Genomic DNA, 110,670 nt, shown 5'->3' with positions numbered 1-110,670 from the left:
CGCCGCGGCTGGCGGCATCAGTGAACTGAGACCGGGTCTGGCTGGCCAGCGCCGGAGAGCCGTCGACATTGTAGCGCGTCGCCGAGATGCGGGCCGACAACATGTGGCGCAGCGCCATGCCCGCCAGATAGGCGGCGTCGGTGTCACCCGCCGCACCGGCGCTGTCCATGATGCCATTCAGCGCGCTTTCCAGCCGCGGCCCGATCTCGTCCAGATCCGCAATGGCCTTGCTGCGCTGGTCCTGGAAATCCATGGTGGCGGAGAAGGCCTCCCTATACTGGGCGATCTCCTGCGCCATATGGTCGGCGGTCTGCAGCAGGGCGGGGTCGGTGAACAGGGTACGGGCCTTGTCGATGGTCTGTGCCGCGTCCTCCGCGGTGCGGCGGACGGTGGCGCCGACCTCCGCATCGCCGGTCAGCAGGAAACGGGTGGCCTGCTGGCGCATCTCCAGCATCAGGGCCTGGATGCGCCCCAGCTCGTTGGTTTGCTGGCCGAGCCGCCGGTAGGTGTCCACGGCGCCGCCGGCCTCCGACAGTGCTGCAATGCCGATACAGCCGATCAGCACCAGGAACACCAGGATGCCGGCGCTGGCCGCCGTGATCTTCGTTCCTACGGAAAAGCGATTGAAAAGGCTCATGGTCGAGGCCTCCGTCGGCACAGGGACGTTGCCCAACGCTTGTTCGGGGGCGATCCGAAAAGGTCAGGCATCACGACCTGTTTTCAGAAAGCGTGCCACAGACCCCGGTATGGTGCGGTTGTGTGAGGCGGCAACCGGAGAGACCCATGGATGACGTAGGGGAAAGCGGTCGTTCCGCTGCAATGGAATAAACGGCAACGGCGGATGTTTGCCTGTTTCGTCGGACCGCGGCTGGCCGGCGCCCGGACGCTTTCACGGGCGGACAGGCCATTTTTTGTGCCGTGGCGGTCACAGGAGAGGCATTTTGAACATCTCCCCGTATCGTGATATATGCCGAAGGGCGCAGCGGCCGACCGGGGTCGTCGCCGATCCCTTCATCTCCCGGTCCCTGACGCTTTGACCCGACGGCTGGCCATGTCCATTCCCGACGCGCCCCTTTCCGCGGCCTCCCCGGAGGTCCGCACCGCTCCCGTCCGCCCTGAGGGCGAGGTCGTTCCATCGGCGAACCGGCCTCCCGCGAACAGGTCGGGTCGCCCGCGACGCGGCTGCCTGTCGGTCGTCATCCCCTTCTACAACGAGGGGCCGAACATCGAGGCCCTGTTCGCCCGGCTGGTCCCGGTGCTGGACGGGCTGGACATGGATTGGGAGGTGGTCTGCGTCAACGACGGCAGCCGCGACGACACCATCGACCGGCTGCTGGACGTCCATGACCGCGAAGCGCGGGTGAAGGTGGTCGATCTGTCGCGCAATTTCGGCAAGGAACTGGCGCTGTCCGCCGGCCTGAGCCACACCACCGGCGACGCCGTGGTGCCGATGGACGCCGACCTGCAGCATCCACCGGAACTGCTGCCATCCTTCATCGCCAAATGGCGCGAGGGGTTCGACGTGGTGGTGGCGGTGCGCCATGCCCGCGTTGGCCAGAGCCTGAAACACCGCCTGTTCGCCCGCCTGTTCTACTGGGTCTTCGACCATCTGTCGGAGATCAAGCTGCCGCGCGAGGTCGGCGATTTCCGCCTGATGGACCGCCGCGTCGTCGAGGTCATCAACCGGATGCCGGAGCGCACGCGCTTCATGAAGGGCATCTTCGCCTGGGTCGGCTTCCGTCAGGCCGCGATCCCCTATGAACAGGGGGAGCGCGCCGGCGGCGACACCAAATGGGGCTTCGTCAAGCTGCTGCGCCTGTCCTTCGACGGGCTGACCGCCTTCTCCACCTTCCCCCTGCGGGTGTGGAGCCTGGTCGGGATGGCGGTGTCGGGCGTCGCCTTCGTCTATATCCTGATCCGCCTGATCCGCACGCTGGTCCACGGCATCGACGTGCCGGGCTATGAATCGCTGCTGGTCGCGGTGCTGTTTTTGGGCGGCATCCAGCTGATCACGTTGGGCATCATCGGCGACTATCTCGGCCGCGTCTTCGCCGAGGTGAAGGGGCGACCGCTGTTCATCGTGCGATCGGCCCACGGCTTCGGCCCGGCGGATGGCCGGGATGAGCATGAGTTCGATCCCGTCGGCGGAACGGTGGGACGGGAGCCGCGCCGATGAGCGTCGAAACCGGCCTGCACGGCGACGGGGATGCCGTTGGCGGCACCGCCTCCTCCACCCGCCGCCCCGGCGTGGCGACGGCCGCCCCGTCCACCGCCGGCGCCGCCGGCGTCGTGCTGCCGCGCGGCGAGGCGGCCCTGTGGGACGGGCTGTCGCGTGCGCTTCTGCTCGGCCTGCTGATCCTCGCGGCGCTGACCTTCCTCAGCTACGGCATCAGCACGGACGAGGAGGTGCAGCACATCTACGGCAAGAAGCTGCTGTCCTACTATCTCAGCGGCTTCCAGGACCGGTCGGCCTTCCATTTCAAGGATCTGGCCTATTACGGCGGGCTGTTCGACCTCGTCACCGCCGTGATCGTGCCCTTCTCTCCCTTCGAGGAGTATGAGACGCGGCACCTGCTCTGCGCGCTGGTCGGCGTGCTGGGCATCGCCGGGACCTGGCGCTACACCCGGCTGCTGGCCGGTCCGCGCGCCGGCTTCATCGCGGCGGCGCTGCTGTCGCTGAGCGGTGTCTATTACGGCGCCATGTTCAACAACACCAAGGACGTGCCCTTCGCGGCCGGCATGGTGTGGACGCTCTATTTCGCCACCCGCATCCTGAAGCAGATGCCGCGGCCGAGCCGCAGCGCCGTGCTGAAGTTCGGGCTGGTGCTGGGCCTGACGCTGGCGATCCGTGTCGGCGCGGTGCTGGCCGGCTTCTATCTGGCGGTCGCCATGGCTTTGCATTTCGCGCTGGTGACGCAGCAGGAGGGCCGGCGCTGGGCGCTGGTCGATGCGCGGCGCGCCTTCCTGTCGCTGTGGCCGGCAATTCCCGTCGCCTATGTCATCATGGCGGTGTTCTGGCCTTGGGTGGTGCAGCGGCCGTTCCGCAACCCGCTGGAGGCCCTGCGCGTCGTCTCCCATTTCCCCATCGACATCCAGACGCTGTTCATGGGCGAGCTGGTCCATTCCAACGCGCCGCCCGCGCTGTACCTGCCGGTCTATCTGGCGGTGAAGCTGCCGGAGGCGGTGGTGATCGGCGTCGGGGTGGCGGTGGTGATGGCGGCGGTCTGGCTTGCGCGCGGCGGCTGGCGACGGACCGGCGCCTTCACGGTCGTCCGCTACACGCCGCTGGTTCTGGCGGGCTTCCTGCCGATCCTGCTGTTCGTGCTGATGCGGCCGTCGGTCTACAACGGCATCCGCCATTTCCTGTTCCTGGCCCCGCCCATGGTGGTGATGGCCGCCATCGCCGCTGACCGGCTGTGGAGCCTGTGCCAGCGTGGCGGCCGGGCGCTGGGGCAGACCTTCGCCGCGGCGATGACCGTGGTCGGCGTGGTGTACGCGTGGCAGCTGGGCGCCATGCACCCGAACCAGTACGTGTACTACAATCAGTTCGTCGGAGGCGTACGGGGCGCCGACGGCAAGTTCGAACTGGATTACTGGGGCAACTCGCTGCACGAGGCGTTGCAGGAACTGATCGAGTATGTCGAGCGCGAGAATGACGGCCACGCGCCGCCGCGCCAATACACGCTGACCGTCTGCGGCAACACGCTGGCGGTGCGGTTCGAACTGCCGCCCTGGCTGCGTCTGGTGAACGGGATCGAGCCGGACTGGCGCAAGGCCGACTTCTTCCTGGCCTTCACCCAGGTGAAGCGCTGTCCGTCGCTGCTGGACGGCCATCCGATCCTGGAGATCGCGGCCGACGACGTTCCGCTGTCCATCGTCAAGGACCGCCGCCCGCCCAGGGCCGACATTCCCACCGAATAACCATCCCCGCTCTGCCAAGCCCGACCGGTTGGGCGGTGGCGGGGCGGTTGGGGAGTACCCCGGCGGCTCCCGCCCCGTCTTTCGCCGCATCGCCCTTCGCGGACCTGTCCGCCTGCCGTACGTCCGCCCACTCTCTCCGTACTCTCGATTGAGGCCGGGCGGAGGCGGGGATGCGGCGCAGGCTGCTCTGGGGCGTTTTGTGTCTGCTGCTGTGGAGCGTTCCGCTCGGCCCGACCGGGGCCATCGGTCTGGACCGGATTTCCGACCGGTTGGTGGATGACCTGACCCGCGCGGTGGAGGACCGCCGGCCGCCGGCCGGTGACGGCAGTCTGGTTGTCGGCGTGATCCGCGACGGCCGGACGCTGGTGATCGGGCGCGGCGATGCCGGCCGCCCGGACGGTGGGCCGCCCGATGGGCGCACCCTGTTCCAGATCGCCTCGCTGACCAAGCCCTTCACCGGCACCATCATGGCGGAGCTGATGCGGGAGGGCCGGGTCGATCCCGCCGACCCGCTGCAGCGCCATCTGCGCCGCGTCGGCCCGGTGCCGGTCGCCCATGTGCCGGAGTATGAGGGCCGGCCGATCCGGCTGCGCGACCTCGCCACCCACACGGCCGGTCTGCCCAACGTGCCGGAAACCCCGCGATTCTCGTGGAGCCGGCTGGAGGACCCCCGCAACCCCTACAAGCCGCTGTCGCGCGGCGAACTGGCGCTTTGGCTGTCCGGCTATCACCTGCCGGTGCCGCCGGGTGTGCGCTTCAGCTATTCCAATGCCGGCATGTCGGTTCTGGGGGAAGCGCTGTCGGCGGCGGCCGGCCAGCCTTACGAGACTTTGCTGAAGCGGGTGGTGACCGACCGTTTCGGGATGCGCGACACCACCCTGCATCCGACCGCCGAGCAGCGGGCGCGCAAGGCGGCCGGCCATGCCCGCGGCCGGGTCGTTCCGGATTGGGAGGCGCCGGCGATGCTGCCCGCCTTCGGCCTCTACTCCTCGGCCGACGATCTGCTGCGCTGGCTGTCCGCCAATCTCGGTGACTGCCCGGCGGGTGCGGCTGCCGGGCCGGACGGCCATGGCTGTGCCCCGCCGGTGGCGGCCACCCTGGCGCTGGCGCAGTCGGTGCAGGTGGACGGCCGGTCGCTGGCCGAGCCCGGAAGCCTGGGAAGCGGGGCGATGGCGCTCGGCTGGTTCGTCGCCTGGGCCACGGACGGCACGCCGATCCATTGGCATTCCGGCTCCACCGGCGGCTTCAACGCCTATATCGCCTTCTCGAAGGCGCACCGCTGGGGCGTCGTGGCGTTGACCAACAGCGACCCCGATCAGGTCACCGCCGACCATGTGGTCATCGACCTCGTCCGCCGCCTGGAAGCGCGGCCGGAGGTGGCGAGCCTGCCCTGAGGGCCGAAATCGATCAGTGCAGGCGGCGCGGCGGCTTGGCCGGAATCTCGACGTCGGCGCGGGCCTGGGCAATGGGGCCGGCCTGATGATGGGCAAGGCGCCAGCTGCCCTTTTCGCGGGCGAACAGGTTGGTGGCGGCCAGCACGGCGTCGCCCAGCGTTTCCTCGCAGACCACCAGGGCGGTGTCGCCATGCAGGGTCACGCGCTCGTTCCGCGCCTCGACGACGATGCCGCCGGGCGCGCGCAGCACGTCCCGCCAGCTGGTCAGCACGGCGTCGCGCCCGAACAGGGCAGTCCAGCCGGGGTGGATGCAGGAGACGGGCAGCGTTTCCGCCCACAGGGCTTCCATCGCGGCGGAGTCGCGATTGGTGAAGGCCCGGTAGAAGGCTTGGTTCAGGGCCAGCAGTGTGTCGCGGTCGGTCATGGCGTTCATCCGGGCGATGGTTCCGGGAGGACGGACAGTGCACGGCCCTGGGGCCGCCACCGCGACCGCTTGTAAAGAAGCCATCCCGCATGGGCAAGCACCGGTCCGGACGGATCCGGGCCGGTGCTGTGACAATAAACGCTGGAAACCGTATCAGGCGGTCAGGTTGACGCCCTGCGGCTTCGCGGACGTGCCGGCCGTTGCAGCGGTCGCCGCACCGTCCGCCGAGCCGCCCTTCCCGGTCGACAGCCCTGCAATCGGCGAGGACAGGTCGAGGGTCAGGTGGGTGACGCCGTCCTTCGACGTGGTCGGTTTCAGCACCGCCAGACCCTTCATCCCATCGCCGCCGCCGCTCTTGGCGGCCATGTCGTTCAGCTTGCCGAGGATGTCCTTGATCTCATCCTCGCTGAAACCTTCGGAGCGGACGATCATGCCGGTGGATTTGCCGGTGGCGGTGGTGGTCATGCCGGTGGCGCTCAGCGCCATGTCGCCGCCCTTGCCCAGCGATGCCTGCAGACGTTGGTCGTCGCGGCGGAAGTCCAGGGTCGATTTCGCGAAGGAAATCTTGACGCTGCGGTCGCCGTCCTGGATTTCCAGGTCGATCCCGTGCGACTCGATCGACCATTGCGACTGGGTGGCCTGCATGTCCACCGACACATCGCTGAGGTTCATGCCGTCGAGCTTGGACTTCAGGCCGTCGCCGAACCCCTTCACGGCATCGTCGATGCGGTTCTGCGGAACGCCCAGTGCGCTCAGCGTATCGCCCAGCCCCTGCTTCAGCGCGTCGATGCCCTTGCCGAACATGCCGGCCAGACCCTTGCCGTGGTCCAGCGCCGACTGCATCAGCGATTGCGCCTGCTTGGCGCGATCCACGCCGCTGTTGGCCGAGGCCAGCCCGCCGCCGCCGCCCGCCGCCTGGGCGCCGCCCTTGCCGGTCATGCTGTCCAGCAGCGATTCCATCGACTGGCTGATGGTGTAGGCCGGCGACTGTGTCTTCTTGTCGCCGTCCACCGGTTTCGCGTCCGATTTGGCCAGCCCGTCCTTCGCCGTGCCGGCCGTCTTTGACGAACCGTTCTGCACAGCCGTGGACAGCACCGACGGTTTGCCGTTCGGGCCGCTGAGCTCCGCGTAGTACATGGATGCCCCCGCATCGCGTTGTTTGTGCGCAAGAGGAAGCATGGCGCCGGCAACCTTTACCATTTCTTAATTTCGCGATTTTCTTTCAATAATTGAAATAAATTCGTTACCTTACTAATTGATCGCGACTGTGGAACTTCATCCCATGTCTTACCGCCACTTGTTCCGCCTGCGTGATGATCTGCGACGAGCGGCGGCTTTCGCCGCAGGTGAGGCGCTGCTACCCTTGCCGGAAAAGGACCCGCCAGAAGGAAGCCGACCATCATGACCGATCGCCTGTCCATCGCTCTCGCCCAGATCAACCCGACCGCGGGCGACCTCACTGCGAATGCCGGCCTGATCCGTGCCGCGCGGGCGCAGGCCGCGGCCCGCGGCGCCGACCTCGTCATCTGTCCCGCCGGCGCGTTGTCCGGCGCCCCGCTTCTCGACTTGGCGGCGCTTCCCGCCTTCCTTGATGCTGTGGAGGAGACGGTGCGGGTGCTGGCGGACGTCACCGCCGACGGCGGCCCCGCCCTGCTGGTCGGCACCCCCTGGCGGGAGGGCAAGGGGCGTCACAATGCAGCTTTGCTGCTGGACGGTGGCAAGATCGCCGCCGTTCGTTTCCAGGCCGTAACGGATGCCGGCGAGATCGGTGCGCCGGAGGAGGACCGTTTCGATAGCGGTCCGATGCCCGGCCCGATCAATATCCGCGGGGTGCGGATCGGCCTGCTGATCGGCGGCGATCTGACGACCGGCGACGTGGCGGAGACTCTGGCGGAGAGCGGGGCCGAACTTCTGGTCGCGATGCTGGCCGGCCCCTTCGCCCCTGGCCGCGCCGATGAACGGGTGCAGGCCGCCGTCGCGCGGGTGGTGGAAGGCGGATTGCCTCTCGTTGCGGTGAATCTCGTCGGCGGGCAGGAGGAGCGGGTGTTCGATGGCGGCAGCTTCGCGCTCGCCCCAGGTGGCCGGCTGGTCGCCCAGGCTCCGCTGTTCGCCGAACATCTGCTGCTGACCCGGTGGGAACGCGGAGCCGACGACGGCTGGGACAGTTCCGAGGCCGAAACGATTGCTCCGGCCGAGGGGACGGAGGCACTTTACACGGCGCTGATGCTGGGCCTGCACGATGCCGTAACGAAAAGCGGCGCGCCGGGCGTTGTGGTCGGGCTGACCGGCGGGCTGGACTCGGCGCTGGTCGCGGCGCTGGCGGTCGATGCGCTGGGGCCCGAGCGGGTGCTGGCCGTGCGGGCTCCGCTGCCGGCCGGCGAGGCAGGAGCGTCGGCCGATGGCCTGGCCGATAGCTTGGCCGATACGGCGGAGATCGTCGAGTTGCTGGGCTGCCGCCTGGACAATGTCGCACTGGCGCCGGTGCTCAAAGCCGCCGACTCGCTGCTGGCCCCGGCCTTTGCCGGGCGCGAGTCGGCCGCGGCGGCCGACTGGCTGCATGCCCGCCTGCGGGGCGCGACCCTGGCGGTGTTGGCGGAGCGGATGGGCGCCCTGCTGCTGTCGACCGCGGACCGGACCGACCGGCTTCTCGGCCTTGCGATGGATGAGGCGGGTTGCGGCTATGCAGTGCTGTCCGACATGCCGAAGACCGCGGTTCTGGAACTGGCGCGCTGGCGCAATGCCAACCAGCCGGCGGGATCGCGCGGCCCGGCGGGGCGGGTGGTGCCGGAACGGGTGCTGGCGCGCCGGCTGAAGGCCGAGACTCCGGCCGGACTGCCGCCGGTGGAGGCGCTGGACGATCTGCTGGCCGGCCTGCTCGACGGCGGGCTGTCGCCGGCCGACCTTGCCGGGCGTGGCCATGCGGCCGAGACGGTGGAGACGGTCTGGCGGCTGGTGGTGCAGGCGGAAGCGGGCCGCCGCAGGGCTCCGCCGGGGCCGCGGATTTCCCGCCGGTCGGTCGCGCGGCTGCGTCGCTTTCCGATTGCCGGCGGCTTCATCGACTTGTTGTAGTGCGGGCGGGGAGGGGGAGCGGTCCCCCTTCCCCCCTTCGCGTCCGCGCCGGCTTCAGCCGCGCGTCAGCTTGATGATCGTGGCGATCATGCCGAAGGTCCACAGCACGGCCGGCAGCACCACCCAGGTCGGGTGGAAGACGATCGCCAGCGGCATGATGAAAATCAGCAGCATGGCCGGAAAGACGAAAAGGGGCGAATTTCCCCAGTTGCTCAGCAACCCAGCCGGGTTCTCGTCTTCACCGAGATAAGCATCGGCGGTAACCGCTTGGTCCGTCATCTCTATCACCCAAGTTTTTTGTGGTTATTCCCTGTCCCGCACTGCAGCAGGACACGGGTTCATACGCCACGATGCTTTGGATGACCAGAGCCCAGCCTTGGCCGCTGCTTTCGACTTTGGTCGAAGGTTTGGGGGCGAAGGCCAGGGGCGTTCACGCCGCTTCGGTCAGCGCCAATTGCGGACGGCGCAGGCTGGACTGAATGGTGAAGGGGGCGCGGACGCCGCCGTTGAACAGTTCGGCGCATTCCAGGGCCTTCAGCACGCGCTCTTCCGGCGGCTGGCCGATGGTGGACGCCAGCGAGCCCAGCGCATAATCGGACCCGCAGCCGATGGCGTGGTAGCCGCGCACCGCCTCGCCGACCTGATAGTCGGACTGCACGGTGAACAGCCGGCCTTCCAGCCCGACCATGAAGGTGCCGCCGGTCTCCACATCGTTGGAGCGGTGGGCGTAACCGCCATCCTTCAGGCAGTTGCGCACGGCATCGACAAAGTCCACGACCATATAGCGGAACAGGTCGGCCTCGTGCTCACGCGGCGGAACCTCCAGCCGGTAATGAAGCAACTGGCCCATACGGAAGGAACTGGTGAAGCCGATCAGGCTGTCGCCATTGCGGAACACCTTGGTGTCGGCGCGCACCGTGATGTCCAGGCCGTTCACTCCGGCGCTGTCGCCGCCCATCCACACCCGGTCGCCGTCCACCAATCCCACAATGCAGGTCATCGCCAGCCCTCGCCTGATAGAAAAGAAGCTGAGGCAAAGGGTGTGGGAAGGCGGTTAATGAATTATTGCTCAGCTTTGTGACATTGCTGGTGACAAAGGAGGTATCGCTACCCCCTTCGTCCACCATTTTCACTTGGTCACTTCACCAGATCGACCAGGGCCTTGACAGTATTCTCGGCGCCCTCGGCGATCTGGGCAAGATTGGCGTCCAGCATGTAGCAGGGCGAGGTGACGACCTTCAGGCCGCGGTCGACCACGACCTCGCCATGGCTGGTGGTGCGGTGGACGGCGCCCATCGACTCCAGCGCGGCGGCGGTGCCGGGATCGCTGCCGATGGTCAGTTCGACGCTCTGCTGGCCCAGGATCTTGGCGAGGATGGCCGGCGCGATGCACAGCGCGCCGATCGGCTTGCCGGCCGCGCGCATGGCGGCGACCGCGGCCACCACCTGCGGATTGACCGAGCAGTCGGCGCCCTTGAAGGCGAAATCGCTGAGATTCTTGGCTGCGCCGAAACCGCCGGGGAAGATCAGCGCATCGACGTCGCCGGCCGAGAACTCGCTGAGCGCGGTGATCTTGCCGCGGGCGATACGGGCCGATTCGACCAGCACATTGCGGCTCTCTCCGGTCTCCTGGCCGGTCAGGTGGTTGACGACATGGGCCTGCGGAATGTCGGGGGCGTAGCACACCGCAACCGCGCCCATTTTGGCGATGGCCAGCAGGGTGCAGACCGCCTCGTGGATTTCCGCACCGTCATACACGCCGCAGCCCGACAGCACGACGCCGATGCGCAAGCTTTTCTCTGCCATGGAAACTCTCCAGGGGTTGGCTTTGCCGCCACGCTACCCCAGGAGTCTTGCCTTCGCCTAACGCTCCCTTCGGGCAGCCGGGGCCAGGAGCCGGAGCCGGGAGCCCGCGAAAGCTCCGAACGCTGTCCGGAACTTTCGCGGGACGGCATCAGCCCTTGATGAACGCCAGCAGATCCCGGTTGATGATGTCGGCGTGGGTGGAGGCCATGCCGTGCGGGAGGCCCGGATAGACCTTCAATGTCCCTTTCCGCAGCAGCTTGACCGCCAGCAGAGCGGAATCGGCGACGGGCACGATCTGGTCATCGTCGCCGTGCATCACCAGGACCGGAATGTCGATCTTCTTCAGATCCTCGGTGAAGTCGGTTTCGGAGAATGCCTTGATGCAATCATAGTGAGCCTTGGCTCCGCCCATCATGCCCTGCCGCCACCAATTGTCGATCAAACCCTGCGAAACCTTCGCGCCGTCACGGTTGAAGCCATAGAAGGGGCCGGAGGGGATGTCGCGGAAGAACTGCGCGCGGTTGGCGGCCAGTGCGGCACGGAAGCCGTCGAACACCTCCAGCGGCAGGCCGCCGGGATTGGCCGCGGTCTTCAGCATGATCGGCGTCACCGCTCCGATCAGCACGGCTTTCGCCACCCGCCCATTGCCGCCATGCCGTGCGACATAGCGGGCCACTTCGCCGCCGCCGGTCGAATGACCGATGTGGATGGCGTTCTTCAGGCCGAGATGGGCGGCCAGGGTGGCGACATCGTCGGCGTAGGTGTCCATGTCGTTGCCGGTGGCGGTCTGCGTCGACCGGCCATGACCACGCCGGTCATGGGCGATGACCCGGAAGCCCTGCGACAGGAAATACAGCATCTGGGCATCCCAGTCGTCCGACGACAGCGGCCAGCCATGATGGAAGACGATCGGCTGACCCGATCCCCAGTCCTTGTAGAAAATCTGCGTGCCGTCCTTTGCCGTGACCGTGCCGCTGCCCATCCTCTTCGCGTCCGATGCGGACGTCGTGGTTGATTGGGCCGCCTGGGCGGTCTGGACGAAGGGCAGGGCGGCGGCGGTGGCGGAAAGGCCCAGGCCAGCAGTCAGCATGCCGCGCCGCGAGGCGCCGGTCTTCAACGAGGTCATGTCGATCTCCCGAGAAAAGATTTTGCGATATCATTTATCGCGATAAACAAACCCGTACACCTCAGGCTGGGGCTTGTCCAGACAAATCGTTATCGCGATATCTATCCTGGTGATAAGAATGCCGGACCCGATCAGTCAGGAGGACGCCCCATGTCCGCACCGTCCGAAAATTCCCCCCCGGTCCCGCACCGCGTTCCGTTGGACGACCAGCTCTGCTTCGCCCTCTATATGACCAGCATGGCCATCACCCGCACCTACAAGCCGATGCTGGACGCCATGGGAATCACATATCCGCAGTACCTCATCCTGAGTGTGCTGCGGGAGGCGGATGGCGCGACCGTCGGCGCGATCGCCGAAAGGCTGGCGCTGGAATCCAGCACTGTCACGCCGCCGGTGAAGCGGCTGGAGCAGGCGGGGCTGGTCGAACGGCGGCGCAGCCGGATGGATGAACGGCAGGTTCAGGTCTGGCTGACCGATGCCGGCCGTGCGATGGTGGATGAAAGCACCTGCCTGAGCAGGACGCTGGTCGAGCGGTCGGGGATGGATCTGGCGCAGATCGGTTCGCTGAACCGGCAGGTGCGGTCGCTGCTCCGGGCGCTGGGCGATTGGGACGAGGCGGCGCCGGCCGACCCTGCCGCGCTGGACGCTGGGGAACGCCCCTGAGGCTGCATCCGGGAGTGCGGACCGCTTTCGGAAGGCGCGCCGGCCGTGCTAGGACTGCCCGCCTGTCCCGTCCGCAACCCGAGTCCAGCCATGTCCACCGCCGTCCGTTTCGCCCCCAGCCCGACCGGCCGCATCCATGTCGGCAATGTGCGCCTCGCGCTCGTCAACTGGCTGTTCGCGCGCAAGACCGGCGGCAGCTTCATGTTCCGGCTGGACGACACCGACGAGGAACGCTCCACCCAGGAGTTCGCCGACGCCATCGCCGCCGATCTGACGTGGCTGGGCCTCACCTGGGATCGTTTCGCCCGCGAAAGCGACCGCTATCCGCGCTATGACGAGGCGGCTGCGGCGCTGAAGGCCGCCGGCCGGCTCTATCCCTGCTACGAGACGCCGGAGGAGCTGAACCTCAAGCGCGCCAGTCTGGTGTCGCAGGGCCGCCCCCCGATCTACGACCGTGCGGCGCTGCGCCTGACCGACGAGGACCGCGCGCGGCTGGAAGGGGAGGGGCGCAAGCCCCATTGGCGCTTCAAGCTGAACCCGACTCCGGTGGAATGGACCGATCTGGTCCGCGGGCCGGTGCGGTTCGAGGGCACGGCGCTGAGCGACCCTGTGCTGATCCGCGAGGATGGCCGGCCGCTTTACACCCTGACCAGCGTGGTCGACGACGCCGATTTCGCCATCACCCACATCATCCGCGGCGAGGACCATGTCGCCAACACCGCGGTGCAGATCCAGATTTTCGAGGCGCTGGGCGAGGCGCTGGGTGCCGCGGTGCCGTCCTTTGCCCATCTGCCGTTGCTGACCGATGCCGGCGGACAGGGGCTGTCGAAGCGGCTGGGCAGCCTGTCGGTCGGCAGCCTGCGCGACGAGGACGGTATCGAGCCGATGGCGGTCAACAGCCTGTTGGCGAAGCTCGGCACCTCCGACCCGATCGAGGCGCGGCTGACGCTCGACGAGCTGGTGTCGGAATTCGACCTGTCAAAGATCGCGCGCGGCACGCCGAAGTTCGATCCGGACGAACTGGGCCGGCTGAACGCCCGCATCCTGCACCTGACGCCGTTTGAGGCGGTGGCCTCCAGGCTGGAAGGTCTCGGCCTGACCGGCGCCGACTCCGCCTTCTGGGAGGCGGTGCGGCCCAATCTGGCGCGGCTGAGCGACGCACGCGACTGGTGGGCGGTGACCCATGCCCCGGTGACGCCGGTGGTGGAGGATGCCGGTTTCCTGGCTCAGGCGGCGGCGCTGCTGCCCGACGAGCCGTGGGACCTCGGCACCTGGGGCGCCTGGACCGCTGCGGTGAAGGGGGCGACGGGGCGCAAGGGCAAGGAGCTGTTCCTTCCTCTGCGCCGGGCGCTGACCGGGCGCGACCATGGACCGGAATTGAAGAACCTGCTACCCCTGATCGGACGGGCGCGCAGCCTCCGGCGACTTGCCGGCGAAACCGCCTGAAACCTCTCTTCATTCAGGAGTTCGGACCGTGCCGTTGGACCTCTACAACACGCTGACCCGCCGTAAGGAGCGCTTCGAGCCGCTTCGCCCGGACCATGTCGGCATGTATGTCTGTGGTCCGACCGTCTACGACACCGCCCACATCGGCAACGCCCGGCCGGTTGTGGTGTTCGACCTGCTGTTCCGGCTGCTGTCGCGGCTCTATCCGGCGGTGACCTATGTCCGCAACATCACCGATGTGGACGACAAGATCATCGACCGCGCGCGGGATAGCGGCGAGCCGATCGACGCGCTGACCGCGCGCACCACCGACCTGTTCCATGCCGACATGGACGCGCTGAACGCGCTGCGCCCGACCATCGAGCCGCGGGCGACCCAGCATATCGGCCAGATGATCGCGCTGATCGCCACGCTGATCGAACGCGGCAACGCCTATGCCGCGGAAGGGCATGTGCTGTTCTCGGTGCCGTCGATGCCCAGCTATGGCCAGCTGTCGCGCCGCTCGCTGGATGACATGATCGCCGGCGCGCGGGTGGAGGTGGCTCCCTACAAGCGCGATGCCTCCGACTTCGTGCTGTGGAAGCCCAGCAGCCCCGACCAGCCCGGCTGGGACAGCCCGTGGGGCCGCGGCCGTCCGGGCTGGCATATCGAATGCTCCGCCATGGCGAAGGAGCATCTGGGCGTGACCTTCGACATCCATGGCGGCGGGCTGGACCTGATCTTCCCGCACCATGAGAACGAGATCGCGCAGAGCTGCTGCGCCAACGGCACCGACCGGCTGGCCCGCACCTGGGTCCACAACGGCTTCGTGACCGTCGAAGGCGAGAAGATGTCGAAGTCGCTCGGCAACTTCTTCACCGTTCACGACCTGCTGGACGAGTTCCCCGGCGAGGCGATCCGCCTGACCCTGCTGAGCGCGCACTACCGCCAGCCGCTGGACTTCACCCGCGAGGGCATCCGGCAGGCCAAGGGCGCGCTCGACCGCTGGTATCAGGCCTTGCGCGGCGAACCGGTGCCGGCGGCGGGCGAACTGCCCTTCGACGTGCTGGCGGCGTTGGAGGACGACCTGAACAGCCCGCTCGCCATCGCGCATCTGCACGAGTTGGCAACGGCGGTGAACAAGGCGAAGAGCGATGCCGAGAAGGCTGCGGCCAAGGGCGCGCTGCTGGCGGCCGGGCAGCAGCTTGGCCTGCTGCAGCAGGACCCGGAGGCATGGTTCCGCTGGGCGCCGGCCGGCGGCGGTGCCGAGGGGCTGAGCGACGCCGACGTCGAGCAACTGATCGCCGACCGCAAGGCCGCACGCGCGGGCAAGAACTTCGCCGAGGCCGACCGCATCCGCAAGGAACTGGCAGACAAGGGCATCATCCTGGAGGACGGTCCGCAGGGCACGACCTGGAAGCGGGGGTGAGATCGTATGGATCCCCTCTCCCCCCTGGGGAGAGGGTTAGGGTGAGGGGGATGCACCGCGTGCCTTCCCAAGACTCCTCGCCGCGCCTCCCCCTCACCCAGCCCTCTCCCCGGGGGGAGAGGGTTACAGAGTCGGGAGAGTGTGCTTCCTCTATATTGTCCCTCCTTCCGCAACAAACCTTCATCAACTCTGCTGATTATCGCGCAGTCCGATCCGGCTAATCTCCTCTTCAGACGAAACGCGGCCCACCCAGGGATTTTTGGGGCGGCCACCCTGATCGAGGAGACCCTGACCATGATCGACAATCGCACCGCCCCCTATGCCGCCTTCCTGCTGCGCGTCGGCCTCGGCCTGCTGTTCCTGGCCCATGGCCTTGTGCTGAAGGTGCTGACCTTCACCATTCCCGGCACCGTCGGTTATTTCGAGAGCATCGGCTATCCCGGCTTCTTCGCCTATCTGGTGATGCTGGGCGAGATCGGTGGCGGGCTGCTGCTGATCGCTGGTGTCTACACCCGCTGGATCGCGCTGGCCCTGCTGCCGATCATGATCGGCGCCACGTTGCAGCATGTCGGCAATGGCTGGGTGTTCAATTCGCAGGGCGGCGGTTGGGAGTTCCCGGCCTTCTGGACGGTCCTGCTGGTGGTGCAGTCGCTGCTGGGTGAGGGCGCTTTCGCCCTGAAGGTTCCGGCGCTGAACGCCCAGGCGGCCCGTCGCGAACTGGCCTGATCCGCGACAGGAAACCGCATTCCATGGCGATGCGGAGCGGGGAGGGGGCAATTTGCCTCTTCCCCGTTCCGCGTCGCCGTCCCATTTGGTAGACAGGACGGAGACCAACCGGAGAGCCTGATGACCGTTTCGCCGAACGACCAGCACAAGACGGATTCGTCCGGGGTCCTGAATCTGCTGGACGACCTGATCGCCAAGGCGCGCGCCGCCGGTGCGGATGCCGCCGATGCCGTGCTGTTCGACAGCGCGTCCGTGTCCCTTTCCCACCGGCTGGGCAAGACCGAGAAGCTGGAGCGCTCCGAATCCGGCGATCTCGGCCTGCGGGTGTTCGTCGGCAAGCGGCAGGCCATCGTCTCCTCGACCGACCGCAGCGGCAAGGCGCTGGACGAGCTGGTCGAACGCGCCATCGCCATGGCCCGCGTGGTGCCGGAGGACGGCTTCGCCGGCATCGCCGATCCGGAGCAGCTGGCCCGCAGTTGGCCCGACCTCGACATCTGCGACAGCGAAGAGCCTTCGGCGGAAACGCTGATCGAGCGCGCCCGCATCGCCGAAGAGGCGGCGCTGGCGGTTCAGGGCGTCACCAACTCCGAAGGGGGCGATGCCGGCTGGAGCCGCTCGACCATCGCGATCGCCGCCTCCAACGGTTTCGCCGGTACTTATGGCGTGTCGCGCCAGTCGCTGTCCGCCTCCGTCCTGGCCGGGACCGGCACGGGGATGGAGCGCGACTATGATTATGACAGCAAGGTCTATGGCGCCGACCTGCGCGATCCCGCCGAGATCGGCCGCGAAGCCGGCGAGCGCGCCGTCCGCCGCCTGAACCCGCGTCGGGTCAAGAGCTGCAAGGTGCCGGTGTTCTTCGACCCACGGGTGTCGCGCGGCCTGCTCGGCCACCTCACCGGCGCCATCAGCGGCCCCAGCATCGCCCGCGGCACCAGCTTCCTGAAGGACAAGATGGGGCAGCGGATCTTCGCCCCCTCCATCACCATCGTGGATGACCCGCATGTGAAGCGCGGCCTGCGCTCCCGCCCCTTCGATGCGGAGGGCGTCGAAGTGTCGCGCCGCACGATCATCGAGGACGGCGTGCTGACGACGTGGCTGCTCGACCTGCGCTCCGCCCGTCAACTCGGACTGCAGACCACCGGCCATGCCGCCCGCGGCACCTCCGGCCCTCCCGGCCCGGCCCCGGCCAACGTCTATATGGCCGCCGGCAAGCGCAGCCGCGCCGACATGCTGGCGGAGATCAAGGATGGCTTCTACGTCACCGACCTGATGGGCATGGGCGTCAACGGCGTGACCGGCGATTACAGCCGCGGCGCCGGCGGTTTCTGGATCGAAAATGGCCAGATCACCTATCCGGTCAACGAGATCACCATCGCCGGCAACCTCAAGGACATGTTCCTGAACATGGAGGCCGCCGACGACCTGGAACTGCGCTTCGGCATGGATGCGCCGACCGTGCGCATCGACGGCATGACCATCGCGGGCATGTAAGTCGGCGGCATAAGGCCGCACGTGGCGGAGGCATCTCCGCCCGTCTCTTCATCACTTGGCATCGTTCTTGCGCAGACAGCGGGCAACCTAAAGCGGGTTCGCCCGCTTTTTGTGCTGCATTTCCGTCACTCCGCCTTTCCAAACGTCAGCTAGGCCCTTGCGCATATCTGCCTGATCTGTTAGCAATCTGCCGCTTTTTTAGGCGAAATGCTGAAGGTTTGTGCAAATGGATGCGGCAAAGACGGGTGGGGACGTCCTTTTCGTGCTGATGGGCGCGGTGATGGTGCTGGCGATGCATTGCGGCTTCGCCCTGCTGGAGGTCGGGACGGTCCGGCGCAAAAATCAGGTCAACGCGCTGGTGAAGATCCTGTCGGACTTCGCCATGTCGACCATCGCCTATTTCTTCGTCGGCTATGCGGTGGCCTATGGAGTCGATTTCTTCGCCGACGCTCACACCCTGGTCGGCAAGGGCGCCGGCGGCTTCGCGGCTTACGGCTACGACCTCGTGAAGTTCTTCTTCCTGGCGACCTTCGCCGCCGCAGTGCCGGCCATCGTGTCGGGCGGCATCGCCGAGCGCGCCAAGTTCTGGCCGCAGGCCGGCGCCACGCTGGCGCTGATCGCGCTGTTCTATCCGCTGCTGGAAGGCACGGTGTGGGGCACCCGCTTCGGCCTGCAAAGCTGGATGGCGGCGACCTTCGGCCAACCCTTCCATGATTTCGCCGGGTCGGTGGTGGTGCATGCCTTCGGCGGCTGGGTGGCGCTGGGCGCCGTGCTGAACCTGGGCAACCGCCGCGGCCGCTACCGCCCCAACGGCTCGCTGATCGCCATTCCGCCATCGAACATCCCGTTCCTGGCGCTGGGCGCCTGGGTGCTGTGCGTGGGCTGGTTCGGCTTCAACGTGATGAGCGCCCAGGTTCTGGATGGCGTGACCGGTCTGGTCGCGCTGAACTCGCTGATGGCGATGGTCGGCGGCATCGTCACCTCGCTGGTCATCAGCCGCACCGACCCCGGCTTCGTCCACAACGGCGCGTTGGCCGGTCTGGTGGCGGTCTGCGCCGGCTCCGACGTCATGCACCCGCTGGGCGCGCTGCTCACCGGCGGCATCGCCGGCCTGCTGTTCGTCTGGGCCTTCAACAAGTGCCAGATCAACTGGAAGATCGACGACGTGCTGGGCGTGTGGCCGCTGCACGGGCTGTGCGGCCTGACCGGCGGCCTGCTGGCCGGCGTCTTCGGGCAGGAGGCGCTGGGCGGCCTGGGCGGTGTGTCGATCCTCAGCCAGATCGTCGGCACCCTGGGCGGCGCCGGCTTCGGATTCGCCTCAGGTTTGGCGGTCTACGGCCTGCTGCGCGTCACCGTCGGCATCCGCCTGGATCCTGAACAGGAGTACAAAGGCGCCGACCTGTCGTTGCACCACATCACCGCGTACCCGGAAGAGGACGCGCCGGGCATGTAATGCGCCGCACACAACTCCGCCGCCCCTTGGCCAACTCTTGCTTTGCCGGGGCGGCGGCTTTAGTGTCCGGCGCGAACTCCTCCCCCTCACGACGCCGGATTTTGACCGCCCCATGAAGGCCGCCATCGTCGTTTTCCCCGGCTCCAACCGCGAACGCGACGCCGTCGCCGCGCTGGAGGCCGCCAGCGGAACCAAGCCGTATCTGGTCTGGCACCGCGACACCGAACTGCCCAAGGTCGACCTGATCGTCGTGCCCGGCGGCTTCTCCTATGGCGATTACCTGCGCTCCGGCGCCATGGCGGCGCATTCGCCGATCATGCGCGAGGTGAAGGCGCGGGCCGATCAGGGCGTGCGGGTGCTCGGCATCTGCAACGGCTTTCAGATCATCACCGAGGCCGGTCTGCTGCCCGGCGCGCTGATGCGCAACGGCGGGCTGAAGTTCATTTGCCGCGTCCAGCATCTGCGGGTGGAGAACACCGACAGCCCCTTCACGGCGAAATACGCCAAGGGTCAGGTCGTCCGTTACCCGATCGCCCATGGTGACGGCAACTATTGGACCGACGCCGAAACGGTGAAGCGTTTGGACGGCGAGGGTCAGGTGGCCTTCCGCTACATCGCCGACGAGACCCGCGCCGATCCGCGTGGCAACCCGAACGGCTCGGTGTCCGACATTGCCGGCATCTTCAACGCCAAGCGCACCGTGCTGGGCCTGATGCCGCACCCCGAGGACGCGGTGGAGGCCCTGCACGGCAACACCGACGGCAAGCCCATGTTCGAAGGTCTGGTGGAGGCCCTGTCGTGAGCGCTGAAGCTACCAAGGCGCAGGAGCGTCCGGTCACCGTCGAACTCGCCAAGGAGTTCGGCCTGTCCGCCGAGGAATACCAGAACGCCCTGGACATCCTGGGCCGCACCCCGACCTTCACCGAGTTGGGCATCATCTCGGTCATGTGGTCGGAGCATTGCTCCTACAAATCGTCCAAGGTGTGGCTGAAGACGCTGCCGACCACCGGCCCGCAGGTGATCTGCGGCCCCGGCGAGAATGCCGGCGTGGTCGACATCGGCGACGGCGACGCCGTCATCTTCAAGATGGAGAGCCACAACCACCCGTCCTACATCGAGCCCTTCCAGGGCGCGGCGACGGGCGTCGGCGGCATCCTGCGCGACGTGTTCACCATGGGCGCCCGACCCATCGCCAACATGAACGCGCTGCGCTTCGGCTCGCCCGACCATTCCAAGACCCGCCATCTGGTGTCGGGCGTTGTCGCCGGCATCGCCCATTACGGCAACTGCGTCGGCGTGCCGACCGTGGGCGGCGAGACCAACTTCCACCCGGCCTTCAACGGCAACATCCTGGTCAACGCGATGACCGTGGGTGTGGCCAAGACCGACAGGATCTTCTATTCGGCCGCCGCCGGCATCGGCAACCCGGTCGTCTATGTCGGCTCCAAGACCGGCCGCGACGGCATCCACGGCGCCACCATGGCGTCCGCCGAATTCACCGAGGATTCGGAGGAGAAGCGCCCGACCGTGCAGGTCGGCGACCCCTTCACCGAAAAGCTGCTGATCGAAGCCTGCCTGGAACTGATGGAGACGGACGCCATCGTCGCCATCCAGGACATGGGCGCGGCCGGCCTGACCTCGTCGTCCGTTGAGATGGCCGGCAAGGGCGGTCTGGGCATCGAGTTGACGCTCGACACCCTGCCGATGCGCGAACAGGCGATGACGCCCTATGAGATCATGCTCTCCGAAAGCCAGGAGCGCATGCTGATCATCCTGAAGCCCGGCCGCGAGGAGGTGGCGAAGGCCATCTTCGACAAGTGGGAACTGGACTTCGCCGTCATCGGCCATCTGACCGACACCGGCAACCTCGTCATCAAGATGTATGGCGAGACCTGGTGCGACATGCCGATCGCTCCGGTGTCCAACGCCGCCCCGGAATACAATCGTCCGTGGGAGCCGACGCCGAAGGCGTCCGACCTCGACGACAGCGCGCTGGCCGGCTATTCCGGCGACCTGGGCGACACCCTGACCAAGCTGTTCGGCTGCCCCGATCTGGCCTCCAAGCGCTGGATCTGGGAGCAGTATGACAGCCTCGTCGGCGGTGACACCCGCTTCATGTCGGGTCAGGCCGACGCCGCGGTCGTCCGCGTGCCGGGCCAGACCAAGGCGGTCGCCATCACCACCGACTGCACCCCGCGCTACTGCCTCGCCGACCCGGTCGAGGGCGGCAAGCAGGCCGTTGCCGAGGCGTGGCGCAACCTGTCGGCGGTGGGCGCCCTGCCGCTCGCCATCACCGACAACATGAACTTCGGCAACCCCGAGAAGCCGCGGATCATGGGCCAGTTCGTCGGCGCCGTTCAGGGCATTGGCGAGGCCTGCAAGGCGCTGGACTTCCCGGTCGTGTCGGGCAACGTCTCGCTCTACAACGAGACGAACGGCGAGGCGATCTTGCCGACTCCAGCCATCGGCGGCGTCGGCATCATGCCGGATGCGATGATCGCCGTCGGCATCGCCTTCAAAAACGAGGGCGATGTCATCCTCGCCATCGGTGAGACGAAGGGCCACATCGGCCAGTCGATCTTCCTGCGCGAGATCCTCGGCCGCGAGGAGGGGGCTCCCCCGCCGGTCGATCTGGCGGTGGAGCGCCGCAACGGCGACTTCGTCCGCGGCCTGATCCGCGACGGTCTGGTGGTGTCGAGCCACGACGTGGCCGACGGCGGCCTGATCGTCACCATCGCCGAGATGGCGCTGGCCGGCGGCATCGGCGCCTACCTGACCGGCTTCGACGGCGCCAGCCCGCGCGTGCTGTTCGGCGAGGATCAGGGCCGCTACGTCCTGGCCGTCCGTCCGGACGTTGCCGCGACGGTGCAGGAGAAGGCCAAGGCGGCCGGCGTTCCGGTCAGCGTGCTGGGTGAGACCCGCGGCACGTCGCTGTCGGGCCGTGGCGGCGACATCGTCTCGCTGAAGCGCCTGCGCGAGGCCAACGAAGGCTGGCTGCCGACCTACATGGCGGCCGAGCTGTAAGACGGCCGAGCTGTAGAATGATTGGCGGGGTCGCTTCCTGTGAAGCGGCCCCGTCCGTTTTTCGGCGATCATTCCTTGCCGAACGTCCGCCATCGTGTACATACCGAAGGATCGCGCTAAACTCGCCATCCAAAAGGTGTTGGATCGGCGTATCAACGCGCCTGGAGGCGGGGGAATGGGGTTTTCAGTCACCTTCTGGGGCGTGCGCGGCACGATTCCCTGCCCGATGGCCTCGCATTTGGGATTCGGCGGCAACACGTCCTGTGTCGAAGTGCAGGCGGGAAAGCAGCGGATCATCATCGACGCCGGCACCGGACTGCGGATGCTGGGCCGCAAGCTGCTGGCCGAGGGGGTGACCAGCGCGACACTGCTGCTGAGCCATACCCATCTCGACCATATCAGCGGCTTTCCCTTCTTCGCGCCGGCCTACACCAAGGGGTTCGACCTGCGGGTGGTCTCGGGCCATCTGGCCGGCAGTCCCGACATCGAATCGGTGATGGCGCGCCAGATGGAACGGCCGCTGTTTCCGGTGCCGCTGCGCACCATGGGCGGCAACCTGAGCTTCCTTGAGGTGCCGCCCGGCCACAGCTTCAAGCTGGAGGGCGGGGTGCGAATCCACACCGCGGCGCTGAACCATCCCGACGGCGCCACCGGTTACCGGATCGAGTATCTGGGCCGGTCGGTGGCCTATGTCACCGACACCGAACATGTGCCGGACCAGCCCGACCGCAACATTCTGAACCTTGTCGATGGCGTCGATCTGCTGCTCTACGACTCGACCTACACGGACGAGGAATGGGCGCAGCGCGTCGGTTGGGGCCATTCCACCTGGATGGAGGCGGTGCGGATCGCCCGCGCGGCCCATGTGAAGACGCTGGGCCTGTTCCATCACGATCCCGACCACGACGACGCCACCATGGAGCGGATCGAGGCGGCGGCGAAGGCGGAGTTCCCGAACTGCTTCGCCGCGCGCGAGGGAACCACCATCTCCCTCGACTGACTTTCCCTGCGCATCGGGCATTATGACCGCCACCATCCTGATTCTGTTCACCGCCACCTATCTGGGCATGGCTCTGGGGCGCTTTCCCGGTCTCAGCATCGACCGCACCGGCATCGCGCTGGTCGCGGCGATCCTGCTTCTGGCTGCCGGCGCGCTTGACACCACGCAGCTGGTCGCGGCGGTCGATTTCCCGACGATCTTCATCCTGCTGGGGCTGATGATCCTGTCGGCGCAATATGCCGGCAGCGGTTTCTACGACTGGTGCGCGCTGAAGGTGGCGCAGGCGGCGCGCTCGCCGGCCCGGCTGCTGGCGGTGATCGTGCTGGTCGCCGGCGGCTTGTCGGCGGTGCTGGCGAACGACGTGGTCGTCTTCGCGATGACGCCGATGCTGTGCCTGGGCTTGCAGGCCCGCAAGCTGGACCCGCGACCCTACCTGATCGCGCTGGCCGGGGCGGCCAATGCCGGATCGGCGGCCACGCTGATCGGCAACCCGCAGAACATCCTGATCGGCCAAGTCGGGCATCTCGATTTCTGGCGTTTCCTGGCGGTCTGCGGCGGGCCGGCATTGGCGGCCATGGCCATCGTCTACGGCACCGTCTGGCTTGTCTGGCGCGGGCGCTTCGGCATGCCGCAGGAGGGCGGGGCGCCGGTGGCGCCGGTGGCGCTCGACCGCTGGCAGCTGGGCAAGGCGGTGGCGGCGACGCTGGTGCTGCTGGTGCTGTTCACCCGCGACATCCCGCAGGAGCATGCGGTGCTGCTGGTCGCCGGCGTGATGATGATCAGCCGGCGCATGGCCAGCCGCGACATGCTGGGGATGGTCGACTGGCATCTGCTGGTGCTGTTCGCGGCGCTCTTCGCCATCAACCACGCGCTGGGGCTGACCGGCATCCCGGCGGCCCTGGTCGGCGACCTGCAGGCGGCGGGATGGCTTCCCGACCGGCTGGCGGTGATGCTGCCGCTGGCGCTGGCGGGCAGCAACAGCATCGGCAATGTGCCGGCGGTGATCTTGCTGCTGGCCGCTTGGCCGTCGCCGCCGGAGGGGGCGCTCTATGGTCTGGCGCTGCTGTCGACCCTGGCCGGCAACCTGCTGCTGCCGGGCAGCCTCGCCAACATCATCGTGGCGGAGCGGGCGGCGGCGGCCGGTGTCCGGCTGGGCTTCGTGGAGCACGCCCGCTGCGGTGTGCCGATGGCGCTGCTGTCGATGGCGCTGGCGGCGGTCTGGCTGTGGGCCGGCGGCTGGATGGGGCTGTGACGCCGGATCCGCGGCGTTGGCCGTGACCATGCTGTGATCGTCCGCCCCGCAAGCCCCTTCTTCCGGGTGCGACAAATGGGGTACTCTGTTCGTGCACCGATGTATGTGTGCCGGGGTGGGGGAGCGCTGTGGGTCTGGTCGGCCAATTCCTTGAATTTATCGAAAGCGCGCCGAACCAGTCGCTGCGATCGCTCAGCGATCGGGTGCTGCGCAAATGCCGCGACCTGACGGGAGCGGAGGCCGGCACGATCTTCATGCTGCGCGGGCAGGGGCGGCACCGGCATCTGGAGGCGGTCAGCGCCCAGAATGACGTGATCCGCGCGAAACCGACGCTGTTCTCGGTGCCGGTGAGCCAAGCCTCCATCGTCGGCTATGTCGCTGCGACCGGCGAGACTCTGCTGCTGGAGGATGCCTACGCCATCGCGGAGGATCGCCCTTACAGCTTCAACCCCGCCTTCGACCAGCGCACCGGTTTCCGTACCCGCTCGATCATGGCCTTCGCGCTGAAAGGCTTCCGCGACCGGCCGATCGGGGTGGTGCAGCTGATCAACCGCCGCCCGGAGGAAGGGCCGCCCGCCTTCCTGCCCGAACATGAGCAGATGATCGCCCCGGTCAACCACATCGTCGGCCGGGCACTGGAGCGGGCGGCGACGCTGGAGCGCCTGACCGAGCGCAACCGCGCCCTGACCCAGGAGCGCCGCCGCGTCGCCGAACTGCAGGCGGAGACGGAGCGCGCCTTCATGGTGTCGGTCAATTTGCTGGCCCGCGCCGCCGAGGTGCATGACGAGGACACCGGCAACCACATCCTGCGCGTCAACGAATACTCCCACGTGCTGGCGACCTGGGCCGGCTGCAGCCGCGCCTTCTGCAACGAGATCCGCTTTTCCGCCGCCCTGCACGATGTCGGCAAGATGAGCGTCGATCAGGCGGTGCTGCACAAGAAGGGGCGGCTCGACGACCGCGAACTGGCGGAGATGCGGCGCCATCCGGTCTACGGTCACGACATTCTGGTCGCGTCGGATCGGCTGAAGATGGCCGCCGAGATCGCGCTGTACCACCATGAGCAGTGGGCAGGCACCGGCTATCCGCGTGGCTTGAAGGGGGAGGAAATCCCGCTGGCCGCCCGCATCGTCGCCATCGCCGACTGCTACGACGCCCTGCGCAGCGCCCGTCCCTACAAGCCGTCATTCAGCCACGAGAAGGCGGTCGACATTCTGCTGAACGGTGACGACCGCCTGGATCCGAGGGTGCATTTCGATCCGCGTCTGCTCTCGCTGTTCGCCGGCCGCCATGCGGAATTCGATGCGATCTGGGAGCGGCTGAAGGATCAGGAGAGTGTTGCAGTCTGAGAAGCCGGCGGATCACTCCGCCGGGTTGGTCGCGGCAAGCGCACGGCGGCGGACCCAGCGGAAGCTCTTGACCCCGATCCACAGGCCGCCGATGGCAAGGCCGCTCAGCAGCAGGATCTTCGGGCCGTCCTCGCCGATCGCGGCGGCGGCTTCACCGAACAGGTAACCGGCACCGGCGAAGGTCCAGGCCCAGATGCCGGCGGCGATGAAGTTCCAGAACAGGAAGCGGGACCAGCGCATGCCGGAGGTGCCGATGGCGACCGACGCGATGTTGCGCACGCCATAGAGGAAGCGGAAGACCAGGATGAAGGCGACGCCGTACCTCTCCAGCCAGCTCAGGACCCGGCAGGCATGGGCATCGGCGGACGGAAAGCGGGCCAGGGCCTTTTTGCCCCAACGGCGCCCCAGCCAGAACCAGACCTGATCGCCCAGGAAACTGCCGATCCACACCGAACCGACCAGCCAATACAGATTGACGATGCCAAGTTTGGCGCCCATCCCGCCGAAGATTACAAATGTTTCACCTTCAAAAAAGGCCCAGAGAAAGGCCATCGGGTAAAAGGCGTTCCCCCATTCCTGCAACCAAGTGATCCAGTCCAAAGACCCCTCCGGGAGACGTCGCTTGTAGGTTCGGCGGGCCCGGTGGCGCTTTGTAACCGCTATATTGTGCGATGCGGCATGTAGAGCGTGGGCTGGGACAGATCATGACATAAAGCCGCGCGGTTTGTCTCGGAAACTTTATTGACTAAGGGGCCGCCCCAACGGTGAGACGTGGCTCAGAAGTCATCCCCGGACAATTCGCCGACAGCCTGTCGGGCGGCGCGCAAAAGGGCTGGGTTGGGCTCCGTCGGGACATCGCCATCCTCACAGTCCGTATCGCTGCGGTCGGGGGCGGCGCGGCGCTTCAGTTCGCGCGCCGCCTCGATCAGCAGATGGGCCAGCCGCTGATCGGGCAGCGCCTGCACCAGTGCCCGAAGTTCGGAGTTGGACAGGGCGGCCGGATCGAAGGCCGGAGGCGGCGGTGGCGGAGCCGGCGGAGCGAGCGGCAGGGTCGCGACAGTCGCCGCCATCACCGCCGCCCTGGGCAGAGGGGCGGCCTCCCGCACCACATCGACCGCGACCTGGGCGGCCATCGTCGAAGCTGTGGCGCCCGCGGCAGCCCGCGCCCGGCGCGGCTTGCGCGCCGGTTCGGTCTCCGGCAGATCGTCGAACAGAAGCCGTTGGACGCTCATCGCTGCGGTTGCCCCCTGCGCTCCGCCAATATCGCCGGCGCTTCCCGCTCCGGCCATTCCGTGTTCACCCGCGGTTTGCGGTGTGTTCTCTTTTCATTCTAGAAAGAGCGCCGGGTTTGTCGAGCGGATTCTGACGGCTATGTCCACGGGCTATTTTTGGCGGCTATTCCTGGGGACCATGTTGAAGAGCCATCGCTTCGAGGAAGCGTTCCGGTCGCAGCACCCGCGTTTCGCCGGCCCGGCGCACCGACAGAAGCTGGCGGTCGACCGTCACCAGCCAGGGCACCGATCCGCCGACGGCGGCGGCGAGGAACATGTCGTCTTCCGGATCGCGGCACAGGCGCCCGACTGCGGCGGGGGCGACCAGTGCCGTCTCGTCCCTGATGCGATCCAGGAAGGTGCGGCGATCTGCCGCGGCGGCGTAGCGGTCGAAGGTCGGCCGCATCAGCACCTCGTCCAGCTCCGCCAGCGTTTCGGCGCTGCCGACGAGGCCATGGTCGGCGCGCACCCGTTCGACGCAGCGGCGGATCGCGTCGTGCCGGCTTGCCGCGGCATCGCCCAGCAGCGCATAGGCAACCAGGATGTTGGTGTCGAGCACGGCCCGGACCGGCATGGGAGCCGAAGGGCGAACCGCGTCGGGGGCGGCGGAGTCACGGCTGAGCATTGATATATTGCAGGACCATCGCGGTTGAAGTTGTCGGGGCCGATGCGAAGCGTCTGTTGTGGGCAGGGGCGCTTTGCGGTAAGAACCCCGCAAGGTGTGAACGGAACCTTTAGGACGGAAGTATCGGCATGACCAGCATCCTCGTCGTCGACGACAGCCGACTGGCGCGCAACATGGTCTCCAGCGTCATCGCCTCTCTGCGGCCTGACTGGACCATCGTCACCGCGGCCAGCGGCGAAGAGGGGCTGGAGATCGTCGGCGACGTGCCGCCGGTCGCCGCCATCGTCGATTACAACATGCCGGGCATGGATGGGCTGCAGCTTGCCGAGCGGCTGAAGGAGCGCTTCGTCGGCCTGCCCATCGGCCTGCTGACCGCCAACGTGCAGGACACGCTGAAGCGCAAGGCGGAGGCGTTGGGCGTCCGTTTCATCGCCAAGCCGATCACCTCGGACAAGATCCGCGACTTCCTCGCTGCGGCCGGGCAGTGACGCCGATGGCCGACTCCACATCCGCCGGCCCGGCATCGGAAGACCCGCTCCGCCTCGACGCCGACGAGGCCGACGCCATCGCCGAGCTGTTCAACATCGGCATGGGCGAACCGGCCGCCGCGCTCAGCTCCATGCTGGGGGAGGAGGTGCATCTGTCGGTGCCGTCCTTCGCGGTATCGACCCGTGCCCGCATCACCAGCGAGGTGGGCGGCGAGTTGGAGGGCGACCAGCCGGTCTGCGCCGTGCGCGGCGCCTTCACCGGCCCCTTCACCGGCGAAGCGATGCTGATCTTCCCGGAACGCGGCACGCTGGCCCTGGTCGGCCGCCTCGTCCCCGTCGACCCCGCCGCCGAGGCGCCGGGCGAGATGGAGCAGGATGCGCTGACCGAGATCGGCAACATCATCCTGAACGGCTGCCTCGCCAGCCTGTCCAACCTGATCGGCGGCGAATTGTTGGGCGCGGTTCCGGGCTATGGCACCGGCGCGCCGGCGGCGGTCATCGGGTCCGCCACCGACCCGGTGCTGTTCGTGCGCATCGACATGGCGCTGGCTGCCGGCGATGCCAGCGGTCACGCGCTGTTCCTGCTGGACATCGCCTCGCTCGATGCCTTCCGCGAGGCGATCCGGCGGGCTTTGGCGGGGTTGTGATAGGGAGATTGAAGGGAGGGTGAGGCTTTTGCCCCCTCCCTAACCCTCCCCCACCTTTGGTGGGAGAGGGGACTGCCGCTGCTTCGGCATTGAAGTACCGCTGCCAAGCCTCCTACCCCCTCCACCGCCGAAGGCGGGGGAGGGATGGGGAGGGGGCAGAGAACGGAAGGGAGGCGCGAACGCCCCCCAGCCTCATCCCTCGATCTTCGAGAAGTCAGCCACCGCGTTCAGCGTCGTGCGGATCTGCGTCAGCAGGCGCAGGCGGTTGGCGCGCAGATCCTTGTCCTCCGCGTTCACCGTGACCTTGTCGAAGAAGGCGTCCACCGGGCCGCGCAGCTTCGCCAGCGCCGCCATGGTGCCGGTGAAGTCCTCCGCGTCCAGAAGCGGCTTGGCGGTGGCCGAGGCCTCGTTCAGCGCGGCGAACAGCGCCTTTTCCTCGTCCTGGGCCAGACGGTCGGCATCGACCGGCTGGTCGAAGCTCGCGCCGTCCTTCTTCTCCTCGATGCGGACGATGTTGGAGGCGCGCTTGTAGGCCGCTGCCAAGTTGGCACCCTCGTCGGAGCCGACGAAGGTCTGCAACGCCTTCACCCGCGCCAGCAGCCGCACCAGATCGTCCTCGCCGCCGAGGGCGAACACGGCATCGACCAGATCGTGACGGACGCCCTGCTCACGCAGCACCACCTTCAGGCGGTCGGCGAAGAAGGACATCAGGTCGCCGCCGACACTGCCGGCCGGGGCGAAGCCGCTGACCGTGTAGGCGCCATGCGCCGCAGCGAACACCTCCGACAGCTTCACCCGCAGGCCGTTCTCCAGCACCAGCCGGATCACGCCCAGCGCGGCGCGGCGCAGCGCATAGGGGTCCTTCGAACCCGTCGGCTTTTCGTCGATGGCGAAGAAGCCGACCAGCGTGTCGATCTTGTCGGCCAACGCCACCGAAACCGAAACCGGGGCGGTCGGGCAGCTGTCCGACGGACCCAGCGGCTTGTAATGATCGGCGATCGCGTTGGCGACGTCGGCGCTCTCGCCTTGGCCCAGCGCGTAGTAGCGGCCCATGATCCCCTGAACCTCGGGGAACTCGCCGACCACCTCGGTCACCAGATCGGCCTTGCAGAGCAGGGCGGCGCGGCTGGCGGCGTCGCTGTCGGCACCGATGGCGCGGGCGATCTCGGCGGCCAGCAACTGCACGCGGGTGACCTTCTCGGCCACCGTGCCCAGCTTGGCGTGGAAGGTGATCTTTTCCAGCGCCGGGACGCGGGCTTCCAGCTTGGTCTTGCGGTCCTGGTCCCAGAAGAACTTGGCGTCGGACAGGCGGGCGCGCAGCACGCGCTCGTTGCCGGCGACCACGGCCTTGCCGCCGTCCAGCGTCTCGGTGTTCGCCACGACGATGAAGCGCGGGGCCATCCGGCCCTCGGCGTCCAGCACGGCGAAATACTTCTGATGGGTGCGCATGGAGGTGATGAGCACCTCCGACGGCACGTCCATGAAGCTCTCGTCGATGCCGCCCATCAGCACGACCGGCCACTCGACGAGGCCGGCGACCTCCTCCAGCAGCGCGTCGTCGGGCGACAGGGTCAGGCCCTGGGCCTTGGCCAGCGCCTCGGCGTCGGCCTTGATCTTGGCCTTGCGTTCCTCACGGTCGAGCACGACCTTGGCGGCGCGCAGCTTCTCCTTGTAGTCGGCGAAGCTCTCCACCGTGAAGGCGTCGGGCGCCAGGAAGCGGTGGCCGCGGGTGCCGTTGCCGAAGGCGATGCGGCCCTGGGTGCCGCCGATATCATAGCCGCCGTCGAGCACGCGCCCGCCAAAGATGGCGATGATCGAGTGCAGCGGACGGACCCAGCGCACGGTGCCGGTGCCCCAGCGCATCGACTTCGGCCAGGGCAGCTCGGCCATGGCGGCGGGGATGATCTCCGCCAGCACTTCGGCGGTCTCGCGGCCCTTCTTCTCGGTCACCGCGAAATAGAAGACGCCCTTGCCGGTGTCGCGCTGCTCGCACTGGTCGAGGCTTTCGAGTCCGGCCGACTTCAGGAAGCCGGCGACCGCCTGCTCCGGCGAGCCGACGCGCGGACCCTTCTTTTCCTCGCGCACGTCGGCGGTGCGCTCCGGCAGCCCGTCGACCACCAGGGCCAGACGGCGCGGGGTGGAGTGCGCTTCGGCCTTGGCGAAGGTCAGGCCGTTCGCCGCCAGCTTGTCGGTGACGAGGCGCTTCAGGTCGTCGGCGGCCCGCGCCTGCATGCGGGCGGGGATTTCTTCGGAGAAGAATTCGATCAGGAGTTCGGTCATGGGATTACTTCGCCCCCGTCCAGGCTTCACAGCAGGCCTTGGCCAGCGTGCGCACGCGGCCGATATAGGCGGCGCGCTCGACAACGCTGATCACGCCGCGGGCGTCCAGCAGGTTGAACAGATGCGACGCCTTGATGCACTGGTCATAAGCGGGCAGCGCAAGGTTTTGCGCCACCAGCGCCTGACACTCGGCCTCGGCATCCTTGAAATGCTGGAGCAGCATGTCGGTATTGGCGAACTCGAAATTGTGCTTCGAGTATTCGATCTCGGCGCGCTTGAACACGTCGCCGTACTTCACGCCCTGGCCGTTGAAGTCCAGGTCATAGACATTCTCCACGCCCTGCACATACATGGCGAGGCGCTCCAGCCCATAGGTCAGCTCGACCGCGACGGGGTCGCATTCGATGCCGCCGACCTGCTGGAAATAGGTGTACTGCGTCACTTCCATGCCGTCGCACCACACCTCCCAGCCCAGGCCCCAGGCGCCCAGGGTCGGGCTTTCCCAGTCGTCCTCGACGAAGCGGATGTCGTGCAGCGCCGGGTCGATGCCAATGGCGCGCAGGCTGTCCAGGTAAAGCTCCTGCGCGTTGGCCGGCGAGGGCTTCATGATGACCTGGTACTGGTAATAGTGCTGCAGGCGGTTCGGGTTCTCGCCATAGCGGCCATCCTTCGGCCGGCGCGACGGCTGGACATAGGCCGCCTTCCAGGCATCGGGACCCAGCGCGCGCAGCGTGGTCGCCGGGTGGAAGGTGCCGGCGCCGACCTCCATGTCGTAGGGCTGCAGGATGACGCAACCCTGCTCCGACCAGAACTGGTGGAGCTTGAGGATCAGGGCCTGGAACGACAGGCCGCGGCGGTCGGCGGAGTTTCCGCCGTCGGAAGTCCCGATCTGGGAGGCCATGGACGGTCCACAATAGAAATGTTGAAAACGCGCCGCACGATAGGCGGGTGCCATCGTCAAATCAAGCCGCAGCGCGGAGCGCGATCAGGCCGCAGCGCGGCGGCTGTCGTTGCGGTCAGCGGCCGTAGGGGCAGGCGGGGCGGCCGCAGGACACGGCGGAGCGGGGGGCGACATAGGCGCCGCATTCCGGACATTTCTCCATGTCCTCCGCCTCCACGGCGTAGGTGCCGGCGTCGCGCGTCGAAGCACCGGATGCGGCATCGCGCCGTCCGGACTGGTTGGGGCCGGACTGGTTGGAGCCGTCCTGGCGGCGGGCGGCGGTGCGGGCGCGGCCGATTTCCTGCACGCGGTTGACCCAGCGCCAGCCGAACCACACCGCGCCGATCACCAGCGCAAGGAGAATAATCTTGGACAAGGACATCATCGCCGGCAACCCGTCTGATCTCCCGGGCATTCAGCCCGCAGGCGACGGGAAGTCAAGAGAATAGGTTGGGGACGGAAAGGGCGGGACCGCCGCACGGGTGGCGGCGGCCCCGTCTGGCCGCTTTACTTGGCGGCGACCGCCGGGCGCCAGCTGTAGACCGGGACGACACCGTAGGTGCGGGTCATGTCGGCCTGCCGCACGCTGCGCACCAGCACTTCCGCACCGGTCGCGACGCGGATGTCGGTGCCGAGCAGGCCGCAATCCTCCGGCACGATGTTGACGCACTGGGTGGCGTCGACCCGGCTCAGCACGATGTCGAAGGGCAGGCCGTTGCGGGCGTAGACGCCGAGCAGGCCGGGGGCGGAGGTCGCCGTGCGCAGAGTCACCACCCCCGCCGGCAGCGCGCGGTCGCTGGGCGCGGTCGGACGCTGGTTGTGGCTTTCGTCCCACACGGGCTGGCCCGAGGAATCCAGCTTGGACTGGGCTGCGGCGGCGCCGCTGAAGCCGGTGAGGGCCAGGGTTGCGCCGCTCATTGCCGTCAGGGCCAGAACCGCCATCCGAAACCGCGACATCATCGTACTCCGTTCTTGTGTCCGTTCTTCTTGTCCCCCCACGGTCGCGGGACCGGGAGGCGCGCTACTATATGGGATGCCGGACGCTCCGCCACCCTAGCCCAGAACGCCTAGGGTGTTCCGCTTAGATGAAGGGGTAGTACCGACAGTTCGCTCTGGACGGACGACTGATGCCTGTGAATGATGATTCGTCCATGCGTTGTTTGACACGGTGCCGTCATGTGTTTTCAGTTGTCGATTGTCCTCGGTCTGCGCGCGGAGCCAAGGGCCCTCGCAAAGGATATTCCCGGCTTGGCATCGCCGTTATCGCGGTGCTTTTTGATTGGCGATGGTGGCATCCATGGGTGAACCGGTTCTGGAAACCGCGCGTCTGATCCTTCGGCCCACGCAAGCGGAGGACTTCGACGCCTGGGCTGCGATGATGACCGATCCCCAGGCGACCGTCTTCATCGGCGGCCTGCAATCGCGATCCGTGGCATGGCGGGGGTTCGTCGGCATGGCCGGTGCCTGGGCGATCCAGGGCTTCGGCATGTTTTCGGTGATCGAGAAGGACAGCGGCCGGTGGGTGGGACGGGTCGGCCCATGGGTGCCGGAAGGCTGGCCGGTGACGGAGGTCGGCTGGGTTCTTCCACGCGAGTGCTGGGGGCGCGGCTATGCGATGGAGAGTGCCATCGCGGCCATCGACTGGGTGTTCGACCGTCTCGGCTGGACCGAGGTCGTCCATTCGATCCACCCGGACAATGCGGCCTCGCAGGCCGTGGCGCGCCGGCTTGGTTCCCGGATCCGCGGTTCGGGTCTTCTGCCCGAACCGATGGTCCCCGCCGAGGCCGATTTCTGGCGCCAGACGCGGGAGGAGTGGTTCGGCGGTGGTCGCGCCCAAGCAGTCCGATCGTTGCAGAGTCGGGCCTGCTGATTCGATGGTTTGTCGGTAGCAATATTCCATCAATATGCAACTTTTTTGGCTTGTTCGAGGCTGAGCCTTCACAGTACCGTCGTCATGTCCGCTGGAACTGGCCGGCATGAATGATGGAGGCGATGAACATGGCCGACTCGACGGCTCTCGATCTCTTGAAGTCCCTCGCTACCGACCAAGGCTTTCGCAGCCAGTTGCAATCCCTCGACGCACGGGGGAAGCGCGATCTTCTCCAGCGTTGCGGCTTCGGAACGCTGACGGCGTCCGACATGCGCACGGCCGCGTCAAACGTCTTCGGCACGCAAGCCGAGGCTGCGCCGGCCGTTGCTTCCAACCTCGCTCCTAGCGCAGGCATGGTGACCGATGTTGCCGCCAGCGCGTCCGCGATCGAGACGGCTGATGGTCGTGCGCTGGCTCCGCGGCACGTTGCGATGAGCGCATCGGCGATCGAGACAGCCGACGGTCGTGCATTGGCTCCGCGGCATGTCGCTGCCAGCGCGTCGGCGATTGAAACGGTCGATGTCCATATGATGGCGTCGTTCACCGCGAATTTCAGCGGTGCCTCCGCCTCTGCTTATCAGAAGGCCGCCTGAATTCAGGAACGGTAATGGGCGGGCTGACTGGAGCAATGCCGAGTCGCTCCAGGCAGCCCGCCGATTTTTCGACGGTATTTACCAAGACGCCGGTTTGTCTTTGCATATCGCTCTTAGTATTTGGCGGGATGGATCAATGCGCGGTGTCTTCTTTGCGAATCGGTGCCGTTTCCATCGCCTGACAGGTCAGCGCCCCAATATTAAATTTATGCGCAATTCACCGGAAGCTGCCGGATTTTGGTAGAAACTGACTCGATTGCCTATGCTATTGGTTTAGGTGTTGCTCAACGATAGTAACAATCGAATTGGCAGTCCCGTTGCAGGAGGGGCCAAATGGCCAGCGAACAGGCTCTTGACCTTATAAAGCGTCTCGCCACCGATGGCGGATTTAGAGATCAGTTGAACACGTCGGATATTGCCGGCAAGCAAGCGCTTCTCGCGCAGAGCGGTTTCGCCGGTATAACGGCCGAGGATGTGCGCTCTGCCGCGGCCGAGGCATTTGGCCGCCTGTCAGACGAGACCGGTGTCGCAACGGTCGCTGAATCGATTGCCAATGCGGCGTCGGCTGTTTCGCTGGCCGGCGTGGCACTTCCGTCCTTTGCCGGCGCGGGCATGGCCGGGCATGCCGCGGCGGGTGCTGCCGGCACGGCTGGGTTCGCGGCGGCTGGCGCTCCGTCTCCTGCGGCCAGTGCTGCCGGCATGGCTGGCTTTGCCGCGGCTGGCGCTGCTGGCACCGCCGGGTTTGCTGCTGCCGGCGCTCCGTCTCCGGCGGCTAGCGCTGCCGGCATGGCCGGGCACGCGGCGGCGGGTGCTGCCGGCACCGCCGGGTTTGCTGCTGCGGGTGCTCCGTCTCCTGCTGCCAGTGCTGCCGGCACGGCCGGCTTCGCGGCGGCTGGCGCACCGTCTCCTGCTGCCAGTGCTGCCGGCACGGCTGGGTTCGCTGCGGCCGGTGCTCCGTCTCCTGCGGCCAGTGCCGCCGGTATGGCCGGGTTCGCCGCGGCGGGTGCTGCTGGCACGGCTGGGTTCGCGGCGGCTGGCGCTCCGTCTCCCGCGGCCAGTGCTGCCGGCATGGCTGGCTTTGCCGCGGCTGGCGCTGCTGGCACCGCCGGGTTTGCTGCTGCCGGCGCTCCGTCTCCGGCGGCTAGCGCTGCCGGCATGGCCGGGCACGCCGCGGCGGGTGCTGCCGGCACCGCCGGGTTTGCTGCTGCGGGTGCTCCGTCTCCTGCTGCCAGTGCTGCCGGCACGGCCGGGTTCGCTGCTGCGGGCGCACCGTCGCCTGCGGCCAGCGCTGCTGGTACGGCCGGCTTTGCGGCGGCTGGCGCTCCGTTTCCCGCGGCCAGTGCCGCCGGTATGGCTGGGTTCGCCGCAGCGGGTGCCGCCGGCACGGCCGGATTCGCCGCAGCGGGCGCTCCGTCTCCTGCGGCCAGCGCTGCCGGTATGGCCGGGTTTGCTGCTGCCGGCGCACCGTCGCCCGCATTCAGCGGTGCGGGCATGGCTGGGTTCGCAGCGGCGGGCGCTCCGTCTCCGGCGGCCGGCGCTGCGGGCACGGCCAATCCGCCGGCGACCGACGACGACACGCCGATCAAGTCGTGATGTCGAGGGGGCCGGCGTCCTCGCGACTCCGGCCCCCCGTGTCACGCTGGTTCCGCCGAGTTGGCTCTTGCCGATGGCGGCGGGACGATGAATGCTGACGTCCCTATCAGAACCGGCCGCAGCCGAGGGCCCAGACCGCACCCATGCCAGTCAACGCTCCGTTCGATCAAAGCCGTCCGGCATCGCCGGCTCCGGCCGCGCCGCAGTTCGGTGTCTCGCCCGTTCCGAACGGGGCGGCGCCCTTCGGCATCCGGCTGGGCGATACCGTCCATAATGCGGCCAAGCGCTTCTTCCTGGGCACCCATCGCACGGCGACGCCTGAAGAGACGCTGGTGCGCATCTCCCCCCATTTCGCGCGCTGCGGGATCACCCGGCTGGCCGACGTCACCGGGCTCGACCGGCTGGGCATCCACACGGTGCTGGGTCACCGGCCCAACAGCCCCACCTTGTCGGGCAGTGCCGGCAAGGGCTTCAGCCTTGCTGCCGCCACCGTGTCGGCCGCGATGGAAGCGATCGAGTTCTACCACGCCGAGACGTTGCAGCTTCCTTATCTGGAGGTCAGCTGGAACCAGTTGCCCGCCGACGGGCGCATTCCGCTCGACCGGATCCCCGGCACCAAGGGTGGAGCTTTCCGTCCCGACAATCCGGAATTCTGGACCTGGGGCTGGGATCTGATGAACGGACGCCCGGTCGCCGCGCCGTGGACCTCCGTCGGCCTCTACAGCAATCCGGTCGCCCGGCCGGGCCTCCGCAGCTTCTATGCGATGGGGACCAACGGACTGGCCAGCGGCAACCACATCCTCGAGGCGATCGCCGCCGGCCTCTACGAGGTGATCGAGCGCGACTCGGTGGCGTGCTGGCGCTATGTCAGCGACGCGCTGCGCATTCCGATGCCGCGGGTGAATCTGTCGACCATCGACGCGCCCTCCGTTCTCGATCTGCTGCGCCGTTTCGACGAAGCCGGGATCTGCCCGTTGCTGTACGACGTCACCACCGACATGGGCGTGCCGAGCTATATGGCGATGGTATATGACCGGGACGCTCGAAAGACCGGCATGCATCGCGGCTACGGCAGCCATCTGGAGCCGGCGGTCGCCATGTGCCGTGCCCTGACCGAAGCGGTGCAGTCGCGCCTGGTGCTGATCGCGGGATCGCGGGACGACTTCTTCCGCCGCGACCTGATCCGCAACCAGAATGCCGACGGCACGGCGGAAATCGCGGCGCTGGAAGGCACGCCGTGCAACGTCGACGGCCGGCGCCATGCCAATCTCTCGACACCGACTTTCGAGGGCGATATCGCGATTCTGCTGGAGGTTCTGCGCCGATCCGGCATCGAACAGGCCCTGGTCTTCGACCTGACCCGGCCAGAGATTGGCATTCCGGTCGTGCGGGTGGTGGTGCCCGGTCTGGAAGGGTATCTCTTCGACTTCTACACGCCGGGCCCACGCCCCCTGGCCTTCGCCAAGGCCCTGCAGGCGCAGGCCGGTCTGGTGGGAGCGGTCGCATGAACAGGACAGGGCGCATGAAGATCTGCGTGTTCCTCGGCCCGACGATGCCGTTGGACGACGCCCGGGCGCTGCTGCCCGACGCGATCTATCTGCCGCCGGCGGCACAGGCGGATGTCCTCAGCGCGATGACCATTCATCGCCCGGACGTGATCGCTTTGATCGACGGCGTGTTCGGCCAATCCCTGTCGGTCTGGCACAAGGAGATCCTGTTCGCCCTGCACAGCGGGATCGCCGTCTATGGCGCCTCCAGCATGGGCGCCCTGCGGGCGGCGGAATGCCATCCCTTCGGCATGGTGCCTGTGGGCGAGGTGGCGCGGCAGTTCATCGACGGCCGACTGACCGGCGACGACGAGGTCGCGCTCGCCCACGCCGGACCGGAGGACGGCTATTTCCCGTTGTCGGAGCCACTGGTGAATCTGCGCGCCAGCATGGTGGCCGCGCGGACGGCGGGGGTGGTCGACGCCGGGTTGCACGACCGGGTGATCGCTGCTGCGAAGCGGCTCTATTTCACCGACCGCAAGCGCGACCGCATCTGGGCGGATGCCGGGCTGACCGACGCGGAGGCGGAGCGGATCGAAGCCTTCCTGGCGGTCGGTGCGGTCGACCAGAAGCGCCGCGACGCCGAGGCGCTGCTGAGCCATCTCGCCAGCCTGATCATGCCGCCGCGTCCGGCCCCCTTCACCTTCAACGCCTCGCATGCGTTCAACGTTCTGTATGAGCGTGACCGGCGCGTCGCCCACGGCGGCTACAGCGTGCCGCTGTCGGAAATTGCCAGCCATGCGGCTCTGCACCGTCCGGACTTCGCCCAGATCAACAAGGCGGCGCTCGGCCGGCTGTTGATCATTCAACTGGCGGAGGTGGTCGGCGTGACCGTCGATCAGGCGGCGGTCGATGCCGAGGTCTGGCGTTTTTGCAGCGCAAGGCAGCTCGGCAGCCCGGAGGCGCTGGCCGATTGGTGCCGCCGCAACGACCTGACCGAGGCCGAATTCGCCGAACTGATGCATGAACTGGCGGTCGAGCGGGCGATGATCCGCTGGCTGATTCCCCGCCGCATGCTGGCGCGCACGACCAAGCCGGTGCTGAACGAACTGCGCCTGCGCGGGCTGTACGAGGCGACGGCGGAGGAGGCGGCGCTGATCGAACAGGTGATGGCGCTGCATTTCGGCGACAACAGCCAGCAGCCGACCGACTCGATCGATGAGCTGATCGCCGACCATCTCGCCCATACCAACTGCCGCATGGATGCGCCGGCCGACGTCTGGGCGAACGAGAACGGCTTCAAGGACGTGCTCGACCTGCGCATCGACCTGATGCGGGCCAAGCAGGTGCGCGATCTGTTCCGCCGGTTGGCCGCCGAGGCGGAAGCGGCGCTTGGCAAGGCTGCGGAGGCCCTTTCCGAAGAGGAGATGCAGGCGTGACCGAGGTGACGATTCGGATACCGACCCCGCTGCGTGGCTTCGTCGGCGGGAGGGATCAGGTGGCGGTTCCGGGTGCCACCGTGCGCGAGGCGCTGGCGGCGCTGACCGCCGGGCAGGAGGCGTTCCGCGACCGGCTGTTCACCGCGGAGGGCGAATTGCGCCGCTTCGTGAACGTCTATCTCGGTCGCGACGACGTGCGGCGTCTGGGTGGCTTGGAGGCCGCGGTGCCGGCCGGCGCCACCCTGACGCTGATGGTCGCCCTGGCGGGTGGTTGAGGAGCAGTCATGAGCTTGAAGGACCGGCGCCTGTCCGACCTGCGCGCCCGTATTCCGGAGGTCGCCGCCGCCGAGGCGCAGTCCCTCCAGGCCGAAGGTGCCCTGGTCGTCGATGTCCGCGAGGACGAGGAGACGGCGACCGGCACGCCGGCCGGGGCGCTGCGCCTGCCGCGCGGTTTCCTGGAATTGCGCATCGAAGACGCGGCGCCCGATCCGGCGCGCCCAATCCTGCTGATGTGCGCCGGCGGCACCCGGTCGCTGTTCGCGGCCGAGGATCTGCTGCGGCTGGGCTATGGGGATGTGCGGTCGGTCGCCGGCGGCTTCTCCGCCTGGAAGGCCGCGGGCCTGCCGGTCGAGGTGCCGCCGCGGCTCGATGCCGCCCAGCGCGAGCGCTACCGCCGTCACCTGACCATGCCCGAGGTTGGCGAGGCCGGACAGCACAAGCTGCTGCGCAGCCGCGTCGCCCTGATCGGCGCCGGCGGCCTGGGGTCGCCGATCGCGCTGTATCTGGCGGCTGCCGGCGTCGGCCGGCTGACCTTGATCGACGACGACCGGGTGGAGCGCAGCAATCTGCAACGCCAGATTCTGCATGCCGAAAGCCGGCTGGGGCAGCGCAAGGTGGAGAGCGGACGCACCGCACTGCTCGACCTGAACCCGACCATCGAGGTGGTGGCCCACGAAGCCCGGCTGGAAGCCGCCAACGTGCTGGATTTGCTCGCCGGCCACGACGTGGTGGTCGACGGGTCCGACAATCTGCCGACGCGCTATCTCGTCAACGACGCCTGCCTGCGGCTGGGCGTGCCGAACGTCTACGGCGCCATCTTCCGGTTCGAAGGCCAAGTCTCGGTATTCGGCGGCGCCACGCCGGGCGTTCGTCCCTGCTACCGGTGCCTGTTCCCCGAACCGCCGCCGGCCGAATACGCCCCCTCCTGCGCCGAGGCCGGGGTGCTGGGCGTGCTGCCCGGCGTGATCGGCACCATCATGGCGGCCGAGACGATCAAGCTTCTGCTGGGGCTTGGAGAACCGATGGCCGGCCGCCTGCTGCTCTATGACGGCCTGCGCGGCGAGTTCAGCGAGATCGAGGTTCCGGTCGACCCGCACTGCCCATCCTGTGCGGCCGGCGCATCATCCGACCTGACCGACATCGCCGCGGTGTGCGGGGCATGAACGGAATGGACCGGGATGCCTCGTCAGGCGGCGTTTTTCTGCTCGATTACGCTGTGGACCAGCTTTTTCAGCGCGACGAAATCGACGGGCTTGGTCACCAGATCCGCGGCACCGATGTCGAGCGCCCGGCGGCGGTTCTCGTTGTCGCCATAGGCGGTGACCATGATGACCGGCACGTCCGGCGAGTCGACCCGCAGGCGCTCCAGCAGGTCCAGCCCGCTCATGCCCGGCATGTTGATGTCGCTGAGAACGAGCACCGCCTCCGGTTGCAGCCCAGAGTTCAGACTTTGCAGCGCTTCCTCGGCCGAAGCGGCGAAGTGAAAGACCAATTCACCCCGGCGGAGTTCGGCACGAAAGCGCTGGCGGAACAGATCCTCGATGTCGGGTTCGTCGTCGACGACAAGAATTCCCAGGGTCATGTCTTTCGGCGCTCCCCTAACGACACCGCGGTCGCTGCACGTGGCAGCGTGATTGTGAATTCGGCGTGGTCGTTCTCGACGCTGGACACGTCGAATCGCCCCCTGTGCTGATGTACCACGATGTCATAGCTCAGCGAAAGGCCTAACCCGGTCCCCTCCCCGGTCGGCTTGGTGGTGAAGAAGGGCGTGAACAGCTTGTCGAGGACGGCCGGCGACATGCCGATGCCATTGTCCCGGATCCGGATCGACACGTCGGCGGCGCTTGCAGAGGTTGTAACGTCGACCTTTGGCGCGAAATTCGGGTCGCCGCAGATCAGTTGGCGTTTCCGGATGGCGTAGAAGCTGTTGGTGAACAGGTTGACCAGGACACGCGACACGTCCTGCGGCACCAGCTTCACCTCGCCGACCACAAGGTCGAAGTGCTTTTCCAATATGGCGTTGAAGGCACGGTCCTGGGCACGGAAGGCATGGTAGGACAGGGTCAGTGCCTCTTCGACCAGCGCATTCAGGTCCGTCGCCTGCCACTCGCCACCGCCGCCACGCGAATGGGCCAGCATGCTTTTGACGATGCCGTCGGCGCGCCGGCCATGGTCGGCAATCTTGCGCAAATTGCCTTGCAGGCTGCCGGCCAGGTCGTTGACATCGATACGTGTGGCATCATCCAGATGGCCGTTCAGCGGCTCCAATAACTCCAGCAGCTCGTCCAGCAATTCTCCCGAAAGCTCGGCGAAATTGTTGACGAAGTTCAGCGGATTCTTCAATTCGTGGGCAATTCCGGCGGTCAGTTGGCCCAGTGCGGCCATCTTTTCCTGCACGATCAACTGCCGCTGGGTTTCGCGCAGTTCCTTCAGGATCGCTTCGGCACGCTCCTTGGCCTGCCGAAGCTCATCCTCGATGCGTTTGCGGTCGGTAATGTCATGGTGGGTGATGACATAGCCGCCATCGGCACGTGGCGCGGTGCGAATATCGAGGGTGCGGCCGTTCGGGACGCGGCGCTCGGAGTTGAAGACCCCCTTGACCAGATAACGGGAGCACAATTCCGCGACCGTCTCTTCACAGGGAACGTTGCCGAAATCGCCGCGTGCGTGGTTGTAGGTCAAAATCAAGGCAACGGCCGTTCCCGGGGGAAACATGCCGATGGGATAGTCCCACAGCCGGTAGAATTCGCTGTTGGCGCCTTCGACGTTCAGGTCGCGATCCAGCATCAGAACGCCGTTCGGCATGGCGTCGATCGCCGCCTGCAACAGCTGCTCCTGGTGCGGCAGCTCGGCATTGGCGGCCAGCGGGCGCATCAGGGTCAACATCTCCATCACCGCTGGCTGACCGCCCCAATCCACCGACTCCATGAGCTGGTCGAACCACTGGACGGTGCCGTCCGCGCGGTGGCGCTTGATCCGGCGCACCTGCGACCGGATCAGTCCCTTCAGGCAGCGCGTGTAGACATCCTGTTCCGTGTGCCGGTCGTCCTCGGGGACCAGCGTCATGGCGCCGGGCAGTGCCTGGATGCTTTCGGCCGACTCATATCCAAGCAGGCGGGCGAGGGTGGCGCTGCAATGCAGAATGGTGTCGTTGCAGTGGACGAGCAGACCGGGCATCGCGGCGACGAGCTGGTCGTGATAGACGCGCCCAAGGTCCAGGGCTTCCTGCACGGACCGGGGCGGCAAAACCTTACGGTTGGTGAAATCGTCCATGTCCGTATCCGTTTCCCGTCGCCCGTATGGTCTTGTGAGGTGGTCATCCAAGCCGTGTCAGGGGGCATCCAGCGGCAGGCGCAGGATCACGGTCGTTCCACGGCCGACCACGCTGTCGACGTCGATCTCGCCGCCCAGCTTGCCGGTAACGAGGTTGAACGCCGCATAAAGCCCCAGCCCCATGCTGCCCGATCCGCGCCGGGTGGTGGCGAAGGGCTGGAAAAGCCGCGGTTGGATGTCGTCCGGGATGCCGCGGCCGTTGTCGGACACGCCAAGTTCGATCCGCTCATTGTCGAGCAGCCGGACCGAAACCGTGACCCGGCCCCGGCGGTTCCGGCTGCCATCCGGCCCCTCTTCCAGACCATCGGCTCCGCCGGCGGCCATCGCACCGACGCCTTCCACGGCGACGGCCGGTGCCTGCTCCGTCTCGAAGGCGTGGGCGAAGGCATTGGTCAGCAGGGCCAACAGCACCTCGGTCAGCGCGCCGGGGTAGGTGTCGAGGGCAATGCCGTCGGGGCAGTCAAGAACCAGCTGGTGCCTGGACGCGGCCGGCTGCACCTGCACCGCCAGCACGATGTCGGACAGATAGTCGCGCAGGTCGAAGCGGCTGCGCGGGGAGTTGGCCTTGCCCTCCGTCACCAGCTTCAGGCTCTGGATCAGGGCGGCGGCGCGTTCGATGTTCGCGACCAGAAGCGTCGAAACCTCGCTGGCCGTGCCGATATACTCCTGAAAATCGCTTTTGCGCAGCTGTCCGCCGTTGAAGGTCAGGATGATCGCTTCCGATGCGGTCTGCAGATGGGTGGCGGCGGTCAGCGCGATGCCGACGGGCGTGTTGATCTCGTGCGCGACCGCGGCGATCAGCTGTCCGATCACCGCCATCTTCTCCGCCCGGATCAGGTCGGACTGCATGCGCTCCAGATCGGCCAGCGCCTGTTCGGCCGAATCCTTGGCACGGCGCAGCGCTTCCGCCTGCACCTTGCGTTCGGTGATGTCATAGAGCCAGATGATGAAGACCGGTTTGCTTTCATAGGTGGTGCGGTCGACGGACATCGCCATCCACACCGTGCGCCCGTCCTCGCGCACGTAATGGATCTCTTCCGAAGCCGACAGAGCTTCGGTTTCCGATGGCCGCCCCGTCAGCCGGTCCTGGACATGGCGGAACAGGGTGGGGGCGCAGTGAAGCTGCAGCGTCTCCGCCGGCACGCCGAACAGGTCGGTGCAGCGCTGGTTGCAGTAAAGCAGCTCGCCGCTTTCCGTGATGATCGCCACGCCGATCGGGCTGCCGTCCAGGACCCGGCGCAGGCGGGCGGCCTGGGCACGCGATGCCGCCTCCGCCGTCCGGGTTTCCTGCAGCGCGTCGCGCAGCCGGCGCACCGAACGGCAGGCCTCCAGCGTCTTGTGGATGGTGGCTTCCAGGTCGGCGAAGTCGATGGGCTTGATGATGAAGTCGAAGGCGCCGCGGTTCATCGCCGCGCGGACATTGCCGAGATCGCCGTAGGCCGACACCATCACCGCCCGGATGTCGGCATTCACCTGCGGCAGATGGTCCAGCAGGGTCAGCCCATCCATGCCCGGCATGTTGATGTCGCTCAGCACCATGTCGATGTCGGGCCGGGCGCGCAGGGTCTCCAGCGCCTCCTTGCCGTCATGGGCGAACAGGAATTCGAGTTCGCCGGCACGTACGGCGCGGCGGAAACGCTGCATGATCAGCGTCTGGACGTCCCGCTCGTCGTCGACAACCAGTATCTTGCCCATCCCGCCTTCCTACCGCCAACCCGCCCGACAGGCGGGCCGCTCCGCCGGACCCGCATGGCGCCCCGTACCGCGCCCGGTTCCGCGCCGCCTACCATAAGCGCGCATCGTCCGAACGGGAAGGGCTGTGGCGTATGGCACCCCATCGGTTGTATGCCTCTCCGGACGAGAGCTTGGGCCGGACCGCAAGCGAAAATCCTTTTTCAATGTGGGGTTTTGATGTAGAGCGCAGAATATCCTGTAGGATAACACGGGATTGCGGCCCCGCCAGACCATTGTAGCGGATCGGCGCCCGCTCACTCCGGCCGCTCTCCAAGCTCCTGGACATCGGCCGCGCTCCCGGCGAGCGGCAGGGTGAACCAGAATGCGGCGCCCTTGCCCGACTCGGGGACCGGCCCGGCCGGCGCGTCCGCCACCCCGATCCGGCCGCCGAGATGCTCGACGATTCGCTTGGCGATGGCCAGCCCCAGGCCGGTGCCGGCCGGCTTGCCGGTCAGCGTGTCGCCGGACTGGCGGAAGCGGTCGAACACCAGTTCGCGGTCCTTCGCCGGAACGCCGGGTCCGCTGTCGCTCACGGTCACCCGCAGAAAGCCAGTTTCCAACCGGGTCTCCAACCGGGTCCGGCCGCCGGGCGGCGTGAATTTGGCGGCGTTGGACAGCAGGTTGACGACCACCTGGATCACCCGGTCGACGTCGCCGCGCACCGGCGGCAGGTTGTCCGGAATATCCACCGACAGGGCGATGCCGCGCTCCAGGAACAGCGCCTCCGTCGCCGCGACCGCCTCGGCCAGCGCCGGTCCGGCGTCGATGGTCTCGATCCGCCAGTCCAGCGCCCCCGCCTCGATCTTCGCCATGTCCAGCACCTGATTGATCAGGCGGGTCAGCCGCTCGCTCTCCTTGATGATGACGGCCAGGAACTCCTGCCGCTGGTCGGAGTCGAGGTCGGGGTCGTCGTGCAGGATCTCGCTCAGCGCCCGGATCGAGGTCAGCGGCGTGCGCAGCTCATGGGTGACGGTGGACAGGAAATCGTCCTTCAGCCGGTCCAGCTCGGTCAGCCGTTCATTGGCGGCGCGCAGGGCGTCGGTGGCGCGTTCCAGCTCCGCGGTCTTGCGTTCCAACTCGCGGCTGTGGGCGATGACGTCGCTGGTCTCGTCCAGCATGCGCAGAAGCTCCGCCGCCTCCACCGCCCCGGCGGAGACGGAGGACGCGAGGGCGACGCGGGCGGACGCCCCGCCGATCGCGCCGGCCAGCAGCCGCTCGGCCAGCCGCAGCCGTTCCGGCCCGGCCGGCTCGTCCGGATCGGCGCCGGCGAAGGCCCGCTCGGCGCGCTGGGGCCCGAGGAAACGGGCGACCACGCGGGTGAGGTCGCCGACGCTGGCGGCGCTGCGCCAGTCCGGTGGTGCTTCCCGCAGCGGCACGGCACCGTTCGGCGCCGTCTGGAAGACATCGACGAAGGCGGCGGCCTGCGCCCGCTCCGCAGCGCCGGGCCGGTCGAACAGCGACAGGCCGACATAAGCACCGATGTTGGCGAGCGCGGTCCAGAACAGGGAATGCGCCAGCGAATCCCAACCCTCCAGCCCGAACAACGCATAGGGCCGCAACGCGGCGATGCCCCATGGCCCGTCGGCGATGAAGCTGGCCGGCAGCCAGCCCGACCGCGCGAAGCTGGGCAGCAGCAGGGTGTAGGCCCAGACCAGCGTCCCGGCCGTCACCCCGCCGATGGCGCCGCGCCGGGTCGCTCCGCGCCAGTAAAGGCCGCCGATCAGGGCCGGGGCGAACTGCGCCACCGCGGTGAAGGAGATCAGCCCAATCGACACCAGCGCGTAGGCCGATCCCGCCAGCCGGAAATAGGCGTAGCCGAACAGCAGGATCGCGACGATGGCGATGCGCCGGACCGACAGCAGCAGCGGCGCCAGATCGGCGGAGCGCGCCAGCGCCCGCGACCGGGTGCGCAGCAGGATCGGCATCACCAAATCGTTGCACAGCATGGTGGACAGCGCCACCGACTCCACGACGATCATCCCGGCCGCCGCCGACAGCCCGCCCAGGAAGGCCAGCAGCGCCAGCCAGTCCGCTCCGCCGCTCAGCGGCAGGGCGACCATGAACAGGTCCGGATCGAGCCGTCCACCGAAGCTCAGCAGCCCCGACAGGGCAACCGGCAGCACGAACAGGTTGATAAGCAGGAGATAGAGCGGGAACAGCCAGACCGCCCGGTCCAGATGGCGTTCGTCCACCGATTCGATCACCATCACCTGGAACTGGCGCGGCAGGCACAGCATCGCCGCGGCCGACAGGATGGTGGTGGTGACCCAGGCGCCCCATAGCCCATTTCCCACTGGCCCGTTTCCCGCCGGCGCATGGCCAAGCGCCGGATCGCTGCCCATCAGGCGGGCGAGGTCGGGGCGGGCGGCGGCGGCATCGAACAGGCTCCCCAGCCCGTCATGCAGACCCCAGACGACGAACAGCCCGACCGCCAGGAAAGCGACCAGCTTGACCAGGGATTCCAGGGCGATGGCGGCGACCATGCCGGGATGGTGCTCCGCCGCGTCGATCTGGCGGGCACCGAAGACGATGGCGAACAGCGCCATCACCGCGGCGATCAGGAAACCATGGTCGAGAAACGGACCTTCCGCCGGACCCAGCCCGCCGCCGCCGGTCAGCGCGTCGAAGCTGACGGCCACCGCCTTCAACTGCAGGGCGATGTAGGGGGTCACGCCCACGGTCGCGGTCAATGCCACCAGCCCGCCCAAAAGCGGGCTGTGGCCGTAGCGGCTGGCGAGGAAATCGGCGATGGAGGTGATGCGCTGCGTCTTGGCAATCCGCAGGATCTTGCGCAGGACCAGCGGTGCCAGCAGCATCAGCAGGGTGGGGCCGAGATAGACCGGCAGGAAGCCGATACCCAGCGTCGCCGCCCGCCCGACCGATCCGTAGAAGGTCCAGGTCGTGCAGTAGACGCCCAGCGACAGCGCGAAGACGGTGGGGGAAGCGATGACGCTGCGCCCCGCCGCCTCCCGCCGGTCGGCCCAATGGGCGATGGCGAACAGGGCGGAAAGGTAGGCAAGGGCGGCGACCAGGACGGCGGTCCAATCCAGTCCGACCTCCATGCCGCGCCCCTATCGCGTCCGGCCGGCCAGCGCGGCCAGCGCGATCACCGCCGCCCACAGGCCGAACACCCAGACATAGAGCGCCGGCACCCCCAGGACTCTCCCTTCCACCCCGAACAGGCCGAGCAGCGGCGGGTTGAACAGCGCCGCCGCCAGCAGGAACAGGCCGATCATCCGGTCGCGGTGGCGGCCGGAGATCGTGTCGTGGCCAGATTCCCGGCCCGCTTCACCGTCAGGCGCGCTCAAAAGGCGCGTTCCCGGGCAGCGAGTTCGACCAGGATGTTGGCGCCGCGGATGGCGTCGTCCAGCGTCCGCACGTCGCGCTCGCGCAGCATCTCGACCATCCGCAGGAAGACCGCGGCGGTGACCAGACTGTCGCCCAGCGCGGTGTGGCGGTCGACCACCGCGATGCCCAGCCGTTCGGCGATGCCGTCCAGCGTGTGGTCGCCGTCATTGCCCAGCAGCATGCGGGACAGCAGCATGGTGTCCAGCACCGGGCAGTCGAAGGCCACCCCCGCCGCCCGTTCCTTCATCTTCAGGAATTTCAGGTCGAAGGCGGCGTTGTGCGCCACCATCACCGCGCCGGAAACGAAGCTGCGGAACTGCGGCAGCACGGCGTCGATGGTGGGTTTGCCCGCCACCATGCCGTCGGTAATGCCGTGGAAGGGGATCGATTCCGGCGGGATCGGCCGCCGGGGATCGACCAGCGTGTTGAAGGTCTCGCCGGTCAGGATGCGCCCGCCGACGACGCGGACCGCGGCGATCTGGATGATTTCGTCACCGGTGCTGGGCGACAGGCCGGTGGTCTCGGTGTCGAACACCACGTAATGCAGGCGGTCCAGCGGCGTGCGGCCAAGCTCGCTGGTCGCCAGCGGCTGGTGCAACAGCCCGAAATCGAAGAATTCCGGGCGGGCGCCGGCCCGTGCGCGCGGCTGGGCGGTGCGTGGCGACTGTGCCGGCGGCAACGGCACGCGCAGCCGGGCGCGGCCGGCTGCGCCGGGCAGGTCGTTCGGCAGCGGTTCGCTCCAGGCGGTGCTGCGGTGGTGCTGCAGCACGTCGCCGGCGCTGAGGCCACCCAGGCCGCCGGGCAGCGTCTGGTCCAGCCAGCCGTCCAGCGTGGCGCTGGGCACCGCCGGCCCTTCCCACACGAGGTCGAGATAGACCCAGCGGTCGCCGTCCTGCGGCCCGGCGGCCTCCAGGTCGAAGGCGGTGGCGCCGGTCAGCGCCTGCACCCGCCCGATCAGATAGGCGAACAGCAGGACGAGGCTGTGGCTGTCGCCATGCACCCATTGCGGCAGGCCGGTCAGCGTCACCGTGGTGGCGGTCTCCGCCCCGACCCGGTGGGCCACGAGGTTGATCAGGTTGTTGGAGTGGATGTCGCTCATCGGCCAGCTGCCGGTGACGACGTTGCGGTAGGCGGTCGTCACCCGCTCCAGCCTTTGCGACAGGCTGTCGCAGGATTCCAGCATCGCGCTTTCGAAGGCGGCGCGGTCGCCGGGGCCGAGGTCGGGGGCGTCGTACAGCGTCTCCACCGCCGCCCGCAGGTTGGCGATGGGGGCGCGGAACCCCTCCGTCGCCTCGCGCAGCAGGGCGTCGCGCTGGCCGAGCGCGACCAGCTCGCTGGTGGCGTCGGACAGGGTCAGCACATAGCCGGTGATGGCCGGCGGCTCTTCGGAGGCCGGATCGGGATCCTGCAGGATGGCGCTCATCCGGCCTTCCAGCAGGATGCGGCCGTCGGTGGTGGCGCCGACGAACTGGGCGGTGGTGCCGTGCTCGTGGTTGAGGTGGCGCCCTTCGCGGACGCGCAGGGTCAGCCGTTCCAGCGTGTGGGTCACCGGCTCCGCCACCACGAAATGCAGAAGCGAGCGGCCAAGTCCGAGGTCGCCGGCCAGGTGGAGGATGTCGAGGGCGGTCTGGTTGTAGAGCAGGATCTGGTGCTTGGTGTTGCAGACCAGAACGCCTTCATGCAGGTCGCGCAGCACGGCGGCGAGCTGGGTCTTCTGCTCCTCCGCCTTGGCGGTGTGGTCGGCGACGGTGCGGGCGATGTCGCGGCGGACCTGGGCCAGCTTGTCCGACAGCTCGTTCACCGCGCGGGCGATGGGCAGCAGATCGCCATAGCGGGTGAGCGGCACCCGGCCGCCGACGGCACCCTCCGCATTGCCATGGGCGATCAGCCCGGCCTCGCGGCTCAGGGTCTCGGCGGCGCGCAGCAGAAAGCGGTCGACCGCCAGCCAGAGCCCCCATACCGCCGTGGCGCAGGCCGCCGTCATCACCACGGCATAGGTCAGCAGCGGGTCCGAAGCGTCCGACCCGCGCACCGCCGCCGCCAGCCCGACCGCCAGCGCCACCAGACCGAAGCCGGCGGTGCGGAAGGCCAGCGGGATCACGCGCCGGGGCAGGGGGGTGGCTGAGGGCGCCGGGGCGGTCATGGCGACGGCTCCCCGCCACCGGTCGCGGCGGTCAGGCCCAGATGGCGGCGGACGGTGGTCAGCAGGTCGCGGGTGGAGAAGGGCTTGGTGATGTAGTCGGTGGCGCCCAGTGCCATGCCCTTCTGCCGTTCGACGTCGCGGCTGCGCGCCGTCAGCATGATGATGGGCAGCGATTTCCAGGCCGGATTGGTCCGCAGGGTCTGGCAGACGTCGAAGCCGTCGCGCTTCGGCATCATCGCGTCGAGCAGGATCAGGTCGGGGGTGAAGTTCTCCACCGAGCGCAGCGCCTCGTCCCCGTCGCGGGCGATGCGCACGTCGAACCCGGCGCGCTGCATGAGGACCTGGAGCGACAGGACGATGCTGGGCTCGTCGTCGACAACCAGGATGGTCGGCTTCATGGCGGGGCGTCCTCCGGTACGCCGGTCTTTTGCCGGCTTCCCAATTTGTGGCCGGGGCAATGCATTCGTGCCCTGGAATGTCCATGGTACGAGCAAAGACAAGCAGGGATCAAGCGGCACTCCCGGCTCCCCCGACCAAAGAACGGGGGTGCTGAGCCCAAGAAAAAGCCCGGCCGCGACCAAATGTCGCCGCCGGGCTTTCGTTTGGATGACACGGTGTCGCAGGGGCAAGAACCGGTGGCGAATCGCCGCCGGTCCGGACCGGGATCAGCGCGTGGTAACGACGACCGGGTTGAGCCCCATCTTCGATTTCAACTGCTCCGCCTCGCGCTTTGCCGCGGCCGGATCGGGGAATCCGCCGACGCGCACGGCGCGCCAGGACCGGTTGGAACTGTCGGTCCAGTCCACCGTATAGGCCTGGAAGCCGCCGCTTTGCAGCCGTTGCGCCAGCGAATCGGCGTTGGCCATCACCGTGAAGGTGCCGACCTGCACGGTATAGCGCCCGGCCGGCGGCGTATTGGAAGGGGCGGCTGACGGGGCTGGGGCCTTGGCGTTCGGCTTCGACTCGCCATTGCCGGCCGATGCCGCAGGCGGACGCTTTGCGGCATCCTTGGGCGGCGCCAGCATCGCCTGAAGGGAGCCGGAATCGTTCGGCGCGGCGGACTGTTCCGGCTTGGCTGCGTCGGGCTTCGCCGGCTCCGGCTTTTGTGCGACCGGCGCGGCAGGAGCGGTCTCGGTCGGGGCAGCGGCTCGCGGTTTCGGCGAGGTGGCAGGGGCGGTGGCTGGCACCGCCGGCGGCTCCGGCACCTTCAGGACCGGCGGCGGGCTGGCGGGCAGGGCGGCGACCGGAGGCGGCGGCGCGGCGGATGGCGCGGCCTGCACCGGTGCCGACTGAACCGGTGCCGTTTGGACGGGAGCCGGCAGGCTTTCGGTCGCCGGGGCCGTAGTGGTCGGTGCGGCGGTCGGTGCGGGGGCCGGGGGGGAGGGCGCGCGGGTGATGGCCGGCGCCGGCACCATCGGCGCCGAACTGTTGGTGGCCGTCGTCACCGGTGCCGGATCGCCCGAGCCGAAATAGACCACGCCGACGGCGATGCCGCCGGCCGCCAGCAGGGCGAGCGCGATCTTGCCCAGCGGCAGGCTGCGGCCCGCGGGCTCCTCCTCCTCATACTCCACGTCCTCGTCCTGCGGGTCGGCCCGCAGATCCTCGTTCAAGGCGCGAAGCAGCTTGGCGATGTCCTCGTTCTCCGGCGGCGGAGTCTCGGAAGGTTTGCCGTTGGCCTTCATCTCGTCCTTGGAAGTCGGTGTCGTCAGGGTGGGAGCCCGCCGGGGCGGTGGCTGGAACGTCACGGTCGACCTGCGCTTGCCCGCCATGCGGGCCGGCTGAATGCAGAAAAAGGGGCCTTCCGGTTGCCGGGGCCGCGGTGACACGGCCCGGCTGCGGAAAGCCCCTTCTCTTTATCGTATTTTGCCGCTCCATCAAACCGCCATGCGGTCGCGCCCGGCGGGTGGGCGGCACGAAAGAAGGGACGTCAGCCCTGGTGCGGCTTGGCCGGATCGGCGGGCTGAGTCTGGACCGGCTGCGTGGGGGCCGGCTGGGGCGCGACAGGCTGAGCGGCCGCGGGCTGGGCCGGCTGGGCGGGGGCCGGGTTGATCGCGGCGGGAGGGGCCTGGGCGGTGGTCGCCGCGGGGGGATTGGCCTCGTCCTCGTCCTTCAGGCCGGCCTTGAAGGCCTTCACGCCCTTGGCGATGTCGCCCATCACGTTGGGCAGCTTGCCGGCGCCGAACAGGAGAAGCACGATGACCAGAACGATCAACCAGTGCCAGATGCTGAAACTGCCCATCGATCAATACCTCTGAAATTCGGTCGGAGCGGACGTCGTCGCGGTCGCCACCAATGTGAGTGCCCCTTCCGCGCCGCACAAGAGGCGGCCGTCGGGAGCGCCGTGATAAAGGACGCCCCTCAGGCCGCCGGGCCGCTTTCCGCCGGTTCCTCCGGCAGTTGGTGGCGCATGATCAGCGGCGCCTGGAAGGCGCTGAACAGCAAGGTCAGCGGCATGATGCCGAACACCTTGAAGTTGACCCACATGTCGGTGGTGAAGTTGCGCCACACCACCTCGTTCAGCACCGCCAGCAGCAGGAAGAACCAGGCCCAGCGGATGCCCAGCGTGCGCCAGCCGTCGTCCGACAGACTAAGCACCGTGCCGAGCAGGCGCTTCATCACATTGCGCCGCATCGCATGGGCGACGAACAGGACGATGGCGAACAGCAGATTGACCAGGGTCGGCTTGATCTTGATGAACAGGTCGTCCTGCAGCCACAGCGTCAGGCCGCCGAACAGCAGCACGAATCCGGCGCCGACCACCGGCATGATCGGGATGCGGCGTTCCAGCCGCCAGGACACCGCCACCGCGATGGTGATGGCGACCATGAAGACTGCGGTGCCGGTCATGATGCCGGCCTGCGAATTGGCAACGAAGAAGGCGGCGAGCGGGCCGGCCTCGATCGCCAGACGTGCGAACTGGTTCATGCCCCCTGACATAGCCCGAACCGGCCGCCCATGAAAGGGGCGAATGTTGGCTTGCGGGACATTCGGGTGCGCTACCACGCTCGCTGACTAAGGTGTGTGCGGCGGTGACATCGCGTGGTCCGGGCCGCAAGAGCGCAAGCGGGGCTTTTCTCGCGTCGAGTGTTTCGCTACCTCTTTCGTCATCCGCCGATCGGCGGGTCTCCGACGAAGGGCAGAGGGACGATGGAAGCAGCCGAAGTGAAGGACCTGATCGACGAAACGCATGAGCGGGAGGAGGCCAAGCGCCGTGCCGCCGGACGGCACCATTCGGAAGACAGGGAAGAGGGCGGGCATGGGGTGAAGACCTCCACCGCCATCTACATTTCGGTCCTGGCCGCGGTGCTCGCCATCGTCAGCGTTGCCGGTTCCAACGCCGGTAAGGAGCTGATGGCCAGCGCCATCGATGCGTCGGACAGCTTCGCCTATTATCAGGCCAAGACCCAGCGCCAGATCAGTCTGCGGCTTGCCGCCGACGAGATCGAACTGCTGTCCGCCGGCATGCCGGCCGAGGCGCAGGCCAAGGCGCTGCAGCGCTCCGCCGAATACCGCCAGTCGGCCGAACGGATGGAGGCCGACGAGGGCAAGAACAGCCGCAAGGACCTGCTGGGCAAGGCGAAGGCGGCGGAGCTGCGGCGCGACCATGCCGCGGCCCAGGACCCCTATTTTGACTTCGCCGAGGGCATGCTGCAGCTCGCCATCGTGTTGGCGTCGGTCTTCGCCATCACCAACAAGGGCTTCATCCTGTGGACCAGCCGCGCGCTGGCTGCGGCCGGGGTTCTGATGGCGGCGGACGGCTTCACCCTGATCCTGCCGCTGCCCTTCCTCTGATATCATCGAACATAAGGCCTGACACGTCAGGCTTTATGTTCGCCCTCAGTCGGCGGGCGCGACCGTCCGGTCGCTTCCCTTCACAGGCATGTGCCTGCGGGGCCGCAGTCGCGGCCCTTACGGTCGTGCGCATGTCGGGACTTCCGCTCGACCGTATCAGAACTGGACCGACAGACGCAGGGAGCCGTAGTTGGTCAGCGATTTCTGGCCGCGGAACTCCGGCGTCTGCAGGGTCTGGGCATAGGTCAGGCCATAGCGGCCGTAACGCAGGGTCAGGCCGGCCTGCATGCTGCCGACGAAGGGATGCTTGGCGACCGACCGGCTTTCGCGGAACGTGTTGCCGTCCAGGAAGATGTTGCGCGCCACTGCCCGCCCTTCGGCGCTGGCGTAGACATACCAGGAAAAGCGCCCCGGCCGCTCCGAATAGGGATTGTCCTGGTAGGGGATGCTGGAGGTCGGGCGATTCACCAGTGCGCCCACCGGCGGCGGCATGTTGCCGCCCAGCCGGACGGTGGCCCCCACCGCGGCGAAGGTCAGGACATTGCCCAGGCTGCCGGCGACATGGGGGCTGAAGTCCCACTCCACCGGGCCGAGGCTGTTCGGCTTCTCGTCGCGCCAGACATGCTCATAGCTCAGCACCACGCCCGGCTCGTCACGCAGCTGATAATTCCAGCCTTCCGGGTAGGTGGCGCCGTTGACGATCTTGTGGACCGTCTTCTGCGTCTGTTCCGCCAGCGAGGCCGGGCCGACCATGCCGAGGTCAAGGTCGAAGCGGTCCACCGCCGTCGGCGCCTCGTTCAGCACCGACAGCCGGCCATAGAGCCAGCCGGCATAGGGCCGGTCCCGCGGGTCCGGGTTGCGGGCGGTCAGATTGCTGGGCGTGTACATGTTCTGGCCGAAGGCGAAGCCATAGCGCCGCACCCCGCCCGGCTCGATCCAGGGCACCAGATTGGCCAGCCAGTCGATGTTGCCGTAGGTCGGCCGCGCGCCGGAGAAGTAATAGAACTGGAATCCATTCGTGTAATAGCGGTCGGTCCCGCCGCCGAACAGGTCGTTGTCGATCCAGAAGCCGATGGCCGGGCCGGAGGTCGCCGGCTCATCGCCGGGAGGAGGGGTCGTTTCCTGCGCGTTCGCCGCCGATATGGCCGCCGATGCGGTCAGCAGCAGGGTCGCAAATGCTGCGGCCAAAGCGGGGCCGCTGTTCGTCACCATTCCGGCACGCTCCATCCGTTTCGCACTGTAACGGACGGAGGGGGAGTGTGTTGCGCTGCAGTGCGGCTTCTTTGGGGGTAGGAGCGGCCGAAGCCTCCTCCCAATCCTCACACCCGCGCCTGCAATCCCTCCACCGCCTCCTCCAGCGTCATATCGACCCGCTTGATCCCATGCAGAGCCAGGAAGCGCACCTCGTTCTTCGACAGTTCGCCGGGGATCACCGCCCAATGGCTGTCGGAGGAGCGTTTGGCGATCTGTCGGGCGAAGGTGCGCTGGATCTCGTGGTCGAAGCGGCAGCCGAGGAACAGGAAGTGCCGCCCGGCGCGGCGGTCCTTCACGACGGCGGGGATCGGGGTCTGGATGTCGATCTCCGTCAGGATCTCGACATAGTCGCTGTCGGAGATCAGGTAGTTGCCGGCCGGCGTCACCGCGCCCGACGGCTTGTAAAGCACGGTGTCCCAGCCGGCCGCCGCATCGGTCGTCGTCTCGGCGCCGTCGGGGGCGTAGTAGCGCACCCATTCGCCGGTCGATTGGGGGTGTGACACCCCTTGGATCTGGCCCCAGGTCCGGTCGGCCGCCGCACTCAGCAGGCTGTCCAAAACGTTGTCGTACCAGACGTCGACCAGCAGCGGCGGGGCCGGAATGGCAGCCAGCAGGGCATGGACCGGGGGCACCGGTACGGTCTGCCGGAAGATCTCGTTGAGGATGGTCTCCAGCGTCTTGCGGTGCTTGCGCGTTTCGATGAACTGGGCGACCGCGGTCAGGTTGGAGCGGATGCGGCCGGGGGCAGCGACCTTGGCGTTCAGGCGCTGCACCAGCTCCGCCGAATTGCGCGGGATCGGGCATTGGTCGGGCGGCAGCAGGGCGAAGGCGCCGGGGCCGAGGTAGGGCACCACCTGCCGCGCCGCCAGCGCCACGGCGATATCGGCCAGCGCCGCCGCGGCGTCCGGAACCGTGACGGAGTCGGAATCGGTTGCAAGCGTGGTGACGGTCATGGATGCCTCTTCCCTCTTGGACTTCACAGATAGATCGCGGCGCCGGCACCGGTGTTGATGCTGGCGTCCTTCAGCGTTTCCACGATGAAGGCGACCTGATCGCGGGTGATCTTGCGGTGCAGCGGCAGGGCCAGCACGCGGTCGGCCGTCTTGGTGCAGACGGGGCAGGCGCCGCGGCCGGCGCGGTCTTCGCCCAGCGCTTCGATGTAGTATTGCTGGGTGTGCAGCGGCTGGCCGAAGTCGCTGGCGTCGATGTCGTGGGTGTCCAAATCCTCGATGATCGACCGGCGCCCCGACGCGCTGAAGCGGGTGCCGAGATGGACGCAATAGACCATCGGGTTGACCACCTCCGCCCCCGGCCCGCGATAGGGCGGCTTGATCCCCTCGAAGCTCGCCATCGCTGCGTCGTAATAGGCGATCACCAGATTGCGGCGGGTCAGGATCTCCGGCAGGCGCTTCAACTGGACCAGAGCCAGCGCGGCGTTCAGGTCGCTCATCCCCGCCTGCCAAGGCAGGGTGCGGGTGATGACAACGGTGTTGCGGTGCTCCGTCTCGCGCCGGCGCATGTAGCGCAGCCGGTGAGCGAGGTCGCGGTCGTCGGTGACGATCATGCCGCCTTCGCCCGCCAGCAGGATGCCGGGTTCGGAAAAGTTGAAGACCGCGGCGTCGCCGAAGGTGCCGACCATCTGACCCTTGTAGGTGGAACCGATGGCTTCGGTCGAATCCTCCAGCAGGATCAGGTTCTTGGCATCAGCCAGCGCGCGCAGCTCGTCCCAATGGGCGGGGTGGCCGTTGACGTTGCCGGCCAGGATCGCCTTGGTCTTCGGCGTGACCAGAGCCGCCGCCTTTTCCGGGTTGATGGTGTGCTGCCAGTAATCGATGTCGACCAGCACCGGCGTGGCGCCGGACAGCGCCACCGCATGCTGGACCTGATGCCAGCCGAAGGGGCTGCACAGCACCTCGTCGCCTTCGCCGATGCCATAGCCCTTCAGCATCAGCAGCGTGGCCATCGTCCCGCTGGACACCGCCACCGCATGATCACGGCCGACATAGGCGGCGAAGGCATCCTCGAACGCCCGCACCATCCGCCCGTCGCTCAAGGCCCCAGAGGACAGCAGGCGGCCGAGCATCTCGACCTCCGCACCGGAGATGTCCGGATCGGTCAGCGGGATATAGTCGTCCACATCCTCATCATCGGCGGGGGAGAGAAGTGGAAGGGCTGCGGCGGCCTCGCTCATTCACTCGTCCTCGTCCCGTTGGGCGATCACGACGCCGGTGGCAAGCTCCGGCTTGTCGGTGATGAGCCAGCAGTGGTTGTTGCCGTCCACCAGATGCAGGTCGAATCCCGCCTCTTCCCGGAAGGGGTCCTCCGCCATCACCGCGGCCATGGCGCCGGTGACGGTCTTCAACTCCGGGTTGGCCTCGCGCACGCCGCGGACCACGGCGTCGAGCTTGCCGCCCCCGGCGAACAGCCGGCCGGCCAGCGTGGCGATGCTGTCGATGCGCTCGGGAGACAGGGCCATGGGCGTCACTCCGTTCCGCGTTTCTTGGCTTCGACAGTGATCGGCAGGCGGGTGTCGTCCGGCATCTCCGGCAAATCCAGCGTCCAGCCGTTGGCGACCTTGATCCAGCCGCCCCACAGGCCCGGCTTTTCCATCTCGACGATGGATTCCTCCAGATCCTTCTTGGCGACGTAGATCGTGTATTGCTCTGACGCCTTGCGGATCATCACCTTCATCGTGGACACTCCATCCTGTTATTCTAATTGTATTTCGTGTTAAGCGGCGATCAGCCGGGCATGCAGCGCCGGCAGTTCCGACAGGACGGCGTCCACCTCCGCCGCGGTGGTGTAGCGGCTCAGCGAAAAGCGCAGGCTGGCGGCGGCCTGGCTGCCGCTCAACCCCATGGCGGTCAGCACATGGCTCGGCTCGTTGCCGCCGGAGGAGCAGGCGGCGCCCATCGACACGGCGATGCCGGTGCGATCGAGCCGCATCAGCAACTCCTCCGCATCCATCGGATGCCCATGGCCGTCGGCGAAGCGGATGTTGCTGGTGTTGGGCAGCCGGGCGGCCCCGGCGCCATTCACCACGGCACCGGGCCAGCGGGCGAGGATGCCCTGCTCCAGCCGGTCGCGCAGGAAGGCGATCAAATCAGCCTCGTCGAGCCAGAGGGAGGCCAGCGAGGCGGCGGCGCCGAAGCCGACGATGCCCGGCACATTCTCCGTCCCGCCGCGGCGACGGCGTTCCTGATGGCCGTGGATCAGCGCGTGGAAGGGCGCGCCCTTACGGACATAGAGCGCACCGATGCCCTTCGGCCCGTGCATCTTGTGGGCGGACAGCGTCAGGTAATCGGCGATGCCGCAATCGACCGGCACCCGGCCGGCCGCCTGCACCGCATCGCTGTGGAACAGCGCGCCATGGGCGTGGGCGATGGCCGACGCGCCTTCCACCGGCATCAGCACGCCGGTCTCGTTGTTGGCCCACATCATGGAGACCAGCGCCGTCGCCTCCGTCACCACGGCGGCGAGATCGACCAGCGAGGGCAGGCCGTCGCGGTTCACCGGCAGGATGGTGACGCGCCAGCCGCGTTGGCGCAGGTCGTCGAACAGGGCGAGCGCCGCCGGATGCTCCACCGCGGTGGTGACGATGTGGTCGCGGCGGTGGTCGGTCTCCTCGATGACGCGGAGCGCGCCCAGGATGGCTGCGTGCGTCGCCTCGGTGGCACTGCCGGTCATCACCAGATCGGCCGGCTTGGCGCCGATCAAGGCGGCGACCTGTGCCTTGGCCTCGCTGACCGCGCGGCGGGCGGCCATGCCGGCGGAATGCGGGCTGGACGGGTTGGCGAACTCCCCGAACAGGTGCGGCAGCATCGCCTCGCGCACTTCGGGCGCAAGGGCGGTGGTGGCGTTGTTGTCGAGGTAGATGGTCATCACATCACCCCCCATCACATGACACCGGGAACGCCGCGCCGCGACCCGTCTGCCGGGACGATCTCCTCCTCCAGGCAGCCGACGACGGTGCCGCCGGGGAACTCCACCAGATAGACCGGCAGGCTGCCTTCCTCGGTGCGGCCGACGCGGACGATCACGCCCGGCGTGCCCTTCGGCGCCAGCAGCGCACCGTCCGGCACCTGCGGGTGGCTGCCGTCGTTGAACAGGTCCTCCTGCACCGTGACCCGCAGGCCCCAGTCGTACAGCGGTTCGCGCGGCGGGATGAAACCGGGCTTGGCGGCGGCTTCGACGTCGGACATCGCGAGGCTCCTTATCGGGTGGGGACCGGGGTCTTGGACGGGGTTATTGGGGGTCGTTGCGGTGGGCGTCGATCACCTCCAGCTCGCGCGCACGCATGCCGACGACGACCCGTTTTTCATAGAAATCAACGGCATAGATGTAATACATCTGCAGGTAGGTCCCGAGGGAGATGACGTAGCCGACATCGCCCTCGCGGATCAGGAAGTCGCCGACCGGCCGGCCGGGATAGGTGCCGTCGTTGCGCACGTCGCGCAGCGCCTTGACCTTGAAGCCCTGTTCCAGCACCGGCGGACCGACCAGCTCGTTGGCGTCCTCGGCGCTGCGGGCGCGTTCGCGGCGATACGGGGTGGTGGTTTGGGCGGCTGTCTCTGTCATCGGGCTGCGCTCCGTCGGTTGAGGGGCCGCTACAGGGGCGGAAGGTCGTTGGCGATCGCGAGGCCGGCGGCGCGCTGGCGGGCGATGGCGCGCACCTCCTCCTCCGGGTCGTCGAGCAGGGATCCCAGCTGTCCGGCGTCGATCCGCCCGGCGACGGCGAGGCGGACCATCCAGTCGGCATCCTGGAGCAGGACGTGCAGCTTCGACGTCGGCAGCCGCTGCGCCACCACCAGCCGGACCCGCGGGCTGTCGTCCCAGGCGAGGCTGGGCAGCCAGTCCATGGCAAGGCGGCGGGCGACCTCCACCCGCACCTCCGGGTCCTCGTCATGCATCATCGCCGGCAGCATGCCGTCGGGGATCCGCCGCACCACGCGCAACCGCACCGAACAGTCGGGGTCGCGCATCAGCGGGGCGAGGTCGGCATCCTCCAACCGGGCGGCGACGGCGATCCGCACTTCGCGGTCCGGGTCGTCGCGCAGCTTCAGCAACAGCCGGCGCGGCAGCCGGCGGGCCAGGACGGAGCGCACCGTCTCGTCCGGGTCGTTCATCAGGCGGGGAAGCTGGAAGATCGGGGCGAAGCGCGCGGCGTTCGCCCGCACTTCGAAATAGGGATGGTCGAGATGGCCGGCGGCGAGGTCCGGGTTCCATTCGAAGAAGCGCTGGATGCGCTTGGCATAGCGGTCCTGCACGCAGGCCTTCAGCGGCAGGCAGTGGCCGGCCAGCGTGCCGCCCACCGGGAGGGCGGTGATCTCCGGGTCGAGGCGGCGGTCGCGGTGGGTGCAGGCGGTGCAGTCCACCGGTTCGCCGCGCCAGTCCAGGGAGTCGAGGATGTCGTCGCTCATGCGCCGGCCTCCTCAAGCTCATGCTGGTCAGCGACGGCGATCAGCCGGGCGGCGCCGAAGCGGTCGTCGGGGTCGAGGTCGCAGACCTTGGCCAGAGCCTCCCGTCCGGCATCGAGCCGGCCGGTGCGCAGCAGCAGGTAGCCGATGGCGACCAGGGCGAACAGGAACAGGCGGGGCACCGGCTCCAGGCCCCGGAAATCGGCGGTGGCCGGGGTGACGCCGCGCCAGTCGGTGTGGTTGACGCCGAGCGCGGCCATGGCGTGACCAATCATGCGCTCACCATAGACCAGCGCCTGATCGAGATTGGCCTTGTAGAAGTGGAACTTGTAATGACCGAGATCGACAAGGCGATGGCCGGGGGCGACCTCCGCCGCGCGGGCGAGATGGGCGAGCGCCGCCGCGCTGTCGGCATAGCTGGCGGCGGCCAGATGCAGGCAGCGTTCCGCCTCGGGCGGAAGACCCCCGCCGTAGTAGCGGCGGGCGAGCCAGTCCTCATCCACCTCGTCCAGCATGGCGCGGTGCTCCTGGGGTTCCCCCTCTCCCCCAGGGAAGAGGGGCATTCACATCACGCCGGGACGCAGCAGTCGGCCGGGCAGACGGCGGCGCATTGCGGGCTGTCGAACTGGCCCTGGCATTCGGTGCACTTCGCCGGATCGATGACGTAGGTGCCCTTCTTCAGGCTGATGGCGACGTTCGGGCACTCGGCCTCGCAGGCGCCGCAGACGGTGCATTCGGCGGACTTGATCTTGTAGGCCATGGCTCTCTCCTTCGGTGATGGGATGGCTGTGGAAGGGGGAAAAGGGAGGTGTCAGGCGCGTCGCGCGGTCAGCGCCCCGGTGCGGATCACCGCGTCCTGGCCGGCGCGGGACTGGACGGCGCCCTGGCCGAGCCGCTCGGCGTAGTCCTTGAAGTAGGCCAGCGCCGATTCCTCGATGTAGTCGAAGGCGAAGCGGTCGACCGGCTCGATCCCGGCATCGGCCAGCGACTTGGAGGGGCAGCCGCCGATCTTGGCGGCGAACACCGCCGTGCAGTCGTTGATGGCTGCCAGAACGCCGTCCAGCGTGTCGACGTCGCCGGAGCCGCCCTCGCAATACTGGTCGACGCGGCGGTGGCCGACGAACTTGGCGCCGTTCGGGCCGACCTCGTAGATCTGGAATTCCTTGGCGTGGCCGAAATGTTCGTTGATGCGCTCGCCGCCCTTGGTGGCGACGGCGATCAGGATCGGGTCGACACTGGTGCCGATGCTCTCCCGCACGTCGGCCTGCGCCGCGGCCTTTGAGGCATGACGGCCGGCGCGCTCGGCCTCGACATGGTCGCGGTAGCTGCGGCGGGCCTCGTCGTCATAGTCGATGGCGCCCATCGCCTCGATCTTCTCGGCGGTGAACTCCTCGCCACGGTCCTCGCCCAGCAGGCCGACGGCATCGGCGCGGCACTGGCGACAGTGGCGCATCAGCTTGGCGCCGCCCTCGCAGGCGTCCTGCACAACCTTCAGCTCCTGCGCGGTGGGCCCGCGCTGGCCGTTCAGGCCGAACCAGGTGCCGTGGGCGGGGTCGGAGATCAGCGGCATGATGTTGTGCAGGAAGGCGCCGCGGCGCTTCACCGCCTTGTTCACCTCCAGCAGGTGTTCGTCGTTGATCCCCGGGATCATGACCGAGTTCACCTTCACCAGGATGCCGCGCGAGGTCAGCAACTCCAGCCCGAGCATCTGCTGTTCGTGCAGGATCTTGGCGGCGTCCAGCCCGGTCCAGCGCTTGTGTTTGTGGAAGATCCACGGGTAGATCTGCGCGCCGACCTCGGGATCGACCATGTTGATGGTGATGGTGACGTGGTCGATGTTGTATTGCGCGATGCTGTCCACATGGTCGGGCAGGGCCAGACCGTTGGTCGACAGGCACAGCTTCAGGTCCGGCGCCTTCTTCTGCAGCATTTCAAAGGTGGCGAAGGTGTTCCTGCCGTTCGCCGCCAGACTGTCGCCGGGGCCGGCGATGCCGATCACCGACAGCTGCGGAATTTCCTGGGCGACGGCGAGGATCTTCTTGATCGCCTGATCGGGGGTCAGCTTTTCGGAGACCACGCCCGGCCGGCTCTCGTTCGAGCAATCGTATTTGCGGTTGCAGTAGTTGCACTGGATGTTGCAGGCGGGAGCGACCGCGACATGCATGCGGGCGAAATAGTGATGTGCCTCTTCCGAATAGCAGGGGTGGTTCTTCACCTTCTCCCACACTGCCGGGTCCATGTCGGCCGGACCTTCTGATGATCCGCAGGACGACGACGAACAGCCGGACGCCGCCTCGGGTGCTGCCGGCATCGTCGCGGGCGGGGCCAGTTCCCCGAGCCCGAAGATGCTGTCGAGCGAAACCACGTTGCTCATCATCCACTCCTTCCCTGCCGTGCCGGACGACACCGTTGGACGAAGTGGAGAAAAGCAAGTTCGGGGCCAGAGGCCGGAATGCAGGAATTACAGAGGCTTGCTGGGAATTGTCGGCGTCGCGGACGCTGTCGTCATTGCGACAATGGCGGGTGTGGCGAGGGGCTTTGTCGGGGTACCGACAAACCGGTCAGGCCAGTTCGCCGCGGAAGGCGACGACATGGTCCTGGCTCTCGTCAAGCGCCTCCGCCCCGAAGCCGATCAGGCCGCTGCCGACCAGCTTGGTCGAATCGCGGCGCAGCACCACCGGCGGCGACCCGCCGCTGCGGATGTAGGTGCCGTTGGTGGAATGGTCGGTCAGCAGGAAGCTTTCGCGGGTGAAGTCGATCACCGCATGCTGGCGCGAGGTCTGGCGCGAGGCGATGCGCAGGCCGCTGCTGTCCTCCCGACCGATGGTGACGCGGGGCAGGGCGCTGCTCATCGTGATGTCCTGCCCACGGTAGGAGAGGTGCAGCGTCACCATGCTGCGGCTGGCCTCCGGCACCAGGGAGAAGCCCAGCGTCGTGCTTTCGATGGCGTCGTCGCCGTCGTCGTCGGTGCGGATCTGGTGGACGCGGATCGGCGCGGCCTTGCCCTTCATCGCGACGTTGCTCAGCGGCTTGGTCCGGCCCCGCAGGTCCGGCGACAGGCCGTCGACCAGCGCCTGGGTCGCCAGGATCTCGCCCGGCCGGGCGATCTGCTGCACCCTTGCGGCCACGTTGCAGGCGTCGCCGTACAGGTCGCCCACCCCTTCGATCACCGCGCCGAAATGGATGCCGATGCGCAACCGCATCCCGTGCTGGTCCTGGATGCCCATCATCGCGCAGGCGGCGCGGGCGCTGTCGTCGCATACCGGAAAGGCGGCGAGCAGCCCGTCGCCCAGACTCTTGATGACGCCGCCGCGTTGCTCCTCCACCAGCCGGCGCAGATGGGCCAGCACCCGCTGTGTCAGTGCCGCGGCGGTGGCGTTGCCGATCCGCTCGTACAACATCGTGCTGTCGGCGATGTCGACGAACAGCAGGGCAAGGGGCTTCTCAAGCGAAGGCAAGACGGAAATCCGTTCGAACGGGGAACGCGCCATCGAACCGAAGGCCCGTCAGGGTAGCACGAAATCGCAGCGAAGTGTGACGGTGAGGGAGCTTCGCCCGATTCTTAGAACCTCTTGATCTCGATGTTGTACTTGCGCAGGGCGTAGCTCACCTGCCGCGTCGTCATGCCCAGCAGGCGGGCGGCCTTGGCCTGGACCCAGCCCGTCCGTTCCATCGCCCAGACCAGGCGGTCGCGCAAGGGCCCCGACTCGGGCTCGTCCAACGGCAGGTCGGGGCCGGCGGCTGTCGGCTGCGGGGCCGGGGCGGAGGGGGTGGCGGGGGTGGATGCCGCCGGCTGGGGAGTGGGCAGGGGAACGATGGCCGAGGGCGGCAGCGGCTTGGAGGCGCCGCAGACCGGCATCGGCCCGGCCCCACAGCCGGACGCGCAGGCCGGCCACTGCGCACCGTTGGGGGCGCCATTGGCGGGGGCCGGCACGGCCGGCGGCATGGCGGCGCCGTTCATCGGGGCCGGCTGAGCCCGTCCTTGCGCCGGATTGACCATCCCCGGACTGCCGGCCGCCGGATTGGTGGCGGTTCCGCTCATCGACGGTGCCAGCCCGCCGACGGCGGCGCCCATGGTGCGGTACTGGAACAGCACCGACGAGTTGCAGAGATTCATGCTGCAGGACAGGTCGGGCACCCGGATGGTGCCGTTGCGGCACTGGGTCGCCGCGCGCTCGATGCAGTTTTCCAACTCGCGCACGTTGCCGGGCCAGGTGCAGCGGTTCAGCACCTCCAGCGCTTCGGCGGCGATGTCCAGGTTCAGGCCGTTGTCACGGCCGAACTTGGCGACGAAATGCTTGGCCAGCGTGGCGATGTCGCCGCGCCGTTCGCGCAGCGGCGGCAGGTGGATCGTCACCACGTTGATGCGGAAATACAAATCGGCGCGGAACTTGCCGTGGCCGACCGCCTCCTCCAGGTTCAGGTTGGTGGCGCAGATCAGCCGCACGTCGGTCTTGATCGTCTTCGACCCGCCGACCCGCTCGAACTCCTGCTCCTGCAGCACGCGCAGCAGCTTGGCCTGAAAGTTGGAGGAGATGTCGCCGATCTCGTCGAGGAACAGCGTGCCGCCCGACGCCAGCTCGAATCGGCCCTTGTGGTCCTTCTGCGCGCCGGTGAAGGAGCCCTTCTCGTGGCCGAACAGCTCAGACTCCAGAAGCGATTCGGGCAGGGCGGCGCAGTTGACGCGGATGAAGGGGGCGTCCTTGCGCGGCGACAGGTTGTGGATGGCCCGCGCGATCAGCTCCTTGCCGGTGCCGCTCTCGCCGCGGATCAGCACGGTCGACTTGAAGGGCGCCACCCGGTGCACCTGGGCCAGCACGTCGACCATGTTCGGGCTGGTGCAGACCACGTCGTTGACCGGCGCCACCACCGGCCGCAGTTCCTTCTGGACGCGGAAGGTCTCGCGCATCATGAAGCGCCGCTCCTCGGCCACCGTCCGGTGCAGGCGCACGGTCTGGCCGATCAGGTTGGCGACCATGGTCAGGAAACGGACATCGGAGCCGAAATGGCCGCAGGGGCCATCGTCGGAAATGCGGTCGATGGTCAGCACGCCGATGACGGTGCCGGCGGCCTTGATCGGCACGCCGACCAGCGAGGCCACCTGTTCGTCCAGATCGTCGCGCCCGCCGGAGCGGTTGTTGAACAGCGGCTCTTCCGCCAGGTTGGGAACGACGGCCGGCATGCCGGTCTTCAGGATGCGGCCGCTGATGCCTTCGCCCTGGTTGTAGTCGATCTCCTGCGCCGGCGAGTCCTTCGGCAGCCCCTGCGCGGCGACGAGCCGCAAAGCGCCGTCCTCGCCCTGGAGATAGACCCGGCCGCGGTGCATCTGCAGTTGATAGGACAGGGCGCGCAGCACTTCGCGCAGGGTCTGTTCCAGATCGAGCGACGACCCGAGGATCTTGCTGACCTCGTAGATCGTCAACAACTCCAGGCTGGAGGATGACGCGGACTGGGCAGCACTCGGCATGATCGATCCCCTTGCTCGGCAGGGGGCCCGGGCATATGCCGGACAATGTCGTCCAGGCATCGCAATGCATCGGGTCCCGGCGTCGGCGCCTTGATCCGTACCTCCCGAAAACCGCGGCGACCGTTGGTCCGGCCACGCCGTTCATGCCCTGTTTTGAAGCCCGCCATCCGGGCCGGGGATGGCCGCGACCCTGTTCGTACGCGACCAGCCGGTGGAAAGTGTCCGTGACTGTTCGCGGAAAGGCAAGACCTTTTGCATAGATTCTGCTGCGCCGCACAATGACCTTAGCCATTGGTGGAAGGACCAAGTCGTGTTAATTACTGACTGGTCAGTTATAAAAAGGGGCGAGCCATGCCCTCCCGCCAATCCGGTCCCAACTCCGATCCCGACTCGGGTCCTGTCCCTTCCGGCGACCCGCCGCGCTGGCGCCGCCGCAAGGAGGCTCGCCCGCAGGAGATCGTCGCCGCCGCGATGGATGTCTTCGCCGAACGCGGTTTCGCTGCCGCGAGGCTGGAGGAGGTGGCGGCCCGCGCCGGCGTCAGCAAGGGCACGCTCTATCTCTACTTTCCCAGCAAGGACGAGCTGTTCAAGGCGGTGATCCGCGCTGCCATCCTGCCCAACCTGCAACAGGCCGAGGCGTTGGTCGCCGCGGCCGGCGGAGCGTGCTTTCCGGTGCTGGAGCGGCTTCTGCGCATGGTGGCGCGGCTGATCGCGACGACCCGCATGGCGGTCATCCCGCGGCTGGTGATCGCCGAGGCCGGCAATTTTCCGGAGCTTGCCGCCTTCTACCACCGCGAGGTGATCCGCCGCGGCTTCGGTGTGCTGGCCGCCTTGCTGCGGCGGGGAATCGACAGCGGCGAATTCCGCCCCGTGGAGGTCGATCCCACGGTGCGCCTGATTGTGGCGCCGCTGCTGATGAGCGCCGTGTGGCGGACCTCCTTCGACGGCGTCGATGGCGAGCCGCCGCTGGACGTGACGGCGCTGATGGAAATCCACATCGACAATCTGCGCCGGGTGCTGCTGCGCGATACGGGAGACGGGGCAGGGGAGGGCGCGCCATGAGCGGCTTTCTCGGGACCATCCTCGACGGGCTGGCCGCGCTGGCGCTGGCGGCCGGTCTTCCCTTCGCGGCCGGCGGGCCGCCGCCGCTCGCCCATGGCTATGTGGAGGGGGAGTATCTGCGCATCGCCGCGCCCAGCGCCGGCATGCTGGAGAGTCTGTCGGTCGCCCGCGGCACGCAGGTGGCGGCCGGGGCGCCGCTGTTCGCCATCGACCGTGCTACCGCAACGGCAGAGCGCGACCGGCTGGCCGCGGCGCTGGCCCAGGCGCGGGCACAACGCGCCGACCTCGCCACCGGCAAACGACCGCAGGAGGTGGCGGTGCTGGCCGCACAGAAGGCGCGGGCGGAAGCGGCTCTGCGCTTTTCCACCGCCGAACTGGTCCGCCAGCGGGAACTGGTCGCCCGCAAGGTCTCCTCCCCCGACAAGCTCGATCAGGCCCTTGCCGCCTATGACCGCGACCGCGGCCAGGTGGCGGAGGCGGAGGCGCAGCTGGCGGTCGCGGCGCTGCCCGCCCGTCCGGACCAGCTGCGGGCGGCCGACGAGGCGGTGACCCAGGCGGACGCGGCTTTGGCCCAGGCGGAGCGCAGGCTCGCCGATCTGGCGCCCGTCGCTCCGGCGGCGGCGCTGGTGGAGGACACGCTCTACAATCCAGGCGAATGGGTGCCGGCCGGCTCCCCGGTGGTGTCGCTGCTGCCGCCGGAGCGGGTGAAGCTGGTGCTGTTCGTCCCGGAAACCGCCATGGCGGGCGTGGCGTCGGGGGGAGCCCTGTCGGTGCGCTGCGACGGCTGCCCGCCCGGCCTGTCGGCGCGGGTGACGCGGGTCGCCTCCCAGGCCGAATACACGCCGCCGGTGATTTACAGCGTCGGCAGCCGCGAGAAGCTGGTCTTCCGGGTGGAGGCAGTACCGGACCGGCCGCTGAATCCGGGGTTGCCGGTCGATGTCTGGCCAGTCGATGCCCAGGCGACGGGGGCAGTGCAGTGACGCCGGGCGGCACTCCCGCCATCGACGTGCGCGGGCTGGTCAAGCGCTTCGGCAGCAAGACCGTGGTCGACGATGTGTCGATCCGGGTGGAGACCGGGGAGATCTACGGTTTCCTCGGTCCCAACGGGTCGGGGAAGACCACGACGATCCGCCTGCTGTGCGGCCTGCTGACCCCTGACGCGGGGGAGGGCACCTGTCTCGGCCTCGACATCCGGCGGCAGAGTGCGGCGATCAAGCGGCAGGTCGGCTACATGACCCAGAAGTTCAGCTTCTGGGAGGATCTGAGCATCGCCGAGAATCTGGATTTCGTCGCCCGGATGTACGGTCTGCCCGACCGGCGCCGCCGGGTGGTGGAAGCGCTGGACCGGCTGGGGCTGTCCAACCGCCGCACGCAGTTGGCCGGGGAACTGTCGGGCGGCTGGAAACAGCGTCTGGCACTGGCCGCCTGCATCCTGCACGAACCGAAGCTTCTGCTGCTGGACGAGCCGACGGCGGGCGTCGATCCCAAGGCGCGGCGGGAATTCTGGGACGAGATCCACCGGCTGGCCGGGGAAGGGCTGACCGTGCTGGTCAGCACCCACTACATGGACGAGGCGGAGCGCTGCCATCGCATCGCCTACATCGCCTATGGGACGCTGATGACCTCCGGTACTGTCGATCAGGTCATCGCCGAATCGGGCCTGCACACCCGTCTGGTCTCAGGCAACGGCCTGCACCGCATCGCCGCGGCGCTGGAAGGGCAGCCGGGAGTGGAGATGGTCGCGGTCTTCGGCAGCCGCCTGCATGTCAGCGGCACCGACGCCGCGGCGCTGGACCGGGCGCTCGCACCTTGGACTCCACAGCCGGGGACTGGACAGCCGGCGCTGCGGATCACCGCGACGGAACCGACGCTGGAAGACGTCTTCATCCATCTGATGAACCGCAGCACCGACAATTTCCGCTGACGCGTTTACTCGGTCTTGGCGGAGGTGACGCCGGTGTTCTTGTTCCACTTCAGCGTCAGCTTGGTGATCTGGCAGAGGTTCAGGCCCTGCCACACCGCGGATTCGCCGTCGTCATAGACGACCTTCATGTCCCACTTGCAGACATTCTCGGCCTTGTCGAAGGCGACCTCGAATTCCTCGCCGTCGTCCAGGACATCGCGGCCGAGGATGTCTTCATCCCAGCTGTTGTTGTTGTTCTCCGAGACGTAGATGTGCTTCAGCGGATAGCCGGTCTTGTTGACGATGCTGAAATCCTGCTTTCCGGCGAACGCCGTGCCGTGCAGCAGGAACAGCGAGGACGCAACCAGCAGGGCCTTGGCGGCGACGTTCTTCAAGATAAGCTCCGTTTTGGAAAATCAAGTTTGTGTCGAAATCTAGGCATTGAAATCGAAAGACGTCAACTATCGAGTTAATCCAAGTTTCTGTTATGAGTCTGAAGTTTTGTTTCTGTGAACCGAAAGAAAAAACCGGTGGGCCGCCCGGCGGTACGACGCCCCGGCGAACTGCGACGGAAAGCGGTTCGCCGGTTGCAAGAGGCCAATGGTCGCAAGCGCTTGGCGCGTCGGGAACTTTGTCGCGGCGCACACAATGTGGTACATGATGGAAACCGGCATCCGAAGCCGGGCAGGATCATGACCAAGTTCTGGACCGCAGCCGGTCCCGCCGGGGCGGTCCCAATCCAGGGGAAGGAACAACGCATGTCGGGATTCAAGGACGCGCCGCCGGACGACCGCTCGGAGCTGACTCCGGAGCAGGAAAGCGCCATCCGCATCGTCGCCAACAACCTGCATCGCCTGAATGACGCCGTCGTCAAGGCGGTCGAGGCCGGCGTGACGGTGGAACTGATGCGCACCGCCCGCTATCACAACGAGGCCGGCAACTGGGGCGACCAGCTCACCCCGGTGATCCGCCCCGGCAAGTGACCGCTTCCGGCCGAACAGGCCGGTAGCTTGGCGAAAAGGCCCCATCCGTCCAGCGGGTGGCGGCCTTTTTTCGTATGTCGACAAAATTCGATGGCTGACGGAAGAGAGGGTGGCCGACAGCGGCAATGGCCACAAACTTGTTGGGCATTCCGCTATCGATGCGAGGCCCAGCCATGCTGTCACGCGACCCTGAACGGCGCGCAGCCGCAAGCCGTGAACCGACCGATCACCGCGCAGCCGGTCCCGATGCCGATTCTTCCGGGCGGACGCCGACGCCGGGGGAACTGAATGCGATGTGGAAGCTGAACCGTCTGGAGCAGCCGACCTTCGACGATCTGACCCGCGGCCTGTGCCTTGGTCTCGTCTGGTGCATGGCGATGTGGACGCCGATGTTCGTCAGCGCGCTTACGTGACTCCCTTGGGCGTAGTTCCCTGGGGCGTGATCCCCTCGGGCCGCGCCGATCCGGCACCCGCTCCCGCCTGCACCAGCGATCGGATGCGGGCCGCCAACTGGTCGGGGCTGAAGGGCTTCGCCAGAACGGACGCGGTGTCGGCGCCCATGGTGGCCAGCGACTCCGGGCTGTAGCCGGACGCCAGCAGCACGCGCAACTGCGGCCAGCGCTCGCGGATTTGGCGGGCAAGGTCGATGCCGGAGACGCCGCCCGGCATCACGACGTCCGACACCACCAGATCGAAATTCTGGTCGGTCTCCAGCAGGGTCAAGGCCGACACCCCGTCTTCCGCGGTCTCCACCGTGAAGCCCTCCTGGGTCAGCCCCTCGACCGTCGCCATCAGCACCAGCGGATTGTCCTCCACCACCAGGATGCGCAACTGGCGCAGGTCCGCCGCCGCAGCGGCCGGGGCTGGAGGCGGTTCGGCCGGCCGCAGGTCGGTCAGCGGCAGGTCGATGCGGACGCAGGTGCCGTCGCCGGGCCGGCTGTCGATGGCGGCGATGCCGCCCGACTGTCGGGCGAAGCCGTAGACCATCGACAGCCCGAGCCCGGTCCCCTTGCCGACGCCCTTGGTGGTGAAGAAGGGATCGAAGGCGCGGGCCATCACCTCCGGCGGCATGCCGGCCCCGGTGTCGGAAACCGCGATGCGGGCGGTGCGCGGCTCCGGCCCGGGGGATGCCGCGATGCGGATGCGTCCGCCGCCGGGCATGGCGTCGCGGGCGTTCAGCACGAGGTTCAGGACCGCCATTTCCAATTGCACCGGATCGACGGCGACAGGCATCGGCACCGCGGCGATGTCCCAGCCCAGGACGATGTCGGCGCGGACCGACCGCTCCAGCAGGTCGGCCATCCGGCGCAGGCTTTCGCCCAGATCGATCACCGTCAGGTTGACGGCGTCCTGGCGCGAGAAGGAAAGCAGTTGCCGGGTCAGCTTCTCCGCCCGATCCAGCGCGGTCCGCGCCCCGGCCAGGAAACGCTGGCCCTCGGCCGGCAGATGGCGGGCCATCAGATGCAGGTTGGCGAGCGCCGCGGTCAGCAGGTTGTTGAAGTCGTGCGCCACGCCGCCGGTCAACTGGCCCAGCGCCTCCATCTTCTGGCTTTGGCGCAGCGCCTCCTCCAGCCGTTCGCGGTTGCGCACCTCGTCCGCCCAGCGCCGGACCGCGGCATTTTCGGAGGCGGCGCGGCTGTAGGCCAGCCAGGCGATCAGCGCCAGCGCCAGCGTCGCCGGAGCAACGAAGGCGGCATCCAGCGCCATGTTCCGCCACCAGGAGCGGGCGATCTGCGTCTGGTCCAGCCCGTAGACGACATAGACCGGGAAATCGCCGACGCGCTTGTAGGCGAACACGCGCGACAGTCCCTGCACATGGCTGCGCCCGGTGCGGAAGATCCCTTCGTCCGGCTGCCTGTCGATCTCGGCGCGCAGCCCGTGGTCGGCGGGTAGGGTGGGCAGTGCCGCCGTCGGCCGTGACGGGTCCAGGGTGGGGTAGCGCATCAGGATCGCGCCGTCCTTGCGGATCAGCGCGATGGACTCCCCCTCGTCGCCGATGACCTGCCGGTAGAAGCTGGAGAAGTAATCGGGATTGACGATGGCGGCGATCATCCCGTCGAAATTGCCGTCGGGACCGCCGGGACCGCTGCGGCGCCGGCTGATGCCGAAGCTGGGCTTGCCGGTGGCGGGATCGGCGACCGGACCGGCGATGAGCAGACCGGAATCCTGTTCCCGCTGTTCCCGGAAATCCGCCCGATTGCCGACATAGGTCTTGCGCGACGGGAAGACGAGGCTGGAATTGCGCACGATCCCGTCCGGATCGGTCAGCCCGATGGCGCCGATCTGGTCCAGTTCGCCTTCCAGCGTCCGCAGATAACGGTGCAGCGACTCCGACTCGGTGATCTCGCGCCAGCTGCGCCCGTGGATGCGCTCGTCCACCCGGTCCAGCACCTGGGCCATGGTGTCGAACACCTTCAGCACATGCTCGTGCAGGATCAGTGCGTTCTTGCGGCTGTTCCGTTCGGCTTCTTCCTGGGCCTCCCACCGCTCGCGCCAGCCGATGCCGACGAACAGCACCAGCGGCAGGGCGACCGACACCGCCAGGAGGAGGCGCAGGAGGCGCAAGGATCCCCTGCGGTCGGTCCGACTGTCGAAGCTGCGAAAGGGCATCACCAACCATTGCCAAGGAGATGGACCGTGCCGACCCGCACCGGTAGAGCGAAGCCCGCCCCGGTCACCATGGCCCAAGCATTTGAGGCCGGGCAACTCTGACTTTACGGCAGGGCGCGGCCGGATGCGTCACGGGTCGCAGGTGCAGGCGCGGGGAAAGCGGCCTTCGGTCCAGCGGCGGCGTCGGCGGACATCGGATCCATCCTCGGCCGGCCGCGGCAGTCCGCAGGCTTCGCCGAGCCGGTCCCGCAGATCGTCGAGCAGCGCATTGGTCAGGATGGCGATCCCGGCGAAGAAAGGCTCCCGGCAGCGGGTGGCGACCCGGCTGCAGAAATCGGGAACCCAGCGCAGCGGATGACGGTCGAGAAAGCGGACCGCATCGATCATGCGGTCGCGGTCGAGCAGTGCCGCCAGCAACGCCAGTTCCGCGGCGACATGGTCGTCCGGCAGCCGGTCGAGCGGCGAGCGCCGCAACTCCGCCTCCAGGCCGCTCCGCCAGCGGGACAGGGAGGCGGCGGCATCGGCCCGCAACTCCTCGTCCAGCCAGGAGCCTTCGGTCGGGCAGGCGCGCAGCTCGCCGCTCCGGTGGATGGCGGCGAAATCGGCAGACAGCGGGGTGAGGCTGCGGCGGGTGATCCGCTCCGGCAGGTCACTCACCACCTCGTCGACCAGGGCGGCGGCCTGCAGGGCGTCGTCGCGGTCTAGCGCCAGGGGGCCGCGGGCGACCGGGGCGTTGCGCAGCGCCTCCAGCAGGGCGGGAGTCGGCTCTTCGGCATGCAGATGGGAGAGAAGGCGCAGCCCTTCGGCGGTGGCGCCCGGATCCAGACCGCCGGAACCGGTGCGGTTCGTGACGGGAACCCCGCCCTGGCGGGGCGGTGACAGGGCTTCTAGGGCCGTGCTCTCCACGCTGTTCCTCCGGGCAGTCGGGCCGGATCGGGCGAATGCCGGGACCGGGCCGCATGGGAACGCTGCACGAATGGTTTTCGTGTCTTATGGAAGTCTTGCGGTGCCGCCGCTTGCGGCCGGATTATCGTCCGAACGTTTGCGCGATCTGTTGCAAGTCTCTACTACCAGGGGGACAAGCATTGGTCAATGTGGCCGATGGATCGGGGAAAGGCATAGAGCGGCGGTTGCCTTGCGACACGATGTCCGGCCTTATCGCAAGTCACCCGTCCCACACAGGAGGCTCCGCCGCCATGCCGCTCCCCCTCATCGAACAGGCCGATGCCACACCGGAAGTCCGCGCCGTCTACGACGACATCAAGACGACGCGCAACGTTCCGGACGTGAACAATTTCTGGAAGATGATCGCCCACCACCCGCCGACCCTGGCGCGGACCTGGGACAGCCTGAAGGAGGTGATGGCCCCCGGCGCGCTGGACCCGCTGGTCAAGGAAATGATCTTCGTCGCGGTCAGCGTCACCAACAACTGCCAGTACTGCATCCGCTCGCACGAGGCGGCGGCGCGCCGGCTGGGCATGACCGACGCGCAGTTCGGCGAGCTGATGGCGGTGGTGGGCATGGCCAACGAGACCAACCGCCTTGCCGTCGGCTATCAGGTGGAGCTGGACGAGCGGCTGAAGTGATCAGCGTCAGGCGGCGCGCGGCAGCGCCCGTGCCGCCACCCCTTCCAGACGTCGTTGCGGCAGGCCGTTGATCAGGTCGCTACGAACGATGAAATGGGCGATGCTGCGGCCGTCGCCCAGCTCCTCGCTGGCGATGCGTTCCACCCGCACCTCCACGTCCCAGCCGATGTTGGCCCAGGCGGTGCGGATGCGGCGGGCCAGTTCGCGGGCGCCGCGCTCGCTGAAGCTGTCGAGCCGACCGGCCGACGGGCCGGGGTGGAAGCGGGGATAGGGCTGGGGCATGGCCGTGTCTCCTTGCTCGGATGCGATGCACCGGACTGTCCGGCGATCCGCTGAACAAGGAATAGTCCAAAATGGACTATTTTGGCTAACGAAAGCCGATACCGAAGCGGTATAGGCGTCAGGGCTCCTGCAGGCCGACCACGGTGTGCAGGGTGTCGAGGTCCTCCAGCGCCACGGCGAACTCGCGGTCGGCCGGACGGTATTCACGCAGGATCACCGCATCGGTGCCGCGGCGCACGAACTCCTTTACCAGCACCGCCTTGTTGCGCTTGACCACCACCACGCCGGACCCTGGTGCCGGCGGCTTGTGCGGGTTGACGTGCAGAAGCTGGGCCGGGCGGAAGCGCGGCATCATCGAGTCGCCGACCACATACATGGCGTAAGGATCGCGGGCGTTCTTCAGGTAGTCGGGCCGGGCGATCCAGTCGATGGGGCCGTCCTCCAGGAACATTTCCTGGTCCACCCCGCCACGCGCCGCCGCCCGCACCGGCATCGAGGCGGCGGCCTGCGCCTGCGGAGCCGGTGCCGTGCGGAGCAGCGGGGCAAGCGCCGGGCGGGCGGGGCGGGGCGTCGCTGGGGTAACCGCCGGCACATCGAGGCCGAGCAGGAGCGCCGGCTCCACCCCCAGCGGACGGGCGAGCTTGACTGCCCAATCGACGGTCATCTTGCGCTGGCCGGTCTCCAGCTTGTTGATCTGGGGCTGGGAGGTGCCCGCCAGTTCGGCCAGCTTCTCCTGGCTCAGCCCGGCGGCCTGCCGCAGTTCGCGCATGGTGGTCATGGGCCGTTCATACCAAATTGGCTTTGGAAAGTCCATAACTGCGGCATAAAGCCAGTTGCGCGCAGAAGCCGGCCTGGTCTAAACCATTGCGGTATGACGCTCGACGACTGGCTCACCCGGACCGCAACCAAGGAAGAGGCCTTTGCCGCCCTGATCGGGACGAGCCAGGCCACGGTCAACCGCTACCGCCACGGCCGCCGCGTCCCCCGTCCCGCCGTGATGGCCCGGATCGCCGCCGCCACCGGCGGGCAGGTGACGGCGAACGATTTCCATGGGCTGGGGGAGGGGTGAAGGCGAATTGCACGCAACAGAAAAGGCCCTCTCCCGATGGGAAAGGGCCTTTTCTGTGAAGCTGTCGCTCTTAGGAGAACAGGCTCGACACCGACCGCTCTTCGCTGATGCGCATGATCGCTTCGGCGAGCAGCGGGGCGATGGTCAACTGGCGGATGTTGCGCGACACGCGCACCGCTTCGGTCGCCTGGATGCTGTCGGTGGTGACCAACTGCTCCAGAGGCGACACGGCGACGCGGGCGACCGCACCGCCGGACAGGACGCCGTGGGTGCAGAAGGCGTGGACCGACTTGGCGCCGGCTTCCATCAGCGCGACCGCGGCGTTGCACAGCGTGCCGCCCGAGTCGACGATGTCGTCGATCAGGATGCAGCGGCGGCCGTTGGCGTCACCGATGATGTTCATCACCTCCGACACGCCGGCGCGCTCGCGCCGCTTGTCGATGATGGCCAGATCGGCGTCCAGGCGCTTGGCCAGCGCGCGGGCGCGCACCACGCCGCCGACGTCCGGCGACACGATGGTGACTTCGCCGATATTCTCGAAGGACTGACGGATGTCCTTCTCGAAGACCGGGGCGGCCATCAGGTTGTCGGTGGGGATGTCGAAGAAGCCCTGGATCTGACCCGCATGCAGGTCCATCGTCAGCACGCGGTTGGCGCCGGCCTGGGTGATCAGGTTGGCGACCAGCTTGGCCGAGATCGGCGTGCGCGGGCCGGTCTTGCGATCCTGCCGGGCGTAGCCGTAGTAGGGAATGACCGCCGTGATGCGCCGGGCCGACCCGCGCCGAAGCGCATCGATCGTTACCAGCAGTTCCATCAGGTTGTCGTTGGCCGGAGCCGAGGTCGACTGGACGACGAACACGTCCTCGCCGCGCACGTTCTCCAGGATCTCGACGAACACCTCCATGTCGGAGAAACGGCGTACGCTCGCTTTCGTCAGCGGCACGCCGAGACAGGTGGAGATCGCCTCGGCCAGCGGACGGTTGCTGTTGCCGGCAAGCACCTTCATCGGGGTCGGCTCTCTTTGCAGGGATACGGCTCAAGGCACGTTGGACGCTTGCACGCCGCCGCCCCTTGAAAACGGGGCGGACCATAACAAAGGGCCGGGCCCATGTAAACGTTCCATGACGGTGTGGTCTTTCCCCATTGGGAATGCCGCCCTGCGCGGGCGGCATGACCGTGGCCCACACCGTTGCCCGTTCGGGCTGGTTCAGGTCTGCAGGACGATGGCCGAAAGGCCGCGGCCGTAATCCGATTCGCCCCGAAGGCAGGAGCGGCGATAGCTGAAGAAGCGGTCCTCCTCCGCCACCGTGTCGTTGGGGCAGCGCTGGATCACCGTGACGCCGGAGTCGCCCAGCCGGCGCGTGACGTAGGCGGCCAGATCGAACAGGAAATGGCCGGGCTTGCGGGCCGGGGCGAAATAGTCGCGGTTGCGCGGGTCCTCCTCCTCGAACGGGGCGGGGAACTCCGGCCCGACCTCGTAGGAGCGCTGGGCGATGCAGGGACCGATGCAGGCAACGATCCGGTTCGGCTTGGCGCCCAGTTCCACCATGCGGGCGACGGTCGCCTCGATGACGCCTGCCTTGGCGCCTTTCCAGCCGGCATGGGCGGCCCCGATCACCCGCGCCTTGCTGTCGGCGAACAGCACGGGCGCGCAGTCGGCGGTCAGGATGCCCAGCGCGATCCCCGACTGCCGGGTCGCCATGGCGTCGGCCTTCGGCGCCGTCTCGGGCGTCCACGGCTCCTCCACCACCACGCAGGTCGGGCTGTGGACCTGGTAGCAGGTGACGAGATTGCCGGGCTCCACCTCCATGCGCGCCGCGGCGCGGGCGCGGTTCTCATGCACGGCTGCACTCGAGTCGTTGGAGCCCAGCCCGCAGTTCAGCGAGGCGTAGAGCCCGGTGGATACCCCGCCGGTGCGGGTGAAAAAGGCGTGGCGGATATGTGTGATGTCGTTCAGCGCGCCGAGTGTGATCACGAACGCCGTCCTTCCCTGTTCTGTGGCCTCTCTCATGCCCAACAGGGCAGGGGGCCGCGATGCACCGTCCGCCCGGATTGTTCCGGTGGCGGTTACGGTGCGGTGTCTCTAACCGGTTTCGGCACTTATTGGTCAGAAGCCCGCCGGCGGGGTGGCGTCGGCGAAGGCTCCGGGCGTGGCAAGCGCGACCAGCTTGAACAGCCTGCCCATTTGCGCCGGATCGATCAAGCGGTCCAGCGCGCCGCGGATGTCCTGCGCCTGGGCCGGGCTGGCCTTGGCCGACAGGGCCGACGCCCGCTGGCGGATGCCCAGCCGGGTCAGCCATTCCCCCTGCTCCACCGGGCCGAAGGGCTGGGCGCCGGCCTCCCGCGCCGCGGCGGCGATGCCGGCGAAATCGACATGGGCGGTCAGGTCGGCCTCGCCCGGCGCCTCCAGCACGGGGGCATAGGCATGGCGGCGCATCGCCTGCAGCGTGTCGCCGACCGCTGGACCCTGGACATAGCCATAGTCGATCACCAGCGCCGCGCCGGGGGCCGCGGCCAGCCGGGCGCCGATCACGCGCGCCACCGCCTGCGATGCGGGGGAGACCTCGACCACGCTGCCGTCGGGCGCGTCGCGGAGCGAGTCCGGCACCAGCCGGCTGCCGGAGCTGCCGAAGGCCTCCAGCACGAAACGGAAGCGCGGCTCGCCTTCCGTGCCGTCGGGGTCGATGTCGACCAGCCGCTCGAACCAGCCATGGCCGGTCTTCTGCACCTGACGGATCGGCAGGGCGTCGAAGAACTCATTGGCGATCAGGATGGTCGGGCCGTCCGGCACATCCTCCAGCCGGTCGTGCCATTGGATGGAGTCGCCCAGGATCGGCTGCAGCGTCTGGCGCTGACGCTCGCGCAGGTGCGGGCTGGTTTCCACCAGATGGACGGTGGCGTTGTCGCGGAACAGCGGCAGCACCGCCGCCGCCCGCAGCACGTCGGCCATCAGCGTGCCGCGGCCGGGACCCAGCTCCACCAGATGGAAGGGGCCGGGGCCGCCGAGCCGAGCCCATGTATCGACGCACCAGAGCCCGACCAGCTCCCCGAACATCTGGCTGATCTCCGGCGCGGTGGTGAAATCGCCGCCCTTGCCGAACGGGTCGCGCCGCATGTAGTAGCCGAAGCGCGGATGGCCCAGCGCCTCCGCCATGAAGGTGCCGACGCTGATCGGCCCGTCCATCACGATCCGGCGGGCCAGCAAATGGGACAGACTGTCCGGAGCGGCGCTTTGGTCCCCGGCCATGGCGTCAGGCCGGCAGAGCGTGGCGCCGGCCGCGGACGACCAGCCACAGCCCGATGGCCAGCATCGGCAACGACAGCAGCTGTCCCATCGTCGCACCGGCGAACAGGAAGCCCAGCTGCGGGTCGGGCTCGCGGAAGAACTCCACGGTGATGCGCGACAGGCCGTAGCCGATCAGGAACAGCCCGCCCACCGTGCCCGGCCGGTGGCGGACTGCCGGAATGCGGATGGCGATCGCCAGCAGGATGAACAGCACCACGCCTTCCAGCGCCGCCTCGTAAAGCTGGCTGGGATGGCGCGGCACCTGCAGCGGATCGCGCGGAAACACCATGGCATAGGCAAAATCGGGGGCCGGCCGGCCATACAGCTCGCCATTGATGAAGTTGGCGATGCGGCCGAAGAACAGACCGATGGGCGCGCAGGCGGCGATGATGTCGCCGAAGACAAAGGTCGAGATGCCGCGGCGCCAGCAGAACAGCCCGATGGCCGTCAGCACGCCGACCATGCCGCCGTGGAACGACATGCCGCCATGCCAGACCTGCAGGGCGTCCAGCGGGTTTTCCATGTAGTAGGGCAGGTTGTAGAACAGCACATAGCCGATCCGCCCGCCCAGGATGGTGCCGATCACCGCCCAGGTCAGGAAGTCGTCGAACTCCTCCGGCTTCGGCCGCAGATCCGGGTCGAGCCGCGCCAGCCCCATGCAGTAACGCCAGCCCAGCACGAACCCGGCCAGATAGGCCAGCGCGTACCAGCGGACGACGACCGGTCCGACGGCGAAGGCGACCGGATCGATGGTGGGGAAGGCGACGACTGGCAGGGTGGCGAACATTGGAACTCCGGTCAGCGGTACGGGTCGGGCTGCGACAGGAAATCCTGCACATAGCGCCGGACACCCTCTTCCAGCTCGGTGAAGGGCTGGTCGAATCCGGCGGCGCGCAGGCGATCCGTCGTCGCCTGCGTGAAATATTGGTATTTGCCGCGCAGATGCTCAGGCATGTCGAAGTACTCAATCCGGGGAGGCAGCCCCAGAGCGGCGAAGGTCGCCAGCGCGAGGTCCTTGAAGCTGCGCGACTTGCCGGTGCCGACGTTGAACAGGCCGCTGACCTCCGGATGGTCGTACAGCCACAGCATCACGGCGACGCAGTCGTCGACGTAAATGAAATCGCGCAGCTGGCCGCCATCCTCGAAGCCGTCCTTGTGCGACTTGAACAGGCGCGCCGGATTGCCGGCCGTCAGCTGCGGATACAGCTTGGCGACCACGCTCATCATGTCGCCCTTGTGGGCTTCGTTGGGGCCGTAGACGTTGAAGAACTTCAGCCCCGCCCATTGCGGCGGCACGAGATCGCCGCCGGCGACGGCGCGGGCGATACGGCGGTCGACCAGATGCTTGGACCAGCCATAGGCGTTCAGCGGCCGCAGCCGCGCCAGCCCGTCGCAGGACCCGTCATCGTCGAAACCGGCGGAACCGTCGCCATAGGTCGCGGCGGAGGAGGCATAGATCAGCCGGCAGCCACGCCAGGAACACCAGCGCCACAGGTCCAGCGTCAGCGCGACGTTGTTGGCGACGATCTTGTCGACGTCCCGCTCGGTGGTGGCGGAGATGGCGCCGAGATGGAAGACGGTGTCAATCTCCGCCGCATGCTGGTCGAGGAAGGCCAGCGTCTGCTCCGGCGGCACCAGAGCTGCGACCTCGCGCTTGGCGAGGTTCTGCCACTTCTCGCCGTCACGGAAGCGGTCGATGACCGCCACGTCGGTGATGCCGCGCGCAGCCAACGCCGCGACAAGGTTGGACCCGATGAAGCCGGCCCCGCCGGTGACCACGATCATAGCGCTGTCCGCTGTTGCTCGACGCGTTTCGTGGGGACTTATAGGCGGGCGGGGCGGGCGGAGCAAGGTTGGGGCGTGCGGGCTTGTGGCTGAAGCACTCAAACAGTGAATGCAAATCTGACAAAAATCTATCTTGGTTGTAGGTGATCAAATAAAGTCTCCATTTGCGGGAAGTGTCGACGTACGATATATTAAAAATGGTTTTTATGAAAACATACATTGGAGTGAAAAGATGGCTGAGGTGATTGATAGACAGATCGGAGCTTCTAGAGCACCATCTTTGGAGGAAATCTCATCTAGGGTTGATATTTTCTCGGAAAAACTGCAAAGCATTGAAAGGTTGATAGAAAAAGATTCTGAATCAAAAGAAAATCAGATCAATCTAGTCAAGGAATACTTTGACGCAAAGGTACGGAAATCTGATGACATAATGAAGTTTGCTCAGATATCCGTTTGGGCGATAATTGGCGTTGCTGCACTTGTAGCTTTTGTGGGATATAAATCGTTAGAAGACTTTTCTAAACAGTCTGAGAGTATAATTTCTTCAAAGATTGATAGATTGTCTCGATCCGACTGGGTGAGGCGAATAGTTCTTTAGCGCAATTACAAAATGTTTTAGGGGAAGTAGGTGTAATAAGCCAGAAGATAAAAGAATTTGATAAAACATTTGGCGGCGTAATGCAGGATTCTAAGAATATTAATCTTGTAGATTATGACATATCCGGGGCGATTGAGCGCCTTTCGGACGAAAATGGTAAAGTTAGTAAAGAGAATAGAAAGCAGATGCTAGAAATATTGAGGAAAATAACAGAAAAACCGTACTCTGATATGTATGATAGCAGTTTTTACTTTAATGCTGCAGCAAGAGCTTCGTCTCTTGATCAGCATGGGCTTGCAACCAAACTAGCTGACATAGCTTATGAAAAGCATAAAACAGCTGTTCACAGTGTGCGTAGAATCAGATTAAAGATAGAATCTGGTGACTTTCAGGCTTCCGACGAAGTGAGAAAGCTAATAGTCGGGCTTACTCTAGAAAGACCAGAAATCGTTCTATCTGAAGCTTGGAATATCGCTGAGCATACATCGAAATATTATGAGCTTATTGAATGGATAGAGGAGTTGATCAGATCAAGGCCTGATGGTGGTGTTGGCGAAAATTATATTCCTTCTTATACATACGTGATATTAGGGCAGCTTTATCTGCGCTGGGGTGTTCCTGGCTCGATTGAGAAAGCTGAGGATTGCTTCAGAATAGCATTGGAGCTTCATCAGAAAGAGTCTCCAATGGCCTCGTGGTACAATGATACCATCCGAGACTATGTGGATAACAAGAAATATCTAGAAATTGCGCGAGGATACAGGAAGAAAACCGAATAATTCATACAAAATTACCTCGGAAGATTGTGTTTCTGCCCGAGTGGTGTTCAAGCGTTTAATTTTTATCAGTAGAGCGCACTGAGGGGCGCGGCTTTGTCGCCCCTCAGGCTCTTGTTCGCTACGGTTACCGCGTCGCCCGATTGGCCGCGCTCACCAGCGCCCGCAGCGAGGCGGTCACGATGTCGGCGTCGATGCCCACGCCGAACAGGGTCCTGTCGCCGGTCTTCACCTCGACATAGGCGCAGGCCTGGGCGTCCTCGCCGGAGCCGATGGCGTGCTCGCGATAGTCGACGACGTGCAGGTCGGTGCCGCAGCCCTGGCGCAGGGCGTCCAGGAAGGCGTCGATCGGACCGTTGCCCTTGCCCTTGGTGGTGATGATCTCGCCGTTGCGGCGCATCACCACGCTCATGGCGCGGGCGCCGGAGTTCGGGCCGCGCGGCTCGGTCGAATGCTCGACCAGTTCCAGCGGGGTGTCGGCGTCCAGATACTCGGCCTTGAAGGCGGCGTGGATGTCGGCGGGCGACAGCTCCTTGCCGGTCTCGTCGGCGACGCGTTGCACGACCTTGGAGAACTCGATCTGCAGGCGGCGCGGGATCTGCAGGCCGTAGTCCTTCTCCAGCACATAGGCGATGCCGCCCTTGCCGGACTGGCTGTTGATGCGGATCACCGCCTCATAGCTGCGGCCCAGATCCTGCGGGTCGATGGGCAGGTACGGGACCTCCCACTTGCCGGTGTTGGACTTGGTCAGCGCCTTCAGACCCTTGTTGATGGCATCCTGGTGCGAGCCCGAGAAGGCGGTGAACACCAGCTCGCCGGCATAGGGATGGCGCGGGTGCACCGGCAGCTGCGTGCAGTATTCCGACACACGGACGATTTCGTTGATGTCGTCGATGTTCAGTTCCGGATCGACGCCCTGGGTGAACATGTTCAGCGCCAGCGTGACGACGTCGACGTTGCCGGTGCGCTCGCCGTTGCCGAACAGGGTGCCTTCGACGCGGTCGGCACCGGCCAGCAGCCCCATCTCCGCCGCGGCGACGCCGGTGCCGCGGTCGTTGTGCGGGTGCAGCGAGATGATCGCCGATTCGCGGTTCTTCAGGGTGCGGCAGAACCACTCGATCTGGTCGGCATGCACGTTGGGCATCGACATCTCGACCGTGGCCGGCAGGTTCAGGATGACCTTGTTGGTGGGCGAAGCGCCCCAGGTCTCCATCACTGCCTCGCAAATCTCGACCGCGAAGTCCAGTTCGGTGCCGGTGAAGCTTTCCGGCGAGTACTGCAGGACGATCTCGGTCTCCGGCGTCTCGGCGGCCAGCTGCTTGATCAGCTTGGTGCCGGCGACGGCGATGTCGATGATGCCCTGACGGTCCAGCCCGAACACCACGCGGCGCTGCAGCTCTGACGTGGAGTTGTACAAGTGGACGATGGCGCGCTTGGCGCCCTTGATGCCCTCGAAGGTGCGGCGGATCAGCTCCTCACGCGACTGGGTCAGCACCTGGATGGTGACGCCGTCGGGGATCTTGCCCTGCTCGATGATCTCGCGGCAGAAGTCGAAATCGGTCTGCGAGGCGGCGGGGAAGCCGACCTCGATCTCCTTGAAGCCCATGCGCAGCAGCAGGTCGAACATCGCGCGCTTGCGGTCCGGCCCCATCGGCTCGATCAGCGCCTGGTTGCCGTCGCGCAGATCAACCGAGCACCACATCGGCGCCTTGTCCAGGGTGCGCGACGGCCACTGGCGGTCGGTCAGCTTCACCTGGGGGAAGGGGGCGTATTTGGACGGGGACTTCGGCAGGGTCGGGATGTTGGTGGCGGTGCTCATGACGTCGTTCGGCTCCACTGGCGGCCTCGGGTCCCGCTTTTTCAGTGCGGGCAGGAGGCGGCGGATCGGAATTTGAAAGGCGGAGGGACCGGCGAAGGGTACGGCCGCGGAGCCGCCGGAAGTGGCTCAGCGACCGTCGGTAAGTCGCAGTCCCGGCCCCTGCCGGGCGACGCCGATGCCGGCGCCTTTGCAAACATCGCTCATGGAACAGACACTTCGACCGATGGAAATGGTGTGCGAACGCGACAAACCCGGACGCTTAAAGCGCCGGGCCGAGAAGTCGAAGAAGGGCGTTCTTGCGGTCGATGGTGTTCATAGGGCGCACTGTGCGCAGGTGCGGCATGGCTGTCAAGCCTGGATTGGCGGAAATCGGACTGCGGGATGCACCAACCATTGCCGCCCTCAGCCCCAGATCAAGTGGTACAGCGTCGGCAGCAGCAGCGCCGTCGCCAGCCCGTTCAGACCCATGCCCAGCCCGGCGAAGGCGCCCGCCACCTCGTTGACCTGAAGGGCGCGGGCGGTGCCGATGCCGTGCGCCGCCACCCCCATCCCGAATCCGCGGGCGCGCCAGTCCTTCACCCGCGCAAGGTTCAGCACCCATGTGCCGAGGCTGGCGGCGACGATGCCGGTGATGATGACGAACACTGCGGTCAGCGACGGTAGGCCGCCGATCTGTTCCGACACGCCCATGGCGATGGGGGACGTGACGGATTTCGGCGCCATCGACAGGATCGTTACCTTGGTGCCGCCGCAGATCCAGACCAGCGCCACCGCGCTGAGTGCCGAGGCGGCCGACCCGACCAGCAGCGCCACCATCATTGCCAGGGCCGAACGCCGCACCTCCTGGAACTGGTTGTAGAGCGGGACGGCCAGCGCCACCGTGGCCGGACCCAGCAGGAAATGGACGAACTGCGCGCCGTCGAAATAGGTGCGGTAATCGATGCCCGACAGGCTCAGCGTGCCGGCGATCAGGATGACGGCGATCAGCACCGGGTTCAGCACCGGGCGGCGGCCCAGCTTCTCGAACACCCACAGGCCGATCTGGTAGGCGACCAGGGTCAGCGTCAGCCCGGCCAGCGGGCTGGCCGACAGATAGACCCAGATCTGGTGGAGATCGGCGCTCATGCCCGGTCTCCCTTCGCCGAATTCCCGGCCGGCTGCTCTTCCTCCAGCCGCGGATCGCTGCGGTTCAACAGGAAGGCCATCACCTTGGCGGTCACCGCAATGCCGAACAGGGTGCTGCCGAACAGGGCGACGACGATCGGCAGCGCCTCCGTCTCCAGGCGGGTGACATGCACCATCACCCCGACGCCGGCCGGCACGAACAGCAGGGACAGGTGACGCAGAAGCCCGCCCGCGGTGTCCTGGATCGCGGCCGGCACGCCGCCGCGCAGCAGCAGGCCGGCGAACAGCAGCAGCATGCCCAGCACCGGGCCGGGGATCGGCAGGTGCAGCAGGCGGGCGGCCAACTCGCCGGCCAATTGGCAGAGCAGCAGGAGCGTCAGGGTTCCGAGCATCGCGGACTCCGATGGAAGGGGCGCTGTGCGTCCCTTCTACCGCAGTTGCGAAGGCGCCGGGCTGCATTCCGCGAATGCGAGCCTCGCGAATCGGCGATGAAGCTGGCTGGAATGCGAAAAGGGAGTTATTGCAGCTTGGTGCGGGCGTGGAGACCGCGGCGGACGACGGATTGGGCCTCCACCGTCACTTCCTTCTTGCCGAACAGGCGCAGGAAGATGGCGTTGACGGTGGCATGGGCGCTGACCGTCAGCGTGCCGGCCGCCGCATCCTCGGCAATCGTCAGCGGCGACAGGTTCGATCCCAGGAAGCCGTTGGGGAAGGCCTTGTCGAAGAAACTGCGGATGTGGCCGTCGCGCTGCGAATCGAACATCACGCGACCGCCGGCCAATGCGGCGGCATCGACGGCTTGCGACAGCCGCGCCTCCACGGCATAGCTGCGCAGAGCATCGACGGTGCAGCCGGCGCCCAAAGCGGTCGGAATGGCGAGGATCAGCGCGACCACCAGAAGCAGGTGGCGGCCCGTCCGCCGGTCTTCGTGCCCGCCATAGGGCAGGGGACGATAGACCAAAGTCATTGCCGGCCTCCTAAGCAATTGCCTATGCAGAAAGGAGTGTTTTCGTTGGATGCATTACTCTTAGCATCATCCGACAAGCAGGCAAACCAGGAAATGCAGCAAAAGCACAGCAAAAATCGCGTCGCAAATTGCTATGTATTTTACGCAAAGGCGGTAACTCGAATTTGCGATGCTGCCCGCAAAGGGTAGAGCCCTCCACAGCGGGTGGAGAGCGCAGTCTCGACTTTGAAAACGCTCCCGAATCGAAATAGAGCCGAGACAAAAGCGGGGCAATCGGCCGTCGATCGAGCGCTGTTAAGGGTTCGTTCGTCCTCTCCGCCGGTAGGCTGGCATCCTGACGCCTTGATCCATGCCGGAGCCGCCAGCGATGCCGTTCTTCCAAATCCCATTCCGCCACCGTTCCGGGGCGCGCCGGCCGGCCCGGCCGCTGCTGGATCATGCGCTGGCGGTTGCGCTGGTGGCGTTGCTGCTGTTCGGGCTGTCGGGGGAGGTGCGCGGCGCGCTGGCCGGCCTCATGGCGCAGGTGGAGGGGGCACGGGCGGCGGTCGTGGCGCGCTGAACACGCACGCGGCTTCTCCGTTTCCGTTCTGCCGGCTAGACTCGGCATGCAATGACGGGGAGACGGCCCGATGAAGGGCGGCGTTTGGCGCGTGGTGATGCTTGGACTGGCGGTGGCGGCGGCCGCGCTGGTCTTTCTTGGCGTGGAAATCACGCAGCTGGCGGCCGACAACCGCACCGCCTTCACGCGCGGGCTGGCGATCTGCGGACTGGGCCTGCTGGCGGTCTGGTTCGTCTTCTCCCGCCTGTCGCGCCATTTCCGCGACCTCGACCGTCTGTCGGACCGCCTGTCCGGCGCCCGCAGCCGGGTGGATCTGGAGCCGATCTCCGGCGGACCGGGCGGCGAGCTGGCGCGTCTTGCCGAAGCGGCGAGCCTCGCCCGTGGCGGTGAGCGGGGGCTTGGCGACGGCCCTCTGGGGGTCGGACCGCTTGGGGGCGGACGCGTGGACCGGGCGTTGCGGGCGGTGCTGGCTTTGGCCGACGATCCCCTGCTGGTCCTCGACGAACTCGGACATGTGGAACAGCTGAACCCCGCTGCCGCAAGGCTGCTGGCGGTGGAGGAGGGGGCCGACATCGGCAAGTCCCTGCTTCGCGACGATCTGGCCCGTGCGATGGAGCGGGCGCGCGGTGGCGGCGCTCCCGTCACCGCCGTGCTGCGCCGGATCGAAGAGGGCGAACTGTCGGCACGGATCGCCGATCTGGGTCTGAGCGCCGGCGCGATCCTGTCCTTCCCCGCCCGTGGCATGGCCCATGCCGCCGGACTCAGCGGCAAGCGCACGCTCAGCCTGCGGGTGGCCCATGCCGCCGGCCCGCTCGGTGATGAGGAGCCGCTGGCGGCCTTGCCCTTCGTCGCGCTCTGGGTGGCGACGGCGGGGGTGGAGCCGGACAGCGGTCCTGTGATCGCGATCGGCACCGTGCGGCTGGTGGGCTCGCGCATCTTCCCCACCGTGTCGCTCGCCCTGCTGATCGACCCCATCGACCCCGTCCCGGCCGAGGCGACCGCCCGTCACGGCATCGGCACCGTCATGGTGGCGGGCGAGCGCCCGTTCGCCGCGGTGTGGCCGGCGATCCAGGACGCGCTGCACAACTGCATCGCCGTCGGCATCGGCATCGACTCGAGCCTCGCTGCCCTCGCGCGGTCGGCCGCCCAGGCCGGTATCGCCGATCCGGCGCTGCCGCCGTCGCTCGACCTCGGTGCATTGGCGGCGGCGTTGGATCCAGCTTTGGCCGGCGCGTCGCCCGACCGGCTGGCCGAGGCCTTCGGCGCGCCCTGCCACCCGCGCAATGGTCCACAGGGGGAGGCGCTGTTCCAGGCTGAACTGGCCGTGGCACTGCTGTCCCGCCTGACGGAGCGCGGGATCCTCACCCAGGGGCAGGCGCGGGCGCTGACCGCCGGCGCGGGCGGACAAATCTCCCCGCAAGTCTCTCCTTAAGCATCTTCCGCCAGCCGGAACCCGCTCACCGACAGCCGGGTCTCCGGCCGCAGATAATGCCGCGTCCAGGGGCCGGCATGGTCGAAGGGTGTCAGGCAACTGCCTCCGCGCAGGACCATGCGGTTGGCGGCAAGCCGGCCGTTGACCGCTTCGTCCGGGACGGCCTTTTCGGCGCCGTGGGGCCGGCGGTAGCCGGGGTATGTCAGGAAGGCGTCGCCGGTCCATTCCCACACATCGCCGCACATCTGCCAGGGGCCGGTGCCGTGGCAGGTCCCGGCGCGGGGATGACGGTGGCCGGTGCCCAGCAGGTTGCCCATGCTGTCGCAGCCGGCGGCGACCGCCTCCCACTCCGCCTCGCGCGGCAGGCGCTTGCCGGCCCAGCGGGCGTAGGCGTCGGCCTCGTACCAGCTGACATGGCAAACCGGCTGGTCGGGGTCGAGCGGCTGCATGCCGTAAAGGGTGAAGACCTGCCAGCGGGCGCCGGACCCGAAGCCGCCGCGTTCCCAATAGAGCGGGGCGCTCCAGCCTTCGGCGTGCGCGGTCTCCCAGCCGTCGGTGAGCCACAGCGAGCGGTCGCTGTAGCCGCCGGCGTCGATGAAGGCTTGGTACTCGCCGCAGGTGACCGGGCGGGATGCCAGCCGGTAGGGGGCCAGCCAGACGCGGTGGCGCGGGCTTTCATGGTCGAAACCGGGCAGCGGCGCCGGCCTGCCGACCTCGACGAGGCCGCCGGGCTGCTCCAGCCAACCATCGGGCGGGGCGCCGAGATGCGGGTGATCCGGCGCCTCTTCATAGGCCGGACGCAGCGGGTTGCACCACAGGGCGTGCTTGATGTGCAGCAGCATCCGCTCCTGGTGGCGCCGTTCATGGGCGATGGCCATCATCAGCGCCGATTCGGCAGCCTCCCAAAGCGACTCGTCCAGCGCGTCGATCAAATGCAGCACCGCGCCGTTGATCTGGTCGCGGTGGCGCATGATCTCGGCCGCCGTCGGACGCGACAGCACGCGGGGAGGCGCGGGGCCGCCGTCGGTGCGGGCGGCGAACAGGTCGAGGAAGGCCGGGTCGGCCGGCCGGTAGCCGGGGCTGAAGGGGATCAGAACCGCGACCTCGAACAGCCAGCTGGTGTGGGCGAGGTGCCATTTCGCCGGCGCGCCGTCGGCCACCGTCTGCACCATCAGGTCTTCCGGCGACAGGGTGGCGACCAGCTCGGCGGTGCGGGCGCGCGCCTTCTGGAAGCGGGTGGCGAGCGTTTGCCGGCGCTCAGCGGCGGACAATGCGGCTGACGGTGCGGTGGGTGGCTCGGCGATCGGGCTGGGATGGGTGTCGGGCACGGGCGGTCCCTCCGAAATCCAGAGCTTTTCGGAGAGTGTCCACCCGGAGCGCCCCTTTTGGAATGCATGCATCCGTGGTGTGGCCGTCACCGCAAATAGTGGCTGTGACCGGATGCCTCACCTGCAAGGGCGCGGAAGATGTGGGAAGGGTGGGCTCAAAAACGAAAAGGCCGCCAGAAAGGCGGCCTTGTTCATTCGAAGCACAGCTCAGTGTCGGACAAGCCTTACTTGATCTTGGCTTCCTTGAACTCGACGTGCTTGCGCGCCACCGGGTCGTACTTGCGGAACGACAGCTTCTCGGTGGTCTTCTTCGGGTTCTTCTTCTTGACGTAGAAGAAACCGGTGTCTGCCGTGCTCACCAGCTTGATGAGGACGGTGTTCTGCTTGGCCATGATCTCGATCCCGACAAAAAATCCGTGCCCCGCCGGCCCGGCGGGGGCGGCGTCGTAGCGGCGGAAAATACCGTCTGACGCCGCAATGTCAAGCGTTATGGGCGGTAAAATCGGCGTCCGACGGCAATTGCCACAGCGCCGCCGCCCTCCGGTTCGCTCAGCGCTCCGCCACGGTGTTGACCACCGCGGAGGCGACCGCCCGCTGGTACAGCGCCGGTTCAGCCAGCAGCCGCATGGCGACCTGCAGGTCCAGTTCCGGCTCATGCTCCTTCCACGGGCAGGCTTCGCGCAGGGCATTCAGCGCATGCTCGTCGTCGGCCGCCTTGGACCGCCAGCTGGCGATCTGGGCCGGGCGCAGCCGCCCTTCGCGCAGGTCGGACAACAGCGCCTCCGGATCGGTCTGGCCGGCCCGGCTGGTGCAGACGGTGGGCTGCACGCCCTGGCGATGCAGGGTGTAGCCGGCCGGCGTGTAGATGCGGCTCCAGGTCAGGAACAGCTCGCCGTCGTTGGGGAGGCGGTTGACCGTCTGGACGCTGCCCTTGCCATAGCTGGACGCCCCCACCACCACCGCGCGGCCGGAGTCCTGCAGTGCGGACGCCACCACTTCGGCCGACGAGGCGGACCGGCCGTCGACCAGAACCACCAGCGGCAGCCCGTCGAGCAGGTCGTCGGGATTGGCGTCGAAGCGCTGGCGGCTTTCGGGATTGCGCCCTTCGGTGGAGATGATCCGGCCGCGGCGGATGAACAGGTCGGCGACCGCGACCGCCTGGTCGAGCAGCCCGCCCGGATTGCCGCGCAGGTCCAGAACCATGCCCTGCAATGTCGGGCCGGCCGCCTGCCGGATGGAGGTCACCGCCGACCGCAGGCTGGAGGCCGTGGTGGCGTTGAAGCGGTCGAGCTTGACGATGCCGACGTCGCCGGACAACGAATAGGTGACGGTGTTCGGCACCACCCGTTCGCGGCGCAGGGGCAGCCGGCGAGGAGCGCCGCCGTCGCGGGCGACGGTGAGGGTGAGCAGGGTGCCGGTGGGGCCGCGCAGACGCTCGCGCATGTCCGCCGCGGTCATCCGCGTCGTCAGGTCGCCGTCGATCGCCAGCAGCAGGTCGCCGCCGACGATGCCGGCGCGCTCGGCCGGGCTGTGCGGCATGACGTCATGCACCGTGACGCGACCATTGGTGGCGCTGTCCAGCGAAATTCCGACGCCGCCGTAGCCTTCGCGCTGGGCGCGCTCGTTGCTGGCGCGCTGGACGCCGGTATAGCGGGAATAGCCGTCGAGGTCGGCGGTGACGCCGTCGAAGACGACCTGATACAGCCGTTCCGGCGTCGCCTTCGCCAGGATCGGCGACTGGCTGCGGGCGCGGTCGATGATGCGGGTGGTCAGAACCGCCCAGCCGGCGGCATCGCGGTCCGCCGCGGCACCATACTCCGCCGCCAGCGCGCCAGACACGTACAGGCGTACGGTGTTGCCGGTCTGCTCCACCGTCACCGACGGATCGATGGTGCTCAGGCCCTTCATCCCGTCCATCCCCAGACGGTCGAAGGAAACCGGGTCCAGATAGACCTCGGCGATCTTGCCGAAGCCGACGGTGAAGACCTGTTCCGTCACCGGGGGCGGCGGCGCGACGATCGCGACCTGCGGCGGACCGGCAAAGGCGGTGGTGGCGAAAAGGGCGGCGGCGGGAAGCTGGAACGCCAGATGGCGGAGCGAACGGCTCAGGCGGCGCGCCAGGTTCGACATCGCGCGGATCCGGAAAGACGGCAAGTTAAAAGGCGGCACTTGGGGCGGTGCATTCGGATCGCACACGCCGTGATCGCACAGGTTGTGATCGAACTGGGCCATGGGGCGAACCGCGGCCTCCCTTTCCTGCAGCCGGACCGGACGAGGATGTTGCCGATCCCGGATGGGTGATAGATACACCTTCGTTCAGGAGGCCGGGCGGGACAAAATTGCGGGCCGCACCACAATGTCGCGGATTGTCCGATTCTGTGTCGTCAAGGTCACGCTGGTATGGTGGGGATGTGGCCAAAGCTTGGCTGGGCCACGATTCGGCCACATTGCTTAAGCGTTGCCATTGTGCAACGGTGCCGACGGCTTCCGAGTCGTCACATCGAGTCGGCCAGCCGAAAGAGCGTGCTGCCACTGACCGGATCTGCTTCCACCAGCACCACCCTGACCGGGCTGCTGAGGCGGTACGTCCGCCCCGTACGCTGCCCGACCAGCGCGTGTGCGGCCTCGTCGTGATCGTACCTGTCGTCGGGCAGGCTGCTGGCCGGGATCAGGCCGTCGGCGCCGCTTTCGTCCAGCCGAACGAACAGCCCGAAGCGGCTGACGCCGGAGATGCGGCCGCTGAAGCGTTCCCCCACGCGGTCGGCCAGGAAGGCGGCGGTGTAGCGGTCCACCGCATCGCGCTCCGCCACCGCGGCACGGCGTTCGGTGCCGGACAGATGCTCGCCGATCTCCGCCAGCCGGCCCAGCGTCTCGTCGTCCAGCCCGCCGACGCCCAGCCCCAGCGTGCGGATCAGCGCCCGGTGGACGATCAGGTCGGCATAGCGGCGGATCGGCGAGGTGAAATGGGCGTAGCGGTGCAGAGCCAGCCCGAAATGGCCGATGTTGTCCGGGCTGTAGGCGGCTTGGGCCTGGGCGCGCAGGATCACCTCGCTGACCAGCGGCGCGTGCGAGGTGCCCTCCACCTTGCGCAGGATGCGGGTGAAGTGGCTGGGCGTCAGGTCGGCGCTCTTGCCCAGCGGATGGCCGATCTCCGCCAGAAAGCCGCGCAGCGCCTCCATCTTGTCCATCGAGGGGCGGTCGTGGATGCGGTAGAGGCCGGGCATGGTGCGCCGTTCCAGCACCTCCGCCGCCGCGACGTTGGCGGCGATCATGAACTCCTCGATCAGCCGGTGGCTGTCGCGCCGTTCGCGCCGGGCGATTTCGGCGACCCTGCCGCGCTCGTCGATCAGCACCCGGCGTTCGGGCAGGTCCAACTCCAACGTGCCGCGCTTGGCGCGGGCGGCGGCCAGTCGGGCGTACGCGCCGAACAGCGGGGCGATGACGCCGTCGGCCAGCGGCGCCGTTTCCTCGTCCGGCCGGCCGTCGTGGCAATCCTGCACCTGTTCATAGGTCAGTCGCGCCGCCGACCGCATGAGTCCGCGGACCAGCCGATGCCGGATCAGCACACCGCTGCGGTCGATCCACAGGTGGAAGGCCAGACAGGCACGATCCTCCCCCGGCCGGAGCGAACACAGGCCGTTCGACAGCGCTTCCGGCAGCATCGGCACGACGCGGTCGGGGAAGTACACCGAGTTGCCGCGCTCGTACGCCGTCCGGTCCAGCGCCGACCCAGGGCGTACGTAATAGGACACGTCGGCGATGGCGACGATCAGGTGCCAGCCTTCCGGGTTCTCCGGGTCGCTGTCCGGCTCCGCCCACACCGCGTCGTCGAAGTCGCGGGCATCGGCGCCGTCGATGGTCACCAGCGGGATGTCGCGCAGATCCTCACGCTGCATCAGCGCCGGCACCGCCGCCAGTTCCGCTTCGCGCAAGGCGGCATGCGGGAAGGCGGTGGGGATGCCGTGGGCATGGATGGCGATCAGGCTGAAGGCGCGCGGCTCGTCGGTGGAGCCCAGCCGTTCCACCACACGGGCCTGCGGCTGGCCGGCACGCCCGGCCGGCAGGATGTCGGCGAAGACGAGATCGCCCGCTTCGGCCTCGCCGCGATTGGGCGGCAGCACCAGGAACTCGGTCTTGTGGCGGCGGTCGGTCGGGTGGATGCGCCCGCCATCGGCGCTTGGCCGGTAGACGCCGAGGATGCGGCCCTCACGCTCCCCGTCAATGCGGCGGATGACGCGGGCCTCGTACAGGCGGTCGTTGATGCGGGCGAGCTTCGCCAGCAGCGTGTCGCCGACCGCCAGCGGCTTGTCCTCCCCCCGCGACTTCTTTTCCGGCAGCAGGAAGATGCGCGGCGGGTCGCCCTCGCCGGTCCAGGTCAGCGGGCGGGCCGACAACTCGCCCTCCGCATCGGCGCCGGTGACCAGCAGCACGGCGACGGCGGGCAGCGCCTGCGGCGGGGCCATGCGCTTGTTGCGGCCACGCTCCACCGCGCCGTCCGCCTCCAACTCGCGCAGCAGGTCCTTCAACGTCTCGCGGTCGGCTGATCCGGACAGCTTGAAGGCACGGGCGATCTCGCGCTTGCCGACCGGGGTGGTGCTGGACCGGATGAAGGCGAGGATGGTGTCCTTGCTGGGGAAATGGCTGTCGGTCACTGGGCGGGCAGTCCGTCGGTTCTTGTCGCTGGTATGGCTATATAGGGATCAATCGCCATCAGGGCTCGTCGCCCACGGTCTGCCTGCCATCGCGCGGATGGCGTCGCTGCGCTCCAGCGCCTCGCGGAAGCCGGCGAGGGGGAAGCGGACCTCCGTCTTCTCTCCGGCCGGCGACTGGCCGACAATGGAGACCTCCGGCGCCGGAGTCATCTTCTCCACCATGCGGCGGTTGATGTCGGGATCGGTCACGGCGCAGGTGTTGGTCTCGAACCGGTAAGGCTTGCAGGGGGAGTCGGGCTTGAACACCGCCCGGTCGGCCCAGACCCGAACCAACTTGTCGAGGTCCAGCGATTCGGCAGTCACGCGGAAACGCAGCCCCTCGCGCCATTTGTCGGTCGAGCGCAGCCAGACCAACCGGGCGGTGCGGTCGTTGGTGCCGCGGGCGGTCAGCTCGCACTCCACCTGCCGCGTGCCGGTCCAGAACTGGCAGTAGAGCTTCCAGGACTTGAAGGTCTCGTCGAATTCCCGGAACGGCTTGTCGGCTGCCATGGCCGCCGCAGCAGTGGCGATCAGCATCGCCAGGGCGAGGATCAGGCGCTGTCCGTGGCGGGGGACGAGCATGGGGCGATCACTCCCGCCGTTCCGCCCGGCGGCGCAGCAGGTGGTCGGCCAGCACGCAGGCCATCATCGCCTCGCCCACGGGGACGGCGCGGATGCCGACGCAGGGGTCGTGGCGGCCCTTGGTCAGGATGTCGGTGTCGTTGCCGGCGGTGTCGACCGTCTGGCGCGGCGTCAGGATAGAGCTGGTCGGCTTCACCGCGAAGCGCACGACGATGTCCTGTCCGGTGGAGATGCCACCCAGGATGCCGCCGGCATTGTTGGACAGGAACTGCGGCTGGCCGTCGGCGCCCATGCGCATTTCGTCGGCGTTCAGCTCGCCGGTCAGTTCCGCGGCGGCGAAGCCGTTGCCGATCTCCACCCCCTTCACCGCGTTGATCGTCATCATCGCGCAGGCGAGGTCGCTGTCCAGCTTGTCATAGAGCGGGTCGCCCAGCCCCACGGGCACGCCAGACGCCACCAATTCCACCACGGCGCCGACGGAAGAGCCGCTCTTGCGGATGCCGTCGAGATACTCGGCCCACCGGGTGGCGGCGACCGGGTCGGGGCAGAAGAAGGGGTTGTTGTCGATCTCCGCCCAGTCCCAGCGGCTGCGGTCGATCTTGTGCGGTCCGATCTGCACCAGGGCGCCGCGTACCTGGATGGCGGAACCCAGCACCTTGCGCGCCACCGCGCCGGCGGCGACCCGGCAGGCGGTTTCCCGCGCCGAGGAGCGACCGCCGCCGCGATAGTCGCGGATGCCGTATTTCTGCCAATAGGTGTAGTCGGCATGGCCGGGACGGAATTTGCCGGCGATGTCGCTGTAGTCCTTGGAACGCTGGTCGGTGTTCTCGATCAGCAGCGAGATCGGTGTGCCGGTCGTCTTGCCCTCGAACACGCCGGACAGGATCTTCACCTGATCGGGTTCCTGGCGCTGGGTGGTATAGCGCGACTGGCCGGGCCGACGCTTGTCCATCCAGGGCTGGATGTCCGTTTCCGCCACGAGGTCGATCAGCGACGGGCAGCCGTCCACGACGACGCCGATGGCCGGACCGTGGCTCTCGCCCCAGGTGGTGAAGCGGAAAAGCGTGCCGAAGCTGTTGCCGGCCATGGTGACATCCTCCCGAAACGAACCCGCGACCGCAAAGCGGTGGCGCGCGTTTCTTGCGGCCTTTCGGCGGCAAGGTCAAGGAAGCGATGCGCTGATTTTTTAAGGGAGTTTTTAAAGAGGAGGATGGTGCTGCCAGAGAGGATTGAACTCTCGACCTCTCCCTTACCAAGGGAGTGCTCTACCACTGAGCTACGGCAGCGCCGGATACGAACGCCTGATGACAGGATCGGAGGAATGGTGCTGCCAGAGAGGATTGAACTCTCGACCTCTCCCTTACCAAGGGAGTGCTCTACCACTGAGCTACGGCAGCCCCGATAACCGATCATCGCCGGGGCGATGCGTCCGGGTGAGGCGTCCAGGCTTGGCCGCCCCCCGAAGTGGCGCGGGTTATGCCACAGGCCTTTGGGGGATGCAAGCGCTTAAAATCACTCCGCGACCCACTTTTTTTCGCGACCGGAATAAAGCCCCGGATCACGCCTGCGTCGCAGCGGACGGAAGCACCGCCTCGGCGCGGAAATCGGGCACGACGGTGCCCAGGATCGACAGAACCCGCTCGCCGTCGCCGGTGCGCGCCGCCGCCTCCAACTCGCCCACCGCGCGGTTGATCAGCGCATAGTCGATCAGCCGGGGGGAGGCGAGGAAGACGCCGTCGGCCTCGGTGCGGCTCGGCGCCTCCGCCGCGGTCAGGATTTCCTCGAACAGCTTCTCGCCGGGGCGCAGGCCGGTGTAGGCGATCTCGATGTCGACGCCCGGCCGGTAGCCGGCCAGCCGGATCATCTGGCGGGCGAGGTCGGCGATCTTCACCGGCTCGCCCATGTCCAGCACCAGGATCTTGCCGCGATCCTCCGCGCGGGTGGCGCCGTGGGCGGAGGCCTGCAGAACCAGTTCCACCGCCTCGCGCACCGTCATGAAATAGCGGCGCATGTCGGGATGGGTGACGGTCAGCGGCCCGCCCTGCGCCAACTGGCGGGTGAACAGCGGCACCACCGAGCCGGAGGAGCCCAGCACATTGCCGAAGCGCACGGTCATGTAGCGGGTGGCCTGTTCCGTCGCGTCGCGCGGCGGCAGAACGTCCAGCGCCTGGCAGTAGGTCTCGGCGAAGCGCTTGGCGGCGCCCATGACGCTGGTCGGGCGGATCGCCTTGTCGGTGGAGATCAGCACCATGGCGAGGCAGCCAGCGGCGCGCGCGGCGTCCGCCACGTTGCGGGTGCCGATGACGTTGGTCAGCGCGCCCTCGCACGGGTTGGCCTCCACCAGCGGCACATGCTTCAGTGCCGCGGCGTGGAAGACCAGGGCTGGGCGCTCGTCCTGGAACAGGCGCATGATGCGGTCGCGGTCGCGCACGTCGGCGATCACCGCGCGGGTGTCGAGGCCGGGGAACTTCTCCCGCACCTCCATCTCGATGCTGTAGAGGTTGAACTCCCCGGCATCGAGCAGGATCAGCCGCTCCGGCCCCAGCGTGGCGATCTGGCGGACCAACTCGCTGCCGATGGTGCCGCCGGCACCGGTGACGATCACCCGCCGCCCACCGATCAGCCCGGAAATGGCGCCGCGGTCCAGCACCGCCTGCGGCCGGCCCAGCAGATCCTCCAGCGCGATCGGCCGCACCTCCACGCCCTTGCCTTCGCCGAGCGCCGACTTGAACTCGGTCAGGCTGGGCAGGCGGGACATGACCAGCCCCTGTGCCTCCGCCCGGTCGAGCAAGCTGCGCAGCATCGCACCTTTCAACTCGGCATTGCCCTTGGTGATGATCAGCCGCTGCGGCCGTTCGCCCTTGCGTTCCAGCGTGCGGACCACCTGCTCCAGATCGTCCGGGCCACCCAGGACCGGCACGCCGCGCACCGCGTGGCCAATGCGCCGGCCTTTGTCGTCCAGGATGCCGACGACGCGATAGGCCGACTGGCCCGGCTGGTCGAGCGAGCGGATGAACAGCTCCGCCGCGTCGCCGACGCCCAGCAGCAGGACGGGGATGCGCGGCACGCCCTCCACCGCCTCGGCCCAGCTGAAGCGACGGTCTTTCATGAAGCGGTAGGCGAAGCGCGGCCCGCCGAGCAGAAGCATCTGCACCAGCCACAGGATCGGCGGCAGGGAGCGTGGCAGGAGTTCGGCGCGCGTCAGCAGGAACATCGCCAGGACGAAACACAGCACTGCCACGGTGACGGCGCGTACCACCTGTATCAGGTCGGGAATGGAGGCGTAGCGCCAGATGCCGCGGTACAGGCCGAACAGCACGAAAACGGCTGCTGAAATGCCGACCAGTGTCGGCAGCGCGATGACCAGCGCATCGAAATACAGACCGAAGGCGGAGCCGCCCACCCGCAGGTACAGGGCGACGACCAGGGCCACTCCGGTCATCACTAGATCATGCAGGAAAACCAGGGATGCCCGTGCGGACGGGATACGCATGCCGCTAAACCTTGTTCATTCGTTCGGCCTTGAGAACCGGGGGCCGAAGCCGGCCATCGCCGATTCGGCCGGGTAATCAGCCGCGGGAAGCTTTGAACCATTCCGCTGTGGCGCGCAACCCGGACGCAAGGTCATAGGGCGGGCGCCAGCCGAGCCTTTCACGGATGGGACCGTCATCCACCGTCAGCGTGCCGGCCAGCCGGTCGAACACCGCGCGCGTGCCGGTCAGCGCCGCCCCCAGCGCCATCAGGCCGCGCGGCACCGGAACCAGCCGCGCCGGCCGGCCCAGCGCCGCGGCGATGGCGCGCACCAGATCGGCGGTCGAAACCGGCTCGCCATCCTGGACCAGGAAGGTCCCGCCGGCGGCATCCGGATGCTCCAGCACCGTCACCACCGCGTCGGCGAGGTTGCCGACATAGATCAGGCTCCGCCGGTTGTGGATGCCGCCGAGCGGCAGCGGCAGGCCGGTCGCCACCAGCTTCACCAGGGCCCGCATGTTGCCGGCGGCGCCGGGTCCATAGACCAGCGGCGGGCGGATCACCGCCACTTCCATGCCGGTGCGGGCGGAGATCGCGGCCAGAGCCTGCTCGGCCTCCAGCTTGGAGATGCCATAGGGGCTGTGCGGGTCGGGCGGCGTTGCGGCGCCCAGCGGGGTGGGGCGGCTTTCGTCGACCATCGCCTTGATGCTGCTGAGGAAGACGAAACGCTTCACGCCGGCCGCTGCCGCCTGCTCCGCCAGCCGGACGGTGCCGGCGGTGTTGACGCGGCGGAATTCGGCCAGCGGGTCGGCGGCCTTGTCGCGCATCACATGGACGCGGGCCGCCATGTGGATCACCGCATCGATACCTTCCAGCGCCGCGGTCCAGTCGGTGTCGGGGCCGATGTCGCCGACCACCGCCGGCTCCCACGGCCCTTCCTTGGCGCTGCGCAGGGCGGCGCGCACATGGTGTCCGCGGGCAACCAGCAGCGGGACGGTGTGGCGGCCGACGAAGCCGGTGGCGCCGGTCAGGAGAACGCGCATGGGCGGGAATGTCCGTGCTGGTATCGTGTCATGGACTGAACCATGCCTTAGTATCCGGTTTGGCCGGGTGACGCCACGGCGCAAAGTCCCAGAACCCTTTTCCGGCTTTCGGTTGGTGGTGGGAATGGCTATAAGCTGGAAAGGGACGCGTGAATAAGGACGCTACCAAGACATGTCACACATTGTGGACGGTGCAAATGATCGGCACAGCCGGATCATCATCGTCAGCTTTAACTGCGCCGAATTCGTCAATCGCGTCATTGGCTGTCTGCTCGACCAGACCGATCCCGCCTTCGAGGTGGTGATCGTCGACAATGCGTCGAAGGATGTCGACGGGATCGCCTTGCCCGCTGATCCGCGATTCCGCATGGTCCGGCTGGACAGCAATGTCGGCTTCGCCAAGGCCAACAACATCGGCGCCGCCGGCGCCACCGTCCCCTGGATCGTCACGCTGAATCCCGACGCCTTCCCGCGCCGCGACTGGATGGAGCGGCTGCAGGCCGCCGCCCATGCGCAGCCCGACGTGGCGATGTTCGGCTCGACCCAGCTGTTCTCGCACGACCCCCGCATGATCGATGGCGAGGGCGATCAGTATTCCATTTTCGGCTTCGCCTGGCGGGTCAATTATCGCCGCATGCTGAAGCCGCCCTATTACAGCGGTGAAGTCTTCTCGCCCTGCGCCGCCGCCGCGATGTACCGGCGCGACTATTTCGAGGCGGTCGGCGGCTTCGACGAGGACTTCTTCTGCTATTGCGAGGATGTCGACCTCGGCTTCCGCATCCGCCTCAATGGCGGTCCGGCCGTGCAGGTCGGCGACGCGGTGGTGGAGCATGTCAGCAGCGGCGTGTCCAAGCAGTACGGCACCTTCGCCCAGTATCACGGCGTCCGCAATCTGGTGTGGACGATGGTGAAGAACATGCCGCTGCCGCTGCTGCCGCTGGCCTTCGCCGGCCATGCGCTGCTGGTGGTCTATCTGGTGTTCCGCAGCCTGGGCAGCGATCGCACCGGTGCCATCGGTCGCGGCATCCGCGACGCACTGTGCGGGCTGCCGCGCATGATGGCCAAGCGCCGCGTCATCCAGCGTAACCGCAAGGCGACGCTGGGGCAGGTCGCCCGCATGATCGCCTGGAACCCGCTGCTGCTGAAAACCCGCGGCCGTCCGGGGCTGCGGAAGTCGCACAGCTCAGACCAGCCGCCATCCGTGGGTATTGAAAAAGCGTAGGGCGGACCGGGCGAACATGCGGATATGCGCGCTGCCCTTGCGCGCCGCCTTGCCGCCGAAATGCACCATGCGCACGTCAGGCACATAGGCGATCTCGCCAAGCGCCATCGCCCGGCGCGACAGGTCGAAATCTTCGAAATACAGAAAATAGCCGTCGTCGAACCCGCCCAGCCGGGTCAGCGCGTCGCGCCGGAACAGCATGAAGGCGCCGCTGACCTGCTCCAGCCCGGTGACGACGCTGTCGCCCGTGACGTCGCGCATCTCGTAGCGGTCGAGCCGCTTTGCGAACATCCGCTTGACCGCGGCAGGGGCGAAGGCGCGCAGGCCCAAATCCAGCACGGTCGGCCGGCGCTTGCACAGGAACTCCTGCTCTCCCGACGGGCCGAACACCTTGGGCGTCAGCAACACCGTGCGCGGGTGCGCCTGCATATAGCGCCAGCCGGCCAGCAGAGCGTCCGGCTCCAGCAGAATGTCGTAGTTCAGGATCAGGTGATAGGGCGCATCGCCCTGCCGGATCGCCAGATTGTGCCCGGCGCCGTAGCCGACATTGCCATGCCCCGCGATCAGCGTCACCGGTGGCCGGCCGGACTCGGCATAGCGGTCCAACAGCGGCAGGAACGGGTTCGACGCCGCGTCGCTGCCCTCCGGGGCCCCATTGTCGATGATCCACAGCCGGGTCCGCACCCCGGCTCCTTCGGCCAGCCGGTCGGCCGCGGCACCGATGGTGTCGCGCGAGCGGGCCAAAAGCTCCGGATCGGGATGGTAGAGAACGACGGAGAGGTCGAGGAAGGCGGTGGTCATGAGGATCAGGCCTTCGACATGCGCGTCAGCGTCGCCAGCAGCAGCGCGACGGTGACCGCGCCCGGCGCCAGCGTCCAGGCACCGTAGGTCCCGGCAGCCAGCGCAGCCACGACGAGGACGAGGCTATAGCCGATGATGGTCAGCACCACCCGGTCATGCCGGCCGGCACCCTTGGCGGCCTTCTGATAGAAATGCTCGCGGTGGGCCTGCCAGATCTTCTCGCCGCGCAGCAGCCGGCGCAGCAGCGTGATGGTGGCGTCGGTCAGGTAATAGGCCGGCAGGATCAGCGCCGCCGCCCAATCGCCGCGCGCCGCCAGCGAGGCCAGCAGGAAGGCCAGGATGTGGCCGAGCGGGATGCTGCCGACATCGCCCATGAACATGCGGGCTGGCCGCCAGTTGTGGGTCAGGAACCCCGCCGCCGCCCCGGCCAACGCCGCCCCGGCGACTCCGGTCAGCCCGAAATCGCCCATCACCAGCGACACCAGCGCCACGCCGCCGCCGATCAGGATGGTTTCGCTGCCGGCCAGCCCGTCGATCCCGTCCATGAAATTGTAGAGGTTGACGAACCACAGCCACAGGAAGGCCGTCGCCGCCCGGTCCAGCCCCCAGGGCAGCCAGCCCTGCCACACAAGCTGGTCGGACGGCAGCGCCAGCAGCCCGAAGGCCACCGCCAGCGCCTGCACCGCCAGCCGCAGCAGCGGCGACAGAGTGCGCCGGTCATCCATCCACGACACCCCCATCAGCGCCAGCGTGCCCAGCAGCACCGCCCCGGTCTCCAACGGCCGGCCGAAGGCGATCCCGGCGATGGCGAAGACCGGCACCACCGTCAGCATCACCGCCCAGCCGCCGCCGCGCGGGGTGGGGGCCTGATGGCTCGACCGCTCGTTCGGAATGTCCATGATGCTGCTGGCGAGCAGATAGCGCAGCACCCGCGTCGACAGGTACCAGCCGACGGCCAGACACAGCACGAAGACACCGATCAGCGCGGACGAATAGGCGGTGGAGGTCATGGTGGCTCGGACGGTGGAGGAAAGGGGAAGGCTCAGAGCTTGTGATAGCCCTTGTACCACTCCACGAAGCGGGGCAGGCCGATCTCGATCGGGGTCTTCGGTTCGAAGCCCAGCACTTGGCGGCTCAGTTCGATGTCGGCGGCAGTCTCCTGCACGTCGCCGGCCTGCATAGGCTCCATCACCTTTACCGCTTCGCGGCCGAAAGCCTGCTCCAGCACGGTGATGAAGCGCATCAGCTCCTCGCACCGGTTGTTGCCGAGGTTGAAGACGCGGTGCGGGGCGCCGGTCTCGGCATCCACCGGGGCCGGGCGGTCGAGGGCGGCCAGCACGCCGGCGACGATGTCGTCGATATAGGTGAAGTCGCGCTTCATCTTGCCGCCGTTGAAGACGCGGATCGGCCGGCCGGCGGTGATGGCGTCGGCGAACAGCCAGGTTGCCATGTCCGGGCGGCTCCACGGACCATAGACGGTGAAGAAGCGCAGGCCGGTCGCCGGCATCTGGTAGAGATGGCTGTAGGTAAAGGCCAGCATCTCCGCCGCCTTCTTGGTGGCGGCATAGACCGACACCGGGCTGTCCACCCGGTCCTCCACCGAGAACGGCATCTTGCGGTTGGCGCCGTAGACCGAAGAAGTCGAGGCGTAGACGAAATGCTTCAGCCCCGGCATGCGCCGCGCCGCCTCCAGCAGAGTTACCTGACCGGTGACATTGGCGTCGACATAGGCATAGGGGTTCTCGATCGAATAGCGCACGCCCGGCTGTGCCGCCAGATGGACCACGCCCGTGACGTCGCCGAACTGCGGCCACAGCCCCTCCACCGTCGCGCGGTCGGAGATGTCGGCCCTGATGAAGCGAAAGCCGGGCCGGCCGGTCAGCCGGGCCAGCCGCGCCTCCTTCAGCGCCACCGCGTAGTAGTCGTTCAGGTTGTCGAGGCCGAGCACGCTCTCCCCGCGGTCCAGCAGAGCCGCCGCGACATGCGATCCGATGAAGCCGGCGGCCCCGGTGACGAGGATGGTCATGGTCCGACACCTTGATATGACGATGGTCCGACGGTCTTATGCCCCAGCGGCGGGCGGGGCGCCAGCCTGCATCCATGGGTATCTTGTGACCGGTTCGCACGCTTGACAGCCGATCCGACCTGCCGGTCTACTGCGCGACCGCGACACACCAGGACCGATGGGACCATCGATGCCCCCGAAGAAGAATCCGCTGAACCTGAACCCGCTGCAGCTGCGCACCCTGACCCTTCTGCAGGAGATCGCCCGTCTGGAGAACGCTCCGGCCGAGGATGAGGAGGGGGGCTTCCAGATCACCTCCCTGCCGCACGCTCACGGCAACCACTTCCACCTCGGCCATGCCGTGGTCGCCGCCAAGGACGCCACCGGACTGCAGAACGACGCGGTCTGGACCATCCTGGAGCGCAAGGGCATCGTGAAGCGCACCCCCGGCGCCGCGATCCTGACCGCCACCGGCGTCGAGTACGACACCGGCCTGCGCGACCAGATTCTGCATCATTCCGACCACTGATCCCCTGGGCGGAGCCGCGCCGATGGACGACACCGCCGAGACGATGAGCACCCCGCCGGCCCCGGCGAAGCCGAAGCCGGCGGTGAAAGACCGTGATGAGCGGCTTGCCGCCCGCCTGCGCGAGAATCTGCGCAAGCGCAAGGAGCAGGCGCGGCAGCGGGGGGAGTGAGTGGGGCGTTAGGCGCTGATGCCCCCTCCCTAACCCTCCCCCGCTAACGCGGGAGAGGGGACTGCCGCCGCTTCGCATAAGGCACCCTCTCCTGCCGAAGGCGGGGGAGGGTTGGGGAGGGGGCGAGCGGCCATCAGGCCGCGACAAGCCCTACATCAAATCCTTCCTGAACCAGATCTGCTTGTGTCCCGGCGGATAGCCCTCCATCTCCGCCCACACCTCATAGCCCTGCTTCGGGTAGAAGCCCGGCGCCTGGAAGTCGTAGGTGTAGAGCCGTGACCAGCGGCAGCCGCGCGTCTTCGCCTCGGCTTCCGCCGCGGCCAGCAGCCGGCCGCCGAGGCCGCTGCCGCGGGTGGAGTCGTCCACCCACAGCAGGTCGACATACAGCCAGTCCCAGAGGGTGTAGCCGACCAGCCCGCCCTTCAGCGTGCCGTCCGCATCGCGGGCGGCCACAACCAAATCACGGCGGTCGTAAGCGCGGCCGAGCGACGCCTCGTTGTAGGCGCGCAGGCCCTCGAAGACTCCGGCCAGGTCGGCCGGGGCGGGGGTGTCCGTCACGGACAGGGTGAAGCTCTGTGTCATGGGGCGAAGCTTAGCCCTTGCGGTGCCAAAGACCAGCGCCGTGATAAAGAACCGTCCATGCACCACAAGCGGCCCGGCTTTTCTTGAGCCTTGCCGCGCGCTCGGCTACAAACCAGCCTCAACCTCCCTCCACCCAATCGATACGCCAAGGAGTACCCCCGCGATGGGCATCATGCCGGACAGCTGGATCCGCGAGATGGCCGAGACCAAGGGCATGATCGAGCCCTTCGTCGAGACCCAGAAGCGCGAAGGCGTGATTTCCTACGGCGTGTCGTCCTACGGCTACGACGCCCGGGTCGCCGACGAGTTCAAGATCTTCACCAACGTCGACAACGCCATCGTCGATCCGAAGCGCTTCGACGATTCGAGCTTTGTCGACCGCAAGACCGATGTCTGCATCATTCCGCCCAACAGCTTCGCGCTGGCCCGCACGGTGGAGTATTTCCGCATCCCGCGCGACGTTCTGGTCATCTGCCTGGGCAAGAGCACCTATGCCCGCTGCGGCCTGATCGTGAACGTCACCCCGCTGGAGCCGGAGTGGGAAGGCCACGTCACGTTGGAGATCTCCAACACCACCCCGCTGCCCGCCAAGGTCTACGCGAACGAGGGGCTGTGCCAGTTCCTGTTCCTGAAGGGCGACAGCGTGTGCGAGGTGTCCTACGCCGACAAGTCCGGCAAATACATGGGGCAGAAGGGCGTCACGCTGCCCCGGCTCTGAGCACTCCTAACTCCGATCGCTCATCGACGCGTATCCGCGAAAGAAACAGGTCCATGGACAAGATCCGCATCCGCGGCGGCCGCCCGCTGAACGGCTCCATCACCGTTGGTGGCGCCAAGAACGCCGCCCTGCCGCTGATGACGGCGTCGCTTCTCACCGACGAGACGCTGACGCTGACCAACCTGCCGATCCTGGCCGACATCAACACGCTGTGCAATCTGCTGCTGCAGCATGGCGTGGCGATCCACATGGCCGGGGCGGGGGGCGATTGCGCCGGACGCGCCGTGGACTTCACCGCGCGGGACGTCACCAACACCACCGCTCCCTATGATCTGGTGCGCAAGATGCGCGCCAGCGTGCTGGTGCTCGGTCCGCTGCTGGCCCGCTGCGGCGAGGCCAAGGTGTCGCTGCCCGGCGGCTGCGCCATCGGTGCGCGTCCGGTGGACCTGCACATCAAGGGGCTGGAGGCGATGGGCGCCGACATCCGGATCGAGGCGGGCTATATCGTCGCCAAGGCTCCGGCCGGCGGCCTGAGCGGTGCGGAATACGTCTTCCCCAAGGTGTCGGTCGGCGCGACCGAGAACCTGCTGATGGCCGCCACCCTGGCCAAGGGCACCACCATCCTGGTCAACGCCGCGCGCGAGCCGGAAGTGACCGACCTCGCCGAATGTCTGGTCAAGATGGGCGCCAAGATCACCGGCATCGGCACCGACCGGCTGGTGATCGAGGGTGTCGACCGGCTGCATGCCGCCCGCCACATGGTGGTGGCCGACCGCATCGAGACCGGCACCTACGCCATGGCCGCGGCGATCACCGGTGGCCGTCTTGACATCATGAACACCCGTCTCGATTTGATCAAAGCGGCGGTCAAGGCGCTGGCTCCGGCCGGCGTCGCCTTCGAGGAGATCGAGAACGGGATCCGCGTGTCGCGCGCGAACGGCGAACTGCACGGCGTCGATGTGATGACCGAGCCGTTCCCGGGCTTCCCCACCGACCTTCAGGCCCAGATGATGGCCCTGATGTGCACGGCGAAGGGCGCGGCGATGATCACGGAAACGATCTTCGAGAATCGCTTCATGCACGCGCCGGAGCTGACGCGCATGGGTGCGCGGATCACGGTCCACGGCTCGTCGGCCCTGGTGCGCGGTGTGGAGAGGCTGACCGGTGCGCCCGTGATGGCGACGGACCTGCGCGCTTCGGTGTCGCTGGTGCTTGCCGGGCTGGCGGCGGAGGGGGAGACGATGGTCAACCGCGTCTACCACCTCGACCGCGGTTATGAGCGGGTGGAGGAGAAGCTGGCCGCTTGCGGTGCGGAGATCGAACGCATCCACGGCGGCGACGAGTAAGCGGCGGGGGCGCCCCTCCGCCATCCCGATAAGGTTGGCCATTCCCGAGAGGTGCCCACGACCATGACGGCCTCAGCCATGACCCCGATCCGCCTGCGCGCCGAAGACGAGGAGGACCTGAAGGTCGTCTCCGCCTGCCTGCAGGACGCCATCCTGCCGGTCGGCGACATGTGCTTCCAGCCCGACGACAAGCGGTTCGTCATGGTCGTCAACCGCTTCCGCTGGGAGGCCGCCGACCGCCCGCGTCCCGGCCCCGCCGCCGACGACGACGATCTGGCTCCCTACGAGCGCGTCCATTGCGGCGTGCGGGTGGATGGGGTGACCGGCGCCAAGCTGCGCGGCTTCGATCTGAAGGACCGCGGCCGGATCTTGGAATTGCTGTCGATGGAGACGATGGAGGGCGGAATCGCCCTGCATTTCGCCGGCGGCGGCTGCGTCCACCTGGACGGGGAGTCCTGGCGTATGGTGGTGGAGGATCTGGGCGAGCCCTGGCCTACCGGCTGCAAACCCTGCCACCCAGACGAACCGGCCTGAGACGAACTGCCGTGAGCCGCCGGACGGCGCGCGGGGCGCCGGCTCAGCGCTCCGCGACCTGGGTGTCGTTGTGAATACGGCGGATCACGTCCTTCGCCGTCTTCTTGTAGGTGACGGTGTCCACGTCCTCGCCCGGCGACAGCTGCGATCGGGAGACGGTGAAGAAGCGGTGGCCGACATCCAGCATGCCGCTGGCCTCGACCAGGATGCTGGTGTCCTTGCCGTCGGCGCCGGGCGAAACGGAAACGATCTGGCCCAACTCCTCGCCGAGCAGACCGGTCACTTCGAGCCCGACAAGATCGTCGCCGGTGCGCGGATCGGCGGCTTGGACCGACTCGACGTGGGCGAATGGCAGGGTCGCTGCCAGCGCAAGGCCGGCCAACAGGGTCTGGAACCGCATGATTCGGGCTCCCTTCGCTGATGTGTGTCTCGTATGTCACAATCAACATGGGAATTGCAGGACAGTTCCCAGGGAACGATGCAGGGGTAATCCGGTTGCTGCGGCATGACCAACAGCGAAGGAGGCCCCTCCATGGCTCAGAACCTTAACGGAAAGACCGTGGCCGTTCTCGCCACCGATGGTTTCGAACAGGTGGAACTGACCGAGCCGGTGAAGGCCCTGCGCGACGCCGGTGCCACCGTGCATGTGGTTGCCCCGAAAAGCGGGCAAATCCAGGGCTGGAACCACCATGACCGCGGCGACAAGGTCGATGTCGATGTGACGCTCGACCAAGCCGATGCCGGCCGCTACGACGCGCTGATGCTGCCGGGCGGCGTGATGAATCCGGACAGTTTGCGGCTGGAACCGAAGGCAATCGAGTTCGTGAAGAGCTTCGTGACTTCGGATCGTCCCATCGCCGCAATTTGTCACGGTCCCTGGACGCTGATTGACGCCGGCGGCGTGCGCGGCAAGCGCATGACCTCCTGGCCGTCGCTGCAGACCGACCTGCGCAACGCGGGCGCGACCTGGGTCGACGAGCAGGTGGTGACCGACCATGGTCTGGTCACCTCGCGCAAGCCCGACGACATTCCGGCCTTCTGCCGCAAGATGATCGAGGAGTTCTGCGAGGGCCGCCACGCCGGCCATCGCCACGCGGCGGAGTAGGGCGACGCTATTGCCCCCTCCCTAACCCTCCCCCGCTTTGCGGGAGAGGGGACTTATACTGTCATGCGATCAACTCCCTCTCCTGCCGAAGGCGGGGGAGGGAAGGGGCCCATGCGAAAGCATGGGAAGGGAGGGGGCACCCCTGCCGTGACTTGGAGACCTACGCCGTCACCAACGGTGACAGCCCGTTCTGAATCGCCCACACCGCCGCCTGCGTGCGGTTCTGCGCGTTGATCTTCCGCATCACGTTCTTGAAATGCATCTTCACGGTCGATTCCGTGATGTGCAGGTTGCGCGCGATGGCCTTGTTCGACTGGCCGGCCAGCAGGCAGCGCAGAATCTGCACTTCGCGCTTCGACAGGTCACCGCTGGGCGGCATGGAGATCGGGGTCGGGCTGTGCTGCGGGCGCTCGTTGGCGGCGGCCATCAGCAGGCCGGCGACATGGGTCGGATAGACCACCTCGCCCAGCATCACCAGACGCAGCGAGCGCAGCAGGCTCTCGCTCGACATGCTCTTGTTCAGATAGGCGTCGGCGCCCGCCTTCAGCGACTGGGACAGGCTGCGGTCGGCGATGGTGTCGGCCAGCACCGCGATCCGGGCCGATGTGCCATCGCGCAGGCGCCGGATGCCGGCGATTTCCTCAGGCATGCCGTCCTGGAGTGCCAGCACGATCAGGTCGGGCTCCTCGCCGTCGGCAATGAGGTCGAGCGCGTCGTCGGCGCTGGCCGCGTGGGCGCTGACCCGGAAGGGGCCGCCGCCGATCAACGTTGCCAAGGCCGCCGAAAACAGCCGGTCGTGGTCGACCAGCATCACATTCCATGTCGTCATTGTTCATCCTCCGCTGGGCCGCCCTTATCACCGGGCGGCGGCGATCCCCCCTTTTTGTCCGCGCCTGAAGGATCAGGCCAAGGACCGGACCGGTTGATCCGGCCCACGCAGACTCCGAACATAGAAAATTAGAACAATATTGTTCGGAACAGCGGGCTTTACGCTTCATGCCGGGATGATTTATACGGTTCATTAACCAACGGCGCAAGGTGAGAACAGGAAAGTCACAGGCAATAGATCAGATTTGGCCGGAAATTGAACGCAGATCCGTTCATTCGATATTTAGGGGTAGCTGCGCCAAAGAGCGGCGCGAATGAACCGCTTTTCCGCTGGGGCTTTTTGGTGTTCTTGGCCCTACTGAGGAGCGGTCCGCTGAGAATAAGGGGACACGATGGAGTTCGAGCTTCAAGCGCGCGATGGTTCGCGTAGCGCGGGCAATCCCACGCGGATTTTTCTGGTGGTCGACGAGCAGCCGATGGTGCGCCATGGCTTCGCGCTGTCCATCGGCGAAATCTGCCCTGGGACGCGCGTGCTGGAGGCCGGGTCGTTGGATGAAGCGCTGAACATTGGCCGCCAGACTCCCGAGCTGGCTCTGGTTCTCTACGACCCAGGCCCGCCGCGCGGGGACGGCGAGGATGCCGGCGGCGGCGCCATCGCCGGGCTGCGCCGGCTGAAGGAGACGCTGGGCGACGTGCCGGTCCTGATCCTCACCAACTCCGACGAGGTTGCCGACATCGTCGACAGCGTCCGCATGGGCGCCCGCGGCTATGTGCTGAAGACCAGTCCGCCGGAGGTGCTGGAGCATGCCATCTCGCTGGCGCTCAGCGGCGACATCTTCCTGCCGCTGCCGCGCGCGGTGCTGAACGGCGCGCTGGCCGAAGGGCCGCGCGGCAACGACGACATCCTCGACCGCCTGACCGACCGCCAGCGCGACGTCTTCGAACTGCTGCTGGCCGGCCACTCCAACAAGGAGATCGCCCGCGGTCTGGGCGTGCTGGAGGGCACGGTCAAGGTGCATGTCCGCGCCATCATGCAGAAGCTGGGCGTGCGCAACCGCACCCAGGTCGCGGTGGTCGCCGCCCGCAACGGCTGCTTCAACGGCGAGGGCTGAGCAGGGCGGGGTGTTTGTCCGCATTGCCTGAATGGCTCCGCTTCCGGCAGACTGGCGCCCGCAGATTCCAGTTGGCAGTCGGGGAGCGGGCGCTTGGTTCAGGTGGCGGTGGCCGACAGGCCGGAAGGCTCGGTGCGTGAGGAAAAGAAGGTCGCCGTCCATGGCGCGGCGACCGTCCGGTTCGAGCATCGCCATGGCGAGACCCGACTGGCGACCCTTTATCACCATGACCCGCTGCGGGTGCTTATGCCGACGCCGCGCCGCGATGACCTTCCCATCGCGGTGCTTGCCACCACGTCGGGCGGGATGGTCGGCGGTGACCGCATGGACATCGCTCTGTCGGTCGGGCCGGGTGCCAGGGCGCTGGTCACCACCCAGGCGGCCGAGAAGGTCTATCGCTCCACCGGCGCCGACTGCCGCATCGACGCGACGTTGTCGGTCGAGGACGGCGCGTGGCTGGAATGGATGCCGCAGGAGGCGATCGTCTTCGAAGGCTCCCGCCTGCGCCGCCTGACCCGCATCGACCTGTCGGGCGACGGCCGCGTGATCGCCGGCGAGATGCTGGTCTTCGGCCGCGCCGCCTTCGGCGAGACCGTCACCCGCGGCCTGATCCGCGACGCCTGGGAAGTCGCCCGCGACGGCCGACTGATCTGGGCCGACGCCCTGCATCTGGACGACGACATCGCCGAGGCCTTGGCCCACCCTGCGGGCTTCAGTGGAGCCGCCGCCTGCGCCACCCTGCTGCACGCGGCCCCCGACGCTGCCCGCCATCTCGACGCCGTCCGCGCCTTGGCGGAGCCCGTGGAGGGCGCCCGCATCGGCGCCACCGCGTTGGACGGCCTGCTGATCGTCCGCATCCTTGGCGGCGATGCTCGTGCGGTGCGCCGCGCCTATGCCGCCCTGTGGTCCGGCCTGCGCGCCGATGCCGCCGGCCTGCCCACCCGCCTGCCGCGGCTGTGGGAGGTGTGACGGCCGAGCCCAGGCTTCCGCGTCAACTGGTTCAACCCTCTACGTCATACGACGCACTTGGCGCGCCGCTTCGGCGTGGCATAATCGCCGGTAACGAACAGGGTGGCGAAAGGGCAATCCCCCGATGAACCTGACAGGGCGCGAGAAGGACAAGCTGCTTGTCGCGATGGCGGCGATGGTGGCGCGGCGGCGGCTGGAACGCGGGGTCAAGCTGAACCATCCGGAGGCGGTCGCCCTCATC

General features: G+C 67.6%; 112 protein-coding genes and 2 tRNA genes (2 of these 114 running past the window's edge). 46 read left to right on the top strand and 68 right to left on the bottom strand.

Annotation, left to right across the window (positions count from 1 at the left end; all coding sequences use genetic code 11):
- On the bottom strand, positions 1-637 hold the 5' portion of the coding sequence (locus M5E06_RS09355; protein WP_252137955.1) for a methyl-accepting chemotaxis protein. It extends 1,373 nt beyond the left edge of the window; only the first 637 of its 2,010 coding nucleotides appear in the window; the start codon lies at positions 635-637; its stop codon lies beyond the left edge, outside the window.
- Positions 638-1,051: 414 nt separating this feature from the next.
- Between M5E06_RS09355 and M5E06_RS09350 the strand changes: the two genes are divergently transcribed.
- From M5E06_RS09350 to M5E06_RS09340, 3 genes are all read left to right on the top strand, one after another.
- Positions 1,052-2,176 (top strand): glycosyltransferase family 2 protein, encoded by a 1,125-nt coding sequence (locus M5E06_RS09350; RefSeq protein ID WP_109150094.1) that lies wholly within the window; start codon positions 1,052-1,054, stop codon positions 2,174-2,176.
- Positions 2,173-3,921, top strand: coding sequence for a glycosyltransferase family 39 protein (locus M5E06_RS09345; RefSeq protein ID WP_252137954.1), 1,749 nt, complete (start codon positions 2,173-2,175; stop codon positions 3,919-3,921). Before M5E06_RS09350 ends, M5E06_RS09345 begins: the two co-directional genes overlap by 4 nt.
- A gap of 170 nt (positions 3,922-4,091) precedes the next feature.
- Entirely contained in the window at positions 4,092-5,315 is a 1,224-nt protein-coding gene (locus M5E06_RS09340) for a serine hydrolase domain-containing protein (protein WP_252137953.1), read from the top strand.
- Between the two features lie 13 nt (positions 5,316-5,328).
- Here M5E06_RS09340 and M5E06_RS09335 read toward each other — a convergent pair whose 3' ends face one another.
- Complete coding sequence (locus M5E06_RS09335; protein ID WP_252137952.1) at positions 5,329-5,739, bottom strand: nuclear transport factor 2 family protein; 411 nt, start codon at positions 5,737-5,739, stop codon at positions 5,329-5,331.
- 153 nt (positions 5,740-5,892) lie between these two features.
- Positions 5,893-6,876, bottom strand: a complete 984-nt coding sequence (locus M5E06_RS09330) for a hypothetical protein (protein ID WP_252137951.1) — start codon at positions 6,874-6,876, stop codon at positions 5,893-5,895.
- Between the two features lie 264 nt (positions 6,877-7,140).
- On the opposite strand from M5E06_RS09330, the gene nadE reads away from it, so the two are divergent.
- The gene (gene nadE, locus M5E06_RS09325) at positions 7,141-8,808 is read left to right on the top strand and encodes an NAD(+) synthase (RefSeq protein ID WP_252137950.1); all 1,668 of its coding nucleotides are present in this window, start codon (positions 7,141-7,143) and stop codon (positions 8,806-8,808) included.
- A gap of 54 nt (positions 8,809-8,862) precedes the next feature.
- Here the strand turns inward: nadE and M5E06_RS09320 are convergent, their stop codons facing one another.
- The 4 genes from M5E06_RS09320 to M5E06_RS09305 form a co-directional block, all read right to left on the bottom strand.
- Positions 8,863-9,087, bottom strand: a complete 225-nt coding sequence (locus tag M5E06_RS09320; protein WP_252137949.1) for a hypothetical protein — start codon at positions 9,085-9,087, stop codon at positions 8,863-8,865.
- Between the two features lie 151 nt (positions 9,088-9,238).
- Positions 9,239-9,808 carry a hypothetical protein gene (locus M5E06_RS09315; RefSeq protein WP_252137948.1) on the bottom strand — a complete coding sequence of 190 codons (570 nt, stop codon included), beginning with the start codon at positions 9,806-9,808 and terminating at the stop codon, positions 9,239-9,241.
- Between the two features lie 137 nt (positions 9,809-9,945).
- Complete coding sequence (gene elbB / locus M5E06_RS09310; protein ID WP_109075613.1) at positions 9,946-10,614, bottom strand: isoprenoid biosynthesis glyoxalase ElbB; 669 nt, start codon at positions 10,612-10,614, stop codon at positions 9,946-9,948.
- 148 nt (positions 10,615-10,762) lie between these two features.
- Entirely contained in the window at positions 10,763-11,740 is a 978-nt protein-coding gene (locus tag M5E06_RS09305; RefSeq protein WP_502801967.1) for an alpha/beta fold hydrolase, read from the bottom strand.
- A gap of 150 nt (positions 11,741-11,890) precedes the next feature.
- Here M5E06_RS09305 and M5E06_RS09300 point away from each other — a divergent pair, with 150 nt between their 5' ends.
- The 11 genes from M5E06_RS09300 to M5E06_RS09250 all read left to right on the top strand — a co-directional run bounded on the left by M5E06_RS09300 (position 11,891) and on the right by M5E06_RS09250 (position 25,552).
- Positions 11,891-12,403, top strand: a complete 513-nt coding sequence (locus tag M5E06_RS09300) for a MarR family winged helix-turn-helix transcriptional regulator (RefSeq protein ID WP_252137947.1) — start codon at positions 11,891-11,893, stop codon at positions 12,401-12,403.
- A 90-nt stretch (positions 12,404-12,493) separates the two neighbouring features.
- Entirely contained in the window at positions 12,494-13,849 is a 1,356-nt protein-coding gene (gltX, locus tag M5E06_RS09295; protein ID WP_252137946.1) for a glutamate--tRNA ligase, read from the top strand.
- Positions 13,850-13,877: 28 nt separating this feature from the next.
- Positions 13,878-15,257, top strand: a complete 1,380-nt coding sequence (gene cysS, locus M5E06_RS09290; protein ID WP_252137945.1) for a cysteine--tRNA ligase — start codon at positions 13,878-13,880, stop codon at positions 15,255-15,257.
- 294 nt (positions 15,258-15,551) lie between these two features.
- Positions 15,552-15,983: a DoxX family protein gene (locus M5E06_RS09285; protein ID WP_252137944.1), complete on the top strand. Its 432-nt coding sequence runs from the start codon at positions 15,552-15,554 to the stop codon at positions 15,981-15,983.
- A gap of 120 nt (positions 15,984-16,103) precedes the next feature.
- Positions 16,104-17,474 carry a TldD/PmbA family protein gene (locus tag M5E06_RS09280; protein WP_252137943.1) on the top strand — a complete coding sequence of 457 codons (1,371 nt, stop codon included), beginning with the start codon at positions 16,104-16,106 and terminating at the stop codon, positions 17,472-17,474.
- A gap of 226 nt (positions 17,475-17,700) precedes the next feature.
- Entirely contained in the window at positions 17,701-18,927 is a 1,227-nt protein-coding gene (locus tag M5E06_RS09275) for an ammonium transporter (RefSeq protein ID WP_252137942.1), read from the top strand.
- Between the two features lie 112 nt (positions 18,928-19,039).
- Positions 19,040-19,729: a phosphoribosylformylglycinamidine synthase subunit PurQ gene (purQ, locus tag M5E06_RS09270; RefSeq protein ID WP_252137941.1), complete on the top strand. Its 690-nt coding sequence runs from the start codon at positions 19,040-19,042 to the stop codon at positions 19,727-19,729.
- Positions 19,726-21,951: a phosphoribosylformylglycinamidine synthase subunit PurL gene (gene purL, locus M5E06_RS09265; protein ID WP_252137940.1), complete on the top strand. Its 2,226-nt coding sequence runs from the start codon at positions 19,726-19,728 to the stop codon at positions 21,949-21,951. Before purQ ends, purL begins: the two co-directional genes overlap by 4 nt.
- Before the next feature lie 175 nt (positions 21,952-22,126).
- Positions 22,127-22,951 (top strand): MBL fold metallo-hydrolase, encoded by an 825-nt coding sequence (locus M5E06_RS09260; protein WP_252137939.1) that lies wholly within the window; start codon positions 22,127-22,129, stop codon positions 22,949-22,951.
- A gap of 22 nt (positions 22,952-22,973) precedes the next feature.
- Positions 22,974-24,203 carry an SLC13 family permease gene (locus M5E06_RS09255; protein WP_109150080.1) on the top strand — a complete coding sequence of 410 codons (1,230 nt, stop codon included), beginning with the start codon at positions 22,974-22,976 and terminating at the stop codon, positions 24,201-24,203.
- A gap of 128 nt (positions 24,204-24,331) precedes the next feature.
- Positions 24,332-25,552: an HD-GYP domain-containing protein gene (locus tag M5E06_RS09250; RefSeq protein ID WP_252137938.1), complete on the top strand. Its 1,221-nt coding sequence runs from the start codon at positions 24,332-24,334 to the stop codon at positions 25,550-25,552.
- A 12-nt stretch (positions 25,553-25,564) separates the two neighbouring features.
- Here the strand turns inward: M5E06_RS09250 and M5E06_RS09245 are convergent, their stop codons facing one another.
- The 3 genes from M5E06_RS09245 to M5E06_RS09235 form a co-directional block, all read right to left on the bottom strand.
- Positions 25,565-26,104 carry a DedA family protein gene (locus M5E06_RS09245; RefSeq protein WP_109075624.1) on the bottom strand — a complete coding sequence of 180 codons (540 nt, stop codon included), beginning with the start codon at positions 26,102-26,104 and terminating at the stop codon, positions 25,565-25,567.
- Positions 26,105-26,328: 224 nt separating this feature from the next.
- Complete coding sequence (locus tag M5E06_RS09240) at positions 26,329-26,784, bottom strand: hypothetical protein (RefSeq protein WP_252137937.1); 456 nt, start codon at positions 26,782-26,784, stop codon at positions 26,329-26,331.
- A 163-nt stretch (positions 26,785-26,947) separates the two neighbouring features.
- Positions 26,948-27,448: a putative toxin-antitoxin system toxin component, PIN family gene (locus M5E06_RS09235; RefSeq protein WP_252137936.1), complete on the bottom strand. Its 501-nt coding sequence runs from the start codon at positions 27,446-27,448 to the stop codon at positions 26,948-26,950.
- Positions 27,449-27,576: 128 nt separating this feature from the next.
- On the opposite strand from M5E06_RS09235, the gene M5E06_RS09230 reads away from it, so the two are divergent.
- Together M5E06_RS09230 and M5E06_RS09225 are read left to right on the top strand one after the other, a co-directional pair.
- Positions 27,577-27,936, top strand: coding sequence for a response regulator (locus M5E06_RS09230; protein ID WP_109150077.1), 360 nt, complete (start codon positions 27,577-27,579; stop codon positions 27,934-27,936).
- 5 nt (positions 27,937-27,941) lie between these two features.
- Positions 27,942-28,583: a chemotaxis protein gene (locus M5E06_RS09225; RefSeq protein WP_109075639.1), complete on the top strand. Its 642-nt coding sequence runs from the start codon at positions 27,942-27,944 to the stop codon at positions 28,581-28,583.
- A 192-nt stretch (positions 28,584-28,775) separates the two neighbouring features.
- Here M5E06_RS09225 and glyS read toward each other — a convergent pair whose 3' ends face one another.
- From glyS to M5E06_RS09205, 4 genes are all read right to left on the bottom strand, one after another.
- Positions 28,776-30,863 carry a glycine--tRNA ligase subunit beta gene (gene glyS / locus M5E06_RS09220; RefSeq protein ID WP_252137935.1) on the bottom strand — a complete coding sequence of 696 codons (2,088 nt, stop codon included), beginning with the start codon at positions 30,861-30,863 and terminating at the stop codon, positions 28,776-28,778.
- A 4-nt stretch (positions 30,864-30,867) separates the two neighbouring features.
- The gene (locus M5E06_RS09215) at positions 30,868-31,764 is read right to left on the bottom strand and encodes a glycine--tRNA ligase subunit alpha (RefSeq protein WP_109150075.1); all 897 of its coding nucleotides are present in this window, start codon (positions 31,762-31,764) and stop codon (positions 30,868-30,870) included.
- A gap of 115 nt (positions 31,765-31,879) precedes the next feature.
- Positions 31,880-32,188, bottom strand: coding sequence for a hypothetical protein (locus M5E06_RS09210; RefSeq protein ID WP_252137934.1), 309 nt, complete (start codon positions 32,186-32,188; stop codon positions 31,880-31,882).
- Between the two features lie 122 nt (positions 32,189-32,310).
- Positions 32,311-32,763 (bottom strand): hypothetical protein, encoded by a 453-nt coding sequence (locus M5E06_RS09205; RefSeq protein WP_247870549.1) that lies wholly within the window; start codon positions 32,761-32,763, stop codon positions 32,311-32,313.
- Between the two features lie 337 nt (positions 32,764-33,100).
- Here M5E06_RS09205 and M5E06_RS09200 point away from each other — a divergent pair, with 337 nt between their 5' ends.
- The 7 genes from M5E06_RS09200 to moeB all read left to right on the top strand — a co-directional run bounded on the left by M5E06_RS09200 (position 33,101) and on the right by moeB (position 40,227).
- Entirely contained in the window at positions 33,101-33,673 is a 573-nt protein-coding gene (locus M5E06_RS09200) for a GNAT family N-acetyltransferase (RefSeq protein WP_252137933.1), read from the top strand.
- 122 nt (positions 33,674-33,795) lie between these two features.
- Positions 33,796-34,266 carry a hypothetical protein gene (locus M5E06_RS09195; protein ID WP_252137932.1) on the top strand — a complete coding sequence of 157 codons (471 nt, stop codon included), beginning with the start codon at positions 33,796-33,798 and terminating at the stop codon, positions 34,264-34,266.
- A gap of 333 nt (positions 34,267-34,599) precedes the next feature.
- Positions 34,600-35,859 (top strand): hypothetical protein, encoded by a 1,260-nt coding sequence (locus M5E06_RS09190; RefSeq protein ID WP_252137931.1) that lies wholly within the window; start codon positions 34,600-34,602, stop codon positions 35,857-35,859.
- Positions 35,860-36,002: 143 nt separating this feature from the next.
- Positions 36,003-37,367, top strand: coding sequence for a YcaO-like family protein (locus M5E06_RS09185; protein ID WP_252137930.1), 1,365 nt, complete (start codon positions 36,003-36,005; stop codon positions 37,365-37,367).
- Positions 37,368-37,381: 14 nt separating this feature from the next.
- Positions 37,382-38,785, top strand: coding sequence for a TfuA-like protein (locus M5E06_RS09180; protein WP_252137929.1), 1,404 nt, complete (start codon positions 37,382-37,384; stop codon positions 38,783-38,785).
- Positions 38,782-39,060 carry a MoaD/ThiS family protein gene (locus tag M5E06_RS09175; RefSeq protein WP_252137928.1) on the top strand — a complete coding sequence of 93 codons (279 nt, stop codon included), beginning with the start codon at positions 38,782-38,784 and terminating at the stop codon, positions 39,058-39,060. The genes M5E06_RS09180 and M5E06_RS09175 overlap by 4 nt, the downstream gene beginning before the upstream one ends.
- A 9-nt stretch (positions 39,061-39,069) precedes the next feature.
- Complete coding sequence (moeB, locus tag M5E06_RS09170; RefSeq protein ID WP_252137927.1) at positions 39,070-40,227, top strand: molybdopterin-synthase adenylyltransferase MoeB; 1,158 nt, start codon at positions 39,070-39,072, stop codon at positions 40,225-40,227.
- Positions 40,228-40,250: 23 nt separating this feature from the next.
- On the opposite strand, the gene M5E06_RS09165 is transcribed toward moeB, so the two are convergent.
- From M5E06_RS09165 to M5E06_RS09120, 10 genes are all read right to left on the bottom strand, one after another.
- Complete coding sequence (locus M5E06_RS09165; protein ID WP_109154505.1) at positions 40,251-40,646, bottom strand: response regulator; 396 nt, start codon at positions 40,644-40,646, stop codon at positions 40,251-40,253.
- Positions 40,643-42,337 carry a PAS domain-containing sensor histidine kinase gene (locus M5E06_RS09160; protein ID WP_252137926.1) on the bottom strand — a complete coding sequence of 565 codons (1,695 nt, stop codon included), beginning with the start codon at positions 42,335-42,337 and terminating at the stop codon, positions 40,643-40,645. The genes M5E06_RS09165 and M5E06_RS09160 overlap by 4 nt, the downstream gene beginning before the upstream one ends.
- Positions 42,338-42,394: 57 nt before the next feature.
- Positions 42,395-44,092: a hybrid sensor histidine kinase/response regulator gene (locus M5E06_RS09155; protein WP_252137925.1), complete on the bottom strand. Its 1,698-nt coding sequence runs from the start codon at positions 44,090-44,092 to the stop codon at positions 42,395-42,397.
- 293 nt (positions 44,093-44,385) lie between these two features.
- Positions 44,386-47,193 (bottom strand): sensor histidine kinase, encoded by a 2,808-nt coding sequence (locus M5E06_RS09150; RefSeq protein ID WP_252137924.1) that lies wholly within the window; start codon positions 47,191-47,193, stop codon positions 44,386-44,388.
- A 9-nt stretch (positions 47,194-47,202) separates the two neighbouring features.
- Positions 47,203-47,439: a hypothetical protein gene (locus M5E06_RS09145; RefSeq protein WP_252137923.1), complete on the bottom strand. Its 237-nt coding sequence runs from the start codon at positions 47,437-47,439 to the stop codon at positions 47,203-47,205.
- Positions 47,436-49,622: a 3'-5' exonuclease gene (locus M5E06_RS09140; protein WP_252137922.1), complete on the bottom strand. Its 2,187-nt coding sequence runs from the start codon at positions 49,620-49,622 to the stop codon at positions 47,436-47,438. Before M5E06_RS09140 ends, M5E06_RS09145 begins: the two co-directional genes overlap by 4 nt.
- Positions 49,619-50,020 carry a response regulator transcription factor gene (locus M5E06_RS09135; RefSeq protein WP_109154510.1) on the bottom strand — a complete coding sequence of 134 codons (402 nt, stop codon included), beginning with the start codon at positions 50,018-50,020 and terminating at the stop codon, positions 49,619-49,621. The genes M5E06_RS09140 and M5E06_RS09135 overlap by 4 nt, the downstream gene beginning before the upstream one ends.
- A gap of 267 nt (positions 50,021-50,287) precedes the next feature.
- Positions 50,288-51,367, bottom strand: coding sequence for an SPOR domain-containing protein (locus M5E06_RS09130; RefSeq protein WP_252137921.1), 1,080 nt, complete (start codon positions 51,365-51,367; stop codon positions 50,288-50,290).
- A gap of 182 nt (positions 51,368-51,549) precedes the next feature.
- On the bottom strand, positions 51,550-51,861 hold the full coding sequence (locus tag M5E06_RS09125) for a twin-arginine translocase TatA/TatE family subunit (protein ID WP_252137920.1): 312 nt from the start codon (positions 51,859-51,861) through the stop codon (positions 51,550-51,552).
- Positions 51,862-51,980: 119 nt separating this feature from the next.
- Entirely contained in the window at positions 51,981-52,547 is a 567-nt protein-coding gene (locus M5E06_RS09120) for a septation protein A (RefSeq protein ID WP_109154513.1), read from the bottom strand.
- A gap of 222 nt (positions 52,548-52,769) precedes the next feature.
- On the opposite strand from M5E06_RS09120, the gene M5E06_RS09115 reads away from it, so the two are divergent.
- Positions 52,770-53,414 (top strand): DUF4337 domain-containing protein, encoded by a 645-nt coding sequence (locus M5E06_RS09115; protein ID WP_252137919.1) that lies wholly within the window; start codon positions 52,770-52,772, stop codon positions 53,412-53,414.
- Positions 53,415-53,570: 156 nt separating this feature from the next.
- Here the strand turns inward: M5E06_RS09115 and M5E06_RS09110 are convergent, their stop codons facing one another.
- The 14 genes from M5E06_RS09110 to nifA form a co-directional block, all read right to left on the bottom strand.
- Entirely contained in the window at positions 53,571-54,626 is a 1,056-nt protein-coding gene (locus tag M5E06_RS09110) for a lipid A deacylase LpxR family protein (RefSeq protein WP_252137918.1), read from the bottom strand.
- A 107-nt stretch (positions 54,627-54,733) separates the two neighbouring features.
- Positions 54,734-55,621, bottom strand: coding sequence for an SIR2 family protein (locus tag M5E06_RS09105; protein ID WP_252137917.1), 888 nt, complete (start codon positions 55,619-55,621; stop codon positions 54,734-54,736).
- A gap of 23 nt (positions 55,622-55,644) precedes the next feature.
- On the bottom strand, positions 55,645-56,859 hold the full coding sequence (locus M5E06_RS09100; RefSeq protein ID WP_252137916.1) for a DegT/DnrJ/EryC1/StrS family aminotransferase: 1,215 nt from the start codon (positions 56,857-56,859) through the stop codon (positions 55,645-55,647).
- On the bottom strand, positions 56,860-57,144 hold the full coding sequence (locus tag M5E06_RS09095) for a hypothetical protein (RefSeq protein WP_252137915.1): 285 nt from the start codon (positions 57,142-57,144) through the stop codon (positions 56,860-56,862).
- Positions 57,145-57,149: 5 nt separating this feature from the next.
- Positions 57,150-57,359: a putative nitrogen fixation protein NifT gene (gene nifT, locus M5E06_RS09090; protein ID WP_252137914.1), complete on the bottom strand. Its 210-nt coding sequence runs from the start codon at positions 57,357-57,359 to the stop codon at positions 57,150-57,152.
- A gap of 39 nt (positions 57,360-57,398) precedes the next feature.
- Positions 57,399-58,550: a cysteine desulfurase family protein gene (locus tag M5E06_RS09085; protein WP_252137913.1), complete on the bottom strand. Its 1,152-nt coding sequence runs from the start codon at positions 58,548-58,550 to the stop codon at positions 57,399-57,401.
- A gap of 14 nt (positions 58,551-58,564) precedes the next feature.
- Positions 58,565-58,870 carry a nitrogen fixation protein NifZ gene (locus M5E06_RS09080; protein WP_063635114.1) on the bottom strand — a complete coding sequence of 102 codons (306 nt, stop codon included), beginning with the start codon at positions 58,868-58,870 and terminating at the stop codon, positions 58,565-58,567.
- 43 nt (positions 58,871-58,913) lie between these two features.
- Entirely contained in the window at positions 58,914-59,246 is a 333-nt protein-coding gene (locus M5E06_RS09075; RefSeq protein ID WP_252137912.1) for a nitrogen fixation protein NifZ, read from the bottom strand.
- Between the two features lie 29 nt (positions 59,247-59,275).
- A complete protein-coding gene (locus M5E06_RS09070; RefSeq protein WP_252137911.1) occupies positions 59,276-60,088 on the bottom strand; it encodes a 4Fe4S-binding leucine-rich repeat protein in 813 nt (270 codons plus the stop codon).
- The gene (locus M5E06_RS09065) at positions 60,085-60,600 is read right to left on the bottom strand and encodes a hypothetical protein (protein ID WP_252137910.1); all 516 of its coding nucleotides are present in this window, start codon (positions 60,598-60,600) and stop codon (positions 60,085-60,087) included. The genes M5E06_RS09070 and M5E06_RS09065 overlap by 4 nt, the downstream gene beginning before the upstream one ends.
- Before the next feature lie 53 nt (positions 60,601-60,653).
- On the bottom strand, positions 60,654-60,845 hold the full coding sequence (locus M5E06_RS09060) for a 4Fe-4S dicluster domain-containing protein (RefSeq protein ID WP_085090027.1): 192 nt from the start codon (positions 60,843-60,845) through the stop codon (positions 60,654-60,656).
- Between the two features lie 51 nt (positions 60,846-60,896).
- The gene (nifB, locus tag M5E06_RS09055; RefSeq protein ID WP_502801966.1) at positions 60,897-62,462 is read right to left on the bottom strand and encodes a nitrogenase cofactor biosynthesis protein NifB; all 1,566 of its coding nucleotides are present in this window, start codon (positions 62,460-62,462) and stop codon (positions 60,897-60,899) included.
- Between the two features lie 184 nt (positions 62,463-62,646).
- Positions 62,647-63,543: an adenylate/guanylate cyclase domain-containing protein gene (locus M5E06_RS09050; protein ID WP_252137909.1), complete on the bottom strand. Its 897-nt coding sequence runs from the start codon at positions 63,541-63,543 to the stop codon at positions 62,647-62,649.
- Between the two features lie 104 nt (positions 63,544-63,647).
- Positions 63,648-65,552 (bottom strand): nif-specific transcriptional activator NifA, encoded by a 1,905-nt coding sequence (nifA, locus tag M5E06_RS09045; protein WP_252137908.1) that lies wholly within the window; start codon positions 65,550-65,552, stop codon positions 63,648-63,650.
- 351 nt (positions 65,553-65,903) lie between these two features.
- Between nifA and M5E06_RS09040 the strand changes: the two genes are divergently transcribed.
- Genes M5E06_RS09040 through M5E06_RS09030 form a run of 3 tightly spaced genes read left to right on the top strand, consistent with a single transcriptional unit; the run spans position 65,904 to position 68,538 of the window.
- On the top strand, positions 65,904-66,614 hold the full coding sequence (locus tag M5E06_RS09040) for a TetR/AcrR family transcriptional regulator (RefSeq protein ID WP_252137907.1): 711 nt from the start codon (positions 65,904-65,906) through the stop codon (positions 66,612-66,614).
- Positions 66,611-67,594 carry an HlyD family secretion protein gene (locus M5E06_RS09035; RefSeq protein ID WP_252137906.1) on the top strand — a complete coding sequence of 328 codons (984 nt, stop codon included), beginning with the start codon at positions 66,611-66,613 and terminating at the stop codon, positions 67,592-67,594. Before M5E06_RS09040 ends, M5E06_RS09035 begins: the two co-directional genes overlap by 4 nt.
- The gene (locus M5E06_RS09030) at positions 67,591-68,538 is read left to right on the top strand and encodes an ABC transporter ATP-binding protein (protein ID WP_252137905.1); all 948 of its coding nucleotides are present in this window, start codon (positions 67,591-67,593) and stop codon (positions 68,536-68,538) included. The genes M5E06_RS09035 and M5E06_RS09030 overlap by 4 nt, the downstream gene beginning before the upstream one ends.
- A gap of 5 nt (positions 68,539-68,543) precedes the next feature.
- On the opposite strand, the gene M5E06_RS09025 is transcribed toward M5E06_RS09030, so the two are convergent.
- Positions 68,544-68,912 (bottom strand): hypothetical protein, encoded by a 369-nt coding sequence (locus tag M5E06_RS09025; protein WP_109152288.1) that lies wholly within the window; start codon positions 68,910-68,912, stop codon positions 68,544-68,546.
- 363 nt (positions 68,913-69,275) lie between these two features.
- Between M5E06_RS09025 and M5E06_RS09020 the strand changes: the two genes are divergently transcribed.
- Complete coding sequence (locus M5E06_RS09020; RefSeq protein ID WP_085090721.1) at positions 69,276-69,500, top strand: SMc00767 family acetate metabolism repressor; 225 nt, start codon at positions 69,276-69,278, stop codon at positions 69,498-69,500.
- Between the two features lie 173 nt (positions 69,501-69,673).
- The gene (locus tag M5E06_RS09015; protein WP_252137904.1) at positions 69,674-69,913 is read left to right on the top strand and encodes a hypothetical protein; all 240 of its coding nucleotides are present in this window, start codon (positions 69,674-69,676) and stop codon (positions 69,911-69,913) included.
- Here the strand turns inward: M5E06_RS09015 and M5E06_RS09010 are convergent.
- The gene (locus M5E06_RS09010) at positions 69,906-72,065 is read right to left on the bottom strand and encodes a hybrid sensor histidine kinase/response regulator family protein (RefSeq protein ID WP_252137903.1); all 2,160 of its coding nucleotides are present in this window, start codon (positions 72,063-72,065) and stop codon (positions 69,906-69,908) included. The genes M5E06_RS09015 and M5E06_RS09010 overlap by 8 nt on opposite strands.
- A 174-nt stretch (positions 72,066-72,239) precedes the next feature.
- Complete coding sequence (locus M5E06_RS09005; RefSeq protein ID WP_252137902.1) at positions 72,240-73,016, bottom strand: TorD/DmsD family molecular chaperone; 777 nt, start codon at positions 73,014-73,016, stop codon at positions 72,240-72,242.
- Between the two features lie 290 nt (positions 73,017-73,306).
- On the opposite strand from M5E06_RS09005, the gene M5E06_RS09000 reads away from it, so the two are divergent.
- Positions 73,307-73,696, top strand: coding sequence for a carboxymuconolactone decarboxylase family protein (locus M5E06_RS09000; protein WP_252137901.1), 390 nt, complete (start codon positions 73,307-73,309; stop codon positions 73,694-73,696).
- 6 nt (positions 73,697-73,702) lie between these two features.
- Here the strand turns inward: M5E06_RS09000 and M5E06_RS08995 are convergent, their stop codons facing one another.
- Both M5E06_RS08995 and M5E06_RS08990 read right to left on the bottom strand, forming a co-directional pair.
- Complete coding sequence (locus tag M5E06_RS08995) at positions 73,703-73,978, bottom strand: hypothetical protein (RefSeq protein ID WP_252137900.1); 276 nt, start codon at positions 73,976-73,978, stop codon at positions 73,703-73,705.
- A gap of 118 nt (positions 73,979-74,096) precedes the next feature.
- Complete coding sequence (locus tag M5E06_RS08990; RefSeq protein ID WP_252137899.1) at positions 74,097-74,756, bottom strand: XRE family transcriptional regulator; 660 nt, start codon at positions 74,754-74,756, stop codon at positions 74,097-74,099.
- A gap of 93 nt (positions 74,757-74,849) precedes the next feature.
- Between M5E06_RS08990 and M5E06_RS08985 the strand changes: the two genes are divergently transcribed.
- Positions 74,850-75,047 carry a helix-turn-helix domain-containing protein gene (locus M5E06_RS08985; RefSeq protein ID WP_085090016.1) on the top strand — a complete coding sequence of 66 codons (198 nt, stop codon included), beginning with the start codon at positions 74,850-74,852 and terminating at the stop codon, positions 75,045-75,047.
- Positions 75,048-75,117: 70 nt separating this feature from the next.
- On the opposite strand, the gene M5E06_RS08980 is transcribed toward M5E06_RS08985, so the two are convergent.
- The 5 genes from M5E06_RS08980 to rfaD form a co-directional block, all read right to left on the bottom strand.
- Positions 75,118-76,053, bottom strand: a complete 936-nt coding sequence (locus M5E06_RS08980; protein WP_085090015.1) for a ribose-phosphate pyrophosphokinase — start codon at positions 76,051-76,053, stop codon at positions 75,118-75,120.
- Positions 76,054-76,254: 201 nt separating this feature from the next.
- A complete protein-coding gene (pgeF, locus tag M5E06_RS08975; RefSeq protein ID WP_109152294.1) occupies positions 76,255-77,022 on the bottom strand; it encodes a peptidoglycan editing factor PgeF in 768 nt (255 codons plus the stop codon).
- A gap of 132 nt (positions 77,023-77,154) precedes the next feature.
- Positions 77,155-78,294, bottom strand: coding sequence for a class I SAM-dependent methyltransferase (locus tag M5E06_RS08970; protein WP_252137898.1), 1,140 nt, complete (start codon positions 78,292-78,294; stop codon positions 77,155-77,157).
- A gap of 4 nt (positions 78,295-78,298) precedes the next feature.
- A complete protein-coding gene (lgt, locus tag M5E06_RS08965; RefSeq protein WP_109152296.1) occupies positions 78,299-79,120 on the bottom strand; it encodes a prolipoprotein diacylglyceryl transferase in 822 nt (273 codons plus the stop codon).
- Between the two features lie 11 nt (positions 79,121-79,131).
- On the bottom strand, positions 79,132-80,118 hold the full coding sequence (gene rfaD, locus M5E06_RS08960) for an ADP-glyceromanno-heptose 6-epimerase (protein ID WP_109152297.1): 987 nt from the start codon (positions 80,116-80,118) through the stop codon (positions 79,132-79,134).
- 232 nt (positions 80,119-80,350) lie between these two features.
- Here rfaD and M5E06_RS08955 point away from each other — a divergent pair, with 232 nt between their 5' ends.
- A complete protein-coding gene (locus tag M5E06_RS08955; RefSeq protein ID WP_252137897.1) occupies positions 80,351-80,716 on the top strand; it encodes a hypothetical protein in 366 nt (121 codons plus the stop codon).
- 80 nt (positions 80,717-80,796) lie between these two features.
- Positions 80,797-81,495: a hypothetical protein gene (locus M5E06_RS08950; protein ID WP_252137896.1), complete on the top strand. Its 699-nt coding sequence runs from the start codon at positions 80,797-80,799 to the stop codon at positions 81,493-81,495.
- 124 nt (positions 81,496-81,619) lie between these two features.
- Here the strand turns inward: M5E06_RS08950 and leuA are convergent, their stop codons facing one another.
- The 4 genes from leuA to M5E06_RS08930 form a co-directional block, all read right to left on the bottom strand.
- Positions 81,620-83,311: a 2-isopropylmalate synthase gene (gene leuA / locus M5E06_RS08945; protein ID WP_502801965.1), complete on the bottom strand. Its 1,692-nt coding sequence runs from the start codon at positions 83,309-83,311 to the stop codon at positions 81,620-81,622.
- Between the two features lie 402 nt (positions 83,312-83,713).
- A complete protein-coding gene (locus M5E06_RS08940; RefSeq protein WP_252137895.1) occupies positions 83,714-84,436 on the bottom strand; it encodes an LrgB family protein in 723 nt (240 codons plus the stop codon).
- Entirely contained in the window at positions 84,433-84,828 is a 396-nt protein-coding gene (locus M5E06_RS08935) for a CidA/LrgA family protein (RefSeq protein ID WP_252137894.1), read from the bottom strand. Before M5E06_RS08935 ends, M5E06_RS08940 begins: the two co-directional genes overlap by 4 nt.
- Before the next feature lie 125 nt (positions 84,829-84,953).
- On the bottom strand, positions 84,954-85,403 hold the full coding sequence (locus M5E06_RS08930) for a pilus assembly protein TadG-related protein (RefSeq protein ID WP_109074054.1): 450 nt from the start codon (positions 85,401-85,403) through the stop codon (positions 84,954-84,956).
- Positions 85,404-85,770: 367 nt separating this feature from the next.
- Here M5E06_RS08930 and M5E06_RS08925 point away from each other — a divergent pair, with 367 nt between their 5' ends.
- Together M5E06_RS08925 and M5E06_RS08920 are read left to right on the top strand one after the other, a co-directional pair.
- Positions 85,771-85,962, top strand: coding sequence for a hypothetical protein (locus M5E06_RS08925; protein ID WP_252137893.1), 192 nt, complete (start codon positions 85,771-85,773; stop codon positions 85,960-85,962).
- Between the two features lie 70 nt (positions 85,963-86,032).
- Positions 86,033-87,394: a PAS domain-containing protein gene (locus M5E06_RS08920; RefSeq protein WP_252137892.1), complete on the top strand. Its 1,362-nt coding sequence runs from the start codon at positions 86,033-86,035 to the stop codon at positions 87,392-87,394.
- Here the strand turns inward: M5E06_RS08920 and egtB are convergent.
- The 10 genes from egtB to M5E06_RS08870 all read right to left on the bottom strand — a co-directional run bounded on the left by egtB (position 87,391) and on the right by M5E06_RS08870 (position 98,509).
- Positions 87,391-88,722 (bottom strand): ergothioneine biosynthesis protein EgtB, encoded by a 1,332-nt coding sequence (gene egtB / locus M5E06_RS08915; RefSeq protein WP_252137891.1) that lies wholly within the window; start codon positions 88,720-88,722, stop codon positions 87,391-87,393. The two genes, M5E06_RS08920 and egtB, sit on opposite strands and share 4 nt — an antisense overlap.
- Before the next feature lie 224 nt (positions 88,723-88,946).
- Positions 88,947-89,114: a 50S ribosomal protein L33 gene (gene rpmG, locus M5E06_RS08910; RefSeq protein WP_012974790.1), complete on the bottom strand. Its 168-nt coding sequence runs from the start codon at positions 89,112-89,114 to the stop codon at positions 88,947-88,949.
- A gap of 157 nt (positions 89,115-89,271) precedes the next feature.
- Positions 89,272-90,852 carry a S41 family peptidase gene (locus M5E06_RS08905; RefSeq protein WP_252137890.1) on the bottom strand — a complete coding sequence of 527 codons (1,581 nt, stop codon included), beginning with the start codon at positions 90,850-90,852 and terminating at the stop codon, positions 89,272-89,274.
- Positions 90,853-91,217: 365 nt separating this feature from the next.
- Complete coding sequence (gene rnr, locus M5E06_RS08900) at positions 91,218-93,374, bottom strand: ribonuclease R (protein ID WP_252137889.1); 2,157 nt, start codon at positions 93,372-93,374, stop codon at positions 91,218-91,220.
- A 48-nt stretch (positions 93,375-93,422) separates the two neighbouring features.
- The gene (locus M5E06_RS08895; RefSeq protein ID WP_252137888.1) at positions 93,423-93,995 is read right to left on the bottom strand and encodes an invasion associated locus B family protein; all 573 of its coding nucleotides are present in this window, start codon (positions 93,993-93,995) and stop codon (positions 93,423-93,425) included.
- A 7-nt stretch (positions 93,996-94,002) separates the two neighbouring features.
- Positions 94,003-95,082, bottom strand: coding sequence for a chorismate synthase (aroC, locus tag M5E06_RS08890; RefSeq protein WP_252137887.1), 1,080 nt, complete (start codon positions 95,080-95,082; stop codon positions 94,003-94,005).
- A 124-nt stretch (positions 95,083-95,206) separates the two neighbouring features.
- A tRNA-Thr gene (locus M5E06_RS08885) sits at positions 95,207-95,281 on the bottom strand.
- A gap of 36 nt (positions 95,282-95,317) precedes the next feature.
- Positions 95,318-95,392: transfer RNA gene (locus M5E06_RS08880), tRNA-Thr, on the bottom strand.
- Positions 95,393-95,553: 161 nt separating this feature from the next.
- A complete protein-coding gene (locus M5E06_RS08875; RefSeq protein WP_252137886.1) occupies positions 95,554-97,488 on the bottom strand; it encodes a polysaccharide biosynthesis protein in 1,935 nt (644 codons plus the stop codon).
- A 76-nt stretch (positions 97,489-97,564) separates the two neighbouring features.
- The gene (locus tag M5E06_RS08870) at positions 97,565-98,509 is read right to left on the bottom strand and encodes a UDP-glucose 4-epimerase family protein (RefSeq protein ID WP_252137885.1); all 945 of its coding nucleotides are present in this window, start codon (positions 98,507-98,509) and stop codon (positions 97,565-97,567) included.
- Between the two features lie 172 nt (positions 98,510-98,681).
- On the opposite strand from M5E06_RS08870, the gene M5E06_RS08865 reads away from it, so the two are divergent.
- Positions 98,682-99,731, top strand: a complete 1,050-nt coding sequence (locus M5E06_RS08865) for a glycosyltransferase family 2 protein (RefSeq protein ID WP_252137884.1) — start codon at positions 98,682-98,684, stop codon at positions 99,729-99,731.
- On the opposite strand, the gene M5E06_RS08860 is transcribed toward M5E06_RS08865, so the two are convergent.
- Genes M5E06_RS08860 through M5E06_RS08850 form a run of 3 tightly spaced genes read right to left on the bottom strand, consistent with a single transcriptional unit; the run spans position 99,693 to position 102,558 of the window.
- Positions 99,693-100,532 (bottom strand): glycosyltransferase, encoded by an 840-nt coding sequence (locus tag M5E06_RS08860; protein WP_252137883.1) that lies wholly within the window; start codon positions 100,530-100,532, stop codon positions 99,693-99,695. The two genes, M5E06_RS08865 and M5E06_RS08860, sit on opposite strands and share 39 nt — an antisense overlap.
- 5 nt (positions 100,533-100,537) lie before the next feature.
- On the bottom strand, positions 100,538-101,542 hold the full coding sequence (locus tag M5E06_RS08855; RefSeq protein ID WP_252137882.1) for an MraY family glycosyltransferase: 1,005 nt from the start codon (positions 101,540-101,542) through the stop codon (positions 100,538-100,540).
- Between the two features lie 32 nt (positions 101,543-101,574).
- On the bottom strand, positions 101,575-102,558 hold the full coding sequence (locus M5E06_RS08850; protein ID WP_252137881.1) for an SDR family NAD(P)-dependent oxidoreductase: 984 nt from the start codon (positions 102,556-102,558) through the stop codon (positions 101,575-101,577).
- Between the two features lie 169 nt (positions 102,559-102,727).
- Between M5E06_RS08850 and M5E06_RS08845 the strand changes: the two genes are divergently transcribed.
- Together M5E06_RS08845 and M5E06_RS08840 are read left to right on the top strand one after the other, a co-directional pair.
- Entirely contained in the window at positions 102,728-103,066 is a 339-nt protein-coding gene (locus M5E06_RS08845; protein ID WP_109153473.1) for a hypothetical protein, read from the top strand.
- Between the two features lie 22 nt (positions 103,067-103,088).
- Positions 103,089-103,235 (top strand): hypothetical protein, encoded by a 147-nt coding sequence (locus tag M5E06_RS08840; RefSeq protein ID WP_199230972.1) that lies wholly within the window; start codon positions 103,089-103,091, stop codon positions 103,233-103,235.
- 150 nt (positions 103,236-103,385) lie between these two features.
- Here the strand turns inward: M5E06_RS08840 and M5E06_RS08835 are convergent, their stop codons facing one another.
- Entirely contained in the window at positions 103,386-103,817 is a 432-nt protein-coding gene (locus tag M5E06_RS08835) for a GNAT family N-acetyltransferase (RefSeq protein ID WP_252137880.1), read from the bottom strand.
- 163 nt (positions 103,818-103,980) lie between these two features.
- Here M5E06_RS08835 and dcd point away from each other — a divergent pair, with 163 nt between their 5' ends.
- The 3 genes from dcd to M5E06_RS08820 all read left to right on the top strand — a co-directional run bounded on the left by dcd (position 103,981) and on the right by M5E06_RS08820 (position 106,415).
- Positions 103,981-104,535 carry a dCTP deaminase gene (gene dcd, locus M5E06_RS08830; protein ID WP_014248468.1) on the top strand — a complete coding sequence of 185 codons (555 nt, stop codon included), beginning with the start codon at positions 103,981-103,983 and terminating at the stop codon, positions 104,533-104,535.
- 53 nt (positions 104,536-104,588) lie between these two features.
- Positions 104,589-105,881, top strand: coding sequence for a UDP-N-acetylglucosamine 1-carboxyvinyltransferase (gene murA, locus M5E06_RS08825; RefSeq protein ID WP_252137879.1), 1,293 nt, complete (start codon positions 104,589-104,591; stop codon positions 105,879-105,881).
- Positions 105,882-105,944: 63 nt separating this feature from the next.
- Positions 105,945-106,415 (top strand): DUF2948 family protein, encoded by a 471-nt coding sequence (locus M5E06_RS08820; protein WP_252137878.1) that lies wholly within the window; start codon positions 105,945-105,947, stop codon positions 106,413-106,415.
- Between the two features lie 43 nt (positions 106,416-106,458).
- Here M5E06_RS08820 and M5E06_RS08815 read toward each other — a convergent pair whose 3' ends face one another.
- Complete coding sequence (locus M5E06_RS08815; protein WP_252137877.1) at positions 106,459-106,815, bottom strand: hypothetical protein; 357 nt, start codon at positions 106,813-106,815, stop codon at positions 106,459-106,461.
- A 132-nt stretch (positions 106,816-106,947) separates the two neighbouring features.
- On the opposite strand from M5E06_RS08815, the gene M5E06_RS08810 reads away from it, so the two are divergent.
- Entirely contained in the window at positions 106,948-107,520 is a 573-nt protein-coding gene (locus tag M5E06_RS08810; RefSeq protein ID WP_252137876.1) for a type 1 glutamine amidotransferase domain-containing protein, read from the top strand.
- A 160-nt stretch (positions 107,521-107,680) separates the two neighbouring features.
- Here the strand turns inward: M5E06_RS08810 and M5E06_RS08805 are convergent, their stop codons facing one another.
- Entirely contained in the window at positions 107,681-108,349 is a 669-nt protein-coding gene (locus tag M5E06_RS08805; protein WP_109153464.1) for a LuxR C-terminal-related transcriptional regulator, read from the bottom strand.
- 457 nt (positions 108,350-108,806) lie between these two features.
- Between M5E06_RS08805 and M5E06_RS08800 the strand changes: the two genes are divergently transcribed.
- From M5E06_RS08800 to M5E06_RS08790, 3 genes are all read left to right on the top strand, one after another.
- On the top strand, positions 108,807-109,460 hold the full coding sequence (locus tag M5E06_RS08800) for a LuxR C-terminal-related transcriptional regulator (protein ID WP_247870865.1): 654 nt from the start codon (positions 108,807-108,809) through the stop codon (positions 109,458-109,460).
- A gap of 102 nt (positions 109,461-109,562) precedes the next feature.
- A complete protein-coding gene (locus M5E06_RS08795) occupies positions 109,563-110,429 on the top strand; it encodes an urease accessory protein UreD (RefSeq protein WP_252138534.1) in 867 nt (288 codons plus the stop codon).
- Between the two features lie 124 nt (positions 110,430-110,553).
- On the top strand, positions 110,554-110,670 hold the 5' end (the start) of the coding sequence (locus tag M5E06_RS08790; protein ID WP_085089984.1) for an urease subunit gamma. Its footprint extends 186 nt past the window's final position; 117 of the gene's 303 nt are visible here — the first part of the coding sequence; its start codon is at positions 110,554-110,556; its stop codon lies beyond the right edge, outside the window.

Origin of the sequence: Azospirillum sp. A1-3 (assembly GCF_023806445.1) — a bacterium.
Taxonomy (GTDB): domain Bacteria; phylum Pseudomonadota; class Alphaproteobacteria; order Azospirillales; family Azospirillaceae; genus Azospirillum.
The sequence above is the reverse complement of the archived record's forward strand: the minus strand, read 5'-3'. Positions and strand labels throughout refer to the sequence as shown.

What these genes read in the sequence shown, in the direction of transcription:
- M5E06_RS09085 (WP_252137913.1), bottom strand. Translation starts at nt 58,550, where the DNA reads ATGACCATCTACCTCGACAACAACGCCACCACCGCCCTTGCGCCCGAA.
- M5E06_RS09065 (WP_252137910.1), bottom strand. Translation starts at nt 60,600, where the DNA reads ATGCTGGACGAGGTGGATGAGGACTGGCTCGCCCGCCGCTACTACGGC.
- M5E06_RS09335 (WP_252137952.1), bottom strand. Translation starts at nt 5,739, where the DNA reads ATGACCGACCGCGACACACTGCTGGCCCTGAACCAAGCCTTCTACCGG.
- M5E06_RS08990 (WP_252137899.1), bottom strand. Translation starts at nt 74,756, where the DNA reads ATGACCACCATGCGCGAACTGCGGCAGGCCGCCGGGCTGAGCCAGGAG.
- M5E06_RS08820 (WP_252137878.1), top strand. Translation starts at nt 105,945, where the DNA reads ATGACGGCCTCAGCCATGACCCCGATCCGCCTGCGCGCCGAAGACGAG.
- M5E06_RS08845 (WP_109153473.1), top strand. Translation starts at nt 102,728, where the DNA reads ATGCCCCCGAAGAAGAATCCGCTGAACCTGAACCCGCTGCAGCTGCGC.
- M5E06_RS09105 (WP_252137917.1), bottom strand. Translation starts at nt 55,621, where the DNA reads ATGACCGTCACCACGCTTGCAACCGATTCCGACTCCGTCACGGTTCCG.
- M5E06_RS08950 (WP_252137896.1), top strand. Translation starts at nt 80,797, where the DNA reads ATGCAGGATTCTAAGAATATTAATCTTGTAGATTATGACATATCCGGG.
- M5E06_RS08980 (WP_085090015.1), bottom strand. Translation starts at nt 76,053, where the DNA reads ATGAAGGTGCTTGCCGGCAACAGCAACCGTCCGCTGGCCGAGGCGATC.
- gltX (WP_252137946.1), top strand. Translation starts at nt 12,494, where the DNA reads ATGTCCACCGCCGTCCGTTTCGCCCCCAGCCCGACCGGCCGCATCCAT.
- M5E06_RS09150 (WP_252137924.1), bottom strand. Translation starts at nt 47,193, where the DNA reads ATGGAGGTCGGACTGGATTGGACCGCCGTCCTGGTCGCCGCCCTTGCC.
- M5E06_RS09345 (WP_252137954.1), top strand. Translation starts at nt 2,173, where the DNA reads ATGAGCGTCGAAACCGGCCTGCACGGCGACGGGGATGCCGTTGGCGGC.
- M5E06_RS09195 (WP_252137932.1), top strand. Translation starts at nt 33,796, where the DNA reads ATGAACATGGCCGACTCGACGGCTCTCGATCTCTTGAAGTCCCTCGCT.
- M5E06_RS09155 (WP_252137925.1), bottom strand. Translation starts at nt 44,092, where the DNA reads ATGGGCAAGATACTGGTTGTCGACGACGAGCGGGACGTCCAGACGCTG.
- M5E06_RS08930 (WP_109074054.1), bottom strand. Translation starts at nt 85,403, where the DNA reads ATGACTTTGGTCTATCGTCCCCTGCCCTATGGCGGGCACGAAGACCGG.
- M5E06_RS09035 (WP_252137906.1), top strand. Translation starts at nt 66,611, where the DNA reads ATGAGCGGCTTTCTCGGGACCATCCTCGACGGGCTGGCCGCGCTGGCG.
- M5E06_RS09185 (WP_252137930.1), top strand. Translation starts at nt 36,003, where the DNA reads ATGCCAGTCAACGCTCCGTTCGATCAAAGCCGTCCGGCATCGCCGGCT.
- nifT (WP_252137914.1), bottom strand. Translation starts at nt 57,359, where the DNA reads ATGAAGGTGATGATCCGCAAGGCGTCAGAGCAATACACGATCTACGTC.
- M5E06_RS08985 (WP_085090016.1), top strand. Translation starts at nt 74,850, where the DNA reads ATGACGCTCGACGACTGGCTCACCCGGACCGCAACCAAGGAAGAGGCC.
- M5E06_RS08895 (WP_252137888.1), bottom strand. Translation starts at nt 93,995, where the DNA reads ATGCTCGTCCCCCGCCACGGACAGCGCCTGATCCTCGCCCTGGCGATG.
- M5E06_RS08840 (WP_199230972.1), top strand. Translation starts at nt 103,089, where the DNA reads ATGGACGACACCGCCGAGACGATGAGCACCCCGCCGGCCCCGGCGAAG.
- M5E06_RS08955 (WP_252137897.1), top strand. Translation starts at nt 80,351, where the DNA reads ATGGCTGAGGTGATTGATAGACAGATCGGAGCTTCTAGAGCACCATCT.
- M5E06_RS09300 (WP_252137947.1), top strand. Translation starts at nt 11,891, where the DNA reads ATGTCCGCACCGTCCGAAAATTCCCCCCCGGTCCCGCACCGCGTTCCG.
- M5E06_RS09075 (WP_252137912.1), bottom strand. Translation starts at nt 59,246, where the DNA reads ATGACAGAGACAGCCGCCCAAACCACCACCCCGTATCGCCGCGAACGC.
- M5E06_RS08855 (WP_252137882.1), bottom strand. Translation starts at nt 101,542, where the DNA reads ATGACCTCCACCGCCTATTCGTCCGCGCTGATCGGTGTCTTCGTGCTG.
- M5E06_RS09245 (WP_109075624.1), bottom strand. Translation starts at nt 26,104, where the DNA reads ATGGCCTTTCTCTGGGCCTTTTTTGAAGGTGAAACATTTGTAATCTTC.
- glyS (WP_252137935.1), bottom strand. Translation starts at nt 30,863, where the DNA reads ATGACCGAACTCCTGATCGAATTCTTCTCCGAAGAAATCCCCGCCCGC.
- nifA (WP_252137908.1), bottom strand. Translation starts at nt 65,552, where the DNA reads ATGCCGAGTGCTGCCCAGTCCGCGTCATCCTCCAGCCTGGAGTTGTTG.
- M5E06_RS09095 (WP_252137915.1), bottom strand. Translation starts at nt 57,144, where the DNA reads ATGGCCCTGTCTCCCGAGCGCATCGACAGCATCGCCACGCTGGCCGGC.
- M5E06_RS09260 (WP_252137939.1), top strand. Translation starts at nt 22,127, where the DNA reads ATGGGGTTTTCAGTCACCTTCTGGGGCGTGCGCGGCACGATTCCCTGC.
- M5E06_RS09350 (WP_109150094.1), top strand. Translation starts at nt 1,052, where the DNA reads ATGTCCATTCCCGACGCGCCCCTTTCCGCGGCCTCCCCGGAGGTCCGC.
- M5E06_RS09235 (WP_252137936.1), bottom strand. Translation starts at nt 27,448, where the DNA reads ATGCTCAGCCGTGACTCCGCCGCCCCCGACGCGGTTCGCCCTTCGGCT.
- M5E06_RS08810 (WP_252137876.1), top strand. Translation starts at nt 106,948, where the DNA reads ATGGCTCAGAACCTTAACGGAAAGACCGTGGCCGTTCTCGCCACCGAT.
- M5E06_RS08865 (WP_252137884.1), top strand. Translation starts at nt 98,682, where the DNA reads ATGTCACACATTGTGGACGGTGCAAATGATCGGCACAGCCGGATCATC.
- M5E06_RS08935 (WP_252137894.1), bottom strand. Translation starts at nt 84,828, where the DNA reads ATGCTCGGAACCCTGACGCTCCTGCTGCTCTGCCAATTGGCCGGCGAG.
- nadE (WP_252137950.1), top strand. Translation starts at nt 7,141, where the DNA reads ATGACCGATCGCCTGTCCATCGCTCTCGCCCAGATCAACCCGACCGCG.
- M5E06_RS09100 (WP_252137916.1), bottom strand. Translation starts at nt 56,859, where the DNA reads ATGAGCGAGGCCGCCGCAGCCCTTCCACTTCTCTCCCCCGCCGATGAT.
- M5E06_RS09040 (WP_252137907.1), top strand. Translation starts at nt 65,904, where the DNA reads ATGCCCTCCCGCCAATCCGGTCCCAACTCCGATCCCGACTCGGGTCCT.
- M5E06_RS09240 (WP_252137937.1), bottom strand. Translation starts at nt 26,784, where the DNA reads ATGAGCGTCCAACGGCTTCTGTTCGACGATCTGCCGGAGACCGAACCG.
- M5E06_RS09215 (WP_109150075.1), bottom strand. Translation starts at nt 31,764, where the DNA reads ATGGCCTCCCAGATCGGGACTTCCGACGGCGGAAACTCCGCCGACCGC.
- M5E06_RS09015 (WP_252137904.1), top strand. Translation starts at nt 69,674, where the DNA reads ATGCTGTCACGCGACCCTGAACGGCGCGCAGCCGCAAGCCGTGAACCG.
- M5E06_RS08870 (WP_252137885.1), bottom strand. Translation starts at nt 98,509, where the DNA reads ATGCGCGTTCTCCTGACCGGCGCCACCGGCTTCGTCGGCCGCCACACC.
- moeB (WP_252137927.1), top strand. Translation starts at nt 39,070, where the DNA reads ATGAGCTTGAAGGACCGGCGCCTGTCCGACCTGCGCGCCCGTATTCCG.
- M5E06_RS09140 (WP_252137922.1), bottom strand. Translation starts at nt 49,622, where the DNA reads ATGACCGCCCCGGCGCCCTCAGCCACCCCCCTGCCCCGGCGCGTGATC.
- M5E06_RS08815 (WP_252137877.1), bottom strand. Translation starts at nt 106,815, where the DNA reads ATGCGGTTCCAGACCCTGTTGGCCGGCCTTGCGCTGGCAGCGACCCTG.
- M5E06_RS09190 (WP_252137931.1), top strand. Translation starts at nt 34,600, where the DNA reads ATGGCCAGCGAACAGGCTCTTGACCTTATAAAGCGTCTCGCCACCGAT.
- M5E06_RS09080 (WP_063635114.1), bottom strand. Translation starts at nt 58,870, where the DNA reads ATGTCCGACGTCGAAGCCGCCGCCAAGCCCGGTTTCATCCCGCCGCGC.
- M5E06_RS09165 (WP_109154505.1), bottom strand. Translation starts at nt 40,646, where the DNA reads ATGACCCTGGGAATTCTTGTCGTCGACGACGAACCCGACATCGAGGAT.
- M5E06_RS08925 (WP_252137893.1), top strand. Translation starts at nt 85,771, where the DNA reads ATGCCGTTCTTCCAAATCCCATTCCGCCACCGTTCCGGGGCGCGCCGG.
- rfaD (WP_109152297.1), bottom strand. Translation starts at nt 80,118, where the DNA reads ATGATCGTGGTCACCGGCGGGGCCGGCTTCATCGGGTCCAACCTTGTC.
- M5E06_RS09285 (WP_252137944.1), top strand. Translation starts at nt 15,552, where the DNA reads ATGATCGACAATCGCACCGCCCCCTATGCCGCCTTCCTGCTGCGCGTC.
- M5E06_RS09315 (WP_252137948.1), bottom strand. Translation starts at nt 9,808, where the DNA reads ATGACCTGCATTGTGGGATTGGTGGACGGCGACCGGGTGTGGATGGGC.
- M5E06_RS08940 (WP_252137895.1), bottom strand. Translation starts at nt 84,436, where the DNA reads ATGAGCGCCGATCTCCACCAGATCTGGGTCTATCTGTCGGCCAGCCCG.
- aroC (WP_252137887.1), bottom strand. Translation starts at nt 95,082, where the DNA reads ATGGCCGGCAACAGCTTCGGCACGCTTTTCCGCTTCACCACCTGGGGC.
- M5E06_RS09305 (WP_502801967.1), bottom strand. Translation starts at nt 11,740, where the DNA reads ATGACCTCGTTGAAGACCGGCGCCTCGCGGCGCGGCATGCTGACTGCT.
- M5E06_RS09125 (WP_252137920.1), bottom strand. Translation starts at nt 51,861, where the DNA reads ATGGGCAGTTTCAGCATCTGGCACTGGTTGATCGTTCTGGTCATCGTG.
- M5E06_RS08835 (WP_252137880.1), bottom strand. Translation starts at nt 103,817, where the DNA reads ATGACACAGAGCTTCACCCTGTCCGTGACGGACACCCCCGCCCCGGCC.
- M5E06_RS08875 (WP_252137886.1), bottom strand. Translation starts at nt 97,488, where the DNA reads ATGCGTATCCCGTCCGCACGGGCATCCCTGGTTTTCCTGCATGATCTA.
- M5E06_RS08995 (WP_252137900.1), bottom strand. Translation starts at nt 73,978, where the DNA reads ATGCCCCAGCCCTATCCCCGCTTCCACCCCGGCCCGTCGGCCGGTCGG.
- M5E06_RS09230 (WP_109150077.1), top strand. Translation starts at nt 27,577, where the DNA reads ATGACCAGCATCCTCGTCGTCGACGACAGCCGACTGGCGCGCAACATG.
- M5E06_RS08850 (WP_252137881.1), bottom strand. Translation starts at nt 102,558, where the DNA reads ATGACCATCCTCGTCACCGGGGCCGCCGGCTTCATCGGATCGCATGTC.
- M5E06_RS09115 (WP_252137919.1), top strand. Translation starts at nt 52,770, where the DNA reads ATGGAAGCAGCCGAAGTGAAGGACCTGATCGACGAAACGCATGAGCGG.
- M5E06_RS08860 (WP_252137883.1), bottom strand. Translation starts at nt 100,532, where the DNA reads ATGACCACCGCCTTCCTCGACCTCTCCGTCGTTCTCTACCATCCCGAT.
- M5E06_RS09020 (WP_085090721.1), top strand. Translation starts at nt 69,276, where the DNA reads ATGTCGGGATTCAAGGACGCGCCGCCGGACGACCGCTCGGAGCTGACT.
- M5E06_RS09060 (WP_085090027.1), bottom strand. Translation starts at nt 60,845, where the DNA reads ATGGCCTACAAGATCAAGTCCGCCGAATGCACCGTCTGCGGCGCCTGC.
- M5E06_RS09330 (WP_252137951.1), bottom strand. Translation starts at nt 6,876, where the DNA reads ATGTACTACGCGGAGCTCAGCGGCCCGAACGGCAAACCGTCGGTGCTG.
- M5E06_RS08970 (WP_252137898.1), bottom strand. Translation starts at nt 78,294, where the DNA reads ATGGCCGGGGACCAAAGCGCCGCTCCGGACAGTCTGTCCCATTTGCTG.
- M5E06_RS08920 (WP_252137892.1), top strand. Translation starts at nt 86,033, where the DNA reads ATGAAGGGCGGCGTTTGGCGCGTGGTGATGCTTGGACTGGCGGTGGCG.
- leuA (WP_502801965.1), bottom strand. Translation starts at nt 83,311, where the DNA reads ATGAGCACCGCCACCAACATCCCGACCCTGCCGAAGTCCCCGTCCAAA.
- M5E06_RS09280 (WP_252137943.1), top strand. Translation starts at nt 16,104, where the DNA reads ATGACCGTTTCGCCGAACGACCAGCACAAGACGGATTCGTCCGGGGTC.
- M5E06_RS09200 (WP_252137933.1), top strand. Translation starts at nt 33,101, where the DNA reads ATGGGTGAACCGGTTCTGGAAACCGCGCGTCTGATCCTTCGGCCCACG.
- purQ (WP_252137941.1), top strand. Translation starts at nt 19,040, where the DNA reads ATGAAGGCCGCCATCGTCGTTTTCCCCGGCTCCAACCGCGAACGCGAC.
- M5E06_RS09210 (WP_252137934.1), bottom strand. Translation starts at nt 32,188, where the DNA reads ATGATGTCCTTGTCCAAGATTATTCTCCTTGCGCTGGTGATCGGCGCG.
- nifB (WP_502801966.1), bottom strand. Translation starts at nt 62,462, where the DNA reads ATGATGAGCAACGTGGTTTCGCTCGACAGCATCTTCGGGCTCGGGGAA.
- rpmG (WP_012974790.1), bottom strand. Translation starts at nt 89,114, where the DNA reads ATGGCCAAGCAGAACACCGTCCTCATCAAGCTGGTGAGCACGGCAGAC.
- M5E06_RS09070 (WP_252137911.1), bottom strand. Translation starts at nt 60,088, where the DNA reads ATGAGCGACGACATCCTCGACTCCCTGGACTGGCGCGGCGAACCGGTG.
- M5E06_RS09120 (WP_109154513.1), bottom strand. Translation starts at nt 52,547, where the DNA reads ATGAACCAGTTCGCACGTCTGGCGATCGAGGCCGGCCCGCTCGCCGCC.
- M5E06_RS09110 (WP_252137918.1), bottom strand. Translation starts at nt 54,626, where the DNA reads ATGGTGACGAACAGCGGCCCCGCTTTGGCCGCAGCATTTGCGACCCTG.
- M5E06_RS09135 (WP_109154510.1), bottom strand. Translation starts at nt 50,020, where the DNA reads ATGAAGCCGACCATCCTGGTTGTCGACGACGAGCCCAGCATCGTCCTG.
- elbB (WP_109075613.1), bottom strand. Translation starts at nt 10,614, where the DNA reads ATGGCAGAGAAAAGCTTGCGCATCGGCGTCGTGCTGTCGGGCTGCGGC.
- M5E06_RS09180 (WP_252137929.1), top strand. Translation starts at nt 37,382, where the DNA reads ATGAAGATCTGCGTGTTCCTCGGCCCGACGATGCCGTTGGACGACGCC.
- M5E06_RS09000 (WP_252137901.1), top strand. Translation starts at nt 73,307, where the DNA reads ATGCCGCTCCCCCTCATCGAACAGGCCGATGCCACACCGGAAGTCCGC.
- M5E06_RS09320 (WP_252137949.1), bottom strand. Translation starts at nt 9,087, where the DNA reads ATGACGGACCAAGCGGTTACCGCCGATGCTTATCTCGGTGAAGACGAG.
- M5E06_RS08905 (WP_252137890.1), bottom strand. Translation starts at nt 90,852, where the DNA reads ATGTCGAACCTGGCGCGCCGCCTGAGCCGTTCGCTCCGCCATCTGGCG.
- M5E06_RS09275 (WP_252137942.1), top strand. Translation starts at nt 17,701, where the DNA reads ATGGATGCGGCAAAGACGGGTGGGGACGTCCTTTTCGTGCTGATGGGC.
- lgt (WP_109152296.1), bottom strand. Translation starts at nt 79,120, where the DNA reads ATGTTCGCCACCCTGCCAGTCGTCGCCTTCCCCACCATCGATCCGGTC.
- dcd (WP_014248468.1), top strand. Translation starts at nt 103,981, where the DNA reads ATGGGCATCATGCCGGACAGCTGGATCCGCGAGATGGCCGAGACCAAG.
- M5E06_RS09205 (WP_247870549.1), bottom strand. Translation starts at nt 32,763, where the DNA reads ATGATGTCGCGGTTTCGGATGGCGGTTCTGGCCCTGACGGCAATGAGC.
- M5E06_RS09225 (WP_109075639.1), top strand. Translation starts at nt 27,942, where the DNA reads ATGGCCGACTCCACATCCGCCGGCCCGGCATCGGAAGACCCGCTCCGC.
- M5E06_RS08805 (WP_109153464.1), bottom strand. Translation starts at nt 108,349, where the DNA reads ATGACGACATGGAATGTGATGCTGGTCGACCACGACCGGCTGTTTTCG.
- M5E06_RS09160 (WP_252137926.1), bottom strand. Translation starts at nt 42,337, where the DNA reads ATGGACGATTTCACCAACCGTAAGGTTTTGCCGCCCCGGTCCGTGCAG.
- M5E06_RS09340 (WP_252137953.1), top strand. Translation starts at nt 4,092, where the DNA reads ATGCGGCGCAGGCTGCTCTGGGGCGTTTTGTGTCTGCTGCTGTGGAGC.
- murA (WP_252137879.1), top strand. Translation starts at nt 104,589, where the DNA reads ATGGACAAGATCCGCATCCGCGGCGGCCGCCCGCTGAACGGCTCCATC.
- M5E06_RS09255 (WP_109150080.1), top strand. Translation starts at nt 22,974, where the DNA reads ATGACCGCCACCATCCTGATTCTGTTCACCGCCACCTATCTGGGCATG.